Here is a 115,343-nt window from a genome sequence, read left to right on the forward strand (position 1 = left end):
AGTGTTCAGTGTTCAGTGTATTCAAAAATTAAAATTTTTGAATTGATACCTACAAGGTTTTGGAAACCTTGCAGGATATTTTGGAAACCTTATGTTGCAGGTTTATATTCTTTCTTATCGATTACAATCTTTGCGATAATCTCTTTTAAGATTTCTGAGGTTCCTCCTCCTATTGGTCCTAATCTACTATCTCTTAATAGACGTGCCATCGGATAATCTTCCATATAACCATAACCACCTAACATTTGCAGTGCGTCATAAATAACTTCGTCTGCCATTTTAGTAGAGAGCAATTTAGACATACTTGCTTCTTTTACCACATATTGTCCGTCATTAAGTCGTTTTGTAATTGAGTAGTTGTATTCTTTACACATATCTACTCTACTTGCCATTTCTGCTATTTTATGTCTTAATACTTGAAATTTATCTAAAGACTTACCAAAAGCAATTCGTTCTTGCATATAGGTTAAAGCATAGTCTAGTGCAAATTCTGCTCTTGCATGTGCATTTACCCCCATTACCAATCTTTCTAATGCAAAATGCTGCATAATATAAGGAAAACCTTTCCCTTCGTCTCCTAATAAATTTTCTGCAGGAATTTCTACATTATCAAACGCGATCTCTCCCGTATCTGATGCTTTCCAACCTAACTTGTCTAACTTTGTTGCTGTAAGTCCTTTTGATGCTCTATCTACCACAAAAATGCTAATTCCTTTATACTTATCTGAAGGATCTGTTTTTGCAGCTACAATTAAATAATCTGAATAAACTCCGTTTGTAATAAAGGTTTTAGAACCGTTTAAAATATATGTATCTCCTTGCTTAATTGCTGTAGAGCGCATACCCGCAACATCTGACCCGCCAAATGGTTCGGTGATACACATACAACCAATCATATTTCCTTCTATACTTGGTGTTAAATATTTATTTTTAATAAAATCATCTCCTTCTTTAGCTAAATGTGTCATGGCTAAATATTCGTGTGCCCACATTGCTGCTGCAAAACCACCTGAATTAACTTTCTGTAATTCTTCTAAGAAGATAACTGTATAAAATAGATCTAAATTTAAGCCTCCGAACTCTTCTGGAGTATTTAAACCGAAATAGCCCATTTCTCCGAATTTCTTCCAAATAAAACGTTCTATACTACCTTCTTTTTCCCATTTATCTATATGAGGAATTACTTCTTTTTTCAAAAACTCTTTAAAACTTGCACGGAAAGCTTCGTGCTCTTCAGTAAAATACATACTGCTCATAAGCAAATAAATGTGTTTGTGTTTATTATTCAGTCTCCAAATATAAGACTATTCTCTCATATTTATCTAAAGGAAAATCTTTGATATTTTTTAATTCAGAAATATTTTGAAGTTCGGCCACTTCATCTCTATATTCAAAAATCTTTTTACAAAGCGTATAATCTATATAAGGATTCTTTAAAAGCTCTTTAAATGTAGCTGTATTTACATTTATTTTGCTGATAATTGGTTTATCAACAATTGTGAATTTTGATAAGACTTTATTTGCAACTTCTTTATCTAAACCCCAAACCTCTTTCAGTTGATCTTCTATAGAAAAGCCTTGTAATCTTGTTCTATACTTTACAATTCGTTCAGAGAAAGCATCTCCAATTCCATTAATCGTTTTAAAATCTTCTGCAGTTGCTTTATTGATATCAGTAGTAGAAACTTTCTTTTCCTTCTTTTTATAATAAGATTGCTTTGCTCCTTTTAATGAAGAATTTAAATTTTGATTTACAACCCAATCAGGAAACTTAAAATAGGGTGCTATCTTATTTAATAAAGAATCAGAAATTTGAGTTACTTTTTGAAACTCACTTTTTGAATTAATAAATTTATTGGTAGTTCTAAAAGCTAATAACCGATCTATTTCGTTTATAGACATCCCTAATTTTTCTCCTTTACTGTCTGTAATATAATTAGGATTAAAGGGATAAATTTTAGGTTTTCTTCTTTCTGTTTCAATAATTCGTAAACTATCTATTTGCTGATGAAACGCTAAAACTTGATTAGAGTTTAAGTCCATTTCGTTTTCCGAAGATAAATCTCCAAAAACAATAACGGCTTGCATGGTAAGGATAAGTAATGTTAAAAAGAAAATCCCATTTCTTTGGCTTTTGTGATACCAGAAATGGGATTTAAATATTTTCATAAAAGTAATTTATGCTTCTTTTCTAGACTTTATAGCAGTCATGTATTTATTAAGTTCTTCTTTTACTTTAGGTGCAAGAATAATTAAACCTATCATGTTTGGAACCATCATTGCAAAAACCATTGCATCAGAGAAACCAATTACAGAGCCTAAACTTGCTGCTGCACCAATGACTACGAATATACAGAAAATTATTTTATATGTATATTCCATTTTTTTAGACCTTCCGAATAAAAACACCCAACCTTGAAAACCATAATAAGACCAAGAAATCATAGAACTAAATGCAAATAATACAACTGCAACAGTTAACACATAAGGAAACCAAGAAATAGCAGACTCAAAAGCTCCTGAGGTTAATAAAATAGCCTGTGCATCATTTAAAGAAGCGTTTTCTGCAGCAACATTACCTGTAATAATTAATACCAAAGCTGTCATTGTACAAACTACAACTGTATCTATAAATGGCTCTAATAATGCAACCATACCTTCACTAGCTGCGTATTTTGTTTTTACAGCAGAATGCGCTATGGAAGCAGAACCAATACCTGCTTCATTTGAAAAACAAGCTCTTCTAAATCCTTGCACCAGTACTCCTACTGCTCCACCTGCAATTCCCTCTGGGCTAAATGCTCCATTAAAAATTTGTGCGAAAGCATCACCAATCATATCATAATTTACAAAAATCACGAACAACGAAGCGGCTACATAAATTGCCACCATAAAAGGTACAATTTTATCGGTAACTTTTGCTATTTTTTTAATTCCTCCAATAATAACAATACCTACTAGTATAGCCATTACCAAACCAAATAACCAACCTTTACCATGTAAAATAGAAACACCTCCAACTGGAGTTGTAATACTTTCTACTAATTGAAAAGCTTGATTTACTTGAAACATGTTTCCACCTCCAAAAGAACCTCCAATAACAAATATTGCAAATAAGCCTGCTAATATTTTACCTAAGGTTTTATTTTTTAATCCTTTTGTTAAGTAATACATCGGACCACCATAAACGGTTCCATCTGCTTCTATATCTCTATATTTAACACCTAATGTACATTCTACAAATTTAGATGCCATTCCTAGAAACCCAGCAATAATCATCCAAAAAGTAGCACCTGCACCACCAATTGAAACAGCAATTGCAACTCCTGCAATATTACCCAAACCAACAGTTGCAGACAATGCAGCAGTTAATGCCTGAAAGTGAGAAACCTCTCCATCATGCCCTTCTACTCTTATAGTATCTGGATTATCTTCTTCATCTGTAAATTTTGATTTAGAAATCTCTACATTATGATTTTGTCTTTCTTCTAAATCGTCATATTTACCTCTAACAATGTTTATAGATGTAAAAAAACCTCTAAAATTTATAAACTTAAAGTAAAATGTAAAATAAACTGCCCCAAAAACAAGTGGAAATAAAACCCAATAAATACTAATTGTTTCTGTAAAAGGGATTTGATAAAAGATAAGGTTTACAAACCAACCTGTTGCATCTCCAAAAGCTTTATCTATTTGTTGGTCTAATCCTTTTTCTTGTGCAAATGTTAACATGGGGATTGCCAATAAAAACATTGACAGAATTCGTTTCTTCATAATATATAAAATTATTGTTTTTTCAATTAGTAACCCGCAATATCCTAAAAATTTGCTCTTTTCACAACTTTTAACCGATAAATGAAAATTTTATAATAAGATTTCTTTAAATCTTTGCAAATCTTGTTTAAAGGATTTTGGATAAAATTCTAGTTCTTTATTTGTTTTTGATAAATCGAAACCCGTTTTTGCAGGTCTTGCTGCTATTTGATTTAAGGTTGATGTTGATATGGGTTTAATTAAGTTTTTATCTAAATTAAAAGCAACTGCTATTTGTTGTGCAATTTCATAAACACTTAATAATTCATTTGATGAGATATTAAAAATACCTGTTGCTTTTTTATCCATAGAGATCTTACAAGCTAAGGCTAAATCCTCTACATAAGTTGGTGTTCTAAATTGATCGTCTACAATAGTAATTTCTTTACCCTTTTCTAACATCTCTCTAACCCATAGTACAATATTACTTCGGCTCATGTCAAACACTTTTCCATAAACTAAAATAGTTCTTAATATGGTGTAATTGATACTTGATTCTAATAAAAGTGCTTCAGATTTTAATTTCGAAGATCCGTAATAACTTAATGGATTTGCAATATCCGTTTCTTTATAGTTACCTTGTATTCCATCAAAAATAAAATCTGTAGAAATATGAATTAAATGAGCATTTAGTTCTGCTGATATTTCTGCCAACCATTTTACAACCGTTACATTTAGCAAATCACATGCGTCCTTTTTGTTTTCACAGTCATCAACCTGCGTCATGGCAGCTGTATTAATAATAAAATCTGGCTGAATTTCTAATAGTGCTTTTTTAAGATTTTCTTCTTCAGTAATATCAATAGAAACATATGAAAAATCATTTCTACCACTTCTATTTTCACCTCTTGAAAATCCAAAAACTTGGTAAGTTTCTTTTTCTTTAAGCAATAAATTTAATAAAGATTGACCTAACAATCCATTACTTCCTGTAATAACAACTTTAGCCATAAATAGATTTCTTATTTTATCTGTTTTAGAATTTTATTTTAGCCATGAAATTCCTAAAGCTCTTTTTTTAAAGTTTTATTAAACTAAAACAACTCTCTTAATTTAATTATTTGATTTGGTCTCCCCAAGACAATTAGATGAGACCCTTTAATAAGTAAACAATCTGCTTCCGGATTTATAATATATTCTTTACTGGGGTCTATAAAACCGATAACAGTACATCCCGTTTTTTTTCTTAAATCTAAATCTAAGAGTGTCTTATTTATATATTTTTCTGGCAAATCATTTACCGCTATTTCTTCTAAATTAGCAGTAGTTTCTCCTTCTATAGTTAACCGGTCTACAAACTCAATAACATCTGGTGTAGTTACTAAAGAAGCCATGTGATCTCCCCCTAGTTTATCTGGCATAATTACATTACTTGCTCCTGCAATTTTTAACTTACTATAAGAAGACTCATTAGAAGCCCTACTTATCACCTTGCATCCTTTATTTAATTGGCTAACCGTTAAAACTACAAATAAGTTATTAGCATCCGAAGGTAAAGCAGTAATTAAATAAGATGCTTTCTCTATACCCGCTCTTAATAAAGTTTCATCTAAAGTTGCATCTCCACTTATATTTAAAACCCCAGCTGCATCTAAAACTTCTATTCGTTCTTTACTTTTTTCAATAACAACAAAGTCTTTATTATAATTTTTTAATTTTAAAATTGCTTGTTTACCATTTCTTCCATATCCACAAACAATAGTATGCCCTTTTAAACTTGCTATTTTCTTTTCCACTTTTCTGTGCTTAAACTGTTCAAATAATTTACCGCTAACTAAATATTCTGAAAAAGCAGAAACGGCATATCCAAAAACGGTGATACTTGTTAAAATTAAAAATATTGTAAACACTTTTTCTTCCGGAGAAAATGGTCTTAACTCTCCAAAACCAACAGTAGTAACAGTAATAACCGTCATATACAAGGCATCTATAAAAGAGTAATTAGAAAGCGTCATATACCCTATTGTACCTAAAGATAGTATCGCAATAACTAAAAATAAGGTTTTATTAATTTTAGATTCTAATACAGTTATCTTCATATATTATAGGTCGAAGACAGAACTTCTTTTAGTATATATCATGTCTTTAAGCTTAAAAACAAATGCCATTGTTAAATAAAAACCAAAAGACAAACCTACTGTAAAAAAAGTAACATAAATAAAAAATAAACGCACATTTAAGGCTCTCATACCTATTCTATCTGCTAATCTTGACGAAACATGAAACCCATTTCTCTCAAAAAAATGTCGAATATTATCTATCATTTAGGTTAAAATAATTTAGATGCAATATAGTATTTTATCAATTGATAACAACATTTTTTAAATTACTGTTATTTATTAAATCTGCTCACTATAAAAGTTTACTATCAAAAGCGTTAAACAATCATCCTTAAATTAAAATTGGTTTCTTTAACTTTGCGTTTTTCCAAAAAGATCTCATTTGAAAGACCAAGAATATATAGAAGTATATGGAGCAAGAGTCCATAACTTAAAAAATATTGATGTAAAAATACCTCGTGAAAAACTAGTTGTAATAACTGGCTTAAGCGGAAGCGGAAAATCTTCTTTAGCTTTTGACACTATTTATGCAGAAGGACAAAGGCGATATATTGAAACTTTTTCTGCCTATGCACGTCAGTTTTTAGGTGGATTAGAAAGACCAGATGTTGATAAAATTGATGGCCTATCTCCAGTAATATCCATAGAGCAGAAAACAACTAATAAAAGTCCGCGCTCTACCGTTGGAACCATTACAGAAATTTACGATTTTTTAAGGCTATTATTTGCAAGGGCTGCAGATGCTTACTCCTACAATACTGGAGAAAAAATGGTCTGTTATTCCGATGAACAAATAAGACAACTTATTTTAACCGATTTTGCTGATAAAAAAATTGCTGTTTTAGCACCTTTGGTAAAATCTAGAAAAGGACACTATAGAGAACTTTTTGAGCAAATTTCTAAACAAGGATTTTTACGTGTTCGAGTAGATGGAGAAATTAAAGAAATAGAAAAAGGAATGCGTTTAGATCGATATAAAACGCATGATATAGAAGTTGTAATAGATAGACTTTTAATTAATGAATCTGCAGAAAAACGTTTAGAAGAAACCATAAAAACTGCCTTATATTCTGGGAATAATATTATGATGGTTATTGACATTGATGACAATGAACCTCGTTATTTTAGTAGAGAATTAATGTGCCCAACATCTGGTATTGCATATCCGAATCCAGAACCTAATACTTTTTCTTTTAATTCGCCAAAAGGTGCATGTGATAAATGTAGCGGATTAGGAATTACCAATGAAATTAACCTAGACAAAGTAATTCCAAATAACTCTATTTCCATACAAAAAGGAGGAATAATTCCTTTAGGAGAACAAAAAAGTAGTTGGATTTTTAAACAGATAGAAAATATTGCAGAACGTTATCAATTCAAATTAACAGATCCTATAAAAAGTATTCCAAAAGAAGCGTTAGACGTAATTTTAAATGGCGGTAACGAATCTTTTGAAATTGAATCTAAAGCTGCTGGGGTTACAAGAAATTATAAAATAGATTTTGAAGGAATTATTTCTTTCATAGAAAACCAATATGACAGTGCAGAAAGCACGACAATAAAACGTTGGGCAAAAGGTTTTATGGATGAAGTTTCTTGCTCTACCTGTGGTGGAAAAAGATTAAAAAGAGAAGCGCTTCATTTTAAAATTATAGACAAAAACATTAGCGACTTAGCACAAATGGATGCTACTGAACTTGCTAAATGGTTTGCAAATATTGAAAAAAGTTTATCAAAAAAACAACTAATCATTGCTGCTGAGATTTTAAAAGAAATTAGAACTAGAATTCAGTTTTTATTAGATGTTGGTTTAGATTACTTAACGTTAGACAGAACCTCTAAATCACTTTCTGGTGGAGAAGCACAAAGAATCCGTTTGGCAACTCAAATAGGATCACAATTAGTAGGTGTTCTTTATATTTTGGATGAACCAAGTATTGGATTGCATCAAAGAGACAATCAAAAATTAATAGACTCGTTAGTTAAATTAAGAGATATTGGTAACTCTGTTTTAGTAGTTGAGCACGATAAAGATATGATGGAGCATGCCGATTTCGTGTTCGATATTGGCCCTGGAGCAGGAAGACATGGTGGTGAAATAGTAAGCTCTGGAACTTTTGAAGATTTAAAAAAGCAAAATACCTTAACGGCAGACTATCTAACAGGAAGAAAAGAAATTGCGGTTCCTAAAAAACGTCGTGAAGGAAATGGAAAGTTTATCAAACTAAAAGGAGCAACAGGTAACAATTTAAAAAATGTTTCTGTAGAATTTCCTTTAGGAAAAATGATTTGTGTTACAGGAGTTTCTGGAAGTGGAAAATCTACCTTAATAAATGAAACCTTATATCCTATTTTAAACGCTCATATATATAGAGGTGTCAAAAAACCGATGCCATATAAGAAAATTGAAGGTTTAGAGCATGTAGATAAAGTAATAGACATCGATCAATCTCCTATTGGTAGAACTCCACGTTCTAACCCAGCAACCTATACAGGTACTTTTGGTGAAATTAGAAGTTTGTTTGCAAAAACTCCGGAAGCTGCAATTCGTGGTTATAAACCTGGTCGTTTTTCTTTTAATGTAAAAGGTGGAAGATGTGAAACTTGCCAAGGTGGTGGAGTACGTGTGATTGAAATGAACTTTTTACCAGACGTACAAGTAGAATGTGAAACTTGCCAAGGAAAACGTTTTAACAGAGAAACTTTAGAGATTCGTTATAAAGGAAAGTCGATTTCTGATGTTTTAAATATGACTATTGAAGATGCTACAAATTTCTTTGAACTCATACCAAAAATACACAGAAAATTAAAAACCATTAAAGATGTTGGTTTAGGATACATAACTCTAGGGCAACAATCTACCACACTTTCTGGAGGAGAAGCGCAGCGTATTAAATTAGCATCAGAACTATCTAAAAGAGATACCGGAAACACTTTTTATATTTTAGATGAACCTACAACAGGTCTTCATTTTGAAGATATTAGAGTACTTATGGATGTTCTTAATAAACTTGCCAATAAAGGAAATACCGTCTTAATTATAGAACACAATTTAGATGTTGTAAAATTAGCAGATTACATTATAGATGTTGGTATGGAAGGCGGAAAAAAAGGTGGGAAAATTCTTTGCACAGGAACACCAGAAGAAGTTGCAGAACATAAAACAAGCTATACTGCTAAATTCCTTAAAAAAGAGTTGAATTAAAAATTAAGTCATTTAGCATTATATAATGTTAAAAAAGAGCTACTTTAGCAAGCTTTCTTTTTTTCTAAAAAGAAAAATAAATTTTAAAAAATTACAGATAATGACAAGTGATGACAGAAAAATAAAAGAAAAATTACAAACAAAAACCTGGAATGAGATAAAAACAAATGATTCTTGGGCTATTTTTAAAATAATGGCAGAGTTTGTAGATGGTTACGAGCGTTTAAGTAAAATAGGACCATCAGTATCTATTTTTGGATCTGCAAGAACAAAACCAGATCATCCATATTATAAATTAGCAGAAGAAGTTGCTTTTCAATTAACTCAAAACGGTTACGGTGTAATTACTGGTGGTGGACCAGGAATTATGGAAGCAGGGAATAAGGGTGCTCATAGAGGAAAAGGAAGTTCTGTAGGATTAAATATTGAATTGCCTTTTGAACAGCATGATAACCCATGGATTGACCAAGGAAAAAGTTTAGACTTCGATTACTTTTTTGTACGTAAAGTAATGTTTGTAAAATACTCGCAAGGTTTTGTTGTAATGCCTGGTGGTTTTGGTACCATGGATGAGCTTTTTGAAGCTATTACACTAATACAAACCCATAAAATTGGTCGTTTTCCAATTATTTTAGTAGGAACAAAGTTCTGGGGAGGTTTATTAGATTGGATAAAAAATACTCTTATAGAAGAAGGAAATATTAGTGAAAAAGATTTAGATCTTTTTAGATTGGTAGATACCGCAGAAGAAGCTATTGAACATCTTAATAATTTTTACGATAAATATCATTTTAAACCTAATTTCTAAAATATTATATTAATTTACACTTTTATATAGCCTGTCTTTTTTATAGTAAGATAGGCTATTATAATATAAACCCTGATTTAACCCAATAAAGATTTAATTGAAAAATCGTTATTACATATTACTAATTTGCTTCTTAGCATCCTCTTTTGTGTTTTCGCAGCAGAATTCAATCAGCATAAAATCTAAATTAGACACCAAAAAAGACGAGCTTAAAATTCAACAAGAAATTATTTTCTACAACCAATCAGACTCTATATTAACTAAAGTCTATCTTCATAATTGGGCAAACAGCTATAGAGACAGAAAAACGCCGTTATCTAAAAGATTTATTAAGGATTTTAGAAAAGATCTATACTTTGCTAAAGCTGAAGAATTAGGCTCATCTCTCATAAAAAGTCTTTCTGTAGATTTTGAAAACGTCTATTTTAAAGAATTAGACAAACAGGCAGATATTATAGAAATAGACCTTGACAAGCCATTATATCCAAATTCAAAAATTACTATATCTATAACCTATATTGTAAAAATACCCAATGCTCGTTTTACAAAATATGGTAAAACAAAAACAGGCTATCACCTTAGAAATTGGTATTTAACACCCGCTGTTTACGACAATGGTTGGCAATTAATGAGTAATTTAAATTTAGATGATTTATATGAAAAAAGCACTGATTTTAAAATAGAAATCGATGTACCTAAAGATTTAATTGTAGAATCTAATTTATATCAATATAAAACAAAAAAAGAAAACACAAACAGTTACTATTTAGTTGGAAAAAATAAAACCGATATTATTCTTGGAATCAACAAAACCGAACAACTAAAAACCTATACCACAAAAACAGTTACTGTACATACAGATGTTTTCTCTAAAGAATTAGATTACAATTTAACAACCAGTATTTTAAACAGAGAACTCCTTTTTATTCAAAAATATTTAGGAAAATACCCTCATGTAGAAATTTTTATTGATAAAACAACTCAAAGTAAAAATCCAATCTATGGCTTAAATCAATTGCCTAATTTTTTACGCCCATTTTCCGATACTTTTAAATGGGATGTTACAATGTTTAAGGCACTTACAAAAAGGTATATAGAAAACACCTTACTCTTAAACAAAAGAAAAGATTACTGGTTAATGGACGGAATACAAAACTATTTAATGATAGAATATGTAGAGCAGTACTATCCAGAAGTAAAACTTTTAGGTAAAGTATCTAACTCTTGGTTTTTAAAAAGATTTAATATTTCTAAATTAGATTTTAATGATAAATATCCTTTTGTATACCAATTTACAGCACGTAAATTTTTAGACCAAGCATTAAATACTTCCGCAGACTCTCTTTCTAATTTTAATAGAAAAATTGTAAGCAAGTACAAAGCTGGCTTAGGATTTCGTTTTTTAAAAGGATATTTAGGTGATAGCATTCTAAACCAGACAATACAAGAGTTCTACCAAAACAACCAATTAAAAATTATAAGAAGTACTAATTTTAATCAATTACTATCTTCTAAGACTACTAAAGATTTAGACTGGTTTTTTGATGATTTTGTAAAGACCAATAAAAAAATAGATCATAAAATTGAAAGTATAACAAAAGAAAAAGACAGCATCTCTGTAACCATTAAAAACAAAAGAAATATTACTACTCCTTTGGCTCTTTATGCAATAAAAGATAAAGAAATTATATTAAAAAAATGGATAGCTGATGTTGATAGCACTAAAACCGTAAAATTTAAAAAAGGAGACTACGACACTTTTGTGTTAAATTATGAAAACCTATATCCAGAATTAAATACTTTAAATAACTGGAAAAAGGTTGACAAAAAAATTCTTAATAAACCTTTAAAATTCTCATTTTTAAAAGACATAAGCAGTCCAAATTACAATCAAGTTTTTTACCAACCTGACGCAAATTATAATTTTTACAATGGTTTAATTCTTGGTGTAAAATTACACAACAAACCACTGATAAAAAGAAATTTTGATTTTAAAATATCTCCTTATTATGCTACAAAAAGTAAAACGCTTATAGGTAGTTTTTCTTTGCTTTATAATCAGTTTTTTGAAAAAACAAAAATCTACAAAGTAGCTTACGGTTTGTCTGGAGGCACCTCTGATTACGCACCTAATTTATCGTATAAATCTCTTGTTCCTTATGTAGACATTACTTTTAAAAGAAAAACATTAAGAGATATTTCATCAGAGTCATTAAGAGCAAAATTAATTCATATAGATAAAGAAATTGCGCCTAATGCTATAAAAACAGACCAAGATAATTATAGTATTCTTAGTCTAAGTTACAATTACTCTAACCCAGATATCATTAAAGAATTTAGATACAGTTTTAGCACTGAATTTGCTAAAAAATTCTCTAAAGCATCATTAGATCTTAGGTTTAGAACCTTAACAACAACAGACACACAGTTAGATTTTAGATTTTTTGCAGGTGTGTTCCTTAACAACAAAACCGAAGGAGATTATTTTAGTTTTGGTTTAGATAGAAGTAATGATTACTTATTTCAATTAAATTACTTAGGTAGATCTGAAAGTTCTGGTTTTTTTAGTCAACAATATATCATCACCGAAGGTGGTTTTAAATCTGTATTACCTACACGGTTTGCAAATCAATTTATGGTTTCTAATAATTCTAGCATCGGTTTATGGAGATGGATAGAAGTTTATAATGATGTGGCTTTCTTAAAAAATAAAAATCATCCGCTGTATTTTGCCTACGAAAACGGAATTCGTTTTAATTTTGTACATGAAATCTTCGAAATTTACTTTCCTTTATATTCTAACAATGGTTGGGAAATATCTCAGAATGCGTATCCAGAAAAAATAAGATTCTCTTTATCTGCAGATGTAAAATCTATTTACAACTTTTTTAAGAGAGGTTTTTTATAGACTTACCTGCCCTAAACTTACGCCCTAAAACAATCTAGAACACTCATTATAAACACCGTATAAAAATATATTGCTTCTACTTAGAAAAGTATAAGTTAAAAAATGAGCTTAATTTTAAGAGTTTTAAAAATATTTAAACTTAAAAAAATTGCTATTAACACCAATCACTTCTTTGTAACTAAAGCACCTCTATTTTAAAAAAGGACAAGAAGAATTATTAGTTCTATTATTAATTTTACACTATAAAAACAAACTTCTCTTTATCTGTAACTTATTTTTTTTAGAGCTTTCTAAAATATCTATTTCTATAAATTAACAACAATGAGTACAGGTTTTGTTTTTATTGAAATATTTTTAACAAAAACAACATAATCCTTAATAATTTTACATAATTCTTAATAAATATATAAATTTTTAAATATCAACTAAAAAAACTATCTTTGTAACACACACAAAAGCTCATAAAAATGTTGCAAGAAACACCTATAGATAATAAACAAAAACTATCTTTTAAAGACTTTAAAACAGAAGTTTTAAATGATTATAAAATAGCTAAAATTAGTAGAGAGTGTAGTTTATTAGGACGTAGAGAAGTTTTAACAGGTAAAGCTAAATTCGGGATTTTTGGTGACGGAAAAGAAGTGCCGCAACTAGCAATGGCTAAAGCTTTTAAGTTGGGAGATTTTAGATCTGGTTATTATAGAGATCAAACTTTTATGATGGCTATTGGAGAACTAACCCCACAACAATTCTTTGCTGGTTTATATGCTCACACAGATATTAAAGCAGAACCTATGTCTGCAGGAAGACAAATGGGTGGTCACTTTACAACACACAGTTTAAACGAAGACGGCAGCTGGAAAAACTTAACAAAACAATACAACTCTAGTGCAGACATTTCTCCTACAGCAGGTCAAATGCCACGTTTATTAGGTTTAGCACAAGCCTCTAAAATATATAGAACAGAAAAAAGCGTACAACATAAATCTAAATTTTCTATAAACGGAAATGAAGTTGCTTGGGGTACTATTGGTAATGCAAGTACAAGTGAAGGTTTATTTTTTGAAACTATAAATGCAGCAGGTGTTTTACAAGTACCAATGGTAATGAGTGTTTGGGATGATGAATACGGAATTTCTGTACATGCGAAACATCAAACTACAAAAGAAAGCATTTCAGAAATTTTAAAAGGATTTCAGAGAGAACACAACAAAGCTGGTTACGAGATATTTGTTGTAAATGGTTGGGATTATGTTCAACTTGTTGACATATATAGCAAAGCTGCAAAAATTGCCAGAGAAGAACACGTTCCTGTTTTAATTCACGTAAAAGAATTAACACAGCCACAAGGCCATTCTACTTCTGGATCTCACGAAAGGTATAAAGATAAAAAAAGATTAAATTGGGAGAAAGATCACGATTGTATTACAAAAATGCGAAACTGGATTTTAGACTTCGAATTAGAAACTGAAACGGGAGAAACTTTACGCTTTGTAGAATCTGAAGAAGATCTTATTATTTTAGAAAAAGAAGCAAAAAAAGAAGTTTTAAGTGCAAAAAGAAATGCTTGGAACGCTTTTATTAATGATATAAAAACAGAAGTAAATACTGCTTGCCAATTATTAGACAAGGTTGCTGAAAAAAGTAAAAACAGTAGTTTTATCAATAAACATAAAAAAGATTTAATTTCTATTGTAGAACCTAGTAGAAAAGATGTTTTATCTACCACTAGAAAAACATTACGATATTTAAGTGATGAAAACTTTGCTGAAAAAATATTACTACAAAATTTTATAAAAAACGCAATAAAAAGTGCTTCTGAAAAATTTTCTTCATACTTACATAGTGAGTCAAACCTTAGTGCATTAAACGTTTCTGAAAAGAAGCCTATATATTCTGATAGTAAAACATTAGTAGATGCACGAATAATTATGAGAGATAACTTTGATGCTATTCTTAAAAAACATCCAGAAGTAATTATTTTTGGTGAAGATGCTGGTTTTATTGGTGATGTAAACCAAGGATTAGAAGGGCTTCAAGAAAAATATGGTGAAATAAGAGTTGCAGATACAGGTATTAGAGAAGCTACAATTATTGGCCAAGGTATTGGTTTAGCAATGCGTGGCCTACGCCCTATTGCAGAAATACAATATCTAGATTACCTACTGTACGCTTTACAAATAATGAGCGACGATTTAGCAACGTTACATTATAGAACTTTCGGTAAACAAAAAGCGCCTTTAATTATTAGAACACGTGGCCACAGACTAGAAGGTATTTGGCATGCAGGTTCTCCAATGGGAGGAATTATAAATAATGTTAGAGGTATTCATGTTTTAGTACCTAGAAACATGACAAAAGCAGCTGGTTTTTACAACACTTTACTAGAAGGAGATGAACCTGCATTAGTGATTGAGTGTTTAAATGGCTACCGATTAAAAGAAGAATTACCTGTAAATTTAGGTGATTACAAAACACAAATAGGTGTTGTAGAAACAGTAAAAGAAGGTACCGATTTAACGGTTGTTTCTTACGGATCTACCTTAAGAATTGTAGAAGAAGTTGCAAAAGAATTACTACAAGCAGATATTAATATAGAAATTATAGATGCACAAAGTTTATTGCCTTTTGACTTGAATCATGATTGTGTAAAAAGTTTACAAAAAACGAATAAATTGTTAATCATTGATGAAGATTTACCTGGTGGAGCTTCTGCTTATCTTCTACAAGAAATCGTAGAAAAGCAAAATGGATACATGTTTTTAGATAGTAAACCCGCTACCTTAACAGCCAAAGAACACAGAACAGCTTATGGTACAGATGGAGATTATTTTTCTAAACCATCTGCAGAAGATATTTATGAAAAAATCTATGAAATCATGAATGAAGCAAATCCTAATAAATATAAAAGTCTGTATTAAAATACAAACATAAATTCTATTAAGCCCAAAAAAACTATTTTTTTGGGCTTTTTTTTTAACATAACTATAAGAAAACGTTAAGAAAATAACAAGCACATTTAAGTAATTTAGTGCCTTACACATCATTAAACTCTAATATGAAAAAAACACTACTTTTATTATTACTCTCTCTTTTTACGATTTCTAATTCTCTTGAAGCTCAACGAAAATCAAAAGATAAAAAGAAAGAAAATTCAGAAACTAAAACAACTAAATCAAAAATACCAAAATATTCAGATTTTGTAAATAAAGATACAAAAACTGATGAAGGTTTATTTAAAGTTCATTTTAATAAAGATACATTTATCTACGAAATTCCTAAATCTTACTTGGGTAAAGAAATGTTATTAGTTACTAGACTAAAAGACATACCTGCTGGCTTGGGTGGTGGTTATGTAAATGCAGGTTCTAAAATTAACACACAAGTTGTTGTTTGGGAAAAATATAAAAATAAAGTTTTATTAAAAGTAAAATCTTACAACGCCGTTGCAAACGATTCTTTACCGATTTTTAAATCTGTAGAAGCTAATAATTTAGAACCAATTATTTACTCTTTTGATATTAAAACTCAAAATGCAGATTCTACTTCTGTCATAGTTGATGTCACTAAATTCTTTTCTTCTGATGTAAAAGCAATCTCAGGATTATCTTCAAGATTTAGAAAAACATATAAAGTAAAAAGATTAGATGCAGATAGAAGTTTTGTTAGCAGCATTAAAAGTTACCCTACAAATGTAGAAGTCGTTCAGAATTTTACATTTGATGCAGATGCTCCACCAAGCAATCAAAATACAAACACCATTACAATGCGTGTGAATCAATCTATGATTTTACTTCCAGAAAAACCAATGATGCCTAGAATTTCAGACAAAAGAGTTGGTTATTTTTCTCTAGAAAATGTAGATTATAGTTCAGAAGCTTTAAAAGCTGATAGTAAAAGATATATTAAACGTTGGAGGTTAGAACCTAAAGATGTTGAAGCATATAACCGTGGAGAATTAGTAGAACCAAAAAAACAAATTGTTTATTACTTAGATCCTGCAACGCCAGAAAAACTAAGAAAATACATAAAGCAAGGAGTTGATGATTGGGCAAAAGTTTTTGAAACGGCAGGTTTTAAAAATGCCATTACAGCAAAAATACCTCCAACAAAAGAAGAAGACCCAGAGTTTAGTATGGAAGATGCTCGTTATTCTTCAATTAGATACGTAGCAAGTACCACAAGAAATGCAACCGGACCAAGTGTTGCAGATCCAAGATCTGGAGAAATATTAGAAAGTGATATTATTTGGTATCACAACCACTTACGCTCTTACAGAAACAGGTATTTATTAGAAACAGGAGCAGCAAATCCGTCTGCAAGAACTTTAGACACGCCTGCAGAAGATATTGGAGAAATGATGCGTATGGTAATTTCTCACGAAGTTGGTCATGCTTTAGGTTTACCTCATAATATGGCTGCAAGTTACGCCTACCCTGTAGACTCTTTACGTTCTGGAAGTTTTACTCAGAAAAACGGAATTGCAGCAACCATTATGGATTATGCTCGTTACAATTACATTGCACAACCTGGTGATAAAAACATCCGCTTTATAAGACAATTAGGTCCTTATGACCATTATGCAATTAATTGGGGATACAGAGTTGTGCCAAATGCAAATACTCCAGAGGACGAAGTAAAAACTTTAGATAAATGGATTGAAGATAAAGCAGATAACCCAATTTATAGATTTGGTGGACAACGTTTTGATCCTTCTGCACAAACTGAAGGAATTGGTAACGACCAAGTAAAAGCAAGCACTTACGGAGTTAAAAACTTAAAAATTGTAGCTAAAAACCTTCCAAATTGGACATCAGATCAAACAAATAATTACGAAGATTTAAGTGAATTATACGGAGAATTATTAAGCGTTTGGGGAAGATATTCTGGACACGTTGTTGGTAATATTGGTGGTGTTTACGAGTTTAACAAAAAACCATCTCAATCTGGCGATATTTATGTTCCTGTTACAAAAGCAAAACAAAAAGAATCAATGGTTTGGTTACAAACAAATGTTTTTAAAACACAATATTGGTTACTAGATAAAGACATTTTAAACAAGATTGAAGAAACTGATTACACTAAAAAATTAGGTAGTTATCAAAATAGATTTTTAAGTACTTTATTAAATTACCGTACTTTAAATAGAATGATAGAAGCAGAAGTAATTCAAAATGAATTTTATGCAGCATCAGACATGATTAAAGATTTAAGAAAAGGTGTTTTTTCTGAAACAAATGCAACTAAAAATGTTGACTTACAAAGAAGAACTCTTCAAAAATCATTTATTGAAAAAATGAAGAATTTAATGATTAATGAAGAATCTAAGAATAATGACATCTCTTCTATAATAAGAGGAGAATTAGAAGCTTTAAAATACCAAGTAAATACAGCAAGTAAAAGAGCTGTAAACACAATTACAAAATATCATTATAAAGATTGTTATGCTAAAATTAATGAAATCTTAAATCCTAAGAAATAACATTATTTTTCACTTAACAACCGAACTCCTATTGCGCACTGTAAACATCGTTTCTTTGCGCAATAGTTGTTTTTAAGCTCTAATAAAGCTTGTGTTTCATAAGCATTTTTAGATTGAATCTTAATTTCATTAAACTTAGAAATAATACTATTCTTTTCTGGTTTTATTTTTTTTAGAATCGATAAAAACCCCATTTCATTTACTTCCCCCCTATTTTTTTGATATAAAAACTTTAGTGGAATAATAGTGTTGATCAATAATAAATCTACAAAGGACTTTGTTAACTTTTTAGGTGATGTTTTAGAAACCTTATCAAACGTATAATGTGTTTTCCAAAAAGGATGTACATCAATTTCAAACAAGTCGTAAAATCCCTTTAAGGTTTCTATTTGCATCATTTTAGAAAATAAATTTTGATGTAAATGATACAAAGTAATTAACTGTGCAATACGAATGGTAGGAAAATTTGGCGGTCGCATTCTAAAAAATGAAAACTGCACTTTTGCTATCGGTTCTAAGTTGTATTTATGTTGCAAATAGTTGTACGCTGTTTTTAATTGCTGATGATAATCGTCTTCTACAACCTCCTCTAAAAAACCTGCTTGTCCAAATAACAAAGCAGTTAATTGAGTTTCATCTAACCTTACTTTTCTGAGAATCGAAAAATCAAAAGATTTTGATAAGCTAAAAAAGACTTCTCCATTTACTTTTAAGCCAAAGTTTTTGGCTAATAACTGAAATAGAACTGCTTCAAAGTCATTTTGATTGTCTGACAAAACCCTATTTATTTCAATAGATTTTAGTTCTAAGCGTTCAAAAAATAAACGTTCTTTCCAATTATCAATAGTAAAATTATCTACAGTACTAATTTCTTTTTCACATGGAATCCAATTTTGTTTGGCCGAAAATAAATTTCGATAATTATTTAAAGCAGTAGCAAACACAAAATCTTTTAAAACTAAAACAGGCAACGGTTTGTTATTTTTCATATAAACAGTTGCATCATCTTCCCAAACTACATGTAAAATAACGGCATCATAATTCTCATCAATTTCATGGTGATGTGCATACCAATCAGACGATTTTAAATGAATTTCCACATTGCCAACCCACAATTGATCATCCAACTTAAGTTGCGCATTCAAAAAATCTGGACCTGAGTTGTAATTATGTGTTCCTACTTTTAAAATAACAACATCTTCCTTAGAAGTTGTCTTTAAATCGTGAACAGAAAACAATTGATATTTCCACACATAATGAAGAAAATCCTCATTCATAATCTTTTTTTTTGTTTTCAAGATACAAAAAATCATTTATACCTTTATTTATATTTATAATCACTTGAACAGAGTTCATCGAAAAGAATGAACTATTTTTGCAACCTAATTAAGATAAATGAATATTATAGATAGTTTAAAATGGCGTTATGCTGTTAAAAAATTTGATTCAGAAAAACAACTTTCAGAGACTCAAATAAACACCTTAAAAGAAGCTTTTAACTTAACAGCTAGTTCTTACGGATTACAACCTTTAAAGTTAGTGGTAATTAAAAACAAAGAAGTTCAAAAAAACTTAGTTACGCATTCTTGGAACCAAGCTCAAATATTAGATGCTTCTCACGTATTAGTTATCTGTATTCCTAAAAATTACACAAGCTTAGAAGTAGAAAATTACTTTAGTTTGGTACAGAAAATAAGAAACACACCTAGTGAGGTTATAAAGCCTTTTAAAGAATTTCTAACAGCAGATATTGAGAAAAAAACGCAAGAAGAATTAACCGTATGGAATAAAAACCAAGCCTATATTGCACTTGGTAATTTAATGACCGTTTGTGCAGTAGAAAAAATAGATGCTTGCCCTATGGAAGGCTTTATTCCTGAAAAATATGATGAAATTCTGAATTTAACCGCTCAAAATTTACAATCTGTATTAGTACTTCCCGTTGGTTTTAGAGCCGATGATTGCTACATGAAAGATTTAACAAAAGTTAGAAAAGACTTAACAGAAACTATAGTAGAAATATTGTAAATTTACTGATTGAAATTAAATTTTTAAAGGAATAAAAACCTTTAAAATTCATAATAAAAAATAAGAAAATGAGTAAAGCAGTAAGAAATTTAGAGCCTAAAATTGTTTGGAATCACTTTGCAGATTTAAATGCAGTGCCTCGTCCTTCTAAAAAAGAAGAACGCGTAATTCAGTTTATGGTAGATTTTGGTAAGAAATTAAACCTGGAAACTTTTGTAGATAAAGTTGGAAATGTAATTATTAAAAAACCAGCTACAAAAGGTTTAGAAAACAGAAAAACTGTTGTTTTACAGAGTCATTTAGATATGGTTCATCAAAAAAATTCAGCTACTGATTTCGATTTTGATAAGGAAGGTATTAAAATGCTAATTGAAGGTGATTGGGTTACTGCAGACGGAACAACATTAGGTGCAGATAACGGCTTAGGTGTTGCTGCAATTATGGCTATTTTTTCTTCTGAAGATATTGAACACCCAAACCTAGAAGCGCTTTTTACAATTGATGAAGAAACTGGTATGACTGGTGCAATGGGACTTGAAGGTGGAATTTTAGAAGGAGAAATTCTTTTAAACTTAGACACAGAAGAAGATGATGAAATTGGTATGGGTTGTGCTGGTGGTGTAGATGTTACAGCAACAAGAAGCTATGCAGAAGAAGAAGTTTCTGAAAATGCTACCGCTTATTCAATTACTGTAAAAGGTTTAAATGGCGGACATTCTGGAATGGACATTATTAAAGAATTAGGAAACGCTAACAAAATTATGAACCGTTTATTATTTGATAGTTTCACCAATTTTGGTTTACAAATCTCTGAAATAAATGGAGGTAGTTTACGTAACGCAATTCCTAGAGAAAGTGCAGCAATTGTAACGGTAGACATCATTTCTAAAGAAGCTTTTCTTTTAGAGACTAGTTTACTTATTAACAACATAAAAGAAGAGTTTTCAACAATAGAACCTAACTTAATTATTGACATTCAAGAAACTACACTTCCAAATAAAATTATGGAATTGGGTGTTCAAGAAGGTTTATTAAAATCTATTTATGCTGCTCATAACGGCGTTTATAGAATGAGTCCGGATATTAAAGGATTGGTAGAAACTTCTAATAACATTGCAAGAGTAATTGTAAAAGACGGAAGTATAAAAATTGGTTGTTTGACACGATCTTCATCAGAAAGTAATAAATTAGATTTAGCAAATTCTTTAAAATCTGCTTTTGAATTATCTGGTTTTGATGTAGATTTATCTGGTGAATACCCAGGATGGCAACCGAATGTAAATTCAGCAATTTTAGATGTAGTTTCTAATTTATATGAAACACTACATGGTGAAAAAGCAGATGTAGCAGCTTGTCATGCTGGTTTAGAATGTGGTATTTTAGGTCAGAATTACCCAGAAATGGATATGGTTTCTTTTGGACCAACTATAAGAGGAGCACATTCTCCAGACGAAAAAGCATCTATTTCATCAACACAAAAATTCTGGAAATTTTTAGTAGCTATATTAAAGAACATTCCAAAGAAATAGTACAATATCACCTGTTAGAAACCGAAGTTTACGCTTCGGTTTTTTTTTGCTTGAATTTGTTTAAAAAGTCAATAAAAATAAACACAAATAACTGAAATACAGAAATTTACAGTTTTATCTTTTTGTTAACATCTTTCATTTTCTAAAGACAGAAAAAAACGTAATTTTACTACCTATAAACTAAACTTTTATAATGGGTAAAATAATTGCTATTGCAAATCAAAAAGGGGGTGTTGGTAAAACAACTACAAGCATAAATTTAGCTGCTTCTTTAGGTGTTTTAGAGAAAAAAGTTTTGTTAATTGATGCAGATCCGCAAGCAAATGCTTCGTCTGGTTTAGGTATTGATGTTGAAACTGTAGAATATGGAACCTATCAAGTTTTAGAACATTCTGTTTCTGCAAAAGACGCAATTGTTAAAACAGACTCTCCAAATGTAGATATTATACCTGCACATATAGATTTAGTTGCTATTGAAATAGAATTGGTAGACAAAGAAGATAGAGAGTATATGTTAAAAAAAGCGTTAGTCGATCTAAAAGAAGATTACGATTATATTTTAATAGATTGCGCTCCATCATTAGGTTTAATTACTTTAAACTCTTTAGTTGCTGCAGATTCTGTAATAATTCCTATTCAGTGTGAATATTTTGCGCTAGAAGGATTAGGAAAACTACTAAATACAATTAAAAGTGTACAAAATATTCATAATTCAGATTTAGATATAGAAGGCTTACTTTTAACCATGTTCGATTCTCGTTTACGTCTTTCTAATCAAGTCGTTGATGAAGTTAGAAAACATTTTTCTAGTATGGTTTTTGATACTATAATTAGAAGAAATACCCGTTTAGGAGAAGCACCAAGTTACGGAGAAAGTATTATTGCTTACGATGCAACCAGTAAAGGTGCCGTAAATTACTTAAATTTGGCACAAGAATTATTAAAAAAGAATTCGTAAAATGGCAAAAGCAACCAAGAAACAAGCTTTAGGACGAGGATTATCTGCTTTATTGCAAGAATCTTCTAACGTAATTTCTGCATCAGATAAAAATGCTGACAAACTTGTTGGAAGTATCATTGAAATAGAATTAGATTTAATTGATGTAAATCCGTTTCAACCTAGAACTTATTTTGACGAAGAAGCATTAAGAGAACTAGCAAATTCTATAAAAGAATTAGGAGTAATTCAGCCAATTACAGTTAGAAAATTAGAAGGAAATAAATTTCAATTAGTATCTGGTGAGCGTCGTTTTAGAGCCTCTAAATTAATTGGAAACAAAACAGTACCGGCATATATAAGACTTGCCAATGACCAAGAAATGCTAGAAATGGCATTGGTAGAAAACATTCAACGTAAAAATTTAGACCCAATAGAAGTTGCTTTATCTTACCAGCGCTTAATAGATGAAATTCAATTAACGCAAGAAGAATTAAGTACAAGAGTTGGTAAAAAACGTTCTACGGTAACCAATTATCTACGTTTATTAAAATTAGATCCAATCTTACAAACAGGTATGCGAGATGGTTTTATTTCTATGGGACATGGTCGTGCTATGATTAATGTAGAAAATACAGAAGATCAATTAGCTATTTACGAGAAAATTTTAAGAGATAAATTATCTGTAAGACAAACAGAAGATTTAGTAAAAAGCTTAAAATCTGGCACTATTGCAAAACCAAAAAAGAAACCAGTACCTAACTACATTAAAAGTAGTGTTAAAGATATTAGTGAATACTTTGGGCATAAAATAGACGTTACTGTTAGTACTAATGGTAAAGGAAAAATTTCTATTCCTTTTCATTCTGAAGAAGATTTTAACCGCATCAAAAACTTATTAAAATAAGTGTCTATTAAAAAAATAATATTTGTTTTATTCCTTGCATTTATTTCTGCCTCTATTTTTGGACAGAAAGATTCTGTGAATGTGAAAGATTTAAAAATAAAAGGAGATATAAAAATTGAAAAAGGAGGCGTTTACGATGCATTAGCACCGTCTAAGGCTGCATTTTACTCTGCTATATTTCCAGGAATGGGTCAGGTTTATAATAAAAAATATTGGAAAGCACCAATTGTTTGGGCTGCTATGGGTACAAGTATTTATTTTTATTTAGACAATAATAAAGAATACCACAGATACAGAACTGCCTACAAACTTAGAAAAAATAATTTAGTAGACGAATTTACGGTGAATGGTGTAGAAATACTTTCTTTAGAAACTTTAGAAAGAGCACAAGAACAGTTAAGTGAAAATAGAGATATGTCTTTGTTAACAACCGTTATACTCTATGTATTACAAATTGTAGAAGCAAGTGTTAATGCACATTTATTACAATTTAATACAGATGATGATTTATCGTTTAAACCTACTTTTATTAACGATCCTACTTATTTTGAAGCTCCAAAAGTAGGTCTAACAATTAAATATAATTTTTAAAATGAAGATTGCACTATTAGGTTATGGAAGAATGGGGAAAGAAATTGAAAAAATTGCTTTATCTCGCGGACATGAAATCGTAATAAAAAAAGACGTAGATGATGTAATTGATATTAAACTAGCTGATGTTGCTATCGATTTTAGTGTACCTACTTCTGCTTACAATAATATTAGCGACTGTATTAACAATAATGTTCCTGTAATTTCTGGAACTACCGGTTGGTTAGACAAATACAATGATGCCGTTGCACTTTGTAAAGAAAAAAACAGCGCATTTATTTATGCTTCTAATTTTAGTTTGGGAGTAAATATCTTTTTTGAATTGAACAAACAATTGGCAAAAATGATGAGCTCTTTAGAAGATTATAATATTTCTATGGAAGAAATTCATCATACAAAAAAATTAGATGCACCAAGTGGAACCGCAATTACTTTGGCGGAAGGAATCATAGAAAATTCTTCTAAAAATAATTGGGAGTTAGACGAAAAAACATCCGAAGAAAACATTCCAATTGTTGCAAAAAGAATTCCTGAAGTTCCAGGAACTCACACCGTTTGGTATGATTCTGAAGTAGATTCTATAGAAATAAAACATACTGCACACAGTAGAAAAGGCTTTGCTTTAGGTGCCGTTGTAGCAGCTGAATGGATTGTAGGAAAACAAGGAGTTTTCTCTATGAAAGATGTGTTAAACATCCGTTAAAGACTGTAACAAATTAATAATAAAACTACTAATAAAAATATAAGTAACCCCTCAATCGCAGTTGAGAGGTTTATTTTTTTATTATGAAACATCAAGTTCTCAACTGCGATTGAACAGACAATAAATAGTACTATTATGACTTATATAGAGTGGTTTATCTTTTTTTTAGCAATACAAGTAATTCATTTTTTAGGTACTTGGAAATTATATGTTAAAGCGGGTAGAAAAGCATGGGAAGCTGCAGTGCCTGTCTACAACGGAATTATTTTAATGCAAATTATAAATAGACCAAAATGGTGGATAATCTTATTATTTATACCAATTGTAAACCTATTAATGTTTCCTGTTATTTGGATTGAAACTATTAGAACTTTTGGTTTCTATAAAAAATTAGATTCGTTATTAGTTATTGTTACTTTAGGTCTGTATATTTTTTACATCAATTATGCTACAGAAGCAAAGTACAATGCAGAAAGAAGCTTAAAACCACGTTCTGAACTAGGTGAATGGGTTAGTTCTATTGCTTTTGCAATTATTGCGGCAACTTTGGTACACACTTATTTTATGCAACCTTTTACCATACCAACTTCTTCTTTAGAAAAGTCTTTATTGGTAGGAGATTATCTTTTTGTAAGTAAGTTTCATTATGGAGCTAGAGTTCCATCTACAGTAATCGCTGCACCAATGGTACATGATTCTATACCATTTACAGGAATTGCTTCTTACTTAAAAAGTCCACAATTACCATATACACGTTTACCTGGTTTACAGCAAATTAAAAACAACGATATTGTTTGTTTCAATTGGCCTGCAGATACTTTAGCAACCATGTGGGGAGATCATTCTGGTAAATTTACATACAAACCAGTAGATAAAAAAACCAATTATGTAAAGCGTAGTGTTGGTATTGCTGGAGATTCTTTAGAAATTAAAGATGGTTACGTATATATTAACGGACAAAAAAATAAATTACCATACAGAGCAAAAATTCAATTTTACTATACTTACGAAGCAAAATCTACAATTGATATAAATAACTTTCCAAAGTTTTTAATCAATAAAGATAGAACGAATGTATATAAGATTTTAAATGAATATTGGAACAACCCTAAGATTCAGGAAGCTTTTGAAAAAAGTGCAGACCTATCTAAAATAGATTCAGACTCTTTATATACAGAAGTTGCAGGACGTATTTCTCAAGGGTTAGCTAGCCGCTTAAAAATGACCAATGTGGCTAACAAAATAAATATTAATTTAACTGAAGAAGAGTTTACCCAACTAAAAAAACTTCCTTCTACAGTATCTCTAAAAAAAGTAAATTATAGAACTGATGTTGGTATTTTTCCTCATATAAAAGAAAATCAATGGAGCCAAGATAATATGGGCCCAATTTATATTCCTAAAGCTGGAGCAACTGTAAAGATTGATGTAAAATCATTACCATATTACGAGCAAATTATTAAAAATTACGAAAACAACGATTTACAAATTGTTGGTGACAATATTTTTATTAATGGTGAAAAAGCAGATTCTTATACCTTTAAGCAAGATTATTATTGGATGATGGGAGATAACAGACACAACTCTTTAGACGCACGCTATTATGGCTACACTCCTTTTGATCATGTACTTGGTAAACCCGTAATGATATGGTTTAGTTGGGATGCAAACGCACCTACTATGGGAGCAAAGATAAAATCTATTCGTTGGGACAGAATGTTTACAACTGTTGGTGGCGATGGAGAACCTGTTTCTTATAGATATATTGTTTTTGGATTAATAGCGCTATATATTGGATATAGTTTTTATAAAGGAAAGAAAGCTACAAAATAGTATTCAGTTTTAAGTAGCGGTTTCTAGTTTTTAGAAATAACAAGTTAGAAATCACTACTAAAGCAGAGATAAAAAACATTAAAAATGTCACTATTTATACCCACTTATTTTGGCCCAATTTCTCAATATACTGAGATTGTAAAATCTGATGCTGTTATTTTTGAAATGGAAGATAATTTTCAGAAACAAAGCTATAGAAACAGATGCTACGTTTATAATTCTAACGGAAAACAGTTATTAAACATTCCTGTTAAAGATAAAAATAAAGGTACTTCTCAACGTAAAAAAACAAAAGATTTATTGGTAGACAATGACGCTATTTGGCAAGATCATCATTTAAAATCGTTACAAACAGCTTATAGAACCTCTCCTTTTTACGAGTTTTACGAAGATGATTTGATTAAAATATTCCAGAAAAAATATACATTTTTACAAGACGTAAATATAGACACACATCTGTTTATTACTGATGCGTTACAAATTTCTCAGCAATACTCTAAAACTCAAGAATACCTTGTAGAAACTACAGAACCTGATTTTAGAGAACTGATAAATGCTAAAAATAAACCAAAAAAAATAACAGAATCTTACATACAGATGTTTGATGACAAGCATGGATTTATTCCTAATTTATCAATTTTAGACTTAATCTTTATGGAAGGACCAAATGCAATTAGTTATTTATAAATAAAAACTCTTCTTTAATGAATATTTTGTCCTTTTTTATTAATAATTTCCACAAATTACCTCCTAAATCGTATCAAAAATTTTTAGAATTAAAAGAATTTAATAATAAAGATACTTTAACTAAAACTGGAGATAAACCCACCGATTTATATATTTTAAAAAAAGGAATTGTTAGATCTTATTATGAAGATGAAAATGGAAAAGAATACATAAGAAGTCTATTTGTACCTTTTAGTTCTACAGGTTCATTTGGAGCTTTAGTTTCTAATAAAAACTCTTTGTTAACCTACCAATGTTTAACTGATTGTGAATTATATGTTATAAATTATAAAAAATTAAAAGAACTCGCTTTAGTTGATAATGACATTGCAGTTATGTATGCAAATGCTTTGGAAAGTATTTTTTTATTATTCGAAAAAAAGATATATAATTTATCCGTTTTAGATGCAACAGAAAGGTATAAAGAGCTAAAAAAAGAAATACCTAATATAGAAAATATTATACCACAGTACCACATAGCATCATATTTAAATATTTCTGCTGTGCAATTAAGTAGAATTAGAAAAAAAATATATTCAAAATAATTCTATTAACATAGGTAAAGAATAAATAAACAAATTATATCTAAATTAGCAGTGTAAGAATTCTAAAAACCCCCAAGAATTACTACCCCTAAAATAAAGGTTTATTTTGTAAAAAGAGTAAACCTTTTTTTATGTCAAAATTTATAATACATTATACCCTACATTTTATAATACCTGCTCTTATAGCCTATTTATTTTTTAAAGATAATTGGAAAAAGGTTTACTTCATCTTTTTATGTTCTATGTTAGTAGATTTAGATCATTTATTAGCCACTCCAATTTTTAAAGAGAATAGATGTAGCATTAACTTTCACCCCTTGCATTCTTACATAGCTATAGGCTTTTATACAGTAGGTTTGTTTTTAAAAAAAACCAGAACACTCTGTATTGCATTGTTATTTCACATGCTTACAGATTATATAGATTGCTATTTATAATATTTTTTTAAAAGTAAATCAAACTCATTAGAAATATTAAGTTTAAGCACTATAACGATATACACTACCGTTATTAAAATGCTTTTTAAAGCAATATTTATAATAGGGTGAACAGGAAACTTCCATAAATAAATATCATTTATCGTAAAATCCCAAAAATTAAAAGCAAGATAAAGTACTGTAATTATTAAAATCATTTTTAACGACTTGTCTGTAAAAGGTGTCATAGAAAACTTATTTTTTACAAAAAACAGCTTAAACGTATTTGCTAAAAAGATAACGATTAAAGTTGCCAATGCTAAGCCATCTGTTCCCATATCTAATTCATAATAAAAAAGTTTATTTAAAAGGTAAACCGATAACGCCATAGAAATACTAATGGGTAATGTAATCTTGTAAAACTTAGAATTGTTTATGATTGCTCCATTATTCCCTAAGAAACCATTATACAACTTCAGTACAGAAATCATAAGAACCACCAATGCACCTCCACCATATTCTTTGGGAAGTAAATTAAATAATTGACCAACGTTTGCATTTATTAAAACAAAGAAAAGGCCACTAATTAATAATAGGTTAATAGAACTCTTTTTATATAATGAAGCAACTTCTTTATGATTTTCTTCATTTAAAGTTTTAGACGTTAAAGGTTGTAAAATGTTTAACATCGCCCTACTTGGTGCCTCTATAAAAGAACCTATAAAAACGGCAACAGAATAATAAGCTGCAATTACCAAAGATTCTTTACCAGGTATCATAAATTTATCAATATCTAAAATAATAGCACCTGCACTTCCTGCTAAAATAATATAGCCAGAATAACGAATTACCTCCTTAAAGTTATCTGGTCTAGAAAACGTAAATTTTGGCGTATAAAGTTTTAATGCATAAAACATCATGATTAGCATTCTTAGAAAATAAGCGCCTGTTAAGTAGTAAATAAACTCGTGCTTTGTTATCAACTCAAAGTAAACTGCAAATAACAAAATCATTACCATTACACGGTTATACAGCTCTTTTAAAATATTACCAAAAACAGACTGAAACTGAACTTTAGCCCAAGAATAAAAAATTTCGAAATAAGAACAAGCAACAGCTACTAAATAAATAACAACCGTAAAATCTTTTATAATAGGATTTTCTACGGATAAATAATCTCCTATTTCTTGATAAAATAGGTTGCCAAAATAAGCGATTGGAATTGCAATGAATAGTGGTAAAAAAAGTACAGATGACAAGAAACTATCTTTCTCTTCTTTTGTAAAATAGCTAGAAAAAAACTTTACAATGGTGTGGTGAATTCCTAATGCAATTAGCGGCATTAATAAATTAGAAGTAGATAACAGAAAAGTCACCAAACCATAGTACTCATCTTCTAAAAAACGAGTATATAAAAACAAGGTATTAATTCCGCCAAAGGCAAAACCAAGATAAATAAAAAGTGTGTTTTTTAAAGACTGTTTAAATACAACTCCCATATTACGAATGTAAACTTTTAAGAATCAAAGCCAACTCTTTCGTCAAAGCTTTTCTGTGAAATTTCTCAATATTTTTAGAGTTCACATGTAAACTTCCTTTTTTATATTGACGATATAATTTTAATATTTCTAAAGACATTTTTTCTTCATTATTAAAGTCAATTACAACACCTGCATTTGTTTCTTTTACTATTTCTGATAAATCTCCATCTTCTGGTCCAATTGCTAAAATAGGTCTTTTGGCAGTTAGATACTCAAATAGTTTTCCTGTTAAAATTCCTTCTGACTTTTCTACATTCGGAATTAACAACAACAAAACCTGAGATTTCTGCTGATATCCTATTGCTTTTTCATGCGCAACATACCCAACAAAATTAGAATTCTCTGTTAAGTTATTTTTAGAAATTTCTTCTTTGACTTCATCAGAAATATCACCAATAAAATTCAATTTTAAATCATTCTTAAAATCTGCACTTTGCAAGCAAAGATCTTTTAAAACTTTAAATAACACCTTAGGATTGCTTTGTTTTGGCAACAAACCTATGTAGGAAACAGAAAAATCCGTATCTAAAACACTTGTGCTATTGGTTAAAACTTCATCATCAAAACCATTAGTAATCACTTCTACTCTACTCGCTTTTTTAGCAAATTCGGTTTTTAGAGCATTACTAACCGTTAATACACAATCTGCATTTTTTAAAACTTTCTCTTCTAATTTTTTATTTCGATTTTTCGCAAAAGACAATTGCTTAAAATCTTTATTATAGTACAAATCTGTCCAAGGATCTCTAAAATCTGCAAGCCATTTTATGTTGTTTTTTTGATGTAATTTCTGAGCAATTAAATGCATACTATGCGGCGGACCAGTAGAAATAATTGTATGAATATTATTGGAATCTAAATACTTTTGAAGATATTTTACAGAAGAATTTACCCAAAATACTTTAGGATCTGGAATAAAAAAATTCCCTCTTATAAATGATAAAATTCCGCCGTTACTGGCATTGGAGATTCCACTTTTCTGAGGTCTATTCTTTTTCCAAAAAAGAACATCTGTAGGTTCCCAAATAGGTTGTTTTAAAACTTCTATATTTTTGGGAACTTCGTTAATTAGCGTATTATCTTCCTTCGGATAATTTACATTATCAACTGTATACACAACAGGTTCAATACCAAATTCTTGTAAATATTTTACAAATTTTAACCAACGTTGTACGCCAGAACCTCCTGCAGGTGGCCAATAATATGTAATTATTAATACTTTCAAGATGGTAGATTATCGTATAAATGTAGCAGTTTTTTAGAAGTCTGCTCCCAAGAGAACTCCTTTTCTATAAACTCTTTTCCGTTTTGTCCTAACTCATTTCTTAATTCCTCATCCTTATAGAGCGTTATAATTTTATCAGAAAAATCGTTAACATCTCTGTCTTTATGAATTAAACCTGTTTTATTGTTCTCTACAACTCTTTTTTGAGCCGTAGCATCACTCACTAAAAGTGGTTTGGCTAAACTCATATATTGAAAAATCTTATTTGCATACGCAACATCGTGTTGTAAGTTTCTATGCAAAGGCGAAATACAAATAGCACTAGACAAAATATAAGATTGAAATAAAGAAACATTTTGCCAACCTTCAAAATCTACAAATTTTTCTAATTTTAAGTCGGCTACCTGTTGTTTTAAAACAACATCTGTCGTATTCTTTCCTACAATAACCAACTTAATATTTGGGATGGTTTCTTTTAAAGAAGTTAGAGATTCAATGGCAGTTTGCAAGCCTCTTCTTAAATGGGTGTCTCCTAAATACAAGAGTACAAAATTGTCTTTATATCTCTCTAAAATCGTTTTATCAATTTTATAATCTTTGTAAAATGACTCTCTAATGGTATTAGGAACTAAAACTAACTTTTCTTTTACAGACGGAATTCTTGCTACCAAATTTTCTAAAAATTCAGGAGAAACCGAAATTACTTTATCTGCTTTTTCAATAAATTCTTTTTCTTTCTTTTTCCATTTTGATGGTGAAATAATATACTTTCCTGGAAATTTCTGCAAGTGCGGATACAATTTCATCACTTCTGGCATGTTGTCATGCAAGTCTAAAACTACAGGTAAATTGAATACTTTATTTGCATTAAAAACAGCTTCTGCGACCCTTATATCATGTATATGTAACGCATCAATTTTAGTTTCTTCTATAAATTGATGAATCTTTTTTTTCATCAAAACACCATAAAAAGGAACGGTATACGCTAAAGCGGATAATTTATATTCTAATTTATTAGAAATATACCTTTTTACTTGAATTCCGTTTATAACTTCAGACGATTTTTCATCAGCATATTTTAAGCAGAAAAGAAAAACATCATGACCTGCTTTTACTAAAGAAACGGCTTCGTTTTCTACCCTTGGATCAGGCGGAAAAGGAGCATCTAAAATCATCCCTATTTTCATTGTTTTTCTTTCTTCTTTTCATAAAAAAACCAACCCGCTGTTATCAAAATTAACAACGCATAAGAAGCTAATGAAATAATTTTTCCTTGCTGAATTACTTTTGGCTCAAACTTAAATTCGATGGTATGTTCTCCTGCAGGTATTGTCATTCCACGTAACACATAATTTACACGAACATGCGGCGTTAATTTTCCATCAACATAAGCATTCCAACCATCTTTATAATAGATTTCAGAAAAAACAGCAAACTGCTCTTTGGTTGTTTTAGCTTGATATGTTAACGTTGTTACATCGTAATTTAAAAGTGCTATTCTTGCAGTACTATCAATTTCTTTAGGAAAAGTAATTTGATTTCTACTAGCAACATCCTTATTATAAACAGCAGTATTTTTTGTGTTTAAAGAATCTAATGCAAGCATTTCTTTATTTGCAGAATCTACAATTTTTACACGTTCTACAAACCAAGCATTTCCGTTAGCATCTGGGTTTAATTGCGATTGCTTCTCTCCTTTATCATTACCAATAATAAAATATTTGGTATTTAACATGTTTAAAACTTGCATGTTATTTTTGGCAATTTGAAAATCGAATAACTCTTGATAACGGCCTAACTTCGCTGCGTGATACCCACCAATAGATTGATGAAAATAAGATGTACTTCCATCATTCATTGGGTTTACCGTAAAGTTACCAACTCTATAATGACTTTTATCTTGTAAGATAATTTTATCTGCTGTTGAAGCTATAAATGGTTTATCAATTTTTCTTGCAGATTTAAAATCATCTTCATTGACATATTTTTTATCCACAGAAATTAAATCGAATAACAAAAAGACAGTTAATACTAAAATAGCAACACCTTGTTTTAATTTACCCTTTAACAACATCCATAAAACACCTGCAGAAAGTATCATTAAAAATAAAGAACGCAATGTATCTGTAAATAACATCGATTTTCTATCAGAAATAATAGCATCTGCTAAACCAGGTAACTGTTTATATTGTGCATCTCGTATTCCTTCAAAAGTAGAAAACCCGTGTGCTAATAAAAAACCAACAATAATTAATCCTCCAAAAGCATAGACTGCTTTTTTTAATCCGTCTAGTTTTTCATCCGAAGAAATCTTAGACGAAAAGAATTCTTTTAATGCTAATATTCCTAAAATAGGCACGCATAATTCTGCAATTATTTGTATCGAGGATACTGCTCTAAATTTATTGTACAACGGAAAATAGTCAATAAAGAAATTGGTTAAAACATCAAAATTTCTTCCCCAACTCATTAAAATCGAAAAAACGGTTGCAGTAACTAACCATTGTTTCAAGCGTCCTTTTACTAAAAATATCCCTAAGAAAAATAGAAAGAAAATTACAGCACCAATATAAGCGGGTGCTTCAACAATATTTTGATCTCCCCAATACGTAAGTGCTTGTTCCGAGTATTCTTTAGCAGCATTTCTACCTGCTTTTTCTTCTAAAAGTTGATAAAAATTAGAATCTTCGCCTAATTTTTCTATCGTTCCTCCACCCATAAAACGAGGAATAAATAAATTAAAAGTCTCTAATTTTGCGTAACTATATTCTGTAATATAGGCTTTATCTAAGCCTTTTGTAACTTCTTTTTCACTTCCATCTGGCGAAATGGTCAATTCAGATTTCCCTCTTGTACTATGATCTGCATATTCTTTCATAGCCATTAAACGAGGTGCATTTGCACCAATACCTAATAAAACTGCAGCAAAAATTATGGCAACTTGTTTTATAAAAGTAGGAATAATTTTTTCTTTAATTGCATGAATAAATTCTACAATACCTAATATGATTAGTGCAAAACCTAAATAATAGGTCATCTGAGGATGGTTGGTATAAATTTCTAAAGCCATTGCAACTCCAGTCACCATAAAACCAAGTATATATCGCTTCTGAAAAATCCATAACAATCCCGCCAAAATCAACGGCATATAAGCAATTGCATGAGCTTTTGCATTATGTCCTGCTCCAAAAATAATTATTAAATAGGTTGAAAAACCAAAGGCAAGAGATCCAAAAACAGCCAATCTCCAATTTACTTTCAAAGACATCATTAACACAAAGAAGCTTAAAAAATATAAGAAAGTGTAATCTGCAGGTCTTGGCAAAAAGCGTAAAGTTCTGTCTAAACCCCTTACAAAATCATTCGGATAATAAGCACTTACTTGATACGCTGGCATTCCACTAAAAGAAGCGCCTGTCCAATAAGGTTCTGTGTTTTTATCCGCTCTAAAATCATTAATCTCTTTTACCATTCCGGTAAACTGAGTAATATCAGATTGGTTTAGCTTCTCTCCTTTTAAAACAGGATGAAAATAGATAATGGATGCCAAAGCAAAAATTGCAATAGCACCTAAATATGGTAAAATTTTAGTAAACTTCATAAATTAATCTATTTCCTCAAAATCCACATATTCACCAACAGAGTTTTTACTTTGCTGTTGATTCCCTGGAGTTTTATCAATTACTGTTTTCCCTTCTGGCACAGTATTTTTTTGCGGTTCTTGTTGTTGTCCGCCACCGTATTGCTGTTCTGCTTTCTTTTTAATCGTTTCAGCAGCCTTTTTTATTAAAAAAGGTGCGAATAACTTAGCTAAAAACTTAAAAGCATAATAGCAAAAAACAATAATAGCTATAGTTCTTAATAATCCCATTCAAATATTTATTTATAAAAAAATCAATCAAAAATAACAATTTGAATACAATTGGAGCGTTTACAAACTATAAAACTTTCATAAACTCAAAAAAGTATCGTTTGCTTTTATAAAATAGCATTTTTATACTATGTTTGTGTAATAAGTAGATACTGCCAATAATATATTATCCTAATTTATGAAAAACCTTTTCTTAAAATTTTTTATTACCCTTATCGTATTCATAAGCAGCTCTATACAAGCGCAATACACCGATGTAATAAACTCTAACAAACCCGGTTTTTCAGAGAGCCCATACAGTGTTGGTACAGGCGTATACCAATTTGAGACAAATGTTTTCTATAAAAAAACGAGTATAGAGCCTACTTTTTCTATACCAGAATCTTTTGGGACTGATTTACTTTTTAGAACAAGTTTTTTTCTTGAAAAATTAGAATTAAATGCACAGGTAACCTACCAAAAAGACGAAGTAGCATTTAATAACATTTTTACAACACAGTATTCAACTTCTGGATTGAGTAAATTTACAATCGGTGCAAAATATTTGTTATTTCAACCAGAATATACAGATAAAACAAAAGAAGTAAGAAGTTGGAGAAGGCGACATGCTTTTGATAAGAAACGATTAATTCCTTCAGTTGCTTTGTATTTAGGGGTAAATACAGATGAAGTAAATGACATTTATAAAACAGGAAGCGTTTCTCCTAAATTAGGAATTTTATTACAACAAAACATTACAGATCGATTTAATATTGTCTACAATGGATATTACGATAAAATAGGAACCGATTTCTTTGAACTTTCATATATTATTACCGCTACACAGAACTTAAATTACAATTGGTCTGGTTTTATAGAACACCAAGCAATTTTTAAAAATGAGCAAAATAATTTAAATTTAGGTGCAGGATTAGCGTATCTTATTAATGAAGATTTTCAAATTAACACCTCAGCTAGATTTCTAAAAGAAGGAAAATCTAAAGGCGTTTATGGTAGTGTAGGTATTTCATATAGAATAGATAGTCATTCTGATTCTTATACAGATTTAGACGATAGCGGTAAAGTAATTAAAGACACGCCAATTAGCAGGTACAATAAAAAACAAAACGGTTTTTTCTCTAGAATGTTTAAGAAAAAAGACAAGAAGAAAGCTGTTAGAAAAAGAAGCAGAACAAGAACTTCTACAAAAGAGAAAAAAGGGGGATTTTTAGGTCTGTTTGGGAAGAAAAAGGCAAAAAAAGAAACGGATATAGAAAAATTAGAAAGAGAAATTAAAGAGCTCGAGAAAGAAGTTGAAGAAGATTAAAATAACAATTAGAAATACTATTTTTGTAATATGATTACAATTAAAAAAATGACCACCAAAAAGGAAATGAAACAATTTGTAACATTTCCTTTTTCGTTATATAAAGACCATAAGTATTGGGTTCCTCCTATTATTAAAGATGAAATAGACAATTTTGATCCAGCAAAAAACCCTGTTTTTGAAAATGCAGATGCTCAGTTTTTTGTTGCCTTAAGAGATGGTAAAATTGTAGGAAGAGTTATTGCTATAATCAATTGGTTTGAGGTTGAAAAACAACAAATTAAAAAAATGCGCTTTGGTTGGTTTGATGTTATTGATGATATTGAAGTAAGTAAAGTTCTATTAGAAAAAGTAAAAGAAATAGGATTAGAAAACAACTTAGAATATATAGAAGGACCTATAGGTTTTAATAACTTAGACAAAACCGGAGTTTTAACAGAAGGTTTCGACCATATTGGTACCATGATAACCTGGTACAATTATCCTTATTATAAGGATCATTTAGAACAATTAGGTTTTGTAAAAGAGAAGGAATATTTAGAAAATAAATTCAAGTTTAAAAATGTAGATGGTGTTTATTTTGATAGAATAAGTAAAATCTTAAAAAAAAGGTTAAAACTAAAAGCATTAGATTTCACAAAGACCAAAGACATTATGCCTTATGTAGATGATATGTTTGATGTTTTTAGTGCATCCTACTCTAAACTGTCTTCTTTTGTACCTATTTCAGATTCTCAAATTGCTTTTTTTAAGAAGAAATACATCAGCTTTATCAACCCCGAATATATAAAATTTGTGGTTGATAAAAATAATAAACTCGTTGCTTTTGCTATTGTAATGCCTTCTTTTTCTGAAGCATTACAGAAAGCAAAAGGAAAATTATTTCCATTCGGATTGTTTCACTTATTAAAAGCTAGAAAACACTCTAAAGACGTTACTTTTTACTTAATCGGCGTACATCCAGATTATCAAAATAAAGGGGTACATGCAATAATATTTGATCAATACACAAAAACTTTTGCACCTCTAGGAATAGAAAATTGTATTAGAACTCCCGAGTTAGAAGACAATGAAGCTATTAAAAAATTATGGGAAAATTTTGATCCTGTAACGCATAAAAGACGAAGAACGTATAGAAAGAGTATTCAGTAGGCAGTTGGCAAAAATAAAAAACTTTGCGCCTTTGCGACTTTGCGAGAAAACAAAACCATGAAACTATTTTAAAAAATGCAACTATTTTATAATTCAGAAATTTCTACAGAAACAACGCAACTTACATTCGATAAAATTGAGAGTAAACATATTGTGCGCGTTTTACGTAAAAAAGAAAATGACATTCTTAAAATTACAAACGGTAAAGGTTTTTTGTTTGATGTAAAAATTATACTTGCAAGCGACAAAAAATGTTTGGCAGAAGTTATTGGTTTTGAAGAAAAACCAAAACCTTGGAATTATTACTTACATATTGCCATTGCCCCTACTAAATTAAATGATAGAATTGAATGGTTTTTAGAAAAAGCAACAGAAATTGGTATCGATGAAATTACACCAATTATTTGTTCTAACTCAGAACGTAGAGTTGTAAAATTAGAGCGTTTCGAAAAAATTATTCAGTCTGCCATGAAGCAATCTTTAAAATTCACGCTTCCTAAATTGAATGAACCCGTAAAATTGAATGATTTTATAAAACAAGATTTTGAAGGCAATGTTTGTATTGCCCACTGCGAAGATCAAAAAGATAAAAACTTACTACAATCTGTTGTAAAACCTTCAGAAAAAACTACCATTCTAATTGGTCCCGAAGGTGATTTTTCTATTGATGAAATTAAAAAATGTTTGGCAAAAAACATGACTCCTATTTCTTTAGGAGAAAGTAGATTGCGTACAGAAACTGCTGCATTAGTGGCTGTAAGTACCATTTCGTTTATCAATCAGTAATTTTTACTATATTGCTTTCTAATAACTAAATGTTAGTTCTAGTAAATTCTATTTTTTATAGAATTTTATAGAGAACTCTTACTTTAATGAAAAAAATATTCGTTTTTCTCTTTCTACTTTCATTTTCTACAAACGCACAGAATGTAGCCATTTTAAAATATAATGGCGGTGGAGACTGGTACGCAAACCCAACAGCAATTCCTAATTTAATAGACTTTGCAAACACAAATATTGGAACCAATATTTCTAAAGATCCACAAGCAGTATATATTGATAGTGAAGATATTTTTAACTTTCCTATCATTTTTATGACGGGGCATGGAAATGTATTGTTTTCTGATGATGACGCAAACAACTTAAGAAATTATTTAATTTCTGGTGGATTTTTACATATTTCAGATAATTACGGATTAGATAAATTCATACGAAGAGAATTAAAGAAAGTTTTTCCAAGTTTAGAACTTAAAGAAATTCCGAGTAACCACCCTATTTATCATCAAACTTTTAAATTCCCTAATGGGATTCCTAAAATTCATGAACACAATAAAAAACCTGCCCAAGGTTTTGGTTTATTTTATGAAGGAAGGTTGGTTATTTTTTACGATTATGAAACAGATTTAAGCGATGGTTGGGAAGATGAAATCATACACAACAACCCAAAAAGTGTGCGAGAAACTGCTTTAAAAATGGGGGCGAACATTATTGAGTTTGCTTTTAAGAATTAAGTAAACTTTAGGCAAAGACAAAAACTTCGAAAAAAGATTTTTTGGAAACAAGAATCAAGAAAACCTGAAACTTTAAAAAATGCAAAACAACATAGATATAGACGCTATTAAAATAAACTTTGATGAAAGTGGTTTATGGGTTTTAAACATAGCCATTGCCATTATTATGTTTGGTGTTGCTCTGGGTATTTCTGTAGAAGATTTTAAAAGGCTATTTAAAAATCCTAAAATAGTTTTTGTAGGTGTTTTATCGCAATTTATATTGTTACCTGCTTTTACTTTTTTGGCAATTCTAATTATAAAACCGCATCCTAGTTTTGCATTAGGAATGATAATGATTGCTGCTTGCCCTGGCGGAAATGTCTCTAACTTTTTTAGTAAAATGGCTGGAGGAAACGCTGCTTTATCTGTTAGTTTAACTGCTTTTGCAACCTTAATTTGCATTGTTATGACGCCTCTTAATTTACAGTTTTGGGGAAGTTTATATGAACCAACCAATATCATTTTAAAAACGGTGTCTTTAAATCCGTATGATTTATTTAAAGTCGTTTCTATAATTTTAGGAATCCCTTTAATTCTTGGAATGGTTATTAAACATTACCATTCGGAAATGGCTCACAAAATTGAAAAAGTTTTAAAACCATTGTCTATGTTGGTTTTTATTGCTTTAATTTTTATTGCCTTTTCTCAGAATTTAGACGTTTTTATACACCATATTCACCATGTATTATTCTTAGTTATTTTTCATAATATTTTTGCCTACATTTTAGGGTTTTATACCGCAAAAAGTTTTAAATTGAATAAAAAAGATTGTAAAACAATTGCTATAGAAACTGGCATACAAAACGGCGGTTTAGGTTTGTTACTTATTTTTGGCTTCTTTGAAGGTTTAGGTGGAATGGCTTTACTGGCTGCTTTTTGGGGAGTTTGGGATGTCTTTTCGGGCATGGCATTAGCAACTTATTGGGGCAGAAAATCATCTTTAAAATAATTATTAAAATATGGAAAATTCACAAATATGGTTTCGCTTGGTGCGTTTATACGTTAAACTCGGACTCTTTTTTTACACTAAAAAAATAAAAGTAGTTGGTTTAAAAAACGTACCTAAAAAAGGGGCTGTACTTTTTGCAATAAACCACCCAAACGGATTGATAGATCCTTTAATTGTGACCACAAATAACCCAAGAGCTAGTTATTTTTTAGTAAAAGCGGCTGCTTTTAAAAAACCTATTATAGAAAAAATTCTAAATTCTTTAAATCTAATTGCTATTTATAGAATGCGAGACGGCATCGATCAATTGGCTAAAAACGAGGCAGTTTTTAATACCTGTTATGACATTTTTAACCGCGGAAAATCTTTAATGATTTTTCCAGAAGGTAGTGATTGTAGAGACAGAACCGTTAGACCTTTAAGTAAAGGTTTTACTAGAATTGTATATGGAGCTATAGAAAAATACCCAGATTTACAAATACAAGTAGTACCTGTAGGAATTACGTATCAAAATGCATCTCATTTTCCTTGCAAAGTGGCTTTGCATTACGGATCACCTATTAATGCTAGCGAAATTTACGCAAACAATATTCCTAGTAAATCTATTAATATTCTAAAAAACGAAGTTGTAAATCAGTTAAAAGAATTATCTGTTCATATAGAAAAAGATGAAAACTATGATGCTATTTTAACGAAGCTAAATGATGCTCAAGTAGATTTTACAGAAGTAAAAAAGGTACAAGAAATGATTAAAAAAAATACGTTTCCGCCTAAAAAAGAAGGTAGTACAAACTATTTAAAACTCTTGTATTATGTAATTCTTTTAAATAGTTTGGTTCATTATCTAATTTACAAAAAGCAAGCAAAAAAGAACCCTGATATCGATTTCATAGATACTTTTAGATTTACGTACAACCTATTTATTTTACCTGTTTTTTATGCACTACAAGCGTTTATAGTATCCTATTTTTTTGGTGATAAGATTGCGTTACTCTATTTTTCTTTTAGCTTATTAATTATATTTTTATACAGCAAATTAGCGCCAACAAATACAGAGGCTAGTTCTTAGAAAAAAAACAAACCGTTCAATCAGGTCTAGCCCTGATTGAACGGTTTGTTTGAGCTCTTTTTTGTTTTTCTCAAAAAAAGCGAGTAGTGAAAGCAGGAAATAGCTTCTAAAAATAACTATTTTATTCCTCTTAATTTATAATAGCATCTTGAATTACTTGCTGAATTTCTGTACGCATATTGCTTCTTACCAAACTTCTATTTGCTGCCGTTGGATACACTCTATTAGACAAAAACACATATACAATTCCACTTTGTGGATCTGCCCAAGTATAAGTACCTGTAAAACCAGAATGCCCAAAACTCTCGTCGGATACACAGCCACAAGTTGCTTTAACTTTAGGGTTTAACTGCGGTTTATCGAAACCTAAGCCTCTACGCACCTGCATATCTGAAAAATAACGATGGTTAAATTTGTCTAAGGTTTCTGTTTTTAAATATCTTTTACCTCCATAATATCCTTTCTGTAAATACATCTGCATAATTTTTGCAACATCGTTTGCATTGGCAAATAAACCTGCATGTCCACCTACTCCACCCAACATAGCAGCTCCCATATCATGCACATAACCTTGCACTAATTGATTGCGGTAATAGTTGTCTTTTTCAGTAGGTATAATTTCGTTTGCAGGAAACTTTTGAAGCGGTAAATACGTGGTTCTATTAGCGCCCAAAGATTGGTAAAACTCTTCATCTACCAAGGTATTTAAAGGTTTTTGATACGTTTTTTCTATAGCTTCTTGTAGTAAATAATATCCTAAATCGCTGTATTTATAGCCTGGAGTTGTTCTTTGGTCTGCATCTCTAATATATTTATAAATACTGTCTTTATAACTCTTGTTTATATATAAGTTTTTTGCCACATTTAGAGAAAATCTTTCCGATTGTTTATTACTATAAAAAGCAGGTAAATTTTCATGTGTTATACTATCTTGAGTTGCCACATAAAAAGGAATCCACGCTTTTAAACGTCCGTAATGTGAAAGGATTTCTCTAACAGAAACCGAAGCTTTATTAGAGCCTTTAAAACCTGGTAAAAGATCTTGAAGTTTTTCATTTAAAGAAATTTTCTTCTCTTCTTCGGCTTTCATCACTAAAGGTAAAGAGGCTAAAATTTTAGTCAGTGAAGCCAAATCGTAAACGTCAGAATTTTTTACTTTTCTAGAAGTATCATCTGTGTGGTGGCCGTAACTTTTCTCTAAAACAATTTTACCGTGTCTTGCTACTACAATCTGAAAACCTGGTGCCATTTTTTCTTTTAAAATAATGGTAGCTAAAGAATCTATCTTTTTTAATTTTATAGAAGATAATTGGGCTGCTTCTGGTATGGTATATTCAAATCTACTTAAGTTTGAGGTAAAGAAACCACTACCTTCTAAAAAATCACTTTTAATAGAAACAGGCAACTTCCCTTTTGCTCCAAAAGCTCCAAAAATTAATTGAGCAGAGAGTTCTTGCGCTAATTTGCTATTTTGGTAAGACACAATAATGCCTTCTATATTGGTAAAAGATTTTACTTGTAATAAACTATAAGGACTCGCAAAAACATCTAAAATTACATTATTCTCTCTAGATATTTCTTGCAACCAAACCAATTCTTTATTTGTAAACTTATAACTTTTCCATGGGTTCGCATTCGATTTATGAAAACCAACAATAACCAAATTATACGGTTTTAATTTTGTTATAAGTCCGTCTAAATTTTCACTATAAACCTCATCTACTTGTCCATAATTTTGAAGCATATCAATAAAAGGATATCCAGAATCGTCGCCTAATTTTACATATGCAATTTTTCTTTCTTCTAAATTGGTAATAGGTATATTGTAGTTTTTATTTTTGACAACCGTTAAAGAATTCTTCACCAATTCTCTATGTAATAATTCATCATCAATTGAATTTAAGTCTTCATGCAAATTATTTAAGACAACTGGTTTATACTCATTTAAACCTGCCCAATATTTAGCTTTTAATATTTTACGAACAGAAAAATTGACTCTTTCTTCCGTTAGTGTCTTTAACTCAATAGCCTTTTTAATCATGTTTACCGTAGCAGGAATTTCTTGCGGAATTAACAATAAATCATTCCCTGCTTGTATGGCTGCCAAATTAATTTCTGCCGAAGTAGCATAATTTGCAGCACCTTTCATATTTAATCCATCGGTAATTACCAAGCCTAAAAAACCTAATTTTTGCTGTAATAAATTAGTCACCACATTTTTAGATAAAGAAGTAGGCAATCTACTATCTGGCTCTAAACTAGCAATACTTAAATGTGCCGTCATAACACTTGCCATACCAGCATCAAAAACCCTTTTATAAGGATACAATTCAATAGAATCTAAGCGCGCCAAATCAAAATTTAAAACGGGTAATGTATGGTGAGAATCTGTTGCGGTATCTCCATGACCCGGAAAATGTTTTGCATTTGCCAAAACTCCTTGACTTTGCATCCCTTTTGTAAATGCAATTGCTTTTTGGGTTACGTTTTCTTTATTTTCACCAAAAGAACGGTTACCTATAATTGGGTTTTCTGGGTTGGTATTAATATCTACAACCGGCGCAAAGTTTACATGAATGCCCAATCGCTTACAATGCATTCCCAAATGCTTACCAAATTCAGTAATTAAAGAATCTTTTTCAATAGCACCCAAAGTCATGTTCCAAGGAAATCTGTACGTATTTTTTAAACGCATATCTAAGCCCCATTCTCCATCAAAACCAATTAACAAAGGCACTTTTGCCGCATCTTGAAATGTATTAGTAAGTACTGCCTGTTTTTCTGGAGTTCCTTGCATAAAAATTAAATTACCTACATGATATTTTTGAATCATATTGGTAATATAAGCTTCGTGCTTTTTGTCTTTATTAGAATAGGCTTGTATCATAAAAAGCTGACCAATTTTTTCATCAATCGACATATTTTTCATAATACTATCTACCCAAACATCTTGTGCCTCGGCATCTTTTGTTAATAAAGGATCTACACTTTGTGCAGATAAATTAAAAACAAAACCTATAAAAAGGATAATCAGTAACTCTTTCTTCATCTTATTTTCGAACATATTTTTTGGGCGTTTTAACAGGCTTTCGCTACTCGCTTTTTCTAGGTTTGTTCTCGGTACAATTACGCAAAAAAGCGTAATCACTATAACCGCACCTAAAAAAGAGCTCAAACAGACCGCTCTATCCTTAACGCAATAATTTGCTAACTTAATTTACTAATTTAAAAACAACTTTTATACCAAAAATCTTTTGTGCCAGCTATCTTCTGCCTTAATTTCCCAATTGTTTTCAAAATCTTCTTTGGTAGCTACCATATTATTAAAAACAATGGTTTCTGCGGTTACTTTTTGTGCTTCGGCGAACTTCTGAAAATCGAACAATTTTACTAGATTAATATTGTCATTATCTTTAAACGTAACATTCATCTTATCCATTAAGTCTAGTTTTAATTCGTTTTCTAACTCTTTAATAAAACGAACCGAACTATCTATAGAACATCCAGAAACATTGTTAAAACTCTCATCTACCGCCAACACCAAAAACTGATTGTATTTTATAGTAAAAGAACCTTTTAAATCGTCTCCATGACGTGTCCATTGGTTGATAAAATCTTCTGCCTTTGCTGCAATAAATTCAATTTCTTTTGTAGTAAATTCTCTGTCGGATTGGTAAATCCAAACGCGAGAATTATTTGGTAAATTTTTATATTCTGTAAACATTTTTTTTGTGTAAATGTGTAATTGTTTATTCTTTTGTTAATTAGACAAAGTTAAAGATATTGCAGGAACAATTGAAAAATCATTATAAGGAATAGTATGCCAATTCCCTTTATTAAAATAATAAATTCTATTTATATCTTTAAACTCTTTACTCTTTGTTAAACCAACTATAGGAGCATAAAATACTGTTTCCTCACTACCTCCCAAACTTGTTTTATATAAGTTGTAAGGAATCATGAGTTTTTCAAAAACAACAAATACTCCATTTTTTGGCATTTCTATATAATATTCTTCTAAGTTTAATTCTACTAATTTCTGTCCTTTTTCAATTGAAATAGGTATACTTTTAGTTAAAATATCTTCTTTAGGTTTTCCTGTATTTTTATCAACTGAAAAAATTCTAATTCTAAATTTTGCTTTCTCAGAATTTCTCTTAGCAAAATAGATTTTTATCATATCTATAAAAAAATCTCCCTCTAATTTATTTGGAAAATGTTTTCCAATCATTCTAATTACATTAGTATGAAAAGGAGTAACTCGTTTTTTTACTTTATCTAAAATAATTATCTTTTTTTTACTTCTAGAAACAACAACCTCATCTAATTCAAACCTTTTAGCTTCTAAAAACAAGGTTTTGTTATACAATTCTTCAGCAAAAACAATAGTGTCTTTATAATTTAAACAAGAAACATGAACCTTTTCTTTTAATAAGCTCTCTTTAATTTCTAAACTAAAAGTTCCGTCTTCTAAAGAAGAGATACCTGTATTTGTTTTTAAGAAACTAATATTTGCATATATAATAGGTTCGTCGGTTTTTTTATCTAATAATTTCCCTTTAAAATTAATTGTTTGAGAAAATCCTTGAGAACAAATAAAAAGTAAAAAAATAATTATCTTCATGGTTATTTGTTTCCTCTTTTAAACTTTAAAAAGAACACCAACAATTTAATAATTATCGATGTTTTAACTTAATTATGAGATTTCTCAATCACCTAAAAAAGGCTCATTTCGAAATGACAAAAAACGCTATAAATCTATCGTAAATTAAACTTCTGCTGTAAAGCTTCTAACTTTTCTTTGTCAGACATTTTCTTTTTTGGCGCCGTCATTCTTTCTTTAATTTCTTTTAACACCTTTTTTGTGTATAAAGGAAAGTCTGCATTTTGCATCCAATTATTATATCCAGGGTTTTCTTTAAAAACTTCTTCTACCGTTCTACCTTTGTATTTTCCGAAAGAGAAGATTTCTTGCTTTTCATCATTCATTAAAATAAAACCAGCAAAATCTGCTCTTTCTCCGTGTGTAGAATATTCGCTTAAAGCATCTACAGTGTTCTCTATATCTGTATATTTATCTAATTGCGCTAACAAAATTTCATACGTTGCATTGGTGTCTGCTTCTGCTCCGTGTGCTCCTTCTAATTCTTTACCACAGTAAAACTGATACCCAGCACTTAACGTTCTTTGCTCCTTTTTATGAAAAATAACTTGCACATCAATGGCTTTTCTATTTTTCATATCAAAGTCAATTCCTGCACGCATTAATTCTTCTGCTAATAAAGGAATATCAAAACGGTTAGAGTTAAAACCTGCCAAATCAGAATCTGCAATCATTTCATTAATTTTTGGCGCTAATTCTTTAAAAGTCGGTTCCGTAGCTACTTTTTCATTGGTAATTCCGTGTACATCTATAGAACCTTGTGGAATTTCCATTTCCGGATTTACCAACCAAGTTTTACTTTCCTTATTTCCGTTTGGAAAAACTTTTAATATAGCTATTTCAACAACTTTATCTGTTGCAATATTTACTCCTGTTGTTTCTAAATCGAAAAATACGATTGGCTTCTTTAAATCTAAATTCATTTTTATTTTTTATCAATCTTGCAAAAGCAAGAAGCTATTTTTAATTTATTTCGTTAGAGTGTACTTACTGCCTTCACAGAAAAGACAACTCTTACTCGTTATTTAATTGTGTTTTAAATTCGGCTACCTGATCCTGAATTTTTGCAGGCAATGTAGGTTCTTTAAAGTTATATTTTTCTAATTCTTCTAATACAATATCTGCTAAAATTAATCTAGCAGATGGCTTATCATCCGCAGGAATTATAAACCAAGGTGCGTTTTCTTTAGACGTTCTGTTTAGTAAATCCTCATAACAGAATTGGTATTGATCCCACAGTTTGCGTTCTTTTAAATCGCCTGCAGAAAACTTCCAATTCTTTTCAGGAAGATTTAATCTTCTTAATAATCTATTCTTTTGTTCGTCTTTAGATAAATTTAAAAAGAACTTTAATATGATGGTTCCACTATCTACAATATGTTTTTCAAAATTATTGATTCTTTCCATTCTTTCATGGAAAAAAGCATCATTGATATCCTCTAACGTATGTATAGTCGGAATATTTTCTCCAAAAACATAACTAGGATGCACTCTTGTTACCAAAACGTTTTCGTAATGTGTTCTATTAAAAACACCAATTTTCCCTTTTGCAGGAAGCGCAATATAATGACGCCATAAAAAATCGTGTTTTAATTCCAACTCTGTTGGTACTTTAAAACTATGCACCTCTACTCCACGTGCATTTACATCTTTAAAAACCTCTCTAATTAAGCTATCCTTACCAGAAGTATCCATTCCTTGCAAGCAAATAAGCATACTATATTTGCCTTCTGCATACATGGTATCCTGAATTTTACTTAGCTTTTTTCTAATTTTTTTTAGCTTTTTCTCTGCCTTTTCAACTACCTCTTTTGTATTAAAATCAGTAAGTTGAATGGTGTTTTTAACCTTATATTTCTCTTGATCTAGCATTCTTTTAAATATTTTTTAAAGATAGATAAAATCGTGATTTTTTCCTTTGATTTTCATTGCATTTTATGAGAATAATATTCACAATTATGTTATCACTTAAAATTATAAAAAATTAAATATCTAATTCTTAATTTTAGCATAAAGTTATTTATTTATTAACCTTTAAATTTTGTTATTTTTGCCACATGGTAAAAGAAATTCAACTTCGAGTAAATTTAATAGAAGAACGTAAAGAAAACATCTTATTATACAAAGCTTCTAAGCAATTAAGCCTTGATAAAAGTGAAATTTCTGCCGTAAAAGTTTTACGTAAATCTATTGATGCACGTAAAAAAGACATCATTTTTAATTATAAAGTAGCCGTTTACATCAACGAAAATATTCCAGATAAATCTGATTATATTTTTGAATACAAAGACGTTTCTAATGCAAAAGAAATTCATATTATTGGTTTTGGACCTGCAGGAATGTACGCTGCCTTGCGTTGTATAGAGTTAGGTTACAAACCAATTGTTTTAGAACGTGGAAAAAATGTACAAGATAGAAGGCGAGATTTAAAAGCCATTAATCAAGATCATTTTGTAAACGAAGATTCTAATTACTGTTTTGGAGAAGGTGGCGCAGGTACTTATTCTGATGGAAAATTATACACACGTTCTTTAAAACGTGGCGATGTTAGAAGAATTTTTGAAAACTTAGTTTTTCATGGAGCAACAGAGCAAATTTTGGTAGATGCGCATCCGCACATCGGAACCAATAAATTACCAAAAATCATCGAAAATGTTCGTGAGAATATTTTAAAGTATGGTGGAGAAATACATTTTGAAACTCGTGTTACAGATTTTACTGTAAAAAACAATAAATTACAAGCTATTCAGCTGAAAAACGGAACAGAAATGGCTGTAAACTCCGTTATTTTGGCAACCGGTCATTCGGCAAGAGATATTTACGAATTGTTACATAAAAAAGAAATTGCTTTAAAAGCAAAGTCTTTTGCAATGGGAGTTCGTGTAGAACATCCGCAGGAAATTATAGATCAAATTCAATATCATTGCTCAGGAGAAAGAGACGAATTGTTACCTGCTGCTGCATATAGTTTAGTGCATCAAGTAAACAACAGAGGCGTGTATTCTTTTTGTATGTGTCCTGGTGGATTTATTGTACCTGCAGCTACTGCAAACGGTGAAGTTGTTGTAAACGGAATGTCGCCTTCTCGTAGAAATAATAGATTTGCAAACTCGGGAATTGTTGTTGAATTAGATATTGATAAAGATTTTAAAAAATACGAAGAATTTGGCCCTTTAAAAGGGTTAGAATTTCAAAAGGATTTAGAAAAAATAGCCTTTTTGGCAGGAGGAAGAACACAAACTGCACCCGCACAAAGATTGGTAGATTTTGTGGATGGAAGACTTTCTAACGATTTAAATGATTGTTCGTATCAACCGGGATTAAAATCGGCTCCTTTACATTCTTTATTGCCAAAAATTATTGGCGGTAGATTAAGGAAAGGTTTTGCTGCATTCGGACAAAAAATGCATGGTTATTATACCAACGAAGCCAATATTATTGGGGTAGAATCTAGAACTTCATCTCCAGTAAACATTCCTAGAAAAGAAAGTTTAGAGCATACAGAAATAGAAGGTTTATATCCTTGTGGAGAAGGTGGTGGATATGCTGGCGGAATAGTTTCTGCTGCTATGGATGGAGAACGTTGTGCAGAAGCGGCTATTTCAAAATTATAAAAGTTTTTCTTTTTTAATCAATAAGTATCTGTAATTTTACCTCTTAATATAATTTACAAATGAAGATTACAATTGGTAGAATTGATAAAGCCGATTTTCCTGAATTAATTTTAGAAGATATTGACGTAAAAATTGACTCTGGCGCATATACATCATCAATTCATTGTTCTAATATTGAAGAAATTACTGTAGGTGATGAAAATTTTATTAGATTTACATTATTAGATCCAGAACACTCGTTTTACAACAACAAAGAGTTTTCTACAAAAAAGTATGCTTCTAAATTGGTTAAAAGCTCTAATGGTATTTCTGAAAAAAGATTTATGATTGAGACAGAAATCATCATGTTTGATATAAACTTTCCAATTCATTTAACATTAAGTGAACGTAAAGACATGAAATATCCTGTATTATTGGGAAGAAAATTTTTAAACAAAAAATTTGTGATAGATACTGCTAAAGAAGATTTATCACACAAATTAAAAAATAAAATATAATGAGAATTGTAATTCTGTCTAGAAATCCAAAATTGTATTCAACTAGAAGATTAGTAGAAGCCGCTGAAAAAAGAGGTCATGAAGTAATGGTTGTAGACCATTTAAAATGTAACATTGAAATAGAAAGAAAATCTCCAAAAATATTTTATAAGGGTGAATACATAGAAAATATAGATGCTATTATACCTAGAATTGGTGCTTCTGTAACTTTTTACGGAACTGCTGTTATTCGTCAGTTTGAAATGATGAAAGTATTTTCTGCAGTTTCTTCTCAAGCTTTAGTAAAATCTAGAGATAAATTAAGCAGTTTACAAATTTTAGCAAGAGCTGGTGTTGGTTTACCAAAAACAGTATTTGCTAATTACACTAAAGATGTAGAGCATGTTGTAGAATCTGTTGGTGGCGCTCCTTTAATTTTAAAATTATTAGAAGGTACACAAGGTTTAGGGGTTGTTTTAGCTGAAACTAAAAATGCTGCAACTTCTGTTTTAGAAGCTTTTAATGGTTTAGGTGCAAGAGTAATTGCGCAAGAATTTATTAAAGAAGCTGGCGGTGCAGATATTAGAGCTTTTGTGGTAGATGGTAAAGTCGTTGGAGCTATGAAACGTCAAGGTAAAGAAGGAGAATTCCGCTCTAACTTACACAGAGGTGGTAATGCTACTGTTATAGAATTAACAGACGAAGAAGAAAAAACAGCTTTAAAAGCAACCAAAGCTTTAGGTTTAGGAGTTGCTGGTGTAGATATGTTACAATCCTCTAAAGGACCATTGGTTTTAGAAGTAAATTCTTCTCCTGGTTTAGAAGGTATTGAAGTAGCTACAGGTAAAAATATTGCAAAAGAAATAATCCGTTTTTTAGAAATTCATGTCGAGTAAACCTTTTATCCTTTTAGGAAAAGTAATTCCTGAAGGAAAACGTACTGTTTTAGATTTAGAAGTAGCAAAACTACATACCAGAACCACTGTAAAGGTGCCTATAATTATAGAACGTTCTCAGAATCCTGGTCCCGTAGTTTTATTACTAGCGGGTATACATGGAGATGAAACAAATGGTGTTGGTATTATTAGAGAAATTATTAATTTAAAGATTAATAAACCGAAAACCGGAACCATTATTTGTATTCCTGTTTTTAATATTTTTGGCTATTTAATTCAGACTAGAGAATTTCCTGACGGACGAGATTTAAATAGAATGTTTCCTGGTTCTGCTAGTGGTTCTTTAGCAAGCCAGTTTGCTTATCAATTTACAAAAGAAATTGCACCACTTGTAGATTATGTAATTGATTTTCATACAGGTGGTGGAGATCGTGACAATATTGCACAAATTAGATGTAGTAAAGATGATGAAAAAGCATTAGAATTGGCAAAGGTTTTTAACCCACCAATGATTGTTTTTTCTGAAAACATTACAAAATCACTAAGAGATACGTTACATAAAATGGGTAAAACCGTGTTACTTTTTGAAGGTGGAAAATCTAAAGAACTAAACCCTACAATTATTAACGAAGGTGTTAACGGAACTAGAAATGTATTAATCCGTTTAGGTCTTATTGAAGGCGATATTACGGTTAGAGCAACTCCTGTTTTTGTGCATAAAGCAAAATGGTTAAGAGCCTCTGATTCTGGGATGTTTAAAATTAGAGTTGCCAACGGAAGCTTTGTAAAGAAGAGAGAAGTTTTAGGCGTAATACAAGATCCTTTTGGTGAGTTTAAAAAGAAAATTTATGCACCATTTGATTGTAATATTTTCTGTATTAATAAAACTCCAATTGTAAATAAAGGTGATGCATTATTTCATGTTAGTATAGATGAATAACGTACATGCTACAAGTACTATTCTAAACGAAGGTTTAACGATAGATTTCAAATAACAGATAGCATTTTAAATAAAATAGTAAAAGAGAACCGGTTTTTAATCTGTTCTCTTTTTTGTTTTGTAATTTAGTCTCCTAAACTTTCCTTCGGATGAAAAAAATTACACTCTTATTTTTATTGATGTCAATTTCTATTTCTGCACAAACAGATCTTAAAATTTACGATATCATAAACGCAGTTTCTGCAGACAATATTAAAGCAGACATAAAAACTCTAACAGAATTCGGTACAAGAAATACTTTTTCAGATACCATTTCTACAACTAAAGGTATTGGAGCAGCTAGACGCTGGATAAAAGCCGCATTCGATAAAATATCTAGCAATTGTAACAACTGTATCAACACTTTTTATCAAAAGGATTTTGTAACAAAAAAAGGGAATAGAAGAGTACCTCACGATGCTTGGATTGTAAATGTTGTGGCAGTTCAAAAAGGAACAAAATACCCAAACAAATATATTATTATGAGTGGTGATATTGATTCTCGTGCAAGCGATGCAATGGATTTTACCACAGATGCTCCTGGTGCTAATGACAATGCCTCCGGAATGGCAGGAACCATAGAAGCCGCAAGAGTTTTAAGTAAGTATCAATTTGAAAGCAGTATTATTTATGTAGGTCTTTCTGGTGAAGAACAAGGTTTGTTTGGTGGTGCTGGTTTGGCAAACTATGCAAAAGAACAAGATTGGGAAATTATCGGAGTTTTAAACAACGATATGATTGGTAATATTAAAGGTGTAGATGGTGTAATTGACAATCGTAGTTTTAGAATTTTCTCGGAACCGGTTCCTGCAAATGAAACGGAAAAACAACGCAAAGCAAGACGTTTTTATGGCGGTGAGGTAGATGGAATTTCTAGACAATTGGCTAGATATATTCACAAAAATGTAAAAACCTATATGCCCGAAATGAACCCAATGATGATTTATAGATTAGATCGGTTCGGGCGAGGAGGACATCACAGACCTTTTAACGATTTAGGTTTTGCAGGAATTAGAATTATGGAAGCGCATGAAAACTACACACAGCAACATCAAGATATTAGAACTGAAAAAGGTATCGCATACGGAGATACTTTTGAGCATGTAAATTTTGACTATGCAAAAAAATTAACGGCTGTAAATGCCATTACAATGGCCAATTTAGCTTGGGCACCAAAAGCTCCAAAAGAAGTGGCTATTGGTGGTATTGTGGAAGCAAACGTAAAATTAAAATGGAATAAAGTTACTGATGCAAAAGGGTATAAAATTTATTGGCGAGACACCACCTCTCCTACCTGGGATCATGCTAGATATGTAGAAGCTACCGAATTTACTTTAGACGGAATTGTTATTGACAACTTCTTTTTTGGTGTAGCAGCTGTTGGAGAAAATGGACATGAAAGTGTTGTTGTTTTTCCTAATGAAATAATGAGATAACTAATACAAACCACTAAACTGTACAACTTCATTTTCTGTAATAATAGGATTTGCTCCTTCATTTTGAGCAACTAAGGCACCAACAGCACAAGCAAAATAAATTGCTTTTTGTGGAGGTGAACCATTAATTAATTGACTTATTAATGAGGCTAAAAAAGAATCTCCAGAACCAACAGTGTCTACTACTTTAATTTTATAACCACTATTGTAAAACAATGCATTGTTATATAATAAAACAGCACCATGTTCGCCTTTTGTAACGCAAATATGTGCTGTTTTTGTTTTTTCTGATATAAAATGTATGTTTTGTTCTAAATTATGAAAAGGAGAACCTAAAAAAGCACTTACTTCATAAAGCTCTTCATCATTAAACTTAATAAAATCTGCTTTCTCCATTAACGCTACTAAAATTTCTTTTGAATAAAAAGGTGCTCTTAAATTCACATCAAAAATAGCATATTTAGCAAGCTTTAAAAGTTGATACAACGTGTTTTTAGAAACAGTATCCCTAGTAATTAAACTCCCAAAAACAAAAGCATCAGCTTGTTTTACTAGTGTTGCAGCAGCTGCTGTAAGTGGAATTTTATCCCAAGCCCTTGGATGTACAATTTCATAGGTAGCAGCTCCTTTTTCATTTAATGTAACAGCAACTTCTCCTGTTGAATAATCTTCTAAAATGACGACAGCATCAGCATTTATTTTTAAATCGTTTATGTAATTTAAAATCAACTTTCCTAATTCATCATTACCAATGGCACTTACCATAGCAACATCATTCTTAAAAGATTTTAAACGAACTGCAACATTTAAAGGCGCTCCTCCTATTTTTTTATGTGTAGGAAAAACATCCCACAAAACTTCACCAAAACAGACTATTTTAGACATCATTAACCAAGGATTTAGATCCCGATAAAAACCGGAATGTATTCAACTATAAAAAACTTACTATGTAACATAATACATTTACGTTATTAGCTTTACTAATAAATATTAGATTCCATAGTGTTTTGATTTATAGAACTATTAAAAATGGTTAACATCCTTTTTGCAATTCCTGTCCAACCAAAATTTCTACGTGCAAAACGCGCACCTTCTACAGACATTTCATTTCTTAATTTAGGGTACAGTAAAGGCATTGCCATCATTGCTCCAAATTCTTTTGGTCTGTGTGGATCTGCAAATAAAGCTTGGTTTCCAAAATCAATTAAATCACACAAACCACCATGCACGGTAATTACACTTGGTGTTCCACAAGCCATTGCTTCAATAGCAACCATACCAAAAGGCTCATATCTAGAAGGCATTACAAAGATACTTGCAGACCTATATACGTTTGCTAAATCTTCATCTGCAATATAATTTTTCCATTTAATTTTATCCATAACACCTAACTCCTTCGCTAATACTTTTAAAGTTTCAATTCCGTCTCTATCTTGTTGAGAATCTCCACCAATAGCAGCGACCAATCTAGCTTCCGGACATAATTCAAAAACTGTTGGTAACGAACGTATTAATAAATCGTAGCCTTTATTATGCGCCATTCTACCCAACGCCAAGATATCGGTTGGTTTAATATCATACTTTAATCGAATTTTATCGTTCTCTTTAGACGGTACCGGAAAAAACCTGTTTTCATCAATTCCTGGAGGAATCATGCTACAATTTCTAGACAATACATCGTATTGTTGTACTAATAAATCTACCTGCGGAAGTGTGGTTGCAATCACAAAATTACACATCTGATACACAAAATATTCCTTTCTAATACGTTCTTTAAAGCGATAGGTTTTTTCCATCACTTTCTCGTCCATATCACTTCCCATAGAATGTTGTTTCCACCAACCTAAAGAATGTGGCGTATGCACGTGACAAATACCTAATTCTTCTGCAATTTTTTGTCCTGCCCAACCTGCATCCCAATAATGAGAATAAACAACGTCATACTTCTTATTTTCTTTTTTAATCGCTGCTAAAGTATTAGTTACAAACTTTTTTAAATGATCGTGCATGTCTTCTTTTCTAATGAATTTTTTTCCACCGAAAGGAATTCTCCAAACACTAAAATTATCATCTACAATATCATATTCTGGTTGCTCTTCAAACTGTCTTGTTAAAAGATCTACACGTTTACCCAATCTACTAAATCTATCTGCTAATTCTAAAACATATACAACTTGTCCTCCTGTATCTGGTTTTCCTAATTCTGCATGCGCCCCTACATATCCATGTAAAGAAATCATTAATATTGATTTCATATTTCTATTTTTTAGTTATAGTTTTAATTATTTTTAAATCGTTACAAGCTGATATATATTGAGCAGCAGACCAAGCTTGGTATGCTTTCCCCATTGGTTTCCCTGTGGTTCCATGTGCCCATTCTGTAAACTCCCACTCTTCATTAATTCCTTCTTTATTGATTAAAGCTAGTTTGTGCAATTCTTCTATTGCAATGTCTTTAAACCCTAATTTATTTACAAACTTTACCCAAAATCCCCCCACAAAAGGCCAAATTCCACCATTGTGATAATGGTTGGGTAAATTCAGAAGATTTACAGTATAATAAGGTTTCCAATCTGGATCTCCAGGACTTACCACCGGATATACATTTGCAACCGGAAAAGGATCATTTACACCAACACCTAGCATAAATTTAAAAGTTTGATGTGCTTTTTCTGCATCTATGGTTCCGTGTAAAAAAGCCAACACATTTCCTAAAACATCACAACGCCAGCTAAAATCGAAAGGTGTAGTTTGTGCTATTAAATAAGAAGTGTCTCCTAATGTAAATTGCTTTTCTGCAAATGAAACCGATTGAAATAATTTTTGCTGCGTAGAAGGCCAGAAGTTTTGTACAATCTCTTTTTTAATCACCTGAGACCATCTAATATATTCCCCAGCATCCTCATGGCTTCCTAACATTTCTAACATACGTCCAAAACACACATTAGATCTATACCAAAGAATTTCATCATATAAAATATTATAACTTCTTCCAAATAAGTCTGTCCAATCTCCAGCTTCCGGAATTTCTAAAAGTGCATCATTATTACTATCATGCGCTCCTAACCATCGCATGGTTTCCTTAATATCTCCAATATATTTTCTTAAAAACTGAATATCTTTAGTAACATTTACATATTCATAGAAAGCAATTACTACCCAAATACCACTATCTATAGAACAAATTCCTCCAACTCCAGAGTAATCTGGCTCACCATCTTTTAGTCTAACATTTGCAGGTATTTGTCCGTTTCTAGACATGTTTTCTATCAACGTAACCAATGTTTGTCTTTGACATTGATGAATTTCTTCATCATCTATTAAAGACAACGAACCTATAACAGTAATTGCGCCATCTCTGGCCCAAACACTATGATAATTTTCATCGGTACCATTAGGTATATTATCCTTTATAGAACAAGCGGAAAAACCAAGCGGTGTAATATTTTTCTTAAGCGCTTCAATTGCTTTTACATATCCCTCTTTAATTAATGCAACTTTTTCATCTGTATCTTCTTGAGTAATATTTTCTTTTTCTTTTTTGATAAAAAAATCTTCTGAATGATCGATGTTTGTATCTTCAAGCGCTTCTTTTGGTAATATTTTATAGAAAATTAACCCTTCTATAATACCATCTCCTTTTTCTTTTTCTGTATGATAAACTTTTTTATGTTTTGTATATAAGTACAATTCGTCATGCGCATTTGCAACCACAATACCAGACACATCTTTTAAATCGAACATTGCAGAATCGTTACCACTATCTCCAGCAACTAAAACCTCATTAGATTTAAATTTCAATCTTCTTAATAGCCAACGTAAAGCATTTCCTTTATTGGCCCATTTTGGTAAAACATCTAAAAATTTATTACCAGAATACACAATATTTACATCCATATCTGCATCTGCAAAATCTTGCTCTATACTTTCAATAAGCTCGTTACTGGCATCATGAAAGAAGTAACTTCTTTTATAAGAATGCTGAAATTTTGTTGGTTGATCACTAATAGGATGTTTTATTTTCTGAATGATATTTTCTACAGACTCTAAATTCCAACCATCATCTAAAACATCATTAAACTCTTTTACTATTTCACCTTTTTTATAATTATAAATATGTGTACCTACGCCAGAAATAATATAATCTGGTTCTGGAAGCACCTTTTTATCTATTAAATCTAAAACGTCATCTATTAAACGACCTGTATTATACGTTAAAATTACATCACTTTGATGATGATACTTTTCCCATATTTTTTTAAAGTTACTTTTATAGGTATGAAAATCAATTAAAGTGTTGTCAATATCAAATGATAATAATTTTATTTTATTTTCATTATTTAAGCTGTTTTCAGTCATTTCATTGTGTTTTTATGATAGAATCATTAATAACACTGAATTTAATTAAAAAATATAGCGTAACCAAAACTTGAGCTATCTATCGTTATTTGTTCCTCCATTTTTATGATTGTGATAATTATGGCTATCAAAAAATAGTAAATAGAGAATGATAAAAATTATTTTCTTATTTTGCTTCCCGCTATAAACAACACTTTTTTAATTATAAATTTCAATTACTTATAATTGAATAAAAAAAGAAACAAGTTGCTCTTAGTATTCTAAATTATGAATGAAATTGAAGAATTTTACTTTAAAAATGATGTTGAATGGCGCCTTTGGTTGTCTAAAAATTATAATTTATCAAAAGGAATTTATCTAATTTTTTATAAAGTAGAAAATGAAGAGGAATCTATGCGTTGGGAAGAAGCCGTTAAGATTGCTTTATGTTTTGGTTGGATAGATGCAACTGTAAAAAGTTTAGGAGCAGGAAAACGCAGGCAATATTTCTGTCCAAGAAAACAAAAAAGTGTTTGGAGTGCTGTGAATAAAAATTATATTCAAAATTTAATTGCTGATAATTTAATGCATCAAAGTGGATTAGACATTATAGAAATTGCAAAACAAAACGGTTCTTGGACAGCTTTAGATCCCGTCGAAAAAGGAATTATTCCTGATGATTTACAAATTGCCTTTGCTAAAAACGAAACGGCTTTTAACAATTACAATAATTTTGCACCTAGTTATAAAAAGAGTTATTTGTATTGGATACATCAAGCAAAGAGAGAAACAACCCGACAAAAAAGAATTACTGAGATTATTCAATTATGTAAGGCAAATAAAAAATCTAGAGGAAATAGGTAATTTTAGTCTTCGACAGGCTCAGACAGACATTTGTATTCTGAATTATTTTTTGCGAATACTTTTATATTCTTCATCTAAAAAGACAATTAAAACTAACGATGTCAAACTGAGCTTGTCGAAGTTTTATTTGAGCATAAGATTAAAATTCATATAGAAAACCAAATAATGTTGCTTTATCTGATTTCTCCTTAAAGTCGAAATGACAAAACTGTGTAAAAACAGTACATATTATATGTTCAATTGTTTTTTAGAAATACATTAATTCTTCATCTAAAAAAAGACAATTAAAACTAACGATGTCAAACTGAGCTTGTCGAAGTTTTATTTTAGCACAAGATTAAAATTAATCTAGAAAACCAAAGGATGTTGATTTATATGATCTCTCCTTAAACTCGAAAAGACAAAAAAGAATTACGGAGATTATTCAATTATGTGAAGCTAATAAAAAAGGTAGAGGAAATAGGTAGTTTTAGTCTTCGACAGGCTCAGACAGACATTTGTATGCTGAATTGTTTTTGCGAATACTTTTATATTATTCATCTAAAAAAACAATTAAACCTAAGAATGTCTAACTGAGCTTGTCGAAGTTTTATTTGAGCATAAGATTAAAATTCATTTAGAAAACCAAATAATGTTGCTTTATCTGATTTCTCCTTAAAGTTGAAATGACAAAAAATAATTATAGAGATTATTCAATTATTTGAAGTAAATAAGTAAGCTATAGGTAATTTGTAGTTATGGTCTTCGACAAGCTCAGACTGACATCTATAGCTTCAATTGTTTTTTAGGAATATCTTACTTCTTCATCTAAAAAACTAATTAAAATTAAGAATGTCAAACTAAGCTTGTCGAAGTTCTTTTTACAAAGTTTCCACAAGCTCAATTTGACATTCATATCTAAAGTGTATTTAAAACTTACAGTCCGCTTATAAAGTTTCCATAAGGATCTTTAAATTGAGTACCTTCTGCAAAACGATACTTACTTAATTTTTTAAACTCCACCAATGCCCATAACACAAATTCTTTCATAAAATAAGCATCTGCTTCATTCATATCTGGCTGAAATTCTTTTATAAAAGCATCTAAAGGTTTTACTTTATCTAATTCTGCTTTGTATTGCGCTTCTGTATGTTCATCTAATAATTCGAAATCTTCATCAGCATTAAAAAACCAAGAAATAATAGCATCATAAGGAGATTCTTCTCCTTGTTTTTCTAACTTTTTTATCTCAGGAAAATAACTTGGAAACAACGTTTTAATAGCATTCTTTATTAAGGTTTCTGCCACAACTTGTGCGCCTTCTTGCTCTCCTTCATAAACTAACTCTACCTTTCCTGTTATTGCAGGAATAATTCCGTCGAAATCATTTAAACGGATCATTGTTTTTTCATCACCAGAAAGCAATGCTCTTCTTTCTGCTGTACTTAATAGATTTTCGAAAGCAGAAATACTTAAACGGGCACTTACACCACTTTTAGCATCTATATACTCACTTTCTCTCGCTTCAAAAACAATTTGTTCTAACAAGTCTTTTGCCAATTCTGGCACTGCTATAAAGTCTTTTTGAGAACCTACCTTATTTGCTTCTTGTTGTGTAATTGTTTTAGCTGTTTCAATATCTTCTGGGTAATGTGTTAAAATTTGCGAACCAATTCTATCTTTTAAAGGTGTAACAATACTTCCTCTATTGGTATAATCTTCTGGGTTTGCTGTAAACACAAATTGCATATCTAAAGGCAAACGTAATTTAAATCCTCTAATTTGAATATCTCCTTCTTGTAAAATATTGAAAAGTGCAACCTGAATTCTTGCTTGTAAATCTGGTAATTCATTAATTACAAAAATACATCTGTTTGCACGTGGAATCATTCCGTAATGAATTACTCTATCATCTGCATAACTTAATTTTAAATTGGCTGCTTTTATAGGATCTACATCACCAATAATATCGGCAACCGTTACATCTGGCGTTGCTAATTTTTCTGCAAAACGTTCGTTTCTATGCAGCCAATAAATAGGTGTATCATCTCCCTTTTCTTTAATCAACTCAATAGCAAACCTAGAAATTGGCTGTAAAGGATCGTCATTAATCTCAGAACCTGCAACAACCGGAATGTATTCATCCAATAAATCTACCATCAATCTAGCCAAACGTGTTTTTGCTTGCCCTCTTAATCCTAATAAATTAATATTATGTTTACTTAAAATAGCTCTTTCTAATTCCGGAATAACCGTATTCTCATATCCATGAACTCCTTTAAAAACGGTTTCTTTATTTTTTATTTTGGTTATCAGGTTTTCTCTTAATTCGTCTTTAATTGACTTAGATTTGTATCCTGATGCTTTTAATTCTCCTAATGTATGTATATTCATATTATGTGTGTGATAAGAGAGCAAAGAAAAAAGAGAAAAGACTAATTTTTGAGTCCATTTTGGAACCCCATAGTCATTCTTTGCCATTCAGCAATTAAACTTTCTAACTCTTCTAATTGTTTTATGTTAATATATTTTTTATGATGTGCTATTAATATTTGTGTCCCTAACTCAAAACTAGAACCAAGAGAAATATCTATAAAGTGACTGAAAGACTTATCAGTTATTTAAGATCACTCTGAAATATTACTTGGAATAGAAATTGAACATCTGCTTATTTGAGAAGTCAAATCATATCGTTCATTTTTGGGGAAATTTTCTAAAATATCAGAAATTAAAAAGGACAATTTTAAACCTATTTGCCAAATTTTTAGTTTTTTTTATAATTATGTCTTTTTATTTCTAATATTAATAAGTTCTTTGCAATCTATTCTTTCTTCTCTGTTCTATATTCTTTTTTCTAAAAAAACAGGATTTATTCTACCCTCTAATTCTCTTTTTTCTATTGGTTTCGTAATCTTCAAAAATCATTTCTCCCAAACCTTTTAAACCTGTATAAAATGCTTTACCCTGATTTGCTTTTGTAAACGCCTTTATAAATTGCATTAAATACGGATCTTGCGCAATCATAAAAGTAGTTATCGGAATGTGTAATTTTCTGGCTTGCTGTGCCATTCCATAACATTTGTCTACAATGTATTTGTCTAGACCATTACTATTCTTATAATATTGTCCGTCTGGCAAACGCAAGCAACTTGGCTTACCATCGGTAATCATAAAAATTTGTTTGTTGGTATTTCTTTTTCTTCGGAGTAAATCCATCGCTAACTGCAAACCTGCAACCGTATTTGTGTGATATGGTCCTACTTGTAAATAAGGCAAATCTTTAATTTTAATTGCCCACGCATCATTTCCAAAAACAATAATATCTAAGGTATCTTTAGGATAACGAGTAGTAATTAATTCTGCCAACGCCATCGCTACTTTTTTAGCAGGAGTAATTCTGTCTTCTCCATATAAAATCATAGAGTGACTTATATCAATCATTAGAACCGTACTCATTTGGCTTTTGTGCATGGTTTCTTCCACCACCAAATCGTTTTCGGTAAGACTAAAATTATCTATTCCGTTATTTACCTGCGCATTTCTAATGCTTTCTGTCATAGAAACTTTGTCTAAGGCATCACCAAATTGATATTCTCTTAAATCTCCGGTATGTTCATCTCCTATTCCTGGAGATTTACTTTTATGATTACCAGCACCACTTCGTTTTATTTTTCCAAAAATATGATTCAATGCTTGCTGACGAATAGCACGTTCTGTTTTTGGAGTAATCTTATTACCTCCAGTCCCATCTCCTTTTACCTCTTCCTTTATGTAGCCTTTCTTCTTTAAATCTTCAATAAAGTCATCAATAGTATAATTTTCATCCGTTAATTTATATTCTTTATCTAAAGAACGCAACCAATCTATGGCTTCATCAAAATCTCCAGAAGTATGTGTTATCAATTCCTTAAAAATTTCGAATAATTTTTCGAAAGGAGATTGATTTTCTGCTTCATAGGTTTTAAATACAAAACCTTTTCTTTTATTATTTTTTTTCATCACTATAAAAGTACAATTTTATACGGATGAAAAATAAAAATTAACATTGGATTACTATATGTATGCATAAATTTGTTTTATAATATTCTAAAAACATTAGACAAAAATTAATTATATTTACCATATGGCAAAAATAATTATTACAGGTGGTACGGGTTTAGTCGGCAAAAGATTATCAAAATTACTGATTGATAAAAATCATGAAGTTGTAATTTTAAGTAGAAATCCCAAAGAAGAAAATGAATTTAAATGGGATATTTCTTCTAATTACATTGATGAAATAGCACTTTTAGATACCGATTATATTATTCATTTAGCCGGAGCAGGAATTGCAGACAAACGTTGGACTAAAGAAAGAAAGCAAATAATAATTGATAGCAGAGTAAAAAGCGCCAATTTACTGTATGATAAAATTAATGAGCTTAAAATTAATTTAAAAGGTTTTATTTCTGCTTCTGGCGTTGGTTATTACGGCGCTGTTACTACAGATAAAATATATGAAGAAACAGACAAAGCAGGTACTGACTTTTTAGGTGATGTTTGCCAAAAATGGGAAAATGCAGCACAGCAATTTTCAACAAAAAATATTCCTGTAACCATTTTAAGAACCGGTGTTGTTTTAACGGATAATGGCGGTGCATTAGACAAAATGAAAACACCTATTATAACTCCTTTAGGTTCTGGAAAACAATTTTTACCTTGGATCCATTTAGATGATTTATGTGCCATCTATATAAAAGCTATTGATGATAATTTAGAAGGTGTATTTAATGCCGTTGCTCCAGAACACCACACTAGTAAAACATTCTCTAAGGAATTAGCAAAAAGCATAGGCAAACCTTATTTAGGAATTGGAGTTCCTAGTTTTATGTTGAAGCTTGTATTTGGCGATATGGCAAAAATATTATTAGAAGGAAGTAAAATTTCGGCAAAAAAAATCGAAAAGAACGGATATTCTTTTCGATTTAAAACACTTAAAAAAGCGTTGAATAATTTATAATGCTTCTTAGAAAGTAGAAGTAATATTTAAAGCCACATCACTCCATGTTTTAGAAACTCCGTCTGCACCTTTATGTAAATCACTACAAACTGTATTTAATGATGCTAAAGCCTCAGAAGCATTCCATTTAGTGATATCCATAGTAGCTGTCATTTTAAAAACATTCTCTACAATAGTATACGTAAAAGCTACTTTTTCTGTAACTCCATTCATTTTAATTTCTGCTACACCATTAGCGTCATCTGTTATCAATAATTTACCAGAAAGTAATTTTGTATTATCCATTACACCAAAGAAGAATTTTTGAATTTTAAAATCTCTACTAGTGTCTTTTGTAAAAATACTACTTACAGGAATTGAAAACTCTGTATTATTAATAGCATCTTTAATAGAAGCTCCTTCTCCTCCAGAAATAATATCAACTTTATTAAATTGACCTCCTACTGGAATTTTATCTGTAGTTTTATACGCTACAAAGTTAATTTCATTTTTTGCCTTCTCTAAAGAAAAAGCTGCTGCACTCTTTTCTGTTTTAATTGTATCTTCTACTTTCTTATCAGATTTTTTATCTGATTTACAAGATGAAAAATTAAACGCTACAATCATTAATAATGATAAAACTACTACTCTCTTCATAATGTTATTGTTTACTGTTTAAAACTATTTTTGCTAAATTAATATATTCTTGTTTTGCTACGTCAGATTTCATGCCATTTAATTGCATCCATGCATTTAATTTAAATGCGCTTCTAACGTTATGCTCGTCATTAAAAGAAAACTTATTACCAAAATTTGCTTGCTTATTGTAAGCGTAAAATTTTAGCATAATGTCTGGAGCAATCACTTTTTCTAATTTAGAAATTCTATAGAAAGCTTCGTTAAAATCTTTGTCTAAATCAGATTCCATATCTTACTATTTTTCTGCAATTACTTGAACTCCTCCTTTTACTGTATCATTTAAAGATACATTTAGCTTTGTACCTAATGGAAGAAAAAGGTCTACTCTAGAACCAAATTTAATAAAACCTGCATCTGCTCCTTGTACTGCTGTATCACCAACTTTTGCATAATTAACAATTCTCTTTGCCAATGCACCTGCTATTTGCCTGTATAAAACATCTCCAAAAGCTGCATTATTAACAACTACCGTAGTTCTTTCGTTTTCTGTAGATGCTTTCGGGTGCCATGCAACCAAATATTTTCCTGGATGATATTTACTATATTTTACAACTCCACTCATAGCGTATCTGGTAACATGCACGTTAATAGGAGACATAAAAATAGACACTTGTAATCTTTTTCCTTTAAAGTATTCTGGTTCTTCTACTTCTTCTATAACAACCACTTTACCGTCTACCGGTGCAACTAATACGTTGTCATTTAATGGAGCAACTCTTTTAGGGTTTCTAAAAAACTGTAGTACAATTACTAAAAAAGCAAGTAATAAAACTTGAATTGCTTTAACAAGCCAAGGTATACTAATTAAATTATCGGCTAGCAATACACCTACTATTGTTATTATAAAGGTAATAACAATTATTTTATACCCTTCTTTGTGAAAACGAATCATACTTAAATTATAAAATTAATATACAAATATACAAATGGTGCTGCAAATAACAAACTATCCAATCTATCTAAAATACCACCATGCCCAGGCATAATAGTACCACTATCTTTAATATTGGCTTGTCTTTTAAATTTAGATTCTACTAAATCTCCAATAGTACCAATTACACTAACAATAACAGCTATAACTAACCAATTTACTACTGTAAAATCGGTATTTAATTTACTAATTATAAAGGCCGCAATTAAAGCAAAAGCCAACCCACCTAAAAAACCTTCTTGTGTCTTTTTTGGAGAAACAGAAACAAATAATTTTCTTTTCCCAAAATTTTTACCCACTAAAAAAGCAAAACTATCATTTACCCATATCATAATTAAAATAGAAATTATTAAATGAGGGTTATAACCATCCTTATAAATAGGTAAAAGGATTAAAAAAATCATAGAAAAAATAGGATACCTAATTAGTAAACCAGATTTAGATCTATCATTAGAGAAAGAAATTTCTTTTTTAGTAAATAAGTAATAGATAAGAGATAAAGAAGAAACTATTGTAATTCCTAAAATAATAATTACGGCATAGCTTTCTGGCCTTTTTAACATTAAAAATAATGTTAAGCTAAAGAAAATATACCCTATCAATCCTTTAAATTTAATGAGTTTAGAAAATTCCCAAACGCACAACAACCCAAAAATAGTTGTTAGAACCACATACGATTCTTTTGAAAAAAGAATCGCTGATATAAAAATTAAAACGTAAATTATGCCTGAAAGACTCCTTTTTAAAAGGTTACTCATATTATAAATCTTCTAATAGCAGCAAATATAAGTTTTTTGAGTTACTGTTGCCGTAGTTTAAGAAATTATCATCATTTTTATGGATGTTATAATTTTTTATGGCAGAAATATTGGTAGGCAAATTATCTTTATGATGAATTTTAATACCTGTTAACCCTTCTCCCATATCTTTAACCAACTGACTCGTAGTTGCGTAAACGATAAAGTTTTGAGGCATCTCTGATAACTTAATACTTTTTAATTGTTTTGATGAAAATAAAATATCTCCATTATCTGCAATTAAATGTTCGCAATTTAAGAAAACAGGAAAATTTGAATTGAAATTTCTATTCATTGCTACCTCATGTCTATTTAAAAAGGAAGATAACTTGTCATCTAAAAGCGTTAATTGATTCCAATTATTCTCTTTTAAAATACTCTTTAAGTTCTCTACAACTTCACTTTCTTTTAAACAATATAAAAACTTACCTCCTTTATCAAGAAAGTTATGTACAAAAAGATCATCCAAAGAAAGATCTACTTCTTGTCTTTGGATGTCCTTTTCTTCTTTATTGGGTATGTTGAATAGCTTTTTAAAAAAATTCATTTATTATTCTTCAGTTTTTAATTCTACTGGAGGAATCTCTTTTTTATCTTCAACGATTTCTACTTCAAGAGCTTCTTCAAAAGGTCTTTTACCGAATATCTTTTCTAAATCGTCTTTAAAAATAACTTCTTTTTCCAATAATAATTCTGCAAGAGTCGTTAATTTATCTTTATTTTCTTCTAAAATTTCTATTGCTCTTACATATTGAGCTTCAATAATTTTAGAAATTTCTTGATCTATTGTTTTACCGGTCTCTTCACTATAAGGTTTAACAAAACCATCGTTTCCAGAAGAATCATAATACGTAACATTACCAACTGCTTCATTTAAACCATAAACAGTAACCATTGCTTTTGCTTGCTTGGTCACTTTTTCTAAATCGCTTAAAGCTCCTGTAGATATTTTATTAAACATTACCTTTTCTGCAGCTCTACCACCCATGGTAGCACACATTTCATCTAACATTTGCTCTGTCTGCACAATCATTCTTTCTGCTGGTAAATACCAAGCAGCTCCTAAAGACTGTCCTCTTGGCACAATAGTAACTTTAACCAATGGTGCAGCGTGTTCTAACATCCAACTAATAGTTGCGTGACCTGCTTCATGAAAAGCAATTACTTTTTTCTCCTTTGGTGTAATTACTTTATTTTTCTTCTCTAAACCACCAACAATTCTATCTACAGCATCTAAGAAATCTTGATGATGAATTGCTTTTTTACCATTTCTGGCAGCAATTAATGCAGATTCATTACACATATTAGCAATGTCTGCCCCAGAAAAACCAGGTGTTTGTTGTGCTAAGAAATCTATCTTAACATCTCCTGCTAATTTTAAAGGTTTAATATGTACTTCAAAAATTTCTTTTCTTTCGTTGATGTTTGGTAAATCTACATAGATCTGTCTATCAAAACGACCAGCACGCATTAACGCACTATCTAAAACATCTGCTCTGTTTGTTGCTGCTAGTACAATAACATTTACATCTGTACCAAAACCATCCATTTCTGTTAATAATTGATTCAACGTGTTTTCACGCTCGTCATTACCACCAGTCATACTATTTTTACCACGAGCTCTACCAATAGCGTCTATCTCATCAATAAAGATAATAGAAGGAGATTTCTCTGCAGCTTTTTTAAATAAATCTCTTACACGAGAAGCACCCACACCTACAAACATTTCAACAAAATCTGAACCAGATAAAGAGAAAAAAGGAACATCTGCTTCACCTGCAACCGCTTTAGCTAGTAAGGTTTTACCTGTTCCTGGAGGTCCTACTAATAAAGCACCTTTTGGAATTTTACCTCCTAATGAAGTATATTTTTCTGGATTTTTTAAGAAGTCTACAATTTCTTGTACCTCTTCTTTAGCACCTTCTAAACCGGCTACATTTTCAAACGTAGTTTTTACCTTTGTGTCTTTATCAAATAATTTTGCTTTAGATTTACCAATGCTAAATATTTGACCTCCGCCACCAGCTCCAGCTCCACCGCCAGACATTCTTTTCATAAAAAACAACCAAACAGCAATTAATATTATAAAAGGTAAAAAACCTAGAATAGTATCAAAAATACTTGTTTTGTTTTCATTTTTTATATCAAAGTCTAGCTCGTTTGCTTGTCTTGCTTTTTCAACATTATTTTCGAAATTTTGTAAATCCCCAAAATTATAGTCATAAAAAGAAGATCCTTGCGTATAAAAAGCAGAGTTTATAATCTTACTATAACGTTGTTTTTTTTGTGCTTCTTCTTTAATATAAATCTGAGCTAAATTGTTATTTAAAACAACAATTCTAGAGATATCATTATCTTTTAAGATATCATTAAACTCATTTTTAGAAATACTTTTAGTAGCTAAATCTCCACTACTAAAAAACTGAAATGCCATTATTACAACAAATATTGCACCATATATCCAATACGCGTTAAACTTAAATTTAGGCATATTAGAATTACTATCTTTTTTTGAATCACTCATTTATTTAAAAAATAAAAAGATTAAACTGATTTTATCTCTGTAATTTTAGCATCACCCCAAAGACTTTCAATATCATAATAGTCACGAACCTGTTTTTGAAAAATGTGTACCACTACGTTTACATAATCCATTAAAACCCACTCAGAGTTTGTTTGGCCTTCTATATGCCAAGGTTTGTCTTTAAGTTCTTTGCTTACTATTTTTTGAATAGAACCAGAAATTGCATTTACTTGTGTATTTGAGTTTCCCGAGCAGATTACAAAATAATCGCATACAGTATTCTCTATATCTCGTAAGTCTAATAATTGAATATTTTCTCCTTTTACCTCATCAATCCCTTTAATAATTAAAGCAATTAAATCATCTGTACTTACTTTTTTATTTGTCATTAACTTTTTTCTATATTTAACGCAAAGTTATTATTTTTTTGCGAGTATTTTGTGTATTATTACAGTAGTTTACACTTTATTTAACACTTGAAAACAATCAAACTTAGTGCCACCGATTCTACGAATTCTTTTTTAAAGGATTTAGCTCAAAATTCTACCCTAGAGAATTTTACAACTGTTGTTACTCAAAACCAAACAAAAGGGAGAGGTCAGCAACAAAATAAGTGGGTTTCCGAACCACATAAAAACCTAACATTCAGCGTATTCATAAGTTTTAAAGATTTAAAGGTAGTTCAAAAAAAATATTTAAACTTTGCTATTTCCTTATCTATTTATACTGTTTTATTAGCTAAAAACTTACCTAAACCATCTATAAAATGGCCTAACGACATTCTGTCAGCAAACAAGAAAATTTGTGGCATTTTAATTGAAAACACCTTTTCTGGTGATCGTATTAAAAATTCTTTTGTAGGAATTGGCTTAAATGTAAACCAAGAAATTTTCCCTGAACACTTAAAGAACGCTACTTCTTTAAAATTAGAAACGGGTTTAGAGTCTAATTTAGATCTTTTATTATCTACTATTTTAGAAGAAATTCAAAAAAACATAAAATGCTTAACTTCTCAAAAATTTAAACTTTTGGAAGAAAAATATTTAGATGTATTGTATAAAAAAAATATCCCTACTATGTTTAAAAATAGTAAGGATGAAATTTTTATGGGAATGATTTCTGGAATTTCCGATTATGGAAAACTACAAGTTCTATTAGAAGATGATATTATCCAAGAATTTGGACTTAAAGAAATTTCTTTTCTTTAAAGTTTTCCTATATTTTCTGTAAGCGTATCTACAAATTTTGTCAATGGTTTTTTAATCATCATTGCCATCATTGCATTAAATTCTCCATCGAATTTTAAGCTTACCTCTGTTTTATTTTCTGCAATTTCGTTAATATCCGCAGCTAAAGTAAAAGGTAATTTACTACTTGCAGCACCTAATGTAATATTAGTAAATGGTGTTTTTTCTTTTAAAACGAGTCTAATCTCTGGCATACCAGGCAAACCGAATATAAAAGATTCACCATCAACTTCAAATTTTTGAATATTCTCTGGCATTAATTGCTCAAAGTTCTTTAAATCTGTAAAAAAAGTAAACACTTCTTCAGCAGATTTCTCTATAGTAACTGTATTTCCGTTAATATTCATGCTTCAATTTTATTGTTTCCACTCACTTGGGTTCTTTCTCCAATCATTTAATGTTGCCAACTCTTTATCTGTAATATAATTACTATCTAAAGCTTGTTCTAACAAGTTTTCGTAATTACTTAAAGTAGTTAATCCTACATTTTTTTCTTCAAAATTCTTCTTTGCAATATCAAATCCATAAGAAAAAATAGCAACCATACCTTTTACAACACCACCCGCTTCTTTTAAAGCTTCCACTGCATTTAAGCTACTATTACCTGTACTTATTAAATCTTCAATTACAACAACATTTTGTCCGCTTTCTAAATGCCCTTCAATTTGGTTCTTTCTACCATGCTTTTTTGGCTCTGGCCTAACATAAATAAAAGGAACACCTAATTGTTGCGCTACTAAAACCCCAATAGCAATTGCACCTGTAGCAACACCAGCAATAACATCTGGCTTACCATATTCTAATTCTACAAGTTTTGATATTTCTTCTTTAAGAAAAACACGAACTGGAGGATAAGATAAAGTAACTCTATTATCACAATATATTGGAGACTTCCAACCTGACGCCCAATTAAAGGGATCATTTGGGCTTAACTTTATTGCTTTTATTTGCAATAAAAGTTCAGCTGTTTTTTTTGCCGTATCTTTGTTTAAAATCATATCGCAAATGTATAAAGTTTTTGTAAATGATACGCCAATAATTTTCACTTCTTCTTCACAAAAAGAAAATATTTTTCCTGTTTACAATTTTAAGAATGTTGTTTTTGATGAAATTATTCTGAAACTAAAAAACAATGAACTTAAAGGAGTTATTTTTTACTCGACTGACTTAGAGAATGATTGGAAATCTTTTTTAACAAATATGAAAGTAATTCCCGCCGCTGGCGGATTAGTGCTAAACCCCAAAAAAGAAGTTTTATTTATTTTAAGAAACGGTGTTTGGGATTTACCTAAAGGATGGATTGAAAAAGAAGAAACAATAGAAACCGCAGCAATTAGAGAAGTAGAAGAAGAATGTGGCATTTCTAACCTGCAACTTATCAAACCTTTAATTACTACCTATCATATTTATTTTCATAAAGGAGTTAAATTAAAACAAACTTATTGGTATTTAATGATTTCTAATTATTCAGAAAAATTAACACCTCAACTAGAAGAAGGTATTACCGAAGTTGTTTTTAAAAATAAAACAGCCATTGAAGCTGCATTAGAAAATACGTACGCTAACATTCAATTAGTGTATAATACCTATCTAGAAACATCTAATTATTAAAGCACTAAGCATTCATTTATAAGCATCCTAAAAATTTACCGTTCTCTTTTTTATAATTGTACATCTTAGCATTGTTAAATATTTCTTTTTTAATGAGTTTGCATTCATAAATTGATAACGTACTTATCTGATAAATACATTTGTATGAATTAACAATACCAATAAGTAGTGTCTTTTTTTAAAAAAAGGGTCTATCTTTGCCGACTTTAAAAATCACCCAAATTATGACTGAATTTATTAGAAAAATATTACCAAACGCAAAAGATGATGTACTTGCCGGAATAACCGTTTCCTTAGCAATGATACCAGAAGTTGTAGCTTTTGCCTTTGTAGCACAAATAAGTCCTATTGTGGCATTGTTCGGTGCTTTTGTAGTAGGAATTATTTCAGCAAGTTTTGGTGGAAGACCAGGTTTAATCTCTGGAGCCGCAGGTGCCGTAGCAGTAATTTTTGTACACATGATACAAGAAGGACATGCAAAAGGCTTGTTATTTGACAATCCGGTAGAAAATATGGGCTATTTTTATCTCTTAGCCGCCGTTGTTTTAATGGGGGTGATACAAATTTTTGCAGGACTCTTTAAGTTAGGTAAATTTGTACGTCTAATTCCGCATCCCGTAATGATGGGGTTTGTAAACGGTTTGGCCATTGTTATTTTTATGGCACAATTGGGAATGTTTAAAGAAAATAAAAAAGATTTCTACGGACAAAATATGCGTAAAACCGAATCTAAAGAATTGGTTTATAGCGTATCTAATAACCAAGTTAAAGATTTAGTTTCTAACACGGTAATATTTACTATTGATGATAATATCGTTAAAAATAGTACTACCAACGAAGAGTTATTTTTAATTTCTGAAGGTCAGGTTTTTGATCTTAACACTAAAAAAGTAGTTTTTAATGTTTCTGACGAAGGCTTTTATGCTGTAAAAGATTCTGGAGTTGTAAAATATAGCATGCAAGGCAACACCTTATATATAATGATTGGCTTGGTATTATTAACCATGTTAATCGTTTGGGGTTTACCTAAAATTACAACAAAAATTCCGGCTGCATTAACAGCTATTTTAATAGTTACTTTAATCTCTATTTTTAGCGGATTAAACTCAATTAATGTTGGAGATTTTATTAGAGACGGTGGTGGAGCTGGTTTAAACGGAATTGCAGAACTTTCTAAAAACTTAAATGTTTTAGAATTATGGAGCAACCTTCCTTTTAATTTAGATACTTTAAAATTTATTGCTCCGTATGCATTTTTAGCAGCGTCAGTTGGTTTAATAGAAACCTTAATGACTATGAATCTAGTTGATGAGTTAACAGAAACTAGAGGAAACGGAAATAGAGAATGTATTGCGCAAGGTGCAGGAAATATTGTAAGTGGTGCCTTTGGAGGAACTGGTGGTTGTGGTATGATTGGGCAAACGGTGATAAACATTAATGCTGGCGGACGTGGACGTTTATCTGGTATTATGATGGCCTTAACCCTACTTACCTTTATTTTATTTGCCGATAAATATATTGAGCAAGTACCTATTGCAGCGCTTGTTGGTGTAATGTTTATGATGGTGATAGAAACATTTGCTTGGTCTAGTTTTAGAATTTTAAAGAAAATACCAATGTCTGATGCTGCTGTATTAATTATAGTGTCTGCCGTAACAGTTTTCTTTGACTTAGCCATTGCAGTATTTGTTGGGGTTATTATTTCTGCTTTATCTTTTGCATGGACAAGTGCTAAGAAAATTAGAGCTAGAAAACGTTTTAAAGCAGACGGAACAAAAATTTATGAAATTTGGGGACCACTTTTCTTTGGAAGTATCACTGAATTTAATGGGAAATTTGACATCAAAAATGATCCAGACGTTGTAGAAATAGATTTTGTAGAAGCTCGTGTAACCGACCATTCTGCCATAGAAGCTATCTTTAATTTGGTTGAAAAATACCAAGCTGCTGGAAAAAAAATTACACTAAAACACTTAAGTGAAGATTGTAAATTGTTGCTATTTAAATCGAGCCCTGTTTTTTCTGAGGTTATTTTAGAAGATATTGATGACCCTCGTTATCATTTAGCTGCAAATCCTGAAGATTTCCCTAAACCTTTGGGGGAATATAAGTTTTAGAAGAAGGTATTTATAGATTGTTAAAAAAGCTCAACTTTTAAAAGTTGAGCTTTTTTGTTGTTTATCCTATTGCTAATTTTGCAGCATCTTTCCATAAATAATGTGGCATTGGCTCATTTAATTCCCAATTGATACTCATTGGTTTAGAACCATAATAATCTTTTAGATTTCCTTCTCCAATAAAAACATATCCATTAGTATTTCCGAATTCATTTTTTGCTTTTTCACGAACAAAAAGTAATATTCTTTTTTCGGTTATTTTATGATTTATATAAGACAATCCTTTTCCTGTATCTGGTCTAGCAGAATTTTGAGTTTGCCAGTGAAATAATAATTCATTTACAGCATAATCATCATACATCGTTGTTGGGGAGAAGTTTTCTTCTGATTTTATTAAATTGATAAATAAAAGTTCAGTATTTATATCCTTTTTTTCTGCTATTCCTTCTCTGATAGTAGATTTGTCATCAAAACTACTAAATTTAAAAGCTACTAATATTTGGTCTCTAGTGTAACGGCTATGTAATTTTAAAGGTTGTAGATACGGAAGATTAATTGGTAATTCTTTAAAATCTATATTTTCAATTAAGAATTCAAGAACTTCTTTTATTTCTTCCACTAAAGTAGGATTGTTTCCAATTTGTTTGATACTCTCTTCTAAAGAATTAAAAGAACCTTTTTTTAACCAAATATCATAATGAAGCATTAAAAGCATTGTTTTTTCATTTTCTTTTAATTCAGATAAAACCAATTTAAAATTCTGTTTTGCAATTTTTAAAATGAAAGTAAAATAACTTAATGAGTTTGTAGATAACCATTTATTAGAAATAGCAGAAACAATAGCCTTTTCATTTTCGGTATTAAAATCTTCTATTTTTCCTGCAAGTTGACATAGTCTTTTCCAGCTACCTCTTTTGTAAATATCTTGTAAAGGAATCGAGTAGAGCTTGCTAAAGTTTCCAATAGTTAAAGGTAAGTTTGTATCATGCTGAAAACTTTTAATTTTATTAATTAAATTCTTTTTATTTAGAGAAGTGGCAGCTGCTATATTTTTAAGAATAGTTTCTTTTGTTTTTTTCTCTAAAATAATTGAACAACCTAAAGGAAGATGAGGGAAATCATCTTCAATTTCTTTAGAAACAGTAGTATTTGTTTTACCAATTAAAGCTCTAAATTTACTTTCAAAATTATATTCTGGTTTAGAGTTTCCAACAAAATCCAACACCGTTAAACAGTCTTTTTCTTCATGAAGTCTTAAACCTCTTCCGAGTTGTTGTAAAAATACCGTTAAGCTTTCTGTTGGTCTTAAAAAAAGTACAGTATCAATCTCAGGAATATCAATTCCTTCATTAAACATATCTACTACAAAAAGATAATTGATTTCTTTTTTTTCTAATTGCTGACGGATAAAAACTCTTTCATGACTATTATTACTTGTAAGATAAGCTGCTCTTAAACCTGCTAAAGTAAATTTTTGCGCCATGTATTTAGCATGTTCCATAGAAACACAATATCCTAATGTTCTTACGTTGTTTATGTCTTTTGTATATTTATCTAAAGCACCTATTATTTCTCTAACTCTTCTATCACTTCCTGTGTAAAGGTTTGTCAGTTCACTAGCTACATATTTACCTTTTACCCAACTTACGTTTGTTAAATCAATACTATCTGTAATTCCAAAGTATTGAAAAGGACAAAGTAGTTTTCTATTCATTGCTTCAGGTAACCTAATTTCTGCGGCAATTTTATTATCAAAATCATCAAGAATATCCCCACCATCCATACGTTCTGGTGTTGCGGTTAAGCCAAGTAAAACTTTTGGTTTAAAATAGTTGATTATTTTTCGATAGCTATTTGCTGTTTGATGATGGCATTCATCAACAATAATAAAGTCATAATAATCTGGTGATAAATTAGAATTTTCTAGTTGGTTATTTACTGATTGAACGGAAGCAAAAACAAATTCGAAATTATCAGGAACCATACCGTCCACCCATAATTCGCCAATATTATTGTTTCTTAAAACTCCTTGAAAAGTAGATAATGATTTTTGTAGTATTTCTTTTCTATGCGCAAGGAATAAGAGTTTAGATGATTTGTTATTTTGTTTAAAACGTTTGTAATCAAATGCGGAAATAACTGTTTTACCAGTTCCTGTTGCTGCAACTACAAGGTTTCTAAATCGGTTATGTACAGTTCTTTCTACTTCTAATTTTTCTAAAACTTCATTTTGATAAGGAAATGGTTTAATATCAAATAAAGCAGTTGTATTCACGTAAGGCTTGCTAAATTTACTTTGTTTTAATGCATTTTGAAGTTTTTCTTTATGAATAGAATCATCAAACGTTTCAAAATCTTTACTTAGCCAATAAGCATCAAAAGTTTTTTGAAATTTATCTATAATATGACCAACTTCTTTTGTTGTAATTTTTAGATTCCATTCTAAACCATCCGTAAGAGCAGATCTAGAAAAGTTAGAAGAACCTATGTATGCTGTATGAAAACCCGTGTTTCTGTAAAATAAATAAGCTTTAGCATGTAATCTTTCATTAGATGTGTTGTAAGATATTTTAACTTCTGTATTTGGTAGTTTAGAAAGTAATTGAATGGCTTTATAATCTGTAGCGCCAATATATGTGGTTGTTATTACCTTTAATTTTCCGCCACGTTCTGTAAACTCTCTTAATTCTTTTTCAAGAATTATAATGCCTTTAAATTTGATAAAAGATACTAATAGGTTTATTTGATTTGAAGAAAGGATTTCTTTTTTAAGTTCACTTTCTAAAGATAAACCGCCATTTCCTCCTGTAAATAATTCGCTTTGGGTTAACCTTGTATAGGGCGTTATTTCTTTAAGTCTTAAATCTAAATTAAAAAAATGTGCATCCGTTTTAGAAAAAACAGCTTTTAAAATTTCTCCTTCAATATTTATTAAATCTCCTTCAAACTCTTGTTTGTTAAGCTCTTCTTTTAGTAACTTAATTATTTTATTAGCAACTTCTATTTGTAGTTCTATTTTTCCTTTTATAAGCTGAAAAGCATGTTTTACCGTTAGTGCTAAATGTTTAGATAAAATACTCGAAGCCTCCTCTTTATCAATTTTAATTTTCTTTAAATAGAATTTTTCTTTGTCTAGCTTATTTAAATTCGCAGAAACTAACTGTGTTATTAATTCTTCGTAAATTCCTTGATTCATAATGCTAAAAATTCTTTTAAAATTGGTAAATCTGCATCAGCCCAATCTAAGTTAATTAATTCGTTTTTATTAACTAAAACAAAATCAGAATGCTCTTTAAATAACAATTCCCCTGAAACATAATCAGCAATAAATGGAATTAATTTAATTTTAAAATCAGAATATTGATGAATGACAGGAGTAAGTCTTTTCTTTACATCAATAATAATGTTTAGCTCCTCAAATATTTCTCTTTTTATACAATCAATTTCAGTTTCACCTTTTTCAATCTTTCCACCTGCAAATTCCCATTTCAAAGGAAGTTTCATTGTATCGCTTCGTTGAACAGCTAAAATTTTGTCATCAAAATGGATGATTGCACAAGTAACAAGGGGTGTTTTTGTTTTCAATTTTATTTAAACTATTTTCTAAAATAAATAATATTATCTTCTTTTCCTATAAAAATCCACTATTCACTAACCAAACTCTTAAAACCATCTCCAACATCCTCAGTTCTTAAACTCGGAATAATTTTATAGTGCTTTTTTATAAATGAAATTTGTTTGACATTCACTGCTGGCAAAGGCACAATCCCTACAGTCCAGAAATAACTTTCTTTTGTGGGGGAATTATAATGAAATCCATTTTCTATATGTTGCTCAAAGTGGGCACTCATGCTAGAATTCACATTTGGTTGTAAAATATTTTCAAGTTTTAAAAGACTTGTTTTAGTATTCGTTTTTTTAATAGTGGTATAATTACTTAGCTTTAATTCTGTTAAAAAAGGAACCAAACTTAATAACAAACTCACAGCCATAAAAAATACAATTGTTTTTTCTTTTCTAAAAAACCAAACACAGATTTGCATGGCAAAGAATAACATATAAAAAAAGAAAAATCTGTATTGAGGAGAGAAAATCCAAGCCAATACAAAATTTAAAACACCTATTACATACAATATAAACACGGACTTTTCTTTACTTTTAAAATACCATAAAAAAGGGAAAGAGATTAAAAGCGACATAAATATCATATTTATAATTCCGTTAAACTTAAACGAAGTTATCCAAGCAATAAACAATTGATAGGTAGAAAGATTTGCTAACTCTTGATAATCGAAAGCAGCATTATACGTACCTACTTTAAACAACTGAATGAGTGCTGTAGGTACTTTCCAATCGACATTTAGAACATCTAAAATTTGCAAAGGATATAACAAGTAACCTGTAAGAATTACATTTTTCATTAAAAACAATCCCAATACAAAAAGTGAGAATACGATGGGGTTTACCAAACTACTTTTCAGTACTTTATAATGTTTTATAAATAAAATCAATGGTAATAAAACCAATATACAAGTAGTAATTTTAATAACACATAAAAAAATTGTGAGCAATAGAATAAGTATAAAATTAGAGTATTCAATCTTCTTAAAATGCTTTAAAAAAAGATAAAACAACAACTGACTTATTAAAAAAACCGGTAAATCTGGAGATGGTGCGTTGATGAAAAAAATAATAAAAGGCAAACTAACCAACACACTTCCTATATATAATTGATGTATTTTTTTTGTTGTCTTAAATTGATGCAACTGCTGAAAGCTGTAAAAAGAAAAAATGATTAAAAAGAAACCATTCAAATCGTTAAAATTCGTTTTTAAAAACGGAAAAGTAAACGCTGCTTGTAAAATATGCCAACTAGAAGTTTGCGCAAAGAAGATGTGTAAATTACCTAATCCTTTTACAAAACCATATTCATTTAACCACTTAATGGTTTGCAGGTAATAACTCTCATTATCAAAAATAGAAGGTGTAACCGAAGACATTGCCAAAGCAATGATAAAAATAAAAAGGAGTCCAAATTTATAGGTTTTACTAAATGACAACCAACTCTTTTTAAACTGCGTTAACTGGATCTTAATATCATTTCTGAAAAAATAAAGACAAAAAAGAGTGATGCTACTCATTACCCCATAATAAACAAGGTCTAAGGCAAAGAAAAAAGCATATAACCAACTGAATAATGTAATTGAAAATAGTCCTAAAATATGGTGGATGGTAAAATTTTGGGATTCAATTTTAAATAGTTTTTTTAATAAAAAACCAAAGCTTAAGCAGGATATAAAAATATAAATCCAATTAATTAAAATTAAAAGCATGTGTTGTTTTAAAATTGATTTTAGAGATTACAAGTTACGAATAAAATAATTTTCTACTTCGTTAAATATTGAATTGTTCTCGACTGTGCTCGAACAGGCAACTCTTATAAAAATTGACCACATAGGTATATAGAAAACATAGATTTTATGTTATAATATATCTAAACCCAATATAAACTCACATTGTCTTCCTAAGCTAATCGCAGAATCTTTTATGCTCAAAAAAGTCTTCGACAAGCTCTGACTGACATGTCGTTATAAAATTGACACATAGATTTTGTAATAATATACCTGAAACCAATTTAAATTCACAATGTCCTCCTGAGCTTGTCGAAGGATTTTTAACACACATAAAATCAAACACATAGACACATAGTAAACATAGGTTTTGTTTTATAAAATTGAAACCAATTAAACGTATTGACTCATTTATAAACATCAGTTAACAAGAGCGCACCTATCGTGTAAACATGATAAAGTACGCACGAGACGCTCGCACCAGCATTGCTGAAAAAGTTGACCACACATGATCCGCTAACGCGAGCGTCCCGCTCGTGCAATCGCCAATACTTCTCAAATAAAAATCTATACTGTTTTTTTTCTAAATCGAATTCAGAAAGTACGAGCGAGACGCTCGCACTAGCATTGCATTGCTTTTAAACTGATACCTTTTGAAAACAAAATCTTACTAATAATATACCTGAATCCAATTTAAACGCAAAATGTCTTCCTGAGCCTGTCGAAGGATTTTTAACACGCTACAAAGTCTTTGACAAAATCAGTCATAAAATGCGCTAGGTGATTATAACGATTTAAAACCTAAAACAAAATACAAACAGGCATCGGTGCAGCAATCTCACTTACAAAAGTTAACGTACCCGTAACAATATCTCTTTTAAAGGAAACAATATTATCCGTATCTTGATTTGCAACTAATAAAAATTGTTCATCTGGAGATAAAGAAAAATTACGAGGATTTTTTCCTAAAACAGGTTCGTATCCAACTGTCGTTAACGTTCCATCTTCAGCATTTACTGCATAAATAACAATCGATTCGTGCCCACGATTGGAAGCATATAAAAACTTTCCATCTTTAGAAATATGAATATCTGCTGCTTTGCTATAATCTGTGAAGTCTTTTGGCAAGGTAGAAATTGTAAAATCCACAAAATACGCTTCCTCTTTTTCTTTTACCAAAGAAACCGTATTGTCTAATTCATTTAAAACATAAATCCATTTATTATTTGGATGAAACGTTAAGTGTCTTGGGCCTGCTCCTTCTGCCATTTTTAAAGACTTTTGATTTGTATAAACAAGTTTATCTTCATCTATTGTAGAAAATAATAATTCATTGGTACCTAAATCTACAGAGATAACTTCTTTTTTTGCTGGGTGAAACCACGCAGAATGCGCATGAGGTCCTTTTTGTCTGTCTGTTGTTCCTTTACCAACATGTTGTTGCACATTTAATAATTCCGATAATTTACCAGAAGCATCTGCTTTTAGTAAACCAACACTTCCGCCACCATAATTTGCCGTAACCAAATAATTATCATCATTTATAGCTACAAAACAAGGCCCTGCTCCACCAGACTTTTCGTTACTTACCAATAGTAAAGAATCATTTTCAATTTTAAAAGATTTTATAAAACCTGTTCCGTTTACATTGGTTTCTCCAACTGCAAAAAGTATTTTATCATCTTTAGATTTTGCTAAAAAAGTAGGATTTATCATTTCTGCAACCAAGCCTACTTTTCGTAACTCTCCTTTTTCAGAAAGTTCGTATTTATAAATTCCTTTAGAATCTTTATTGGTGTACGTACCAACATAAAAGGAATTAGTCTTAACATCTGTGTTTGTTGTTGCTGTTTTAACTTTTTCAGATTTACATCCGAAGAAAAATATGGATAACAAAACGATTGGTAGTACTTTCATAATTTAAAATATTTTAAAAATTGGCAAACGTAAATGTGCTGGTTCGTAATGAGGTGATTTTTTGTAGATAAAATCTAGTTGCGCTTTTGGATTATTTGCAAACTCAGTATCTGTATTCAGTTTTTCTAAAAATTCTTTTTCTATTGAAGGGTTTTCAGCTAAAAAAGAAGCTGCAATATCTTCAAAAACATAGGCAGAATATCCTTCTTTTTGTTGTAAAATAGTATCGAAAAAATTCCAATTAAAAAAAGAATCTGTTGCTGCAGCTTCCAACGTTTCTAACAAATACCGAACTCCGTTTTGATTTGTAGGAATGTAAATATCTCCTTTTCTAAATTGAAATTTTTGAATTGATGCATTTATCGTGGTATTATAATGTAAATAATGACCTTCATAGGCTGTTTTTCGAGTTTCAAATTCAGTAATATGATTCACTTCAACCCTAATAATTGTATCATTTTTAAAACGAATAAATTCAATTTTATTGTTTTTTAATCGCTCTAAAACTTTATGCCAACCTTGTTCTAAAACATACCCTTTCGGAATTTCTACAGACTGAGTCGCTACAAAATTATTGTAATATTTTACGGGTTTTGTGTACGGCTTTGTAGTATCATAAAACAACCGCTTTCCTGTAGTTACTTTACTATCGATATACTCGGCCTCGTAGCCTTTAAATTGTAATTCTGTAAGTTTTTCTTTATCAACCTTAAAAGCAATAGGATAAGTTTTCTTAGACAACACCTCATCAACAGCATTCGCTCTTAATTCTTTAATTTTATCAGCATTATCTTCCGTAAAATCTAACGCAGAAAACATCAATTCATAGGTTTGTTCTACTCTTAATTTATAAGGTTTTAACATGTGCGTTTCCACCATCAATCCTAAAGTATTAAACAAGGTTGTGTACCCTGTAGAGTATCTTGGAGAATCGAAAAACTGAGAAAAACCTGCTTCTGGCGTGGTGCCCCAAACATTTACATAGGGTGTAATTGAAATTCCTTTTTCTTGAAGTGATTGTTCTAAACTCGGACGCATTTGTGTCTCTAAAAAATCACCTAACTTCCCTCCTAGTTTATTGTGTTGTGTAAATAAATGTGTAATTGCATATTGATAATCGGCACCATTACTTACATGATTATCTATAAAAACATCTGGATTTATAGTATGAAAAATTTCTGCAAATGCCGCTGCGTTTTTAGAGTCTTGTTTTATAAAATCTCTATTTAAATCATAATTCCTTGCATTTCCTCTAAATCCGTATTCTTTTGGACCGTTTTGATTGGCTCTTGTATGCGAATTTCTATTTAAAGAACCGCCAACATTGTACACCGGAATTACACAAATAACAGTATTTTTATACTTTTCTATTAAAGAATCACTTTGTACAATATCTCTAAGCAACAACATAGATGCATCAATTCCGTCTGATTCTCCTGGGTGAATACCGTTGTTGATAAGAATTCTATTTTTGGTTAATTTTTTTATTTCATCTACATTAAAGACACTTTCTCTATTGTAAACAACGAGGTGCAAAGGTTCTCCCGAATCTGTTTGTCCGAATGAAAATAAAGCAACCGAAGTATGTGCTTCTGCAAGATCTTTATAATATGAAATGATGTCTTTGTATTCTGGCGTTTCGGTTCCATCAGACTTTTCGAAAAGTGTTGTAAAATCTTTTTTTTCTTTGGATAAATTATCACAAGAAAACATCAAAAATAAAACAATAACTAAAAAGACTCCCTTAAAAAATTTATCCATATTTATTTAACTCTTACCGGTTCTGGAACCAATTTTGTATAGTCTCCGTTGTTTCTAATTACATCTCTTACAATAGATGATGAAATATAAGAAGTACTTGCTGCTGTTAGTAAAAAAACGGTTTCAATGGGTGCTAAATCACGGTTTGTATGTGCAATTGCCTTCTCAAATTCAAAATCGGCAGGGTTTCTTAATCCTCTAAAAATAAAATCTACGTTATTTTTTTGACAAAAATGAACCGTCAAACCTTCGTAGGTTACTACTTTTATTTTCGGATTATCTTTAAAACAATCTTCAATAAATTTTTTACGCTCTTCTAAACTGAACATATATTTTTTATCAGCATTTATACCAATGGCAATAATTAGTTCATCAAACAATTTTACACCTCTCTCTATGATATCAAAATGACCTAACGTTATTGGATCAAAGGATCCGGGGAAAATTGCTTTTTTCATTTTTTATTTAAAAATTTGATGTTATTAGATTTTTTTGAATCATGATGTTTTTGAACCACGAACGAAGACTCTTTAAATAAAATTACTTATCTAAGGACTCTATAAAATTTGATATTTTTTGTTGTAATTTCTGAATTCTTTTTTCTAAATCGAGAAAAACTTCATGAGACATGAAGTTTAAATTATTACAAATTATAATTTGAGTTTCCCATTCAAAAGCAGAACCTAAACTATGTTCTAAAAAAGAAACAAAATGTTTATTAGTCCTTTTACTTGTTCCTTCGGATATATTAGAAAGAATAGAAACAGCACATCTGTTTAATTGACTCACCAAACCAAATTTTTCGAAATCAGGTAAAGTTGACGTAAATTTATAGTTTAAGGTAACTAACTCTATTGCTTCTTGCCAAATTTGTAACTTTTTAAAATTATGTCTTTTCATAGCTTTGTATTTTTTGATGTTTTCGAACCAAGAATTATTCTGGTTTCTACAATATACATAAATTAGTTTTTACGTCTTGTTTCAAAAACATCCTGATTCAACGACACAACTGTGATAATCTTGCTTCTATAAAAAAGCCGATTCTATTGCGTTATCAAATAACTCTTCTAAAGAAATACCTGCTACTTTTGCTTGTTGCGGTAAAATACTATTTTCGGTTAAACCGGGCACTGTATTCATTTCTAAGAAATGCGGTTCTCCGTTCACTAAAATATATTCTGAACGTGAAAAACCAGACATATTTAAAATTTTATATACCTTTATAGCTATTTCTTCTACTTTAATTTTTTCTTCATCAGAAATTCTAGCAGGAGTAATCTCTTGAGATTTCCCTTCGTATTTAGCTTCATAATCAAAGAAATCATTTTCTGTAACAATTTCTGTAATTGGTAATACTTTTGTTTCTCCTTTATACTGAATAACCCCAACCGAAACTTCTGGTCCGTCTAAAAAAGATTCAATTAAAATTTCTGAATCTTCCTTGTAGGCTTTTTCTAGAGCAGGCAACATTTCTGCTTTTGTATGTGCTTTAGAAATTCCATAGCTAGAACCCGCATTATTTGGTTTTACAAAACAAGGCAACCCAACTTTGCTAATTATAGCGTCTAAATCTACAACATCTCCTTTATTTAAATAAACAGAAAGTGCCGTTTTAACGCCATATTCTTTAACAACACTTAACGTGTCTCGTTTATTAAAAGTTAATGCCATTTGATAAAAAGGAGCAGAAGTGTGTTTTAAATTAATCAATTTTAAATACGCTAACAAGGTTCCGTTTTCTCCTGGCGCACCATGAATTGCGTTAAAAACACAATCGAAAATAACAGGCGTACCATTAAGATTAAAAGAAAAATTACTTCTATTTATTAAATATTCTTTATTATCAGCATCTAATGCAACCCATTTATCTTTTAAAATATGGACTCTATACGGATTGTATTTCTCTTTATTTAAGTGGTTGTACACTACATTTCCGCTGGTTAGGGAAATATTAACTTCGGATGAATAACCACCCATTACAATAGCAATATTCTGTTTCATGGATTCTAAAATAATAAAACAAATTTATCAAAATAAATATAGAAATAGCAACGTTTAGTTTTTATATCTTTGTGCGTTCTAAAAATCAAAAAATGAGTATTTTTCAATTTATTAAAAGTAAATCCTTTTTTATACAAGTTGCTATTGCAATTGTAGGTTTATTGGTATTTATTTTTGCCTTAAAATATTGGTTAGGCTATTCTACCAATCATCATCAAAAAATTCAAGTTCCTAACTTACATAAAATGTCTTTAGAAAATGTAAAACTAAAGTTAGAAGAATTAAATCTAGATTTTATTGTTATAGATAGCGCGAGTTACAATCCAGATTATCCAAAAAAATCTGTCATTGAGCAATCTCCAGAAACAGGAGATTTTGTAAAAGAAAAACGTAAAATTTACTTAACATTAAACCCATCTAAATATAGAGATGTTACTGTTCCTGATTTAAACGGAAGAACTAAGAGACAAGCCACTTCTCATTTACGCTCAATTGGTTTTAATATTGGTACAAACCCAATTTCTGTTAGAGATATTGGTAAAGATGTTGTACGTGGATTGCGCTACAAAGGAGAAATTCTAAATCACGGAGATAAATTACCCTTAAACTCTATTGTAGATTTAGTTTTAGGTGACGGAAACGGGAACTAGTATTCAGTATTCAGTATTCAGTATTCAGTATTCAAAAATAAAAAATTAAACTGTTAAAGGTTGATATTCGATGAATATTTACTTCGACTTAAAAAATAAATTTTGCAAGAAAATCAACCTCAAGATATAGAAAACGACGATTTGTACGAACATCATAGATTTACAGCTAGTGAAGGACAAGAACCTTTAAGAGTAGATAAATTTTTAATGAATTTTGTAGAAAACGCTACCAGAAATAAAATTCAACAAGCAGCAAAAGCAGGTAATATTTTAGTGAATGATGCGGTTGTAAAATCGAATCATAAAGTAAAACCAAATGATGTTGTTAGAGTTGTTTTATCATATCCGCCAGCAGAAAACTTATTGGTGGCAGAAGACATTCCTTTAGACATTGTTTATGAAGATGACACGGTAATTGTAGTAAACAAACCTGCAGGTATGGTAGTGCATCCTGGTCACGGAAATTATTCTGGGACTTTAGTGAATGGCTTAATTCATCATATAGAAAACTTACCAACCAATTCTAACGAAAGACCAGGTTTGGTGCACAGAATTGATAAAGATACTAGTGGATTATTAGTAGTTGCAAAAACAGAATTTGCAATGGCACATTTATCGAAACAGTTTTTTGACAGAACTACAGAGCGTTTGTATTATGCTTTAGTTTGGGGAAATGTAGAGGATGATGAAGGTACTATTATTGGAAACATAGGACGTAGTTTAAAAAACCGTTTGCAAATGGCTGTTTTTCCTGATGGTGATTTTGGAAAACATGCTGTTACACATTACAAAGTTTTAGAGCGTTTAACGTATGTTACTTTGGTACAATGTAAACTAGAAACTGGTAGAACACACCAAATTAGAGCGCATTTTAAACATATTGGACACACGCTTTTTAATGACGAACGTTATGGTGGAGATGATATTTTAAAAGGTACAACGTTTACCAAATACAAGCAATTTGTAAACAACTGTTTTAAAGTGTTACCAAGACAAGCGTTACATGCAAAAACATTAGGATTTACGCACCCTAAAACGGGAGAATTTATGCGTTTTAATTCTGAAGTACCATCAGATATTACAGAGTGTTTAGAAAAATGGAGAACCTACTCTGAGAATTCTAAGGATATAGATTTAGATTAACTTATTTTTAAAAAGCTACTTTCACAAACAGAAAGTAGCTTTTTTATTTAAAATAGAAATTACTTATCAAAAAACACTATCACTATTACAAATAATTATAACAGTATTAAATATTACTCTTAAAATACATTTAAGAAATCTATAAACATTTGTATTTTTATACTTTAATTATTTCTGAATTACATTATATGAAAATCATAATATCACCAGCAAAATCTTTAGATTTCGAAAGTAAAGTACCTACAAGTTTACATACGCAACCTCGTTTTTTAGACCAATCTGAAAAGTTAAATAAGAAACTAAAAACACTTTCTAAAAAAAACTTATCTGAGTTGATGAAAATTTCTGATGATTTGTCTGTTTTAAATTATGATAGAAATCAAACTTGGGCAACTCCTTTTACCAAAGACAATGCAAAGCAAGCTATTTATTCTTTTACAGGTGCTGTTTTTAAAGGGATTGATGTAAACTCTATTGAAGAAGAAAAAATACCTTTACTTCAAAATAATTTAAGAATTTTATCTGGTTTATACGGTTTATTAAAACCTTTAGATTTAATTCAGCCGTATCGTTTAGAAATGGGAACTCGTTTAAAAGTAGGTACTAAAGAAAATTTGTACAAGTTTTGGGGTGATACTGTTGCCAATGCATTAAATGAAGAATTAGAAGACGGAGAATTATTAGTAAATTTAGCAAGTACAGAATACTTTAAAGTAATTCCTAAAAAGGTTTTAAAAGTACCAATGGTTACACCTATTTTTAAAGATTATAAAAACGGAGAATATAAAATTGTAATGACCTACGCTAAAATGGCTCGTGGTTTAATGGTGCGTTATATTATTGACAATAACGTTAAAACTATAGAAGATTTAAAAGGTTTTAATGTTGATAAATATCGTTTTTCTGAAGAACTGTCTTCTAGAAATGATTTGGTGTTTACTCGTTAAAAAAAAGTCTACAGTTTTTCAGTCTTCAGTTAGCAGTCACAAACTGACTGCTAACTGAAGACTGCCGACTGAAGACTGCCGACTGATTTCTAACAATCTACAATTCTTACCGTAACTGCCAAACCACCTTCTGAGGTTTCTTTGTAGTTTTTATTCATGTCTTTTGCGGTTTCCCACATGGTATCTATTACACTATCTAAATGCACCAAAGCTTCTTTTGGGTCAGTTTCTAATGCTATTTCTGCAGCATGAATCGCTTTTATTGCTCCCATAGAATTACGTTCTATGCAAGGCACCTGTACCAAACCAGCAATAGGATCGCAGGTTAAACCTAAATGATGTTCCATAGCAATTTCTGCAGCAGACAAACATTGTGCTGCTGTACCGCCTAATAATTCTGTTAAAGCAGCTGCTGCCATTGCAGAAGAAACACCTATTTCTGCCTGACAACCTCCCATTGCTGCTGAGATTGTAGCATTTTTCTTAAAAACACTCCCAATTTCACCAGCCGTTAATAAGAATTTTTTAACGTGACTAAAGTCGGCTTCATGGTTTTCTATCACCATATAATACATTAAAACTGCCGGAATAACACCTGCACTTCCGTTTGTTGGTGCGGTAACTACTCTACCCAAAGCGGCGTTTACCTCATTTACAGACAATGCAAAACAACTAACCCATTTTAAAATTTCTCTAAATTTTACTTCTGTACTTCTTATGGCAGTTAACCATTCTTTTGGGTTTGTATAACTGGTATCTTTTATTAATTTTTTATGTGTATCAAAAGCACGTCTTTTTACATTTAAACCTCCAGGAAGCCTTCCTTCTGTATGACAGCCTGTAAACATACATTCTAGCATCGTATCCCAAATTCTGTGCAATTCTTTATCTATATGTTCTGCAGAATTTAATTCTAATTCATTTAAAAGAACGATATCAGAAATTAATAAATTTTCTTTTTCACAATACTCTTCTAGTTGTAAAGCCCTGTTGATTGGAAAAGGAAAATTCTTTTTATTGATTTCTATTTCTTCTTCTAAATGATCATTTTCTTGCACAATAAAACCTCCTCCAATAGAAAAATAGGTTTGTGTAGAAATTTCATCACCTTTAAAAAAACCTCTAAAAGTAATTCCGTTTGCATGAAATGGTAAAAAGGCTCTATTAAATACAATAGATTCTTTATAGAAAGGCACTTCTTTTTCTCCGTTTAAAGAAAGTATTTTTAATTCCTTAATGTCATCAATAATAGTAGCAATGTTTTCAATAGGCAAATATTCTGGATCTGCTCCTGTTAACCCTAATTGAATTGCCAAATCGGTAGCGTGCCCCTTACCTGTTAAAGATAGAGAACCATATAAATCTACCTGAATTGCATCAACTAAATGAAAATTTTCATTTTCTTTTAATTGACGTATCCATTGTTCGGCAGCTCGCCAAGGCCCAAGTGTATGAGAACTTGAGGGACCAACACCTATTTTGAGCATATCAAAAACACTAATAAATTGCGACATTCGTAAGATTTAATTAAGAATTGTGGTAAATGTAAAAAATCCAACTCAATGAGTTGGATTTTTTTATTAAAATTATATTTTATATTAGTTGTATATCGATTCCTTTCCAAATTCTACAGCTAACATATAGTAAAAGACTGCTCTGTATTTATTTCTTTCAGATTTACCAATTGCCTCCACTACTTTATTGATCGCTTCATCTAATTTTGGACCATCTGCTAAACCTAACTTTTTAATTAAAAAATTATTTTTAACCGTTAACAATTCTTTTGCATCTGAACCAGACACGGTTTCAGCATCTTTTTTATAAATAGATGGACCTAATCCCTTTGTTACAGCCTTTAATAAGTCTGCATCATATTTTAGACCTTTATCGTCCATAAACTTAGAATACTGCGCTACTTTTTCGTCAAATTTACTCATGATTTTTTTTTAGAATTTTAGATTATAACTTATAGATTTACTTTATCTCAAATAGAACTATCCAAATATAAGGAATTAAAAATTATATTCAAATATTCTTCCTATCCAATCTATTAGATACATTTTGTGTCATTATGTCACATTAATTTAATTTTTTTTTTTAAAATAACTGACATTTGCTAGTATAAAAGCGGTTGGCACAGCATTTGCCTAATAGAAAATGTAAAATTGAATTAAAATTTATTAAAATAAATATTATGAGTAAAATTATTGGAATTGATTTAGGTACAACAAACTCTTGTGTTTCTGTAATGGAAGGAAACGAGCCAGTTGTAATCCCTAACGCAGAAGGAAAAAGAACTACACCATCTATCGTTGCCTTTGTAGAAGGAGGAGAACGTAAAATTGGTGACCCAGCTAAAAGACAAGCTGTAACAAACCCAACAAAAACTGTTTATTCTATTAAACGTTTTATGGGTAACAAATTTTCTGAATCTACAAAAGAAGCAGGAAGAGTACCTTATAAAGTTGTAAGAGGAGATAATGATACACCTAGAGTAGATATTGATGGTCGTTTATATACGCCTCAAGAAATTTCTGCAATGGTGTTACAGAAAATGAAAAAAACTGCTGAAGATTATTTAGGAACTGAGGTTACTGAAGCAGTTATTACTGTACCAGCATATTTTAACGATGCACAAAGACAAGCTACAAAAGAAGCTGGTGAAATTGCAGGTTTAACTGTAAAAAGAATGATAAACGAACCAACAGCTGCAGCATTAGCTTATGGTTTAGACAAGTCTAACGACGATAAAAAAATTGCTGTTTTTGATTTTGGTGGTGGAACACATGATGTTTCTATCTTAGAATTAGGAGATGGTGTTTTTGAAGTATTAGCTACAGCTGGTGATACACATTTAGGTGGTGATGATGTTGATGAAAAAATCATTAACTGGTTAGCAGATGAGTTTAAAGCGGATGAAGATTTAGACTTACGTAAAGACCCAATGTCTTTACAACGTTTAAAAGAAGCTGCAGAAAAAGCGAAGATTGAATTATCTTCTTCTGCTTCTACAGAAGTTAACTTACCTTATGTTACTGCTACTGCTAGTGGACCAAAACACTTGGTAAGAACTTTATCTAGAGCTAAATTTGAGCAATTAATTGACGATTTAGTAAAAAGAACTATCGAGCCTTGTCAAACTGCATTAAAAAATGCTGATTTAACTATTTCTGATATTGATGAAGTTATTTTAGTTGGTGGTTCTACAAGAATACCTGCTGTACAAGAAGCTGTTGAAAAATTCTTTGGAAAAGCACCAAGTAAAGGTGTAAACCCTGATGAAGTTGTTGCTTTAGGAGCTGCTATTCAAGGTGGAGTTTTATCTGGAGATGTTAAAGATGTATTGTTATTAGACGTTACACCTTTATCTTTAGGTATTGAAACTATGGGGAATGTTTTCACAAAATTAATTGATGCAAACACAACAATTCCTACAAAAAAATCTCAAGTATTCTCTACAGCAGTAGACAACCAACCATCAGTAGAAATTCACGTATTACAAGGTGAAAGAGCTATGGCTGCAGATAACAATACTATTGGTCGTTTCCATTTAGATGGTTTACCTCCTGCACAAAGAGGTGTACCTCAAGTAGAAGTAACTTTTGATATTGATGCAAATGGTATTATTAAAGTTTCTGCTTTAGACAAAGGAACAAACAAATCTCACGAGATTAGAATTGAAGCTTCTTCTGGTTTATCTGAAGATGAAATTGCAAAAATGAAGCAAGATGCAGAAGAAAATGCTGATGCGGATAAAAAAGCAAAAGAAACTGCAGAAAAAATCAATGAAGCAGATTCTATGATTTTTCAAACAGAAAAGCAATTAACTGAATTTGGTGATAAATTATCTGCGGATAAAAAAGCACCAATCGAAGCTGCTTTAGTAGAATTAAAAGCTGCTCACTTATCTCAAGATTTAACTTTAATTGATACTGCTTTAGCAACTATCAATGAAGCTTGGAAGGTTGCATCTGAAGAGATGTATGCTGCTCAAGGTGGTGCTGCAGGAGCTGATGCTGGTGCACAACAAGGTCAACCAGAAGCTGATGCTCAGGGAGACAATGTTGAAGATGTAGATTTCGAAGAAGTAAAGTAAGTGAAATAGAATTTTGATAAATCAAAATTCGTTATTGAACTTATCCCGATAAAAGAGAGATCTTCTAAAAAGAAAAACATTTTTTCTTAAAATAACTAAAACGCAATCATTAATTTGATTGCGTTTTTTTATGCGTCATTGCGAGGAACGAAGCAAACTCTATACGATAATTCAGATTCCTTTATTAAATTTGCCACAAAAAAAAGACCCTTCAGGTTTTAAAAACCTGAAGGGTCTAAATTATTAAAAAGAAAATTTTTGAAAACCTACAACAAAACCAACTTCTTTAAACATACCTTCTGCGAATTTAACCAAGTTGATAATTTTCAATTTCCAGAAAACACCAATTATAAAAGCAAATCAGAAAGTATGTATTTCTATACAGATGAAGGTGTGTATAGAAAATCTAATCATTGGGGACGTGTGGCAAATTGCAGATGGAAATTAATTGCTAACGAAGATTATAAAAACCAACAAATAGTGATTGGTTTTGCAAAATGGAAGGACTTTTACCCTATCAATTCTACTGAAAAAATATTTTTTATTGATGTCAATTTTGAAGAAAAAACAGCGAGAATTCAACCTAAAGAAACAGGTGCCAATAACTTACTTTTTACTTTAAATGAAGCACAACAAAAAATAAAACAAATCTCAATTTTATTTAAAGAAACAAAATGGGCAAACTATTTTGAAGATGATATAGACACTATTCGATTTAAAGTGATTACAGAATTTATAAGTTCAAAGAAATCACTTCCAGAAATAAAAAGAAGTTTCAAATAAGAAACCATCACTTTTCAGTAAATTTGCTTTTCTAAAAATCTAATAACACCACTTTTTAAACATCTAATAAGAAATGAACATTCCACAAACAAGTTTCCCTAGAGTTGTAATTATTGGTGGCGGATTTGCTGGTTTGGCAGCAGCCAGAGGGTTAGAAGAACAAGAACTACAGGTTGTTTTAATAGACAAACATAATTATCACACGTTTCAACCTTTGTTATATCAAGTTGCAACAGGTGGTTTAGAACCAGATTCTATTGCTTTTCCGTTAAGAAAGCGTTTTAACGATGTAGATAATTTTTATTTTAGACTAACAGAAGTAGTAAAAATAAACCCTGAAAATAATACTATTGAAACTTCTATAGGAAACTTAGAATACGATGAATTAATTATTGCTACAGGTTCTACAACCAACTTTTTTGGAAATACAAACATCCAAAAACACACGATGGAAATGAAATCCATTCCGCAATCTTTAAATATTAGAAGTTTAATTTTAGAAAATTTTGAAGAAGCTTTATTAACTTCAAATATTGAAGAAAGAAATGCTTTAATGAATTTTGTAATTGTTGGTGGTGGACCAACAGGTGTAGAATTAGCTGGTGCTTTGGCCGAAATGAAAAAAGGAATCTTACCTAAAGATTACCCTGATTTAGATATCCGACAAATGCAGATAAACTTAATTCAAAGTTCTGAATGTATTTTAAAAGGAATGAGCGCAAAAGCTTCTGAAAAAGCAGAAGATTTTCTAATAAAACTAGGCGTTCATGTTTGGAAAAACTTGCGTGTTTTAGATTATGATGGAAAAACAGTAACGACAAATGGTGTAGATCATTTTAGAGCAGAAACTGTTATTTGGGCTGCAGGTGTAAAAGGTGAAATGATTGATGGCCTAAACACAGAATGTGTTATAGAAAGAGCCGCAAGAATAAAAGTAAATGAATACAATCAAGTCTTAGGGCACCCAAACGTATATGCAATTGGTGATGTTGCTTGTATGTCTTCAGAAAAAACTCCTTTCGGACACCCAATGATGGCGCAACCTGCTATTCAACAAGGTCGGTTAGTTTCAAAAAATATATTGGCAAAATTGTGCAACAAAGAACAAGAAGCATTTGTTTATAAAGACAAAGGCTCCATGGCAACTATTGGACGTAATAAAGCGGTTGTAGATTTAAAAAACTGGAAATTTCAAGGAGTTTTTGCTTGGTTTGTTTGGATGTTTGTCCACTTATTTTCTTTAATTGGTTTTAGAAATAAAGCCATTGTTTTTCTAAATTGGGTGTATAATTACATTCGTTTTGATAGAGAAACACGTTTAATTATTAGGCCTTATAAGAATAAAAACAGCTTTAGTTTTAGAAAATAAATGGCTGAAAAAAGAATTATAAAATGTCCGAACTGTGGGGTTTTCAATACTAATAAAGAGTATTGCACAAACTGCAACACCCTAATTTCTCATCAAAAGAAAAGAGAATTCAAAGCCAACATTGTAAAGCAAAAAGAAATTGATAAGGTTATTTATGAAAGAGAAAATCCTAATTTAACGGAAAGATTAAAAAACCATTCTAATATTTTATATAAAATTACCGGTTGGATTTTATATTCTGCATTTACAATTGTTAGTATTATTGGTGCTGGTTTGGCTTGGTTTATTGCAATGGTTGCTGCCGGATAAAATGAAAAAAATACTCTTTTATTATTTTTTAATTTCTTTATTGACAGGAACCACCATCTATTTTCTTCAATATTTCTCCGTTCCTTTACCTAAATTCATTCGTTTTTATGTGAATGATTTTTTAATCATTCCGATTGTTTTATTCATCTGTTTACAAATTTTAAAATGGTCTAAAAACGATAAAACTTACACGTTGAGTTTCCCTATAATTCTATACGTTTGTTTTATGTATAGTCTTTTATTCGAGTTTATTTTCCCTAAATACTTAGCAAGATATACCACGGATATTATTGATATTCTTCTTTATTTTGCAAGCGGATTTGTATTCTACTACCTTCAAAAAGATAAATACTGATAAAATTTCGAAAGAAAACATTCGCATTTAATACCAAGTGCTATTGCAAAAAAAATCTTCTTTAGAAAGTTCTTTTGATCAATCAAAAAAGTATTCTAAAGAAGATATAAAGAAATAAAATACACTTAATTACTATTTAGACTCTTCATTGTTTTCATCAAGTGTTTCCGTTAACGTTTTCATAAAAGCTACTATGGCGTCTTGTTCTTCTACAGTTAAGTTCAGTTCATCAAAAGGTAAGGTTTGGTGCTCCAAATCAAAACCTAATCCACCTCCACCGCCAAGGTTATAAAACTCTACTACTTGCTCTAAAGTATTGTAAACACCGTTGTGCATATACGGAGCAGTTAATTCAATATTTCTTATAGAAGGTGTTTTAAACATTCCCTTATGCAGTTCTTCTTTAAAGCTCCAATAAAATCCTAAATCATCATCTAATTTTTTATTTTCTGCTGTTTCCGGAACTCCAATAACTTCTTTTTCTGTCTCCGTAAAAAATGGAGGTACTGTACCATTTGTTAACGGCATAAAATGGCAAGTGGCACATAAAGCTTTTCCCATAAATAAGTTATACCCAAGTTTTTCTTCATCAGAAAAATTATTTTCTTCTCCTCTAATATTTTTATCAAATTTAGAATTGAAACCATTTAAAGTGGAAACATAAGATGAAATTGCTTTTATAACATCTGTATTATTAGAGGATACTTTACCAAAAGCATCTTTAAAAAGAGATGTATACGTTGAATCTTTTAAAATAGCATTAGAAAATTTATGAACGTTAGAATTAAACTCTTTATCGTTTGTAAAAACAGCTGAAATTTGATCTATTAATGTATTTGACCTTCCATCTAAAAAGAAACTTTGTTGAAAAGCAGTATTGATAAGTGTTGGTGTATTTCTTTGCAAAGGATTCCCCTGATTATCTGAATTAAAATCGACATTATCTGCATAACCTTTGTCTTCTAAATGACAGCTAACACAAGCCATTTTTCCATTTTCGGAAAGTTTAGGATCTGAAAATAATTTTCTTCCTAAAGCTATTTGTTTATCGGTTGGATTTTGGTTGATCGCTGGCGTAAAATAATTTAGATTAAAGCTATTATCTTCAAAAAAGGTAGGCGCATCAAAATTAAAAGGCGTTGTATTTATGGGTTTCCAAAGCGCACTCACTTTTCTTATTTCAACCCAATTTCTAGTAATTGAATTCATATAATCTCTTGTAAATGTAAAACGGTCAAACGTATCAAAGTCTTCATTTGTTTTAATAAACGAAATAGCGTTTTCAATATTACTGTTAAAAGCAGCGTCTAACTCCTTATTTTTCTCTTTTACAACACCCTGTATTGTTTCCTTATAAACAGTTTGTAAACTTTCTAAGGAAATAATCGTTTCCTTAATTCCTAAATGACTTACGGGTGTATCAAAACCAGAAATAGCCAAACTTACAATTCTTAAAAGCTGTTGATGTGTTGCTATAAAAAAACGTTGCGGATTTAATGGTCGTTTTAGAATCCCTTTTTTTAGGTTTGAAAGCAAGCCCTTTTGCACATACAATTCTTGTTTAAAATCTGCTTCTGTAGTTTCATCATCAAAAACACTTTCTTCTATTTTTTGATACCCTACTGGTTTTATTATTTTACCAGTATCATCCTTATAAATTGATAAAGCAGGTCCGTTAGCTCTGTGACCAACTTCTGGGTTTAAGTAAGAGGCATAAGGTTCTGCTTTTTTAAATGCGGCTCTAGATAACGCAAAATACTTTTTTGATTTTTGGCCATGCATTCCTTCAACTTCTAAGCTATCTATATACAGCAAAGCAATATCTAAATTTTGAGCATAGTACTCTTGAGCAAAAGACCAATTAACAATAGGAATCATTTCTTTTTTATCCTGATTACAGGATATTAAAAGAATACCAGTTAATAAAAAAAATAACGATTTAAAATATCTAAACATGTTGAAAGTTATAAAATGAAAGAATCTTCATTATAAAAATGAAGATTCTTACTATTTAAAATATGGTCTATATTATCTATCTAATCCTTTTAACAATACAATTTGCCCACCTTCATTATGTGGTAAACTGCTTGAAACAAAATCATCACTTTTCCAATAATGTGGTTGTAGGTTTAACATAAAAGTACCTGGTACTCCTACTTTATCAGAAATATCCGTTAATGCACCAAACTCACCAGAAAAACCTGTAGAACCTTTTGGGTCTAAGTTGCTTTCAATTTTTAATGATAAAACAACTTTAGTGTTGTTACCATTTAAATCACTTTGATAAATTTGAGCAGCATGATTTCTAGAAAAAGAGTTTGGATCTTCTTGCGTATAAATATAGTTTTCTGTTACACAAAGATTATCTGGACTTTGTAATTCTGATAGATTACCATCCATATTATTAGTATCTGTATTACCGCTAATAATTTGCGTTAATTTACCTTCTAATGGGTTGGTAGCATCTAATTCAATTTTGTAAACAGTACCCCAATCATTATAAGTTCCTCTTCCTGGACCTCTACCAGTTACTGCAAAAAACACCTCTCTTGCATTGGCATCGCTACCTTTTCTATAATCTACATCTTCTACTCGCATAAACTGAGAAGCAAACACATTTGTACAAGCTGTTTCCATTTCATTTTTAGTTAAACTAGCTCCATCAACAATTTCAACAAATTCTATATCATACGATTTAGAAAAATCTAAACTTCCTTCATTATAAACAGTATTAGCAGCAACATCCATTGCTCCACCTGCCCCGTTAGACACTTGTTTAAATCTTAAAACATATACTTTTCCGTTTTCTAAATCGGCATCTCCATTTTCAGAAACATACATAATAACCTGTCCTTCAGATCCATTAGAATCATCATCACCACCAACAATTACCGTTTTACCGGCATACGCTCCTTGTGGTAAAGGCACTGCATTTTCCCAAGAAAATTCACCTAAAGCATCTAAACCAAAATCTGCTGTAGGTGTAGGTGTTTCAACCCAAGGGTCTATACCTTTTACATCATTAGCATAACTCTCTGAAGCAGATAAAAAGATATCTTTATCTCCACCGTGAACTGCCGCTTCCCACATAGTTCCAGAGCATTGTCTTGCATAATCTGCAACACCACTATTTAATAACCAATCTCCTTCTATAGGATTTAGGTCTTTGTCAAAACGAATTCTAGAAACTGCGTAATCATCTTCTGCATTTACCACATAGATGTACTCATCTCCATCTTTTAAAAATCCAGCACCATCTTGTGCACCAACTAAACGGAAACCGTTAGAAAGTACATCTGTAGAACTTAATAACGAAAAAGCTTCAACAGAACTAAAATCTGGATTTAATGTTACTAAAGGAGCTAAAGAAGATTTGTTAGAAAACATTTCTGGAGAAGGTGTAAAATCTTTACCGTCTGAACCGTCCGATCCATTAACGCCATCAACTCCGTCAATACCATCCACACCATCTTCGGGATTACAACTAGTTAAAACTGTACTTACAGAAGTTGTAACAAAAAGGAATAAAAATAATTTAATGTACTTGTTCATCATTTAATTTATTATGGTTAATTAATTGGTTACAAAAATATCTTTTGAAGCCTTATTAAATATTAACTAAGTATTACTGTTCCTTTAATCTTGAGTAACCTTACTGTTAAAAACGTTAAATAAATATTAACGGATAGGTAAAATTCTAGCTACAACATTAAGTAAACATAAAGAAAAGAAGGATGATACTCTTTTCTTTACAAAGACAACCTACGGTGGATTACTCATTTTCAACAAACTAAAAAAACTTAGATAAGATAAATTTATAGGCTTACTGAAATTTGTAAAAAAAGATATTCATCACATTCAAAAACGTTCATTTAGAAAATTAAAAACAGTTTTTCTTATTATATAAAAGTTTTACAACTCATCATTTAAAAAATACAACTCGGTATTTGTTTTTATTTTTTGATTGAATAACGCTACATCTTTGTAGCATCAAACCAACCAAGATGAAACCTATTCTACTTTTAATAGTATTAAGCTGTCAATTATCTACAATTACACAAAACACCATCTCAGGAAATGTAACCGATGCTAAAAACAATCCTATCAATGGAGCGAATGTTTATTTAGATGAAACGTATGATGGAACTTCGACCAACGATAAAGGAGAATTCTCTTTCAAAACTGATGAGAAAGGAACTCAAAACTTAGTCATTTCTTTTATTTCTTTTGAACCTTTTATAAAAACTGCGGATGTTTCATCACTTAAAAATTTAAAAATAAAATTAAGAGATGATGTAAGCTCTCTAGGCGCTGTAGTTATTAATGCAGGAACTTTTGAAGCCGGCGAAAAAGCAAAAGTGACTGTTCTTAAACCCTTAGACATTGTTACCACGGCAAGTGCTTTGGGTGATGTTATGGGTGCTTTGCAAACACTTCCTGGAACTTCTACGGTAGATGAAGATGGACGATTATTTGTGCGTGGTGGTGAAGCAGAAGAAACTCAGATTTTTGTGGATGGAATTCGTGTTTTTACACCGTATACGCCAAGTGCAAATAACATTCCTAGTCGTGGACGCTTTTCTCCTTTCTTATTTAAAGGAATTTCATTTTCTACTGGAGGATATTCTGCAGAATACGGACAAGCATTGTCTGGTGTTTTACAGTTAAATACTATTGATGAACCTACAGAAGAAAAAACAGACGTTTCTTTTATGACTTTAGGTTTAGGCGTTGGAAATACACAAATTTGGGAAAACAACTCATTTAGTATAAATACATCTTACATTAATCTGGCGCCTTATCAAGAAGCTTTTCCTGATAGAAATACATGGAAAAAGCCGGTACAGTCTTTAAGTGGAGAAATGGTGTATAGACATAAATTTAAAAATGAATCTTTGTTAAAATTGTATGGCGCATTTAGTTATACAGATTTTGATGTTATACAGGATAATATTAATTATGATGAAGGTTTTTACTTCGGATTAAAAAACAGAAACCTCTATTTTAATACTTCTTATAAGAATAAGTTTGGAGATAATTGGAGAATAGAAACTGGTTTTAGTTTCACCAACGATCATTCTAACCTTAAAATTATGGATGATTTAGTAACAGACAATGAAAACTCGATGCACTTTAAAGTGAAGCTTAAAAAACAGTTTTCTAACCGATTTAAAGTAAGTTTTGGTTCAGAATATTTTATGACCAACTTTAATGAAGATTATATCACAGACAAAAATCAGCAATATACATACAGATTTAACAACAACATTTTCGCTTCGTTTATAGAAACGGATATTTTCTTCTCTAAAAATTTGGCTGCAAAAATAGGACTTCGAGCAGAAAACTCAGAGTTACTAAATGAGTTTACACTTTCTCCAAGAACTTCAATTGCTTATAAAGTGAATAAAAACGCGCAATTTTCATTGGCATACGGACAATTTTATCAGAATCCAAAAAACGAATATTTAAAATTCAATACAGATTTTAAAGCCGAAAACACCTCACATTTAATCTCCAATTACCAACATACTAAACAAGGGCAAATTTTTAGAATTGAAGCCTATTTAAAAGAATACAAAGACTTGGTGAAATTTGATAATAACCGACCAATATTTACAAGTAATTTTAACAACAATGGAAGTGGTTACGCAAAAGGGCTTGATATTTTTTGGAGACAAAATAGTAAAATTAAAAACACTGATTATTGGGTTTCTTACTCTTATTTAGACACCGAAAGAGATTATAAAAATTATCCAACTACTGCAAGACCCAATTTTGCTTCTAAACATAATTTATCTTTGGTGGCTAAACATTGGATAGCAGATTGGAAAAGTCAAATTGGTTTTAGCTATAACTTTACTTCTGGCAGAAATTATACAAATCCTAACGAAGCAGGTTTTTTAAATAATGAGACGAAAAACTACAATTCATTAAGTTTAAATTGGGCATATTTAATAGATCAGCAAAAGATTTTATATTTCTCTGTAAACAACGTTTTAGGAACTCAGAATGTGTTTGGTTACAACTATAAAAACTCCGCAGAACCGAATGGAAATTTCGAGCGACAAGCAATTACTCCAAATGCAGATCGCTTCTTTTTTGTAGGTTTCTTTTGGACTATAAGTGATAATAAAAAGACAAATCAGTTAGATAATTTGTAAACGAAAAATTTTTTAAAAAGAAACTCTAAAAAAGAAATTCGGAGTAAAACCTTGAGATTTTGTGTCGTTTTTGACTAAGACATCGTTAAAACCAGTAGTTCTTTTACTTTCATATTCTCTTTTTAATATGTTTTCTTGATTGTAAATATTTAATAGTGATAGACCAATTTTGGCCTTTACTTTTTTATTCAACCTAAAATCATAGGTACTAGAAAAATCTAATCTATGGTAATTAGGTAATCGATCATCATTTATTCCGTTTCTAATAATACCAAAATTATCATCTTGCCCGCCAGTTGAAGAAAAAGGAACACCAACTCTGTAGCTAAAACCTGTAGAAAAAGTAAAGCTTTTATATTTAAAATTATTAGACCAATAAAAAGAATGAGAGACATCAAAATTACCGCTAAATTCTTTTCCTTCATTAAGTTCACTAAATGTAAAACTAGAACTCCCAGTGTTGTAACTTACCCAAGTATCAAAATTATGCCACGTTTTTTTTATCAACAAATCTAAACCAATCGTTACAGCTTCACCTGTATAAATTTCTTGAATAAAGCTATCGAACCCCGTTGTTAAAGTAGTTAATCCTTTTATTTTTCTTCGATATAAGTCTACATCAATAGTAAAATTATTTGCTGAATATAGAGCCCCAAAAGTTAACTGATTACTTTCTAATAAAGGGATTTCTTCATTGTTAGACAATGCCCAAAGCTGATTTTCTAAACCAAAATCTATGGTATCGAATTCTAATAATTTACTTATATTTTGTTGTTTTACTTCAAAAGAACTGTTTAACCAGAATTTAGGTAAAACGTTTATTTGCATAAAAATTCTTGGCTCTAAAGTATAGGTATCTATAGATGAAAAATAGTTGCCACGAACTCCAATTTTTAACGCATACTTTTTCTTAAAGTTATATGAATACTCACTAAACAAGGTATGAATATTATTACTATTGGTATCTAACGTTAATTTAGTTCCAGAAAATTGGTTGCTATTTTCTCTTTCCAAAAAGTAAGAAATATCTTGATATCCGTATTGATATCCATATTTCATTTGTTGAAACTCACCTATTGTTTGTAAAAAATCTAATTTCACTTCAAAATTAGCAACTTCATTTCTCTTTTCTATTTCAGCATATTCTACATCATTAGAAGTCTTTAAATTATTGTAATTCAAATTATATTTAGAATAACTAACATTTAAGTTTTGAGAAAACTTTTCTGTCCATTTTCTGTTCCAATGAGTACTATAACCAAGGTTTTTCAATTTTAAATGATCAGATCTTTTTTCTTCTAAATCTAAGTTTAGAAAATTATAATCGAAGTTATTTAAAATTCCAATCTGACTGATAGAAAGGAAATCTTTTTCAGTGGGTTTGTAATTTATTTTAAGATTATAGTCTATAAATTTAAAATCATTATCACTAATAACATTGTACTCTTCTGCATCTTTAGCGTCTTCTGTTACAGAAGAATGCTGAAAAGCTTTGTTAGATAATTTATCTATTGTTGGTGTTCTTACAATATCTGCAATAGACCTTCTTACAGAAAGAATTGCACTTACCTTTTTATCAATTGGTACTTTAAGATTTGCATCTACATGCGTAAAATTAAAACCAGCAGAACCAGATATTTTAGTTGCAATGTCAGACGATGTTTCTACATCTACAACACCTGCAATATGATTTCCGTATTTGCTATTTGAGGCTGTTCTGTACACCGTTACTTTATCAATTATATATGGATTTAACGCAGAAATTGCACCGAAAAAATGACCGGTGTTAAACAATTTAATTCCATCGAAAAGTATTAAATTTTGATCTGGTGTTCCTCCACGAACATGCAAACCAGAAGCAGTTTCATCAACATTTAAAATACCTGGTAATTGTTGTACACTTTGCAAAACATCTGGTTCTGTAAGCCCTGGAAGTACATTTTGATTTTTAGGCCTAAATACAATAGCGCCATCAATTGTTTTAGAAATTGAATTTGTTAAATAATTAGTAATAATTACTTCTTCTAAAAAAGTAGCTTCTTCTTGCATTGGTATTAATAAGCAGTCTTCAAAAATAAATGCCTGAAGGCTAATATCTATCGTTTTAAAACCAATAAAAGAGACTTCTAAAACAGCAGAAGTTTCTATGTTACTAAAACTAAACTTACCTTCATTATTTGAAAGTACACCAATATTTGTCCCTTTTATTTTTATAGAAGCTCCTCTTAATTTTTCTGTAATGTTATTCGCATTTTGTAATTGTCCACAAATAGTAATCTCCTTTGGTGGTAAAACAATTAAAAACCTGTTATCACTTACTTCTTTAATATCTAAATGAATTGCTCTTTTTAATTCTAAAATTATAGCTGCTATTTTTTTATCATCAATATTAAAAACAATACTTTTCCCTTTTATTAAATGATTTGCATACGCAAACTTTATATGAAATTTAGTTTCAATGGTTGTTAATACTTTTTTTAGGGAAGTCTCTTTTAGTTTATCCTCTTGCGAAAAAATATTTAAGGATAAAATTAAAAAGAAAAAGAAGATCTGTTTTTGCAAAATTTTTATTTTAAAGTAACAATTTTTTTATCGTTAGAAATGGTATAACTTATATTCATAGGTAATAAAACAGCATCTAAGGCTTGTTTTAAGTTTGTATGCACAAAACTACCTGTATAAAGTTCGTCCTTTTTTAATTCTAAATTTATCATTTTAATATGGTATTGTTTCTCTATAGATTTTAAAACAACCAACAAAGGCGCACTCACAAAAGAACTTTCTTGTTTTAACCAATCCGGATTCACTTTCTTAGTCCCTATTTTTAAAGGAACAGTATCTTTATATTGTGAAAACGTTTGTCCTTTAGTCAATATAACTACAATATCCTTTCTTTCTACTTTTACTTTTCCTTCAAAACACGTAACAGTTAAAAAATCTTCTTCTTCAAACACCGTAAATTGAGTACCTAAAACACTAATAATTCCTTCGGTAGTCTTTACTTGAAACTTACTTCCTTTTGCTACTTTAAAATACCCTTCTCCTTCTAATTCTAACGTTCTATCTTGTTTCCAATTTTTCTTATTATAAGATAAACTAGATTTTGCGTTTAAAATAACGGTAGAATTATCTGGTAACATAATTGTTCTTTTTTCCCCAAAACCAGTATTTATATCTGTATTAAAATTTAAAAAATAAAAAGTACTTACCAACAATAACAAAGTTGCAGCAACACTCATTATATTTTTTAAACTAAAAACTTTACTTTTTTTATCAGCCTTTAAAGAAATTACCTTTTTGTTTTCTGTAATTTCATTTACTATTTTTGAGAATACTTCTTCTTTATTAAACTTTGGTCTTTTAAACAAAGCAGCTTCTTCTTTTATTCTAACAAATAATTTATAATCTTCAGATTTTTTAAACGCACTAAGTTCTTCTTTAGTCATTTCTCCAGAAACCCATTTAGCCAACAATGTTTCAGACTTTTCTATAGCTTCCATATTAAATTCCTTTTATATACGTTCTTATTTCTTTTAAAGCTGCACTCATTCTTTTTTCTACTGTTTTTACAGAAATATCTAATTCTAAGGCAATTTCTTTGTACTTTTTTTTATCAATTCTGTTCATCAAAAAAACTACTCTTTGTTTTTCTGATAAATTACCAATAACCGTTTGTAGTTTTTTTAAAAACTCTTGTTCTTCTAACACATATTCTGGTGTTTCTGAAGTAACAGCATTTGGTATTATTTTTTGATGTTCTAAAACCACTTTTTGATGTCTATAATCACTTATAAATAAATTATTAGCTACCATAAATAGATAGGCTTTTGCTTTCTCGAAAATTACCTTTTTACAATTAGACCACATTTTAACAAAAGATTCTTGTACAAAATCTTCTGCTAAACTTTTATTGCCACATTTATAGAACATAAACCCATAAACATCATCTGCGTATTTGTTATAGAGTATTTCAAAAATTTTAGAATCACAAACAGACTTCAATTCTTTCATAGGATATATTCTTATTTATAAAACGTTTAAAGTTGATAAAACCCTACAAAAAATAAAAAGGAGGGTTTTTATAAAGTAAAACGTTTAATACCAAAGTCAACAAAAGTAGTTATAAATAACAACTCTAAAATTATTTATCATCATGAAAAAGCTCTCACTATTATTACTGTCTGTCCTCTTTATCAGTTCTTGTACAAGTACAGATAATGAAGACGAATCTCTTAGTACTCCAGTAATTGCTATTAATTTTGTAGACACGGTTTTCTTACCTAAGAATAGTATTGAAATAAATGCTACCATAACCGGTAGATCTGGTCAAATACAAAGTATTTTATGGAAAAAAACAGCTGGTGGTACTGCCCTTTTTGAAAATGATAAAAAAGATATTACAGTAACAAATTTAGAGGAAGGAAATTATAGCTTCACTTTAACGGTAGCTAATAATAATCAATCATCCGAACAGTCAATCTCTTTTAGTGTAAGTAATGAAAAAGTACTTTACAATTTAGATTTTGAAGATTCTAACGAAGGTTTTACAACAAGTATTTTTGGGAATTACACTGCTGGAAAAAAATTAAGAAATGTTACCGAAGAAACAAACCACTGTGGTACAGTTTACATGGGTAAAAAAGAAGATTTTACAGATTGGCTTACCTATTCTTATATAGGTAACGACTCTAATTTTGTTGCTACAAATATGGGCACTTGTCTTGGTTATTTTGTTTCTGCCATAGAAAAAGAAATCACTTTTACAGAAGATTCTACGAGCAACAATTTAAGCATTCAATTTCAATATTATAAGCCAGGAGACTTCTCTAAATGGGGGAATTATAATTTAGAAGTAGCTATATATGAAAATGACTTAAACAATACCTCAGAGCCAATTATCTCTTTTTTTCCTGAAGTAAACTCGGAAGGTTGGAGTCTTTTTAATGAAAAAATAAGTTTAAAAAAAGGCTCTTACAAATTAATAATTATAAACACAAACGCACAAACAGCAATAGATAATATTATCCTTTATAAAAACAACTAAAATGAAAACAACTACAATTAAATTCGACTTCAACAAAATGATTAAATTAGTATTAAAGGAATTAAAAGAAATAAGTAAAGCAGCTTCTTTTGCAATGAACCATTAACGTTAAACACATCTTCTAAAAGAGGTTGTCTAAAAAGTAATTTTTTGTCAATCTGAATTTATTTCAGATTCTTTTGAAATTTGATATTCAGTAAATTAAGATACTGAAACAAGTTCTGCATGACAAGATTTATTACTTTTTAAGGCAGCCTCTTTTTTTTGTTACTTATAAAAAACAAGTATTTTTTACAACTCAGAAACAAAAAACAACAATTCGGTATTATTCTTGTATATTATCCTTAAAAACATCTGATATTTGAAATATCAAAAAAGAAAAATAGTTATGAAAAAATTAATTTTAATATTCACTATCATTTTTAGTGCAATTTCAACTACAAACGCACAAGAAGAAACTGCCAACTTAACTATTAATATTTCTGGTTTAAATTCGGATAAAGGATCTTTATTAATTGGTCTTTATAACAATAAAGATACTTTCTTAAAGAAACATTTTAAAGGTGATGTTGTTAAAATTAAAGACAAAAAATCATTAGTCATTTTTAAAGATTTGCCAAAAGGAGAATATGCTGTTTCTTTTATTCATGATGAAAATAGCAACAACAAAATGGACACCAATTTCATGAAAATCCCTAAAGAAGACTATGGTTGCTCAAACAACGCTAGAGGCTTTATGGGACCTCCAAAGTACAAGGATGCTAAATTTCAATTAATAGCAAACAAAACAATTGAAATTAAAATATAACCCAACTACCTAAAATTTTATAAGATGAAAAAATCTATTTTAATCATCGCAATTTTCATTGCGACAGGGATTGCTGCGCAAACAAAATACCAAAAAGGAATGCAAAAAGCATTCGGATTATGGGAAAAAGGGAATTTAACAGAAGCTTCTCAATTATTTGAAAGAATATCTAAAGCAACACCTAAAAAATGGATGCCTGCCTATTATGTAGCAACCATAGAAACAATTACATGTTTTGGTTTAAAAGACGAAACTGTTTTAAATGCAAAACTAATTAAAGCACAGGAGTATTTAGATATTGCAAAATCGAATTCTAAAAACAACCCAGAAATTTTGGTTGCTAAAGCTTTTTTAAACTTAGGATATATTGCTTTCGACGGACAAAAATATGGCATGACTTTATCTGGAGAAACCAGTCAATTATATGCAAAAGCATTACAAATTGCACCTAAAAATCCACGTGTTATTTTAGCACGAGCAGAATGGAATATGGGATCTGCTCGTTTCTTCGGTAAATCTACAAAACCTTATTGTGCAGAAATTAAAAGAGCAATTAACCTTGGTAAGAAAGAAAAAATTGATATTGAGTTTTACCCAAAGTTTATGCTAAAAAGAGCAGAAAATGTTTTAAAACAATGCAGCAAATAGTATTCAGTTTTCAGTAGCAGTTTACAGCTCATCATGGACTGAATACTGCAACTGTAAACTGCCAACTAATTAAGCAAGTATCTTCTTTATCAATTCTTGCTTCGCAACCTCATCATCACCAAACAACCATTGCAACACATTATCTTCCCAAATTTGCCCTTTTTCTGTTTCGGTAATAATATTCTCACTAATTGCTAAATCTAATATTTTACCAGGATAAGAAGACTGTGCATCACTTTCCATTTCTCCTAACGGATACGGATCGTCTAAGCCCATTAAAACCTGACTTGTGCCTTGTCTTTTAAACATTAATTTTAACGAATCGGTATCGTGCACCAAAGTATCAAAAAAGATATTTTTGTGACCAACCGCTTTTCTAGGATGCGTTTTCCCTTCAAATAAATCTGGTCTTCCATCAAAACCTTGTATCCTTCTTCCTAAGTTCATTTGTGCCAATTGACCTCCATGAGCAAAACATGTTCTAATGTTTTTAAAACGCTCTTGCATTCCGTTTAAGGTATAAAAATGATATGCGTCTCCGCATTGAGCCAACATCCAAATTAAGTGAAAACGCCAATTGGTATTTTCTAATTTTATCATTTTATCACCATCATACGGATGAATTTCAATTGCCAATTTATATTTATCTGCCAATTCAAAAATCGCATCATTTTCTTCATCAAAAACACAACGCCATTGCCCTATCGAATCCATAAAATGCGTTGGCAAGCATAATACTTTTAAACCTAATTCTTCTACACATCGTTTTATTTCATCTAATGCACCATAAATAAAACCAGGATGCACCACAAAACCACACGTAAATTTAGACGGATGTTCTCTTTGCACTTTTGCATTAAAATCATTCTGAAAACGCAACGCTTTTTTCATTTCTTCTAAACGTAAACCGTTACCATATAATTGAGAAAGGTTTAAAACCACCGCATGATCTAACTTGTTTTTCTCCATCCACAATAATTTCTCATCTAAGAAAAAACTAGAATCTGTCACAGGACGTTTCCATCCTTTCTGTAACATGTGTTTACGCTCATCGTCTACCCAAAAAATCTCTTTGTCCTTCATAAACTGAGGAATTTCTTCTGGATAAGGCAATAAATGTGAATGTCCGTTTATGCGAAGTTTTCTTTTTTCCATGATTACTGTCATTGCGAGTTTACGAAGCAATCTCTTTATTAACAAACCGATTACTTCATTCGTTCCTCATTCGTAATGACGAACTTTTTATTTTTTACTACTTACTGAAACTGATTAACTGCCAACTTTTTTCGGAGCTTCCATTACCGTTCCACAATTGTCACACGTGCATTTTTCTATATCAGAATAAAATTTATCAAAAATTATTGGCAAATCAACTTCTATATTTTCTAACTTAAATTTCTTTCTATACAAAAGGTTTCCACAGTTTTCACAATACCATTGCAAAGCATCTTTCATCTTCTTTCTTCGCGGATACTCAATTACCAAACCAACCGTATTTTCTTTTCTTTGTGGCGAATGTGGCACTTTTGCAGGCAACAAATAAATGTCACCTTCATTAATTTCAATATCAATTTGTTGGCCTTTATCATCAATTATTTTTAAAATCATGTCTCCTTCTACCTGATAGAAAAACTCCGGAGTTTCATTATAATGATAATCTTTTCTATTATTTGGCCCACCAACAACCATCACAATATACTCGCCATTATCCCAAACTTGCTTGTTACCAACAGGCGGTTTTAATAAATGACGATGTTCATCAATCCACTTTTTAAAATTTAAAGGCTGTACTAAATTGCTCATAAGAAAAAGCCCATCCTAACCTTCCCAAAGGGAAGGAACTCCAAACTGGGTGAAATTTGAAATCTTCTATTAATAATATATTTTACTCTACTAATATAATTCTTTTCCTGCATTAAACTACCTCCCTTTGGGAGGATTTAGGTCGGCTTTTATAAACTCTTGGTTCTACCTCCATCCACAGGAAGATTAATTCCATTAATATAACTTGCTTGTTCACTTGTTAAAAAAACAATAGCAGCAGCAGTTTCTTCTGGTTTTGCAAAACGTTTTGCGGGCACATAACTCTTCATAATTGCAACCATTTCAGTTTCAGTAGTATTTTCATTTTTAGCTTTTATTTTAACAATCTCATCTAAACGAGCCGTATCTGTAAAACCTGGTAATACATTATTGACTGTAATTTGAAAGGCTGCCAATTCTGTAGACAATGTTTTTGCCCAATTACCAACCGCATTTCTAATGGTATTAGAAACCCCTAAACCCGGAATTGGTTCTTTTACAGACGTAGAAATGACATTAATAATTCTCCCAAATTTTTCTGTTTTCATAAACGGAACAACCGCTTGTACCAATATCTGATTGCAAACAACATGCATTTGAAACGCATTAATTAAATCTGATGAGGTTGCAGAAATTAAAGCGCCACTTTTTGGTCCACCTGTATTATTAACTAAAATATGAAATTTTAAATCTGTAGTTTCTAAAACTTTCTGTAACTCTTCTGGATTAGAAAAATCTGCCACCAAATAATTATGCTTTTGATTCTTGTTTGGTAATTCGGCTAAAACTGTTTTTAACTTTTCTTCATTTCTAGCAATTAACGTAACATTTACGCCTTCTTCTGCTAATAAAATTGCAGTTGCTTTTCCTATTCCTTGTGTGCTTCCACAAACTAAAGCGTTTTTGTTTTGTAATCCTAAATTCATCTTTTTTGTTCTATGTTCCGTCGAGCGCAGTCGAAAATTATATCATTTTACAATCTATGCAATTTGTCTCTTGTCTCTTTGTTCTTGATACTTGATACTTATTTATAATCCAAAACCATCTGTTTAATCTTCACAGCTTTTTCAAAATGATCTAATTTATGAGTTTCAATCCACCATTTAGCGACTTCCATTAACAAAACCGGATTATCATTTTTATTCTTGAAAAATGCATAAAAAGACAAACCAACATTGGTTCCTTTTTTAGCTATTTTATCCTCACAAACTGCTATTATTTTTTCTTTTATTTCTGTATTCATAACCTATTTTTCTAGCTGATATAACGTTATCATTTTCTTATTTATAATAGATTTAGGAACACTTTTTAAGATAAAATCTCGAAAACCTCTTCCGTATTTCCAATGTGCCATTTTACCGGTCATCCAAGATTGATTTACCACCAAATCTACTTTCTTTTGTCTTTTTTGCTGAAACAACTCAAAAACATTTTTGTCTTTATTTTTAGCTATTAAATCACTTAAATAATACGCATCTTCTATTGCTTGTGCGCCTCCTTGTCCCATATTCGGAGTAGTTGCATGACCTGCATCACCAATTAAACAAATATTATTTTTATGCCACTTTTTAAGCGGTTTTAAATCGTGAATATCACTTTTTATAATTCGATCAATATCTGTTGCAGCAATTAAGTCTATTATTAAAGGATCAAATTCAGAAAACATTTTTAGCAATTTCTCTTTTACTAAACGAACCTCAACTTGCTCATTTTCTTTTGCTAAAACAACTGCAAACCAATAGGTTTTATCTTTTGATACTTTAGAAATTCCGAATCTAATTTTATTGCCCCAAAGCTCAAATCCTCTGTGTAATAAATGGTCTTCTAACACCCTATTTGTAATTCCTCGCCAACAAGTTTGTCCAGAATATCTTTTCTTACTTTCTGGAAATAATTGCTTTCTAACTTTAGAGTTGATGCCATCTGCAGCAATTAAAAAATCGTTTGTAGTTTTAGAAGTATCGTTAAAAGTAATTTCAATTTTGTTGGCTGCTATTTCTTTAAAAGATTCAAATCCTTTATTTAAAAATATTTTCTCTTTCGGAATTTTATCAAACAACAATTTTTGAAGCGCTGCTCTATGTATTGCAACTGTAGTATAACCAAAAATATCCTTTATAAAATCTTGATGACTATCTGAAATTGGCGATAAATCTTGTTTTCCAATGGTAATTCTATCAATAAAATTTCCGTTAGTAATTACGTCTTCTAAAACACCTAAACTTTCTAAAACTTGCAATGCATTTGGCGCTAACCAAATTCCGGCTCCGACTTCATTTAAAACAGCTGCTTTTTCAAAAATCTGATAGTCGATTCCTTTTTGTTCAAAAGCCAAAGCTGTCGTTAACCCACCAATTCCTGCGCCAATAATTGTATATTTCATATCAATTTAATTGCTTTCTGCCAACTCTAATAACTTTAATGTGGTATTATAATTTCTAGTTGTTGCGCTTACATACAAGCTTCTCTCAAATAAATTATTAGAAAGTTTTGTTTTAGAAAAACTACTTTCACAATAAATATATACCATATCATTATCAATTAAATATTGATCGTTCTCAATATCTTTAACCTCAACTTTTGTTTCATAGACCTTTTTGTTTAAGAAAACAAAAGCAACTATTTTTGTGTTGTCTGTAGGAAAAGGATAACTAGCAATTGCTTTTTTTAATTGAGGAATTGTCCTTGCAATTACAGCAATATCAAAACCAAATTTATTTTGAATTTCTTCATTAATCTTCTTACAAATTACAGATTTACCTTCATTTGATTCTAAAATAATGTTTCCGCTTTGTATGTATGTTTGTACGTTTTTAAAACCTAAATCGTTTAATAAATCGCGTAGTTCTGCCATTGGAAGTTTGTTTTTTCCTGAGACATTTATTCCGCGTAGTAAAACTATATATTTTTTCATTTATTTTTTTATCAGTTCGTTATTTGAGCATTTTAATATGAATACAAAACACGTTTTTATAAATACCTCTCGACTGCGCTCGAGGAGACATTTTTAGTTAAAATATTATATTTTTATCCTCTGATAAACTACGTTCGTTACTTTTAATCAAAATACTTTTTGATTTCAGTAATGCTCGAGGAGATATTCATTATTTTCTTGTCAGTTCGAGCGCAGTCGAGAACTATTTATTATCTGGTTTATATTTATGATGTGTTGCATTTCTACATTCAGAAAGAATTTGTAACAGATCAAAATCTTCATTTGCTAATGCTAACTTTTTCTTAGAGCTCCATTTTTTTATTTTCTTTTCAAAATAAATGGCTTGTTCTACATCATTAAAAAATTGATTAAAAATCAACTCTAAAGGTCTTCTTTTAAAAGTAAAACAACTCTTATTTAAACCCTTTTGATGCTCTTCAAACCTTCTTTCGAGATTATTTGTAATCCCTGTGTAAAGTAAATTATCTGAACATTTTAATATGTATACAAAATACGTTTTCATAATTACCTCTCGACTGCGCTCGAGGAGACATTTTTAGTTGATTATTATATTTATCATCCTCTAGTGAACTACGTTCGCTACTTTCAATCAAAATACTTTTTGATTTCTGTAATGCTCGAGGAGACATTTTTAGTTAATTCTATACTATTAAAACTTTATATCTTTTGACTAGCTTTTATTAATTGGTTTAGCCCTGATTGTAGCGGCATCCTTTTTTCTGTCAGTTCGAGTGAATTTGCTTTTTTGCAAATTTGTATCGAGAACAGAGGAAAAAAGATATAGCAGAAAGCAGGAAATAGCTTCTAAAAAAACTACATACCTGCTATTTTATCTTCTTCTAAAATGTTATTTGTTTCTATAATTACTTTGTCTAAAATAATTTTTAACTCATCTTTGGTCATGTTTAAATGCGTGTGAACGTCATCTCCTGCAATTAAATTTAACAACGCTTTGTCTTGCGCTCTACCGCGTTTCATAGCTTCATTATACCCAATATTTGCATTAAAAGTGACTAAAGAATATTTAGAAAAATACTGGGTTGGAAACGTCTTTTCTAAATCCATTTCTATCTTTCTTTTCTCTTTAAAAATAGGATTTGCAACGTGGTCTCTCATTTCATGAAAGTTATCAATCGCTAAATCTGCAATGGCATCCGTATCTTGTTTTCTTGCTTTTTCGTACGTCTTAAAAATGGTTTCCCAAGAATCTAAATTTTGATTTAAAATTTCATCAAAAACGGTAATATCTTCAAAAGAAGCATTCATTCCTTGTCCGTAAAAAGGTACAATTGCATGTGCGGAATCTCCCAACAAAACAGTTTTATTTTGATAACTCCAAGGAGAACATTTTACAGTACCCAAAGCTCCAGTTGGATTGTTTATAAATTCGGCTGTTATATTTGGAATAATTGCCAAAGCATCTGGAAATTCTTTCTCAAAAAATTCAGTGATTTTTTCCTCGGATGTTAAGTTTTCAAAATTAAACTCGCCTTCATTATAACTTAAAAAGAGCGTTACTGTAAAGCTTCCATCTAAATTTGGTAAGGCTATTAACATAAAATCGCCACGAGGCCAAATGTGTAAATGCTGATTGCTAATTTGATGTTTTCCGCTTTTATCTGCAGGAATTTCTAATTCTTTATAACCGTGATTTAGATAATTTTGAGAATAGCTAAAAAGAAATTTACGTTCTAAATAATAGCTTTTTCTTAATGAAGAACCTGCACCATCTGTTCCGAAAATTACATCTGCTTTTATAGAAAACTCTTCTTTGGTTTTGTTATCTTTAAAATGTGCCGTATTCTTTTCTAAATCAACATTTTTACATTTTTTATTAAAATGAATGTTTACGTTTTCGTGCTTTTCTACTTCATTTAATAACAATGCGTTTAAATCGCCACGAGAAATGGAATTGATATATTCATTTTCTCTACCAGAATAATTAGATGCAAAGGTGTTTCCTGCTCTGTCATGCATTAATCTACCATACATTGGTATGCAAATTTCTCTAGCCTTCTCTTCTACTCCACACAAACGCAACGCTTTAAAACCTCTGTCCGACAAGGCTAAATTGATTGACCTTCCGGCAGAAATATCTGTAGTTCTTAAATCGGGTCTGCTTTCGTATAATTCAATTTTATAACCTCTTTGTGCTAAACGTAAAGCAAGTAAACTTCCACATAAACCTGCACCGATTATTAATATTTTATCTGTTTTGTTCATTTTTTTCTAAAATTAAACCTCACAGGTTTTAAAAACCTGTGAGGTTTCTTCTATCTACAATAACTCTTTTAATATTGAAACCATATTGTACACATCTTCAAAAGTAGTATACATTGGCGTTGGCGCACAACGGATAACATCTGGTTCTCGCCAATCGGTAATAATATGTTTTTCAGTTAGTTTATTATGCAAACTTTTATCGGCATTTTTAACTTGAATGGATAATTGGCAACCGCGTTCTTTTGGATTACTTGGCGTAATAATCTTAATATCTTCAGAACCAATTTCATTGATTAAAAACTCGAAATAACCGGTTAGTTTTTCTGATTTTTCTCTTAAAGCATCCATCCCAACTTCATCAAACAAATCTAGAGATGCTTTTATGGCTGCCATAGATAATATTGGCGGATTGGATAATTGCCAACCTTCTGCTCCTTCCATTACATCAAAAGGCATGCGCATATTAAAACGGGTGGTTTTGTTGTGATTCCACCAACCAGAAAAACGTGGTAAGTCTTTATTTTTTGCATGTTTTTCGTGCACAAATAACCCAGCTAAACTTCCGGGACCAGAATTTAAATATTTGTACGTACACCAAGCGGCAAAATCGACTCCTGATTCATGTAAATTTGGCTGAATATTTCCTGCTCCGTGGGCTAAATCAATTCCAACAACACACTCTTTAGCATGACCAATTTCGGCTATTCGCTTTAAATCTAAAAACTGACCGGTGTAATAATTCACGCCTCCAATTAATAACAAAGCAATTTCATCACCTTGTTCTTCTACAATGGTTTCTAAATCTTCAATATTTAATAATTCTTCTCCTTTTCTTGGTTTCCACTCAATAACATCTTCTTTAGAAAATCCGTGAAATTCTAATTGAGATTGTACTGCATATCTATCTGAAGGAAAAGCATCACTTTCTATAACAATTTTATATTTGGTTTTTGTTGGTCTGTAAAAAGATACCATTAACAAATGTAAATTTGTGGTAAGCGTATTCATCACCACAACTTCAATTGGTTTTGCGCCAACAATTTTCGCCATTTTATCGGTTAATAACTCATGGTAATGTAACCAAGGATTTTTTGCTTCAAAATGACCTTCTACACCTAAATTTGCCCAATCTTCTAATTCTTGATTGATATATTTTTTAGTAGATTTTGGCTGTAAGCCCAAAGAATTCCCTGTAAAATATAACCAGTCTTTTCCGTTTTTATCTTTCGGAATGTGAAATTGATTGCGCAAATAAGAAAGAGGATCTTCTTTATCTTGCTGTTTGGCAAATTCTAAATTATTTTGATATTTCATCAGCTTAAAAAATGAGTGTCTCCAAATATAAAACAATCCTAAATAAGTTTCAATAATATTGGATTAATAAAGCAATTAAATAAGTTCTCTTTTTTTGTATTTTTACACAAAATAGACATTTATGAAACTTTATAAATACTTATTGCTAAGTATGCTTCTTATTTCTTTTTCTTGTAAGAATGAGCAAAAACCAACAAATGAATTAACAACAATTTACACAACTTTAAAGGCTGAATTTGCACCTGACAAACGTGTAGAGTTGTTTGATATTAATATTGAATCTGCAGACAATCAACTTATTTTAGAAGGAGAAACAACTTCTAAAAAAGCATTTACAATATTTTTAGATAGCTTAAAAAACAGAAAATTAGCATTTACCAATAACGTACGTGTTTTAC

General features: G+C 30.4%; 99 protein-coding genes and 1 pseudogene (1 of these 100 cut by a window edge). 44 read left to right on the top strand and 56 right to left on the bottom strand.

From position 1 onward, the window contains the following. Positions 1 to 89 precede the first annotated feature (89 nt). The 6 genes from GQS58_RS09080 to GQS58_RS09105 form a co-directional block, all read right to left on the bottom strand. On the bottom strand, positions 90 to 1,256 hold the full coding sequence (locus GQS58_RS09080) for an acyl-CoA dehydrogenase family protein (RefSeq protein WP_166385078.1): 1,167 nt from the start codon (positions 1,254 to 1,256) through the stop codon (positions 90 to 92). A gap of 25 nt (positions 1,257 to 1,281) precedes the next feature. After that, on the bottom strand, positions 1,282 to 2,169 hold the full coding sequence (locus GQS58_RS09085) for a ComEA family DNA-binding protein (RefSeq protein WP_166385080.1): 888 nt from the start codon (positions 2,167 to 2,169) through the stop codon (positions 1,282 to 1,284). A gap of 9 nt (positions 2,170 to 2,178) precedes the next feature. Next, positions 2,179 to 3,774: an alanine/glycine:cation symporter family protein gene (locus GQS58_RS09090; RefSeq protein ID WP_166385082.1), complete on the bottom strand. Its 1,596-nt coding sequence runs from the start codon at positions 3,772 to 3,774 to the stop codon at positions 2,179 to 2,181. Between the two features lie 90 nt (positions 3,775 to 3,864). Then, the gene (locus GQS58_RS09095; RefSeq protein WP_166385084.1) at positions 3,865 to 4,764 is read right to left on the bottom strand and encodes an SDR family oxidoreductase; all 900 of its coding nucleotides are present in this window, start codon (positions 4,762 to 4,764) and stop codon (positions 3,865 to 3,867) included. 83 nt (positions 4,765 to 4,847) lie between these two features. Continuing rightward, entirely contained in the window at positions 4,848 to 5,852 is a 1,005-nt protein-coding gene (locus tag GQS58_RS09100; RefSeq protein ID WP_166385086.1) for a potassium channel family protein, read from the bottom strand. Between the two features lie 3 nt (positions 5,853 to 5,855). After that, complete coding sequence (locus GQS58_RS09105; protein ID WP_166385088.1) at positions 5,856 to 6,077, bottom strand: PspC domain-containing protein; 222 nt, start codon at positions 6,075 to 6,077, stop codon at positions 5,856 to 5,858. A 178-nt stretch (positions 6,078 to 6,255) separates the two neighbouring features. Between GQS58_RS09105 and uvrA the strand changes: the two genes are divergently transcribed. The 5 genes from uvrA to GQS58_RS09130 all read left to right on the top strand — a co-directional run bounded on the left by uvrA (position 6,256) and on the right by GQS58_RS09130 (position 18,276). Beyond that, positions 6,256 to 9,078, top strand: coding sequence for an excinuclease ABC subunit UvrA (uvrA, locus tag GQS58_RS09110; protein ID WP_166385090.1), 2,823 nt, complete (start codon positions 6,256 to 6,258; stop codon positions 9,076 to 9,078). A 100-nt stretch (positions 9,079 to 9,178) separates the two neighbouring features. Beyond that, on the top strand, positions 9,179 to 9,886 hold the full coding sequence (locus tag GQS58_RS09115) for a TIGR00730 family Rossman fold protein (RefSeq protein WP_166385092.1): 708 nt from the start codon (positions 9,179 to 9,181) through the stop codon (positions 9,884 to 9,886). Between the two features lie 97 nt (positions 9,887 to 9,983). Next, positions 9,984 to 12,794 (top strand): M1 family metallopeptidase, encoded by a 2,811-nt coding sequence (locus GQS58_RS09120; RefSeq protein ID WP_166385094.1) that lies wholly within the window; start codon positions 9,984 to 9,986, stop codon positions 12,792 to 12,794. Positions 12,795 to 13,261: 467 nt separating this feature from the next. After that, positions 13,262 to 15,715, top strand: a complete 2,454-nt coding sequence (locus GQS58_RS09125; protein WP_166385096.1) for a thiamine pyrophosphate-dependent enzyme — start codon at positions 13,262 to 13,264, stop codon at positions 15,713 to 15,715. Positions 15,716 to 15,852: 137 nt separating this feature from the next. Then, positions 15,853 to 18,276, top strand: coding sequence for a zinc-dependent metalloprotease (locus tag GQS58_RS09130; RefSeq protein WP_166385098.1), 2,424 nt, complete (start codon positions 15,853 to 15,855; stop codon positions 18,274 to 18,276). Between the two features lie 2 nt (positions 18,277 to 18,278). On the opposite strand, the gene GQS58_RS09135 is transcribed toward GQS58_RS09130, so the two are convergent. After that, entirely contained in the window at positions 18,279 to 19,553 is a 1,275-nt protein-coding gene (locus GQS58_RS09135) for a DUF2851 family protein (protein WP_166385100.1), read from the bottom strand. A gap of 118 nt (positions 19,554 to 19,671) precedes the next feature. Here GQS58_RS09135 and GQS58_RS09140 point away from each other — a divergent pair, with 118 nt between their 5' ends. The 10 genes from GQS58_RS09140 to GQS58_RS17170 all read left to right on the top strand — a co-directional run bounded on the left by GQS58_RS09140 (position 19,672) and on the right by GQS58_RS17170 (position 28,512). Continuing rightward, positions 19,672 to 20,304, top strand: a complete 633-nt coding sequence (locus tag GQS58_RS09140; RefSeq protein WP_166385102.1) for an NAD(P)H-dependent oxidoreductase — start codon at positions 19,672 to 19,674, stop codon at positions 20,302 to 20,304. Positions 20,305 to 20,372: 68 nt separating this feature from the next. Next, the gene (locus GQS58_RS09145) at positions 20,373 to 21,833 is read left to right on the top strand and encodes an aminoacyl-histidine dipeptidase (protein WP_166385104.1); all 1,461 of its coding nucleotides are present in this window, start codon (positions 20,373 to 20,375) and stop codon (positions 21,831 to 21,833) included. Positions 21,834 to 22,026: 193 nt separating this feature from the next. Beyond that, positions 22,027 to 22,791, top strand: a complete 765-nt coding sequence (locus tag GQS58_RS09150) for a ParA family protein (protein ID WP_166385106.1) — start codon at positions 22,027 to 22,029, stop codon at positions 22,789 to 22,791. 1 nt (position 22,792) lies between these two features. Beyond that, on the top strand, positions 22,793 to 23,677 hold the full coding sequence (locus tag GQS58_RS09155) for a ParB/RepB/Spo0J family partition protein (protein ID WP_166385108.1): 885 nt from the start codon (positions 22,793 to 22,795) through the stop codon (positions 23,675 to 23,677). Next, entirely contained in the window at positions 23,678 to 24,268 is a 591-nt protein-coding gene (locus GQS58_RS09160) for a DUF5683 domain-containing protein (RefSeq protein WP_166385110.1), read from the top strand. A gap of 1 nt (position 24,269) precedes the next feature. Then, entirely contained in the window at positions 24,270 to 24,971 is a 702-nt protein-coding gene (gene dapB / locus GQS58_RS09165) for a 4-hydroxy-tetrahydrodipicolinate reductase (RefSeq protein ID WP_166385112.1), read from the top strand. Between the two features lie 135 nt (positions 24,972 to 25,106). Then, positions 25,107 to 26,804 carry a signal peptidase I gene (gene lepB, locus GQS58_RS09170; protein WP_166385114.1) on the top strand — a complete coding sequence of 566 codons (1,698 nt, stop codon included), beginning with the start codon at positions 25,107 to 25,109 and terminating at the stop codon, positions 26,802 to 26,804. Between the two features lie 84 nt (positions 26,805 to 26,888). Next, the gene (locus tag GQS58_RS09175) at positions 26,889 to 27,491 is read left to right on the top strand and encodes a WbqC family protein (protein ID WP_166385116.1); all 603 of its coding nucleotides are present in this window, start codon (positions 26,889 to 26,891) and stop codon (positions 27,489 to 27,491) included. 17 nt (positions 27,492 to 27,508) lie between these two features. Beyond that, entirely contained in the window at positions 27,509 to 28,075 is a 567-nt protein-coding gene (locus GQS58_RS09180) for a Crp/Fnr family transcriptional regulator (protein ID WP_166385118.1), read from the top strand. Between the two features lie 131 nt (positions 28,076 to 28,206). After that, positions 28,207 to 28,512 carry a DUF6122 family protein gene (locus tag GQS58_RS17170; RefSeq protein ID WP_218599548.1) on the top strand — a complete coding sequence of 102 codons (306 nt, stop codon included), beginning with the start codon at positions 28,207 to 28,209 and terminating at the stop codon, positions 28,510 to 28,512. Here GQS58_RS17170 and GQS58_RS09185 read toward each other — a convergent pair. The 5 genes from GQS58_RS09185 to GQS58_RS09205 are packed head-to-tail and all read right to left on the bottom strand — an operon-like array spanning position 28,503 to position 35,128. Beyond that, positions 28,503 to 29,990 (bottom strand): lipopolysaccharide biosynthesis protein, encoded by a 1,488-nt coding sequence (locus GQS58_RS09185; protein WP_166385120.1) that lies wholly within the window; start codon positions 29,988 to 29,990, stop codon positions 28,503 to 28,505. The two genes, GQS58_RS17170 and GQS58_RS09185, sit on opposite strands and share 10 nt — an antisense overlap. Position 29,991: 1 nt before the next feature. After that, positions 29,992 to 31,257 carry a glycosyltransferase family 4 protein gene (locus tag GQS58_RS09190; RefSeq protein WP_166385122.1) on the bottom strand — a complete coding sequence of 422 codons (1,266 nt, stop codon included), beginning with the start codon at positions 31,255 to 31,257 and terminating at the stop codon, positions 29,992 to 29,994. After that, a complete protein-coding gene (locus GQS58_RS09195; protein ID WP_166385124.1) occupies positions 31,254 to 32,444 on the bottom strand; it encodes a glycosyltransferase family 4 protein in 1,191 nt (396 codons plus the stop codon). Before GQS58_RS09195 ends, GQS58_RS09190 begins: the two co-directional genes overlap by 4 nt. Then, positions 32,441 to 34,858 carry a YfhO family protein gene (locus GQS58_RS09200; RefSeq protein ID WP_166385126.1) on the bottom strand — a complete coding sequence of 806 codons (2,418 nt, stop codon included), beginning with the start codon at positions 34,856 to 34,858 and terminating at the stop codon, positions 32,441 to 32,443. The genes GQS58_RS09195 and GQS58_RS09200 overlap by 4 nt, the downstream gene beginning before the upstream one ends. A gap of 3 nt (positions 34,859 to 34,861) precedes the next feature. Further along, positions 34,862 to 35,128 carry a DUF4834 family protein gene (locus tag GQS58_RS09205; RefSeq protein WP_165732817.1) on the bottom strand — a complete coding sequence of 89 codons (267 nt, stop codon included), beginning with the start codon at positions 35,126 to 35,128 and terminating at the stop codon, positions 34,862 to 34,864. Positions 35,129 to 35,306: 178 nt separating this feature from the next. Here GQS58_RS09205 and GQS58_RS09210 point away from each other — a divergent pair, with 178 nt between their 5' ends. The 6 genes from GQS58_RS09210 to GQS58_RS09235 all read left to right on the top strand — a co-directional run bounded on the left by GQS58_RS09210 (position 35,307) and on the right by GQS58_RS09235 (position 41,157). Then, positions 35,307 to 36,434 carry a transporter gene (locus GQS58_RS09210; protein ID WP_166385128.1) on the top strand — a complete coding sequence of 376 codons (1,128 nt, stop codon included), beginning with the start codon at positions 35,307 to 35,309 and terminating at the stop codon, positions 36,432 to 36,434. Positions 36,435 to 36,464: 30 nt separating this feature from the next. Continuing rightward, complete coding sequence (locus GQS58_RS09215; protein ID WP_166385130.1) at positions 36,465 to 37,586, top strand: GTP cyclohydrolase; 1,122 nt, start codon at positions 36,465 to 36,467, stop codon at positions 37,584 to 37,586. 75 nt (positions 37,587 to 37,661) lie between these two features. Beyond that, the gene (locus GQS58_RS09220) at positions 37,662 to 38,372 is read left to right on the top strand and encodes a 16S rRNA (uracil(1498)-N(3))-methyltransferase (RefSeq protein WP_166385132.1); all 711 of its coding nucleotides are present in this window, start codon (positions 37,662 to 37,664) and stop codon (positions 38,370 to 38,372) included. An 86-nt stretch (positions 38,373 to 38,458) separates the two neighbouring features. Further along, positions 38,459 to 39,097: a DUF4159 domain-containing protein gene (locus GQS58_RS09225; RefSeq protein WP_166385134.1), complete on the top strand. Its 639-nt coding sequence runs from the start codon at positions 38,459 to 38,461 to the stop codon at positions 39,095 to 39,097. 79 nt (positions 39,098 to 39,176) lie between these two features. Next, positions 39,177 to 40,088 (top strand): bile acid:sodium symporter family protein, encoded by a 912-nt coding sequence (locus GQS58_RS09230; protein ID WP_166385136.1) that lies wholly within the window; start codon positions 39,177 to 39,179, stop codon positions 40,086 to 40,088. A 10-nt stretch (positions 40,089 to 40,098) separates the two neighbouring features. Next, positions 40,099 to 41,157: a 1-acyl-sn-glycerol-3-phosphate acyltransferase gene (locus GQS58_RS09235; protein ID WP_166385138.1), complete on the top strand. Its 1,059-nt coding sequence runs from the start codon at positions 40,099 to 40,101 to the stop codon at positions 41,155 to 41,157. Positions 41,158 to 41,287: 130 nt separating this feature from the next. Here the strand turns inward: GQS58_RS09235 and GQS58_RS09240 are convergent, their stop codons facing one another. The 5 genes from GQS58_RS09240 to GQS58_RS09260 all read right to left on the bottom strand — a co-directional run bounded on the left by GQS58_RS09240 (position 41,288) and on the right by GQS58_RS09260 (position 47,692). After that, a complete protein-coding gene (locus tag GQS58_RS09240) occupies positions 41,288 to 44,206 on the bottom strand; it encodes a glycoside hydrolase family 3 N-terminal domain-containing protein (RefSeq protein WP_166385531.1) in 2,919 nt (972 codons plus the stop codon). A gap of 189 nt (positions 44,207 to 44,395) precedes the next feature. Further along, positions 44,396 to 44,881 carry an ABC transporter ATPase gene (locus GQS58_RS09245; RefSeq protein ID WP_166385140.1) on the bottom strand — a complete coding sequence of 162 codons (486 nt, stop codon included), beginning with the start codon at positions 44,879 to 44,881 and terminating at the stop codon, positions 44,396 to 44,398. 36 nt (positions 44,882 to 44,917) lie between these two features. Further along, positions 44,918 to 45,781, bottom strand: coding sequence for a carboxypeptidase-like regulatory domain-containing protein (locus GQS58_RS09250; protein WP_166385142.1), 864 nt, complete (start codon positions 45,779 to 45,781; stop codon positions 44,918 to 44,920). A 134-nt stretch (positions 45,782 to 45,915) separates the two neighbouring features. Then, entirely contained in the window at positions 45,916 to 46,743 is an 828-nt protein-coding gene (locus GQS58_RS09255; protein ID WP_166385144.1) for a 3'-5' exonuclease, read from the bottom strand. A 91-nt stretch (positions 46,744 to 46,834) separates the two neighbouring features. Further along, the gene (locus GQS58_RS09260; protein ID WP_166385146.1) at positions 46,835 to 47,692 is read right to left on the bottom strand and encodes a PPK2 family polyphosphate kinase; all 858 of its coding nucleotides are present in this window, start codon (positions 47,690 to 47,692) and stop codon (positions 46,835 to 46,837) included. Between the two features lie 185 nt (positions 47,693 to 47,877). Here GQS58_RS09260 and GQS58_RS09265 point away from each other — a divergent pair, with 185 nt between their 5' ends. The 5 genes from GQS58_RS09265 to GQS58_RS09285 all read left to right on the top strand — a co-directional run bounded on the left by GQS58_RS09265 (position 47,878) and on the right by GQS58_RS09285 (position 53,221). Continuing rightward, the gene (locus tag GQS58_RS09265) at positions 47,878 to 49,434 is read left to right on the top strand and encodes an NAD(P)/FAD-dependent oxidoreductase (protein WP_166385148.1); all 1,557 of its coding nucleotides are present in this window, start codon (positions 47,878 to 47,880) and stop codon (positions 49,432 to 49,434) included. Positions 49,435 to 49,493: 59 nt separating this feature from the next. Beyond that, the gene (locus tag GQS58_RS09270; protein WP_166385150.1) at positions 49,494 to 49,931 is read left to right on the top strand and encodes an ATP-dependent zinc protease; all 438 of its coding nucleotides are present in this window, start codon (positions 49,494 to 49,496) and stop codon (positions 49,929 to 49,931) included. After that, on the top strand, positions 49,931 to 50,806 hold the full coding sequence (rimK, locus tag GQS58_RS09275) for a 30S ribosomal protein S6--L-glutamate ligase (protein ID WP_166385152.1): 876 nt from the start codon (positions 49,931 to 49,933) through the stop codon (positions 50,804 to 50,806). Before GQS58_RS09270 ends, rimK begins: the two co-directional genes overlap by 1 nt. Beyond that, entirely contained in the window at positions 50,796 to 51,746 is a 951-nt protein-coding gene (locus tag GQS58_RS09280; protein WP_166385154.1) for a succinylglutamate desuccinylase/aspartoacylase family protein, read from the top strand. Before rimK ends, GQS58_RS09280 begins: the two co-directional genes overlap by 11 nt. A gap of 149 nt (positions 51,747 to 51,895) precedes the next feature. Beyond that, complete coding sequence (locus tag GQS58_RS09285; protein WP_166385156.1) at positions 51,896 to 53,221, top strand: M28 family peptidase; 1,326 nt, start codon at positions 51,896 to 51,898, stop codon at positions 53,219 to 53,221. On the opposite strand, the gene GQS58_RS09290 is transcribed toward GQS58_RS09285, so the two are convergent. The 3 genes from GQS58_RS09290 to GQS58_RS09300 form a co-directional block, all read right to left on the bottom strand. Next, complete coding sequence (locus GQS58_RS09290) at positions 53,222 to 54,106, bottom strand: carbohydrate kinase family protein (RefSeq protein ID WP_166385533.1); 885 nt, start codon at positions 54,104 to 54,106, stop codon at positions 53,222 to 53,224. Between the two features lie 95 nt (positions 54,107 to 54,201). Continuing rightward, positions 54,202 to 55,476 (bottom strand): glycosyltransferase, encoded by a 1,275-nt coding sequence (locus GQS58_RS09295; protein ID WP_166385158.1) that lies wholly within the window; start codon positions 55,474 to 55,476, stop codon positions 54,202 to 54,204. A 4-nt stretch (positions 55,477 to 55,480) separates the two neighbouring features. Next, entirely contained in the window at positions 55,481 to 57,580 is a 2,100-nt protein-coding gene (locus GQS58_RS09300; RefSeq protein WP_166385160.1) for an HAD-IIB family hydrolase, read from the bottom strand. Positions 57,581 to 57,847: 267 nt separating this feature from the next. Between GQS58_RS09300 and GQS58_RS09305 the strand changes: the two genes are divergently transcribed. Next, entirely contained in the window at positions 57,848 to 58,423 is a 576-nt protein-coding gene (locus GQS58_RS09305) for a YdeI/OmpD-associated family protein (protein ID WP_166385162.1), read from the top strand. Positions 58,424 to 59,338: 915 nt separating this feature from the next. Here the strand turns inward: GQS58_RS09305 and GQS58_RS09310 are convergent. The 3 genes and pseudogenes from GQS58_RS09310 to GQS58_RS09320 form a co-directional block, all read right to left on the bottom strand. Next, positions 59,339 to 60,796 (bottom strand): magnesium chelatase, encoded by a 1,458-nt coding sequence (locus tag GQS58_RS09310; protein ID WP_166385164.1) that lies wholly within the window; start codon positions 60,794 to 60,796, stop codon positions 59,339 to 59,341. 41 nt (positions 60,797 to 60,837) lie between these two features. Next, positions 60,838 to 61,143 (bottom strand): annotated as a pseudogene (locus GQS58_RS09315) (four helix bundle protein). Positions 61,144 to 61,276: 133 nt separating this feature from the next. Next, positions 61,277 to 62,401 carry a vWA domain-containing protein gene (locus tag GQS58_RS09320; RefSeq protein WP_166385166.1) on the bottom strand — a complete coding sequence of 375 codons (1,125 nt, stop codon included), beginning with the start codon at positions 62,399 to 62,401 and terminating at the stop codon, positions 61,277 to 61,279. 124 nt (positions 62,402 to 62,525) lie between these two features. On the opposite strand from GQS58_RS09320, the gene GQS58_RS09325 reads away from it, so the two are divergent. Beyond that, the gene (locus tag GQS58_RS09325) at positions 62,526 to 63,401 is read left to right on the top strand and encodes a TIGR01777 family oxidoreductase (protein WP_166385168.1); all 876 of its coding nucleotides are present in this window, start codon (positions 62,526 to 62,528) and stop codon (positions 63,399 to 63,401) included. 6 nt (positions 63,402 to 63,407) lie between these two features. Here the strand turns inward: GQS58_RS09325 and GQS58_RS09330 are convergent, their stop codons facing one another. Genes GQS58_RS09330 through rsfS form a run of 7 tightly spaced genes read right to left on the bottom strand, consistent with a single transcriptional unit; the run spans position 63,408 to position 68,720 of the window. Further along, positions 63,408 to 64,037, bottom strand: coding sequence for a YceI family protein (locus GQS58_RS09330; RefSeq protein ID WP_166385170.1), 630 nt, complete (start codon positions 64,035 to 64,037; stop codon positions 63,408 to 63,410). A 4-nt stretch (positions 64,038 to 64,041) separates the two neighbouring features. Continuing rightward, complete coding sequence (locus GQS58_RS09335; protein WP_166385172.1) at positions 64,042 to 64,308, bottom strand: acyl-CoA-binding protein; 267 nt, start codon at positions 64,306 to 64,308, stop codon at positions 64,042 to 64,044. Between the two features lie 6 nt (positions 64,309 to 64,314). After that, positions 64,315 to 64,971, bottom strand: a complete 657-nt coding sequence (locus GQS58_RS09340; protein ID WP_166385174.1) for a phosphatidylserine decarboxylase family protein — start codon at positions 64,969 to 64,971, stop codon at positions 64,315 to 64,317. A gap of 2 nt (positions 64,972 to 64,973) precedes the next feature. Next, positions 64,974 to 65,768: a phosphatidate cytidylyltransferase gene (locus GQS58_RS09345; protein WP_166385175.1), complete on the bottom strand. Its 795-nt coding sequence runs from the start codon at positions 65,766 to 65,768 to the stop codon at positions 64,974 to 64,976. Position 65,769: 1 nt separating this feature from the next. After that, positions 65,770 to 66,354 carry a hypothetical protein gene (locus tag GQS58_RS09350; RefSeq protein WP_166385177.1) on the bottom strand — a complete coding sequence of 195 codons (585 nt, stop codon included), beginning with the start codon at positions 66,352 to 66,354 and terminating at the stop codon, positions 65,770 to 65,772. A gap of 3 nt (positions 66,355 to 66,357) precedes the next feature. Further along, positions 66,358 to 68,331: an ATP-dependent zinc metalloprotease FtsH gene (gene ftsH / locus GQS58_RS09355; protein ID WP_166385179.1), complete on the bottom strand. Its 1,974-nt coding sequence runs from the start codon at positions 68,329 to 68,331 to the stop codon at positions 66,358 to 66,360. A 20-nt stretch (positions 68,332 to 68,351) separates the two neighbouring features. After that, positions 68,352 to 68,720, bottom strand: coding sequence for a ribosome silencing factor (gene rsfS / locus GQS58_RS09360; RefSeq protein ID WP_166385181.1), 369 nt, complete (start codon positions 68,718 to 68,720; stop codon positions 68,352 to 68,354). 87 nt (positions 68,721 to 68,807) lie between these two features. On the opposite strand from rsfS, the gene GQS58_RS09365 reads away from it, so the two are divergent. Next, positions 68,808 to 69,539 (top strand): biotin--[acetyl-CoA-carboxylase] ligase, encoded by a 732-nt coding sequence (locus GQS58_RS09365; protein WP_166385183.1) that lies wholly within the window; start codon positions 68,808 to 68,810, stop codon positions 69,537 to 69,539. Here the strand turns inward: GQS58_RS09365 and GQS58_RS09370 are convergent. Further along, positions 69,536 to 69,925 (bottom strand): SRPBCC family protein, encoded by a 390-nt coding sequence (locus GQS58_RS09370; protein ID WP_166385185.1) that lies wholly within the window; start codon positions 69,923 to 69,925, stop codon positions 69,536 to 69,538. The genes GQS58_RS09365 and GQS58_RS09370 overlap by 4 nt on opposite strands. A gap of 9 nt (positions 69,926 to 69,934) precedes the next feature. Further along, the gene (pyrE, locus tag GQS58_RS09375) at positions 69,935 to 70,576 is read right to left on the bottom strand and encodes an orotate phosphoribosyltransferase (RefSeq protein ID WP_165732852.1); all 642 of its coding nucleotides are present in this window, start codon (positions 70,574 to 70,576) and stop codon (positions 69,935 to 69,937) included. 7 nt (positions 70,577 to 70,583) lie between these two features. Here pyrE and GQS58_RS09380 point away from each other — a divergent pair, with 7 nt between their 5' ends. Together GQS58_RS09380 and GQS58_RS09385 are read left to right on the top strand one after the other, a co-directional pair. Further along, positions 70,584 to 71,189, top strand: coding sequence for an NUDIX hydrolase (locus GQS58_RS09380; RefSeq protein ID WP_166385187.1), 606 nt, complete (start codon positions 70,584 to 70,586; stop codon positions 71,187 to 71,189). A 224-nt stretch (positions 71,190 to 71,413) separates the two neighbouring features. Then, entirely contained in the window at positions 71,414 to 73,306 is a 1,893-nt protein-coding gene (locus GQS58_RS09385; protein ID WP_166385189.1) for a SulP family inorganic anion transporter, read from the top strand. Between the two features lie 61 nt (positions 73,307 to 73,367). On the opposite strand, the gene GQS58_RS09390 is transcribed toward GQS58_RS09385, so the two are convergent. From GQS58_RS09390 to GQS58_RS09425, 8 genes are all read right to left on the bottom strand, one after another. Next, positions 73,368 to 76,502, bottom strand: a complete 3,135-nt coding sequence (locus GQS58_RS09390) for a DUF3427 domain-containing protein (RefSeq protein WP_166385191.1) — start codon at positions 76,500 to 76,502, stop codon at positions 73,368 to 73,370. Next, complete coding sequence (locus GQS58_RS09395) at positions 76,499 to 76,891, bottom strand: (deoxy)nucleoside triphosphate pyrophosphohydrolase (RefSeq protein WP_166385193.1); 393 nt, start codon at positions 76,889 to 76,891, stop codon at positions 76,499 to 76,501. The genes GQS58_RS09390 and GQS58_RS09395 overlap by 4 nt, the downstream gene beginning before the upstream one ends. A gap of 59 nt (positions 76,892 to 76,950) precedes the next feature. Beyond that, positions 76,951 to 78,639 carry an LIC_10190 family membrane protein gene (locus GQS58_RS09400; protein ID WP_410524705.1) on the bottom strand — a complete coding sequence of 563 codons (1,689 nt, stop codon included), beginning with the start codon at positions 78,637 to 78,639 and terminating at the stop codon, positions 76,951 to 76,953. A gap of 819 nt (positions 78,640 to 79,458) precedes the next feature. Then, positions 79,459 to 80,574, bottom strand: a complete 1,116-nt coding sequence (locus GQS58_RS09405) for a lactonase family protein (protein WP_166385197.1) — start codon at positions 80,572 to 80,574, stop codon at positions 79,459 to 79,461. Positions 80,575 to 80,577: 3 nt separating this feature from the next. Continuing rightward, positions 80,578 to 82,335 carry a M14 family metallopeptidase gene (locus GQS58_RS09410; protein ID WP_166385199.1) on the bottom strand — a complete coding sequence of 586 codons (1,758 nt, stop codon included), beginning with the start codon at positions 82,333 to 82,335 and terminating at the stop codon, positions 80,578 to 80,580. Between the two features lie 2 nt (positions 82,336 to 82,337). Further along, positions 82,338 to 82,793 (bottom strand): pantetheine-phosphate adenylyltransferase, encoded by a 456-nt coding sequence (gene coaD / locus GQS58_RS09415; protein WP_166385201.1) that lies wholly within the window; start codon positions 82,791 to 82,793, stop codon positions 82,338 to 82,340. Between the two features lie 82 nt (positions 82,794 to 82,875). Continuing rightward, on the bottom strand, positions 82,876 to 83,235 hold the full coding sequence (locus GQS58_RS09420) for a four helix bundle protein (protein ID WP_166385203.1): 360 nt from the start codon (positions 83,233 to 83,235) through the stop codon (positions 82,876 to 82,878). 126 nt (positions 83,236 to 83,361) lie between these two features. Beyond that, positions 83,362 to 84,336, bottom strand: a complete 975-nt coding sequence (locus tag GQS58_RS09425) for a D-alanine--D-alanine ligase (protein WP_166385205.1) — start codon at positions 84,334 to 84,336, stop codon at positions 83,362 to 83,364. Positions 84,337 to 84,428: 92 nt separating this feature from the next. Between GQS58_RS09425 and GQS58_RS09430 the strand changes: the two genes are divergently transcribed. The 3 genes from GQS58_RS09430 to yaaA all read left to right on the top strand — a co-directional run bounded on the left by GQS58_RS09430 (position 84,429) and on the right by yaaA (position 87,076). Further along, on the top strand, positions 84,429 to 84,986 hold the full coding sequence (locus tag GQS58_RS09430) for a PASTA domain-containing protein (protein ID WP_166385206.1): 558 nt from the start codon (positions 84,429 to 84,431) through the stop codon (positions 84,984 to 84,986). Positions 84,987 to 85,088: 102 nt separating this feature from the next. Further along, a complete protein-coding gene (locus tag GQS58_RS09435) occupies positions 85,089 to 86,129 on the top strand; it encodes an RluA family pseudouridine synthase (protein WP_166385208.1) in 1,041 nt (346 codons plus the stop codon). Positions 86,130 to 86,317: 188 nt separating this feature from the next. Then, positions 86,318 to 87,076 (top strand): peroxide stress protein YaaA, encoded by a 759-nt coding sequence (yaaA, locus tag GQS58_RS09440; RefSeq protein ID WP_166385210.1) that lies wholly within the window; start codon positions 86,318 to 86,320, stop codon positions 87,074 to 87,076. 89 nt (positions 87,077 to 87,165) lie between these two features. On the opposite strand, the gene GQS58_RS09445 is transcribed toward yaaA, so the two are convergent. After that, positions 87,166 to 88,590 (bottom strand): L-serine ammonia-lyase, encoded by a 1,425-nt coding sequence (locus GQS58_RS09445; protein WP_166385212.1) that lies wholly within the window; start codon positions 88,588 to 88,590, stop codon positions 87,166 to 87,168. Positions 88,591 to 88,674: 84 nt separating this feature from the next. Then, positions 88,675 to 89,013: a DUF2853 family protein gene (locus tag GQS58_RS09450; protein ID WP_166385214.1), complete on the bottom strand. Its 339-nt coding sequence runs from the start codon at positions 89,011 to 89,013 to the stop codon at positions 88,675 to 88,677. A 257-nt stretch (positions 89,014 to 89,270) separates the two neighbouring features. On the opposite strand from GQS58_RS09450, the gene dnaK reads away from it, so the two are divergent. The 5 genes from dnaK (at position 89,271) to GQS58_RS09475 (ending at position 93,988) form a co-directional block, all read left to right on the top strand. Beyond that, positions 89,271 to 91,172 (top strand): molecular chaperone DnaK, encoded by a 1,902-nt coding sequence (gene dnaK / locus GQS58_RS09455; protein ID WP_166385216.1) that lies wholly within the window; start codon positions 89,271 to 89,273, stop codon positions 91,170 to 91,172. Between the two features lie 258 nt (positions 91,173 to 91,430). After that, positions 91,431 to 91,955 carry a hypothetical protein gene (locus GQS58_RS09460; RefSeq protein WP_166385219.1) on the top strand — a complete coding sequence of 175 codons (525 nt, stop codon included), beginning with the start codon at positions 91,431 to 91,433 and terminating at the stop codon, positions 91,953 to 91,955. 73 nt (positions 91,956 to 92,028) lie between these two features. Beyond that, the gene (locus tag GQS58_RS09465; protein ID WP_166385221.1) at positions 92,029 to 93,324 is read left to right on the top strand and encodes an NAD(P)/FAD-dependent oxidoreductase; all 1,296 of its coding nucleotides are present in this window, start codon (positions 92,029 to 92,031) and stop codon (positions 93,322 to 93,324) included. After that, entirely contained in the window at positions 93,325 to 93,633 is a 309-nt protein-coding gene (locus tag GQS58_RS09470; protein WP_166385223.1) for a hypothetical protein, read from the top strand. Between the two features lies 1 nt (position 93,634). Continuing rightward, positions 93,635 to 93,988: a hypothetical protein gene (locus GQS58_RS09475; RefSeq protein WP_166385225.1), complete on the top strand. Its 354-nt coding sequence runs from the start codon at positions 93,635 to 93,637 to the stop codon at positions 93,986 to 93,988. 132 nt (positions 93,989 to 94,120) lie between these two features. On the opposite strand, the gene GQS58_RS09480 is transcribed toward GQS58_RS09475, so the two are convergent. Both GQS58_RS09480 and GQS58_RS09485 read right to left on the bottom strand, forming a co-directional pair. After that, positions 94,121 to 95,866 (bottom strand): cytochrome-c peroxidase, encoded by a 1,746-nt coding sequence (locus GQS58_RS09480; RefSeq protein WP_240914584.1) that lies wholly within the window; start codon positions 95,864 to 95,866, stop codon positions 94,121 to 94,123. A 150-nt stretch (positions 95,867 to 96,016) separates the two neighbouring features. After that, positions 96,017 to 97,543, bottom strand: coding sequence for a hypothetical protein (locus GQS58_RS09485; RefSeq protein WP_240914585.1), 1,527 nt, complete (start codon positions 97,541 to 97,543; stop codon positions 96,017 to 96,019). A 449-nt stretch (positions 97,544 to 97,992) separates the two neighbouring features. Between GQS58_RS09485 and GQS58_RS09490 the strand changes: the two genes are divergently transcribed. Beyond that, positions 97,993 to 100,149 carry a TonB-dependent receptor gene (locus GQS58_RS09490; protein WP_166385229.1) on the top strand — a complete coding sequence of 719 codons (2,157 nt, stop codon included), beginning with the start codon at positions 97,993 to 97,995 and terminating at the stop codon, positions 100,147 to 100,149. 12 nt (positions 100,150 to 100,161) lie between these two features. Here GQS58_RS09490 and GQS58_RS09495 read toward each other — a convergent pair whose 3' ends face one another. Genes GQS58_RS09495 through GQS58_RS09505 form a run of 3 tightly spaced genes read right to left on the bottom strand, consistent with a single transcriptional unit; the run spans position 100,162 to position 104,160 of the window. Further along, a complete protein-coding gene (locus GQS58_RS09495; RefSeq protein WP_166385231.1) occupies positions 100,162 to 102,711 on the bottom strand; it encodes a carboxypeptidase-like regulatory domain-containing protein in 2,550 nt (849 codons plus the stop codon). Between the two features lie 5 nt (positions 102,712 to 102,716). Further along, positions 102,717 to 103,649, bottom strand: coding sequence for a FecR family protein (locus GQS58_RS09500; protein WP_166385233.1), 933 nt, complete (start codon positions 103,647 to 103,649; stop codon positions 102,717 to 102,719). 1 nt (position 103,650) lies between these two features. After that, complete coding sequence (locus GQS58_RS09505; RefSeq protein WP_166385235.1) at positions 103,651 to 104,160, bottom strand: RNA polymerase sigma factor; 510 nt, start codon at positions 104,158 to 104,160, stop codon at positions 103,651 to 103,653. 142 nt (positions 104,161 to 104,302) lie between these two features. On the opposite strand from GQS58_RS09505, the gene GQS58_RS09510 reads away from it, so the two are divergent. The 3 genes from GQS58_RS09510 to GQS58_RS09520 all read left to right on the top strand — a co-directional run bounded on the left by GQS58_RS09510 (position 104,303) and on the right by GQS58_RS09520 (position 106,649). After that, entirely contained in the window at positions 104,303 to 105,193 is an 891-nt protein-coding gene (locus GQS58_RS09510; RefSeq protein WP_166385237.1) for a PKD domain-containing protein, read from the top strand. A gap of 388 nt (positions 105,194 to 105,581) precedes the next feature. Beyond that, entirely contained in the window at positions 105,582 to 106,001 is a 420-nt protein-coding gene (locus GQS58_RS09515) for a DUF2141 domain-containing protein (RefSeq protein WP_166385239.1), read from the top strand. Between the two features lie 24 nt (positions 106,002 to 106,025). Continuing rightward, entirely contained in the window at positions 106,026 to 106,649 is a 624-nt protein-coding gene (locus tag GQS58_RS09520) for a hypothetical protein (RefSeq protein WP_166385241.1), read from the top strand. Between the two features lie 69 nt (positions 106,650 to 106,718). Here GQS58_RS09520 and GQS58_RS09525 read toward each other — a convergent pair whose 3' ends face one another. From GQS58_RS09525 to kynU, 9 genes are all read right to left on the bottom strand, one after another. After that, positions 106,719 to 107,804, bottom strand: a complete 1,086-nt coding sequence (locus GQS58_RS09525) for an amidohydrolase family protein (protein ID WP_166385243.1) — start codon at positions 107,802 to 107,804, stop codon at positions 106,719 to 106,721. Between the two features lie 114 nt (positions 107,805 to 107,918). Beyond that, positions 107,919 to 108,452, bottom strand: a complete 534-nt coding sequence (locus GQS58_RS09530; RefSeq protein WP_166385245.1) for a 3-hydroxyanthranilate 3,4-dioxygenase — start codon at positions 108,450 to 108,452, stop codon at positions 107,919 to 107,921. A 149-nt stretch (positions 108,453 to 108,601) separates the two neighbouring features. Beyond that, positions 108,602 to 109,378: an SDR family oxidoreductase gene (locus GQS58_RS09535; protein WP_166385247.1), complete on the bottom strand. Its 777-nt coding sequence runs from the start codon at positions 109,376 to 109,378 to the stop codon at positions 108,602 to 108,604. A 98-nt stretch (positions 109,379 to 109,476) separates the two neighbouring features. Continuing rightward, positions 109,477 to 109,695, bottom strand: a complete 219-nt coding sequence (locus tag GQS58_RS09540) for a DUF6500 family protein (RefSeq protein WP_166385249.1) — start codon at positions 109,693 to 109,695, stop codon at positions 109,477 to 109,479. A 3-nt stretch (positions 109,696 to 109,698) separates the two neighbouring features. Beyond that, positions 109,699 to 110,835, bottom strand: a complete 1,137-nt coding sequence (locus tag GQS58_RS09545) for an FAD-dependent monooxygenase (RefSeq protein ID WP_166385251.1) — start codon at positions 110,833 to 110,835, stop codon at positions 109,699 to 109,701. 6 nt (positions 110,836 to 110,841) lie between these two features. Then, complete coding sequence (locus tag GQS58_RS09550) at positions 110,842 to 111,366, bottom strand: DUF1697 domain-containing protein (RefSeq protein WP_166385253.1); 525 nt, start codon at positions 111,364 to 111,366, stop codon at positions 110,842 to 110,844. A 223-nt stretch (positions 111,367 to 111,589) separates the two neighbouring features. Continuing rightward, entirely contained in the window at positions 111,590 to 111,910 is a 321-nt protein-coding gene (locus tag GQS58_RS09555; RefSeq protein WP_166385256.1) for a GIY-YIG nuclease family protein, read from the bottom strand. Between the two features lie 311 nt (positions 111,911 to 112,221). After that, positions 112,222 to 113,631 (bottom strand): FAD-dependent oxidoreductase, encoded by a 1,410-nt coding sequence (locus GQS58_RS09560; RefSeq protein WP_166385258.1) that lies wholly within the window; start codon positions 113,629 to 113,631, stop codon positions 112,222 to 112,224. Positions 113,632 to 113,685: 54 nt separating this feature from the next. Continuing rightward, entirely contained in the window at positions 113,686 to 114,945 is a 1,260-nt protein-coding gene (gene kynU / locus GQS58_RS09565) for a kynureninase (RefSeq protein WP_166385260.1), read from the bottom strand. Between the two features lie 121 nt (positions 114,946 to 115,066). Between kynU and GQS58_RS09570 the strand changes: the two genes are divergently transcribed. Next, positions 115,067 to 115,343: the start of an NlpC/P60 family protein gene (locus GQS58_RS09570; protein WP_166385262.1), read on the top strand. 911 nt of this gene lie beyond the right edge of the window; the window shows 277 of its 1,188 coding nt (coding positions 1-277); it begins with the start codon at positions 115,067 to 115,069; the stop codon falls past the right edge of the window.

The sequence above is a fragment of the Polaribacter sp. 11A2H genome, from assembly GCF_011379025.1.
Taxonomy (GTDB): Bacteria; Bacteroidota; Bacteroidia; order Flavobacteriales; family Flavobacteriaceae; genus Polaribacter.

What these genes read in the sequence shown, in the direction of transcription:
- GQS58_RS09420 (WP_166385203.1), bottom strand. Translation starts at nt 83,235, where the DNA reads ATGAAAAGACATAATTTTAAAAAGTTACAAATTTGGCAAGAAGCAATA.
- GQS58_RS09250 (WP_166385142.1), bottom strand. Translation starts at nt 45,781, where the DNA reads ATGAAGATAATTATTTTTTTACTTTTTATTTGTTCTCAAGGATTTTCT.
- GQS58_RS09095 (WP_166385084.1), bottom strand. Translation starts at nt 4,764, where the DNA reads ATGGCTAAAGTTGTTATTACAGGAAGTAATGGATTGTTAGGTCAATCT.
- GQS58_RS09530 (WP_166385245.1), bottom strand. Translation starts at nt 108,452, where the DNA reads ATGAGCAATTTAGTACAGCCTTTAAATTTTAAAAAGTGGATTGATGAA.
- GQS58_RS09505 (WP_166385235.1), bottom strand. Translation starts at nt 104,160, where the DNA reads ATGAAAGAATTGAAGTCTGTTTGTGATTCTAAAATTTTTGAAATACTC.
- ftsH (WP_166385179.1), bottom strand. Translation starts at nt 68,331, where the DNA reads ATGAGTGATTCAAAAAAAGATAGTAATTCTAATATGCCTAAATTTAAG.
- dnaK (WP_166385216.1), top strand. Translation starts at nt 89,271, where the DNA reads ATGAGTAAAATTATTGGAATTGATTTAGGTACAACAAACTCTTGTGTT.
- GQS58_RS09555 (WP_166385256.1), bottom strand. Translation starts at nt 111,910, where the DNA reads ATGAAAACGTATTTTGTATACATATTAAAATGTTCAGATAATTTACTT.
- GQS58_RS09255 (WP_166385144.1), bottom strand. Translation starts at nt 46,743, where the DNA reads ATGAATTTAGATTTAAAGAAGCCAATCGTATTTTTCGATTTAGAAACA.
- yaaA (WP_166385210.1), top strand. Translation starts at nt 86,318, where the DNA reads ATGAAAATCATAATATCACCAGCAAAATCTTTAGATTTCGAAAGTAAA.
- GQS58_RS09325 (WP_166385168.1), top strand. Translation starts at nt 62,526, where the DNA reads ATGGCAAAAATAATTATTACAGGTGGTACGGGTTTAGTCGGCAAAAGA.
- GQS58_RS09465 (WP_166385221.1), top strand. Translation starts at nt 92,029, where the DNA reads ATGAACATTCCACAAACAAGTTTCCCTAGAGTTGTAATTATTGGTGGC.
- coaD (WP_166385201.1), bottom strand. Translation starts at nt 82,793, where the DNA reads ATGAAAAAAGCAATTTTCCCCGGATCCTTTGATCCAATAACGTTAGGT.
- GQS58_RS09240 (WP_166385531.1), bottom strand. Translation starts at nt 44,206, where the DNA reads ATGAAGAAAGAGTTACTGATTATCCTTTTTATAGGTTTTGTTTTTAAT.
- GQS58_RS09535 (WP_166385247.1), bottom strand. Translation starts at nt 109,378, where the DNA reads ATGAATTTAGGATTACAAAACAAAAACGCTTTAGTTTGTGGAAGCACA.
- GQS58_RS09150 (WP_166385106.1), top strand. Translation starts at nt 22,027, where the DNA reads ATGGGTAAAATAATTGCTATTGCAAATCAAAAAGGGGGTGTTGGTAAA.
- GQS58_RS09545 (WP_166385251.1), bottom strand. Translation starts at nt 110,835, where the DNA reads ATGAAATATACAATTATTGGCGCAGGAATTGGTGGGTTAACGACAGCT.
- GQS58_RS09445 (WP_166385212.1), bottom strand. Translation starts at nt 88,590, where the DNA reads ATGTCGCAATTTATTAGTGTTTTTGATATGCTCAAAATAGGTGTTGGT.
- GQS58_RS09475 (WP_166385225.1), top strand. Translation starts at nt 93,635, where the DNA reads ATGAAAAAAATACTCTTTTATTATTTTTTAATTTCTTTATTGACAGGA.
- GQS58_RS09285 (WP_166385156.1), top strand. Translation starts at nt 51,896, where the DNA reads ATGAAAAAAATTACACTCTTATTTTTATTGATGTCAATTTCTATTTCT.
- GQS58_RS09485 (WP_240914585.1), bottom strand. Translation starts at nt 97,543, where the DNA reads ATGATGAACAAGTACATTAAATTATTTTTATTCCTTTTTGTTACAACT.
- GQS58_RS09215 (WP_166385130.1), top strand. Translation starts at nt 36,465, where the DNA reads ATGATTACAATTAAAAAAATGACCACCAAAAAGGAAATGAAACAATTT.
- GQS58_RS09230 (WP_166385136.1), top strand. Translation starts at nt 39,177, where the DNA reads ATGCAAAACAACATAGATATAGACGCTATTAAAATAAACTTTGATGAA.
- GQS58_RS09105 (WP_166385088.1), bottom strand. Translation starts at nt 6,077, where the DNA reads ATGATAGATAATATTCGACATTTTTTTGAGAGAAATGGGTTTCATGTT.
- GQS58_RS09290 (WP_166385533.1), bottom strand. Translation starts at nt 54,106, where the DNA reads ATGTCTAAAATAGTCTGTTTTGGTGAAGTTTTGTGGGATGTTTTTCCT.
- GQS58_RS09380 (WP_166385187.1), top strand. Translation starts at nt 70,584, where the DNA reads ATGTATAAAGTTTTTGTAAATGATACGCCAATAATTTTCACTTCTTCT.
- GQS58_RS09130 (WP_166385098.1), top strand. Translation starts at nt 15,853, where the DNA reads ATGAAAAAAACACTACTTTTATTATTACTCTCTCTTTTTACGATTTCT.
- GQS58_RS09390 (WP_166385191.1), bottom strand. Translation starts at nt 76,502, where the DNA reads ATGAATCAAGGAATTTACGAAGAATTAATAACACAGTTAGTTTCTGCG.
- GQS58_RS09350 (WP_166385177.1), bottom strand. Translation starts at nt 66,354, where the DNA reads ATGAATTTTTTTAAAAAGCTATTCAACATACCCAATAAAGAAGAAAAG.
- GQS58_RS09335 (WP_166385172.1), bottom strand. Translation starts at nt 64,308, where the DNA reads ATGGAATCTGATTTAGACAAAGATTTTAACGAAGCTTTCTATAGAATT.
- GQS58_RS09405 (WP_166385197.1), bottom strand. Translation starts at nt 80,574, where the DNA reads ATGAAAGTACTACCAATCGTTTTGTTATCCATATTTTTCTTCGGATGT.
- GQS58_RS09125 (WP_166385096.1), top strand. Translation starts at nt 13,262, where the DNA reads ATGTTGCAAGAAACACCTATAGATAATAAACAAAAACTATCTTTTAAA.
- GQS58_RS09185 (WP_166385120.1), bottom strand. Translation starts at nt 29,990, where the DNA reads ATGGGAGTTGTATTTAAACAGTCTTTAAAAAACACACTTTTTATTTAT.
- GQS58_RS09155 (WP_166385108.1), top strand. Translation starts at nt 22,793, where the DNA reads ATGGCAAAAGCAACCAAGAAACAAGCTTTAGGACGAGGATTATCTGCT.
- GQS58_RS09560 (WP_166385258.1), bottom strand. Translation starts at nt 113,631, where the DNA reads ATGAACAAAACAGATAAAATATTAATAATCGGTGCAGGTTTATGTGGA.
- GQS58_RS09410 (WP_166385199.1), bottom strand. Translation starts at nt 82,335, where the DNA reads ATGGATAAATTTTTTAAGGGAGTCTTTTTAGTTATTGTTTTATTTTTG.
- GQS58_RS09260 (WP_166385146.1), bottom strand. Translation starts at nt 47,692, where the DNA reads ATGCTAGATCAAGAGAAATATAAGGTTAAAAACACCATTCAACTTACT.
- GQS58_RS09220 (WP_166385132.1), top strand. Translation starts at nt 37,662, where the DNA reads ATGCAACTATTTTATAATTCAGAAATTTCTACAGAAACAACGCAACTT.
- GQS58_RS09470 (WP_166385223.1), top strand. Translation starts at nt 93,325, where the DNA reads ATGGCTGAAAAAAGAATTATAAAATGTCCGAACTGTGGGGTTTTCAAT.
- GQS58_RS17170 (WP_218599548.1), top strand. Translation starts at nt 28,207, where the DNA reads ATGTCAAAATTTATAATACATTATACCCTACATTTTATAATACCTGCT.
- GQS58_RS09305 (WP_166385162.1), top strand. Translation starts at nt 57,848, where the DNA reads ATGAATGAAATTGAAGAATTTTACTTTAAAAATGATGTTGAATGGCGC.
- GQS58_RS09085 (WP_166385080.1), bottom strand. Translation starts at nt 2,169, where the DNA reads ATGAAAATATTTAAATCCCATTTCTGGTATCACAAAAGCCAAAGAAAT.
- rsfS (WP_166385181.1), bottom strand. Translation starts at nt 68,720, where the DNA reads ATGACAAATAAAAAAGTAAGTACAGATGATTTAATTGCTTTAATTATT.
- GQS58_RS09425 (WP_166385205.1), bottom strand. Translation starts at nt 84,336, where the DNA reads ATGAAACAGAATATTGCTATTGTAATGGGTGGTTATTCATCCGAAGTT.
- GQS58_RS09175 (WP_166385116.1), top strand. Translation starts at nt 26,889, where the DNA reads ATGTCACTATTTATACCCACTTATTTTGGCCCAATTTCTCAATATACT.
- GQS58_RS09340 (WP_166385174.1), bottom strand. Translation starts at nt 64,971, where the DNA reads ATGATTCGTTTTCACAAAGAAGGGTATAAAATAATTGTTATTACCTTT.
- GQS58_RS09205 (WP_165732817.1), bottom strand. Translation starts at nt 35,128, where the DNA reads ATGGGATTATTAAGAACTATAGCTATTATTGTTTTTTGCTATTATGCT.
- GQS58_RS09140 (WP_166385102.1), top strand. Translation starts at nt 19,672, where the DNA reads ATGAATATTATAGATAGTTTAAAATGGCGTTATGCTGTTAAAAAATTT.
- GQS58_RS09330 (WP_166385170.1), bottom strand. Translation starts at nt 64,037, where the DNA reads ATGAAGAGAGTAGTAGTTTTATCATTATTAATGATTGTAGCGTTTAAT.
- GQS58_RS09115 (WP_166385092.1), top strand. Translation starts at nt 9,179, where the DNA reads ATGACAAGTGATGACAGAAAAATAAAAGAAAAATTACAAACAAAAACC.
- GQS58_RS09510 (WP_166385237.1), top strand. Translation starts at nt 104,303, where the DNA reads ATGAAAAAGCTCTCACTATTATTACTGTCTGTCCTCTTTATCAGTTCT.
- dapB (WP_166385112.1), top strand. Translation starts at nt 24,270, where the DNA reads ATGAAGATTGCACTATTAGGTTATGGAAGAATGGGGAAAGAAATTGAA.
- GQS58_RS09400 (WP_410524705.1), bottom strand. Translation starts at nt 78,639, where the DNA reads ATGCTTTTAATTTTAATTAATTGGATTTATATTTTTATATCCTGCTTA.
- GQS58_RS09480 (WP_240914584.1), bottom strand. Translation starts at nt 95,866, where the DNA reads ATGATTCCTATTGTTAATTGGTCTTTTGCTCAAGAGTACTATGCTCAA.
- GQS58_RS09200 (WP_166385126.1), bottom strand. Translation starts at nt 34,858, where the DNA reads ATGAAGTTTACTAAAATTTTACCATATTTAGGTGCTATTGCAATTTTT.
- GQS58_RS09245 (WP_166385140.1), bottom strand. Translation starts at nt 44,881, where the DNA reads ATGTTTACAGAATATAAAAATTTACCAAATAATTCTCGCGTTTGGATT.
- GQS58_RS09145 (WP_166385104.1), top strand. Translation starts at nt 20,373, where the DNA reads ATGAGTAAAGCAGTAAGAAATTTAGAGCCTAAAATTGTTTGGAATCAC.
- GQS58_RS09210 (WP_166385128.1), top strand. Translation starts at nt 35,307, where the DNA reads ATGAAAAACCTTTTCTTAAAATTTTTTATTACCCTTATCGTATTCATA.
- GQS58_RS09080 (WP_166385078.1), bottom strand. Translation starts at nt 1,256, where the DNA reads ATGAGCAGTATGTATTTTACTGAAGAGCACGAAGCTTTCCGTGCAAGT.
- GQS58_RS09300 (WP_166385160.1), bottom strand. Translation starts at nt 57,580, where the DNA reads ATGACTGAAAACAGCTTAAATAATGAAAATAAAATAAAATTATTATCA.
- GQS58_RS09320 (WP_166385166.1), bottom strand. Translation starts at nt 62,401, where the DNA reads ATGAAAAAAAATAATAAAAGAAAAGGTTTTGTATTTAAAACCTATGAA.
- GQS58_RS09540 (WP_166385249.1), bottom strand. Translation starts at nt 109,695, where the DNA reads ATGAATACAGAAATAAAAGAAAAAATAATAGCAGTTTGTGAGGATAAA.
- GQS58_RS09295 (WP_166385158.1), bottom strand. Translation starts at nt 55,476, where the DNA reads ATGAAATCAATATTAATGATTTCTTTACATGGATATGTAGGGGCGCAT.
- kynU (WP_166385260.1), bottom strand. Translation starts at nt 114,945, where the DNA reads ATGAAATATCAAAATAATTTAGAATTTGCCAAACAGCAAGATAAAGAA.
- GQS58_RS09385 (WP_166385189.1), top strand. Translation starts at nt 71,414, where the DNA reads ATGACTGAATTTATTAGAAAAATATTACCAAACGCAAAAGATGATGTA.
- pyrE (WP_165732852.1), bottom strand. Translation starts at nt 70,576, where the DNA reads ATGATTTTAAACAAAGATACGGCAAAAAAAACAGCTGAACTTTTATTG.
- GQS58_RS09100 (WP_166385086.1), bottom strand. Translation starts at nt 5,852, where the DNA reads ATGAAGATAACTGTATTAGAATCTAAAATTAATAAAACCTTATTTTTA.
- GQS58_RS09515 (WP_166385239.1), top strand. Translation starts at nt 105,582, where the DNA reads ATGAAAAAATTAATTTTAATATTCACTATCATTTTTAGTGCAATTTCA.
- GQS58_RS09345 (WP_166385175.1), bottom strand. Translation starts at nt 65,768, where the DNA reads ATGAGTAACCTTTTAAAAAGGAGTCTTTCAGGCATAATTTACGTTTTA.
- GQS58_RS09370 (WP_166385185.1), bottom strand. Translation starts at nt 69,925, where the DNA reads ATGAATATTAACGGAAATACAGTTACTATAGAGAAATCTGCTGAAGAA.
- GQS58_RS09280 (WP_166385154.1), top strand. Translation starts at nt 50,796, where the DNA reads ATGTCGAGTAAACCTTTTATCCTTTTAGGAAAAGTAATTCCTGAAGGA.
- GQS58_RS09310 (WP_166385164.1), bottom strand. Translation starts at nt 60,796, where the DNA reads ATGAATATACATACATTAGGAGAATTAAAAGCATCAGGATACAAATCT.
- lepB (WP_166385114.1), top strand. Translation starts at nt 25,107, where the DNA reads ATGACTTATATAGAGTGGTTTATCTTTTTTTTAGCAATACAAGTAATT.
- GQS58_RS09490 (WP_166385229.1), top strand. Translation starts at nt 97,993, where the DNA reads ATGAAACCTATTCTACTTTTAATAGTATTAAGCTGTCAATTATCTACA.
- GQS58_RS09430 (WP_166385206.1), top strand. Translation starts at nt 84,429, where the DNA reads ATGAGTATTTTTCAATTTATTAAAAGTAAATCCTTTTTTATACAAGTT.
- rimK (WP_166385152.1), top strand. Translation starts at nt 49,931, where the DNA reads ATGAGAATTGTAATTCTGTCTAGAAATCCAAAATTGTATTCAACTAGA.
- GQS58_RS09270 (WP_166385150.1), top strand. Translation starts at nt 49,494, where the DNA reads ATGAAGATTACAATTGGTAGAATTGATAAAGCCGATTTTCCTGAATTA.
- GQS58_RS09525 (WP_166385243.1), bottom strand. Translation starts at nt 107,804, where the DNA reads ATGGAAAAAAGAAAACTTCGCATAAACGGACATTCACATTTATTGCCT.
- GQS58_RS09195 (WP_166385124.1), bottom strand. Translation starts at nt 32,444, where the DNA reads ATGAAAATAGGGATGATTTTAGATGCTCCTTTTCCGCCTGATCCAAGG.
- GQS58_RS09500 (WP_166385233.1), bottom strand. Translation starts at nt 103,649, where the DNA reads ATGGAAGCTATAGAAAAGTCTGAAACATTGTTGGCTAAATGGGTTTCT.
- GQS58_RS09450 (WP_166385214.1), bottom strand. Translation starts at nt 89,013, where the DNA reads ATGAGTAAATTTGACGAAAAAGTAGCGCAGTATTCTAAGTTTATGGAC.
- GQS58_RS09180 (WP_166385118.1), top strand. Translation starts at nt 27,509, where the DNA reads ATGAATATTTTGTCCTTTTTTATTAATAATTTCCACAAATTACCTCCT.
- GQS58_RS09265 (WP_166385148.1), top strand. Translation starts at nt 47,878, where the DNA reads ATGGTAAAAGAAATTCAACTTCGAGTAAATTTAATAGAAGAACGTAAA.
- GQS58_RS09090 (WP_166385082.1), bottom strand. Translation starts at nt 3,774, where the DNA reads ATGAAGAAACGAATTCTGTCAATGTTTTTATTGGCAATCCCCATGTTA.
- GQS58_RS09550 (WP_166385253.1), bottom strand. Translation starts at nt 111,366, where the DNA reads ATGAAAAAATATATAGTTTTACTACGCGGAATAAATGTCTCAGGAAAA.
- GQS58_RS09235 (WP_166385138.1), top strand. Translation starts at nt 40,099, where the DNA reads ATGGAAAATTCACAAATATGGTTTCGCTTGGTGCGTTTATACGTTAAA.
- GQS58_RS09520 (WP_166385241.1), top strand. Translation starts at nt 106,026, where the DNA reads ATGAAAAAATCTATTTTAATCATCGCAATTTTCATTGCGACAGGGATT.
- GQS58_RS09225 (WP_166385134.1), top strand. Translation starts at nt 38,459, where the DNA reads ATGAAAAAAATATTCGTTTTTCTCTTTCTACTTTCATTTTCTACAAAC.
- GQS58_RS09135 (WP_166385100.1), bottom strand. Translation starts at nt 19,553, where the DNA reads ATGAATGAGGATTTTCTTCATTATGTGTGGAAATATCAATTGTTTTCT.